General features: G+C 69.1%; 113 protein-coding genes. 60 read left to right on the forward strand and 53 right to left on the reverse strand.

Annotation, left to right across the window (positions count from 1 at the left end):
* Positions 1-190: 190 nt before the first annotated feature.
* The 4 genes from ABZV40_RS23210 to ABZV40_RS23225 are packed head-to-tail and all read right to left on the reverse strand — an operon-like array spanning position 191 to position 3772.
* Positions 191-718, reverse strand: a complete 528-nt coding sequence (locus ABZV40_RS23210) for an NUDIX hydrolase (RefSeq protein ID WP_355445045.1) — start codon at positions 716-718, stop codon at positions 191-193.
* Positions 715-2037, reverse strand: coding sequence for a coenzyme F420-0:L-glutamate ligase (locus ABZV40_RS23215; RefSeq protein ID WP_355445048.1), 1323 nt, complete (start codon positions 2035-2037; stop codon positions 715-717). Before ABZV40_RS23215 ends, ABZV40_RS23210 begins: the two co-directional genes overlap by 4 nt.
* Positions 2030-2983 (reverse strand): 2-phospho-L-lactate transferase, encoded by a 954-nt coding sequence (gene cofD, locus ABZV40_RS23220; protein WP_355445051.1) that lies wholly within the window; start codon positions 2981-2983, stop codon positions 2030-2032. The genes ABZV40_RS23215 and cofD overlap by 8 nt, the downstream gene beginning before the upstream one ends.
* A gap of 33 nt (positions 2984-3016) precedes the next feature.
* A complete protein-coding gene (locus ABZV40_RS23225) occupies positions 3017-3772 on the reverse strand; it encodes a site-2 protease family protein (RefSeq protein WP_355445054.1) in 756 nt (251 codons plus the stop codon).
* Between the two features lie 245 nt (positions 3773-4017).
* Here ABZV40_RS23225 and ABZV40_RS23230 point away from each other — a divergent pair, with 245 nt between their 5' ends.
* Together ABZV40_RS23230 and ABZV40_RS23235 are read left to right on the forward strand one after the other, a co-directional pair.
* Complete coding sequence (locus ABZV40_RS23230; RefSeq protein WP_045315329.1) at positions 4018-4314, forward strand: WhiB family transcriptional regulator; 297 nt, start codon at positions 4018-4020, stop codon at positions 4312-4314.
* Positions 4315-4353: 39 nt separating this feature from the next.
* Complete coding sequence (locus ABZV40_RS23235) at positions 4354-7509, forward strand: glycosyltransferase family 2 protein (RefSeq protein WP_355445057.1); 3156 nt, start codon at positions 4354-4356, stop codon at positions 7507-7509.
* Between the two features lie 190 nt (positions 7510-7699).
* Here the strand turns inward: ABZV40_RS23235 and ABZV40_RS23240 are convergent, their stop codons facing one another.
* Entirely contained in the window at positions 7700-8143 is a 444-nt protein-coding gene (locus ABZV40_RS23240; RefSeq protein ID WP_086660853.1) for a metallopeptidase family protein, read from the reverse strand.
* A 93-nt stretch (positions 8144-8236) separates the two neighbouring features.
* On the opposite strand from ABZV40_RS23240, the gene ABZV40_RS23245 reads away from it, so the two are divergent.
* The 8 genes from ABZV40_RS23245 (at position 8237) to ABZV40_RS23280 (ending at position 15944) form a co-directional block, all read left to right on the forward strand.
* Positions 8237-8596: a DUF3499 domain-containing protein gene (locus ABZV40_RS23245; protein ID WP_355445061.1), complete on the forward strand. Its 360-nt coding sequence runs from the start codon at positions 8237-8239 to the stop codon at positions 8594-8596.
* Positions 8597-8677: 81 nt separating this feature from the next.
* On the forward strand, positions 8678-10030 hold the full coding sequence (locus ABZV40_RS23250) for a phosphomannomutase/phosphoglucomutase (RefSeq protein WP_355445064.1): 1353 nt from the start codon (positions 8678-8680) through the stop codon (positions 10028-10030).
* Positions 10031-10042: 12 nt separating this feature from the next.
* Positions 10043-10243 carry a Trm112 family protein gene (locus ABZV40_RS23255; protein WP_355445067.1) on the forward strand — a complete coding sequence of 67 codons (201 nt, stop codon included), beginning with the start codon at positions 10043-10045 and terminating at the stop codon, positions 10241-10243.
* Positions 10244-10247: 4 nt separating this feature from the next.
* A complete protein-coding gene (locus tag ABZV40_RS23260; RefSeq protein WP_355445070.1) occupies positions 10248-11312 on the forward strand; it encodes a hypothetical protein in 1065 nt (354 codons plus the stop codon).
* A 20-nt stretch (positions 11313-11332) separates the two neighbouring features.
* Complete coding sequence (gene manA, locus ABZV40_RS23265; protein WP_355445073.1) at positions 11333-12547, forward strand: mannose-6-phosphate isomerase, class I; 1215 nt, start codon at positions 11333-11335, stop codon at positions 12545-12547.
* 62 nt (positions 12548-12609) lie between these two features.
* Positions 12610-13530 (forward strand): cation diffusion facilitator family transporter, encoded by a 921-nt coding sequence (locus ABZV40_RS23270; RefSeq protein ID WP_355445076.1) that lies wholly within the window; start codon positions 12610-12612, stop codon positions 13528-13530.
* 382 nt (positions 13531-13912) lie between these two features.
* Positions 13913-15448, forward strand: coding sequence for an amino acid permease (locus tag ABZV40_RS23275; protein ID WP_355445079.1), 1536 nt, complete (start codon positions 13913-13915; stop codon positions 15446-15448).
* Between the two features lie 40 nt (positions 15449-15488).
* Positions 15489-15944, forward strand: coding sequence for a MarR family transcriptional regulator (locus tag ABZV40_RS23280; RefSeq protein WP_355445082.1), 456 nt, complete (start codon positions 15489-15491; stop codon positions 15942-15944).
* A gap of 3 nt (positions 15945-15947) precedes the next feature.
* Here ABZV40_RS23280 and ABZV40_RS23285 read toward each other — a convergent pair whose 3' ends face one another.
* A complete protein-coding gene (locus ABZV40_RS23285) occupies positions 15948-16556 on the reverse strand; it encodes a hypothetical protein (protein WP_355445084.1) in 609 nt (202 codons plus the stop codon).
* A gap of 18 nt (positions 16557-16574) precedes the next feature.
* Between ABZV40_RS23285 and ABZV40_RS23290 the strand changes: the two genes are divergently transcribed.
* Together ABZV40_RS23290 and ABZV40_RS23295 are read left to right on the forward strand one after the other, a co-directional pair.
* The gene (locus ABZV40_RS23290; RefSeq protein WP_355445087.1) at positions 16575-17810 is read left to right on the forward strand and encodes a glutamate mutase L; all 1236 of its coding nucleotides are present in this window, start codon (positions 16575-16577) and stop codon (positions 17808-17810) included.
* Between the two features lie 40 nt (positions 17811-17850).
* Positions 17851-18078: a hypothetical protein gene (locus ABZV40_RS23295; RefSeq protein ID WP_355445090.1), complete on the forward strand. Its 228-nt coding sequence runs from the start codon at positions 17851-17853 to the stop codon at positions 18076-18078.
* Between the two features lie 16 nt (positions 18079-18094).
* Here the strand turns inward: ABZV40_RS23295 and ABZV40_RS23300 are convergent, their stop codons facing one another.
* Positions 18095-18307 (reverse strand): helix-turn-helix transcriptional regulator, encoded by a 213-nt coding sequence (locus tag ABZV40_RS23300; RefSeq protein ID WP_355445092.1) that lies wholly within the window; start codon positions 18305-18307, stop codon positions 18095-18097.
* Positions 18307-18786: a DUF2975 domain-containing protein gene (locus tag ABZV40_RS23305; protein ID WP_355445095.1), complete on the reverse strand. Its 480-nt coding sequence runs from the start codon at positions 18784-18786 to the stop codon at positions 18307-18309. Before ABZV40_RS23305 ends, ABZV40_RS23300 begins: the two co-directional genes overlap by 1 nt.
* Positions 18787-18863: 77 nt before the next feature.
* On the opposite strand from ABZV40_RS23305, the gene ABZV40_RS23310 reads away from it, so the two are divergent.
* Positions 18864-19442: a TetR family transcriptional regulator gene (locus ABZV40_RS23310; RefSeq protein WP_355445098.1), complete on the forward strand. Its 579-nt coding sequence runs from the start codon at positions 18864-18866 to the stop codon at positions 19440-19442.
* On the opposite strand, the gene ABZV40_RS23315 is transcribed toward ABZV40_RS23310, so the two are convergent.
* Together ABZV40_RS23315 and ABZV40_RS23320 are read right to left on the reverse strand one after the other, a co-directional pair.
* Entirely contained in the window at positions 19435-19959 is a 525-nt protein-coding gene (locus ABZV40_RS23315) for a GNAT family protein (protein ID WP_355445101.1), read from the reverse strand. The genes ABZV40_RS23310 and ABZV40_RS23315 overlap by 8 nt on opposite strands.
* Entirely contained in the window at positions 19953-20150 is a 198-nt protein-coding gene (locus tag ABZV40_RS23320; RefSeq protein ID WP_355445104.1) for a hypothetical protein, read from the reverse strand. Before ABZV40_RS23320 ends, ABZV40_RS23315 begins: the two co-directional genes overlap by 7 nt.
* A gap of 419 nt (positions 20151-20569) precedes the next feature.
* Here ABZV40_RS23320 and ABZV40_RS23325 point away from each other — a divergent pair, with 419 nt between their 5' ends.
* Positions 20570-20884 (forward strand): hypothetical protein, encoded by a 315-nt coding sequence (locus ABZV40_RS23325; RefSeq protein ID WP_355445107.1) that lies wholly within the window; start codon positions 20570-20572, stop codon positions 20882-20884.
* On the opposite strand, the gene ABZV40_RS23330 is transcribed toward ABZV40_RS23325, so the two are convergent.
* Positions 20875-23286: a hypothetical protein gene (locus ABZV40_RS23330; RefSeq protein WP_355445110.1), complete on the reverse strand. Its 2412-nt coding sequence runs from the start codon at positions 23284-23286 to the stop codon at positions 20875-20877. The two genes, ABZV40_RS23325 and ABZV40_RS23330, sit on opposite strands and share 10 nt — an antisense overlap.
* A 97-nt stretch (positions 23287-23383) precedes the next feature.
* Between ABZV40_RS23330 and ahcY the strand changes: the two genes are divergently transcribed.
* Together ahcY and ABZV40_RS23340 are read left to right on the forward strand one after the other, a co-directional pair.
* A complete protein-coding gene (ahcY, locus tag ABZV40_RS23335; protein WP_355445113.1) occupies positions 23384-24847 on the forward strand; it encodes an adenosylhomocysteinase in 1464 nt (487 codons plus the stop codon).
* A gap of 77 nt (positions 24848-24924) precedes the next feature.
* Positions 24925-25374, forward strand: coding sequence for a hypothetical protein (locus ABZV40_RS23340; RefSeq protein ID WP_355445116.1), 450 nt, complete (start codon positions 24925-24927; stop codon positions 25372-25374).
* A 1-nt stretch (position 25375) separates the two neighbouring features.
* On the opposite strand, the gene ABZV40_RS23345 is transcribed toward ABZV40_RS23340, so the two are convergent.
* The 4 genes from ABZV40_RS23345 to ABZV40_RS23360 all read right to left on the reverse strand — a co-directional run bounded on the left by ABZV40_RS23345 (position 25376) and on the right by ABZV40_RS23360 (position 27705).
* Positions 25376-25795 carry an Imm1 family immunity protein gene (locus tag ABZV40_RS23345; protein WP_355445417.1) on the reverse strand — a complete coding sequence of 140 codons (420 nt, stop codon included), beginning with the start codon at positions 25793-25795 and terminating at the stop codon, positions 25376-25378.
* A gap of 124 nt (positions 25796-25919) precedes the next feature.
* Complete coding sequence (locus tag ABZV40_RS23350; RefSeq protein ID WP_355445119.1) at positions 25920-26093, reverse strand: DUF397 domain-containing protein; 174 nt, start codon at positions 26091-26093, stop codon at positions 25920-25922.
* Complete coding sequence (locus ABZV40_RS23355) at positions 26068-26922, reverse strand: helix-turn-helix transcriptional regulator (RefSeq protein ID WP_355445122.1); 855 nt, start codon at positions 26920-26922, stop codon at positions 26068-26070. The genes ABZV40_RS23350 and ABZV40_RS23355 overlap by 26 nt, the downstream gene beginning before the upstream one ends.
* Positions 26923-26976: 54 nt before the next feature.
* Positions 26977-27705: an alpha/beta hydrolase gene (locus tag ABZV40_RS23360; RefSeq protein ID WP_355445124.1), complete on the reverse strand. Its 729-nt coding sequence runs from the start codon at positions 27703-27705 to the stop codon at positions 26977-26979.
* 202 nt (positions 27706-27907) lie between these two features.
* On the opposite strand from ABZV40_RS23360, the gene ABZV40_RS23365 reads away from it, so the two are divergent.
* Complete coding sequence (locus ABZV40_RS23365) at positions 27908-29905, forward strand: hypothetical protein (protein ID WP_355445127.1); 1998 nt, start codon at positions 27908-27910, stop codon at positions 29903-29905.
* Between the two features lie 89 nt (positions 29906-29994).
* Here the strand turns inward: ABZV40_RS23365 and ABZV40_RS23370 are convergent, their stop codons facing one another.
* Complete coding sequence (locus ABZV40_RS23370; RefSeq protein ID WP_355445130.1) at positions 29995-30963, reverse strand: hypothetical protein; 969 nt, start codon at positions 30961-30963, stop codon at positions 29995-29997.
* 133 nt (positions 30964-31096) lie between these two features.
* Between ABZV40_RS23370 and ABZV40_RS23375 the strand changes: the two genes are divergently transcribed.
* From ABZV40_RS23375 to ABZV40_RS23395, 5 genes are all read left to right on the forward strand, one after another.
* Positions 31097-31741: a dTMP kinase gene (locus ABZV40_RS23375; protein ID WP_355445133.1), complete on the forward strand. Its 645-nt coding sequence runs from the start codon at positions 31097-31099 to the stop codon at positions 31739-31741.
* A gap of 76 nt (positions 31742-31817) precedes the next feature.
* Positions 31818-32648 (forward strand): SAM-dependent methyltransferase, encoded by an 831-nt coding sequence (locus tag ABZV40_RS23380; protein ID WP_355445136.1) that lies wholly within the window; start codon positions 31818-31820, stop codon positions 32646-32648.
* Between the two features lie 185 nt (positions 32649-32833).
* Entirely contained in the window at positions 32834-33511 is a 678-nt protein-coding gene (gene mtrA / locus ABZV40_RS23385) for an MtrAB system response regulator MtrA (protein ID WP_030471262.1), read from the forward strand.
* A gap of 10 nt (positions 33512-33521) precedes the next feature.
* A complete protein-coding gene (mtrB, locus tag ABZV40_RS23390) occupies positions 33522-35288 on the forward strand; it encodes an MtrAB system histidine kinase MtrB (RefSeq protein WP_355445139.1) in 1767 nt (588 codons plus the stop codon).
* On the forward strand, positions 35285-37021 hold the full coding sequence (locus tag ABZV40_RS23395; RefSeq protein WP_355445142.1) for an LpqB family beta-propeller domain-containing protein: 1737 nt from the start codon (positions 35285-35287) through the stop codon (positions 37019-37021). Before mtrB ends, ABZV40_RS23395 begins: the two co-directional genes overlap by 4 nt.
* A gap of 98 nt (positions 37022-37119) precedes the next feature.
* On the opposite strand, the gene ABZV40_RS23400 is transcribed toward ABZV40_RS23395, so the two are convergent.
* Positions 37120-37734 carry a ComF family protein gene (locus ABZV40_RS23400; RefSeq protein ID WP_355445145.1) on the reverse strand — a complete coding sequence of 205 codons (615 nt, stop codon included), beginning with the start codon at positions 37732-37734 and terminating at the stop codon, positions 37120-37122.
* 997 nt (positions 37735-38731) lie between these two features.
* On the opposite strand from ABZV40_RS23400, the gene raiA reads away from it, so the two are divergent.
* Positions 38732-39400, forward strand: coding sequence for a ribosome-associated translation inhibitor RaiA (gene raiA / locus ABZV40_RS23405; RefSeq protein ID WP_355445148.1), 669 nt, complete (start codon positions 38732-38734; stop codon positions 39398-39400).
* A gap of 338 nt (positions 39401-39738) precedes the next feature.
* Positions 39739-42675, forward strand: coding sequence for a preprotein translocase subunit SecA (gene secA / locus ABZV40_RS23410; protein ID WP_355445151.1), 2937 nt, complete (start codon positions 39739-39741; stop codon positions 42673-42675).
* Between the two features lie 194 nt (positions 42676-42869).
* Here the strand turns inward: secA and ABZV40_RS23415 are convergent, their stop codons facing one another.
* Positions 42870-43274, reverse strand: coding sequence for an Rv3235 family protein (locus ABZV40_RS23415; RefSeq protein ID WP_355445154.1), 405 nt, complete (start codon positions 43272-43274; stop codon positions 42870-42872).
* A gap of 67 nt (positions 43275-43341) precedes the next feature.
* Here ABZV40_RS23415 and ABZV40_RS23420 point away from each other — a divergent pair, with 67 nt between their 5' ends.
* Together ABZV40_RS23420 and ABZV40_RS23425 are read left to right on the forward strand one after the other, a co-directional pair.
* Complete coding sequence (locus ABZV40_RS23420; RefSeq protein WP_355445157.1) at positions 43342-43746, forward strand: HAD-IA family hydrolase; 405 nt, start codon at positions 43342-43344, stop codon at positions 43744-43746.
* Between the two features lie 86 nt (positions 43747-43832).
* Positions 43833-44138, forward strand: coding sequence for a hypothetical protein (locus ABZV40_RS23425; protein ID WP_355445160.1), 306 nt, complete (start codon positions 43833-43835; stop codon positions 44136-44138).
* Here the strand turns inward: ABZV40_RS23425 and ABZV40_RS23430 are convergent.
* The gene (locus tag ABZV40_RS23430; protein WP_355445163.1) at positions 44120-44878 is read right to left on the reverse strand and encodes an RNA methyltransferase; all 759 of its coding nucleotides are present in this window, start codon (positions 44876-44878) and stop codon (positions 44120-44122) included. The genes ABZV40_RS23425 and ABZV40_RS23430 overlap by 19 nt on opposite strands.
* Positions 44879-44984: 106 nt before the next feature.
* Here ABZV40_RS23430 and ABZV40_RS23435 point away from each other — a divergent pair, with 106 nt between their 5' ends.
* From ABZV40_RS23435 to ABZV40_RS23450, 4 genes are read left to right on the forward strand one after another with little or no spacing between them, the layout of a single operon-like run.
* Positions 44985-45650 (forward strand): phosphotransferase, encoded by a 666-nt coding sequence (locus ABZV40_RS23435; protein WP_355445166.1) that lies wholly within the window; start codon positions 44985-44987, stop codon positions 45648-45650.
* Between the two features lie 9 nt (positions 45651-45659).
* Positions 45660-47054 carry a wax ester/triacylglycerol synthase family O-acyltransferase gene (locus ABZV40_RS23440; RefSeq protein ID WP_355445169.1) on the forward strand — a complete coding sequence of 465 codons (1395 nt, stop codon included), beginning with the start codon at positions 45660-45662 and terminating at the stop codon, positions 47052-47054.
* Positions 47051-47542, forward strand: coding sequence for a hypothetical protein (locus ABZV40_RS23445; protein ID WP_355445172.1), 492 nt, complete (start codon positions 47051-47053; stop codon positions 47540-47542). Before ABZV40_RS23440 ends, ABZV40_RS23445 begins: the two co-directional genes overlap by 4 nt.
* A gap of 34 nt (positions 47543-47576) precedes the next feature.
* The gene (locus ABZV40_RS23450) at positions 47577-47996 is read left to right on the forward strand and encodes a nitroreductase family deazaflavin-dependent oxidoreductase (RefSeq protein WP_355445175.1); all 420 of its coding nucleotides are present in this window, start codon (positions 47577-47579) and stop codon (positions 47994-47996) included.
* Here the strand turns inward: ABZV40_RS23450 and ABZV40_RS23455 are convergent, their stop codons facing one another.
* A complete protein-coding gene (locus ABZV40_RS23455; RefSeq protein WP_355445178.1) occupies positions 47997-48383 on the reverse strand; it encodes a VOC family protein in 387 nt (128 codons plus the stop codon).
* A 36-nt stretch (positions 48384-48419) separates the two neighbouring features.
* Between ABZV40_RS23455 and pruA the strand changes: the two genes are divergently transcribed.
* On the forward strand, positions 48420-50048 hold the full coding sequence (gene pruA, locus ABZV40_RS23460; protein WP_355445181.1) for an L-glutamate gamma-semialdehyde dehydrogenase: 1629 nt from the start codon (positions 48420-48422) through the stop codon (positions 50046-50048).
* Here the strand turns inward: pruA and ABZV40_RS23465 are convergent.
* The 6 genes from ABZV40_RS23465 to aroA are packed head-to-tail and all read right to left on the reverse strand — an operon-like array spanning position 50045 to position 54623.
* The gene (locus ABZV40_RS23465) at positions 50045-50770 is read right to left on the reverse strand and encodes an NAD(P)-dependent oxidoreductase (RefSeq protein WP_355445184.1); all 726 of its coding nucleotides are present in this window, start codon (positions 50768-50770) and stop codon (positions 50045-50047) included. The genes pruA and ABZV40_RS23465 overlap by 4 nt on opposite strands.
* Before the next feature lie 22 nt (positions 50771-50792).
* Positions 50793-51317, reverse strand: a complete 525-nt coding sequence (locus tag ABZV40_RS23470) for a hypothetical protein (protein WP_355445187.1) — start codon at positions 51315-51317, stop codon at positions 50793-50795.
* Positions 51314-51766: a hypothetical protein gene (locus ABZV40_RS23475; protein WP_355445190.1), complete on the reverse strand. Its 453-nt coding sequence runs from the start codon at positions 51764-51766 to the stop codon at positions 51314-51316. The genes ABZV40_RS23470 and ABZV40_RS23475 overlap by 4 nt, the downstream gene beginning before the upstream one ends.
* Positions 51763-52329 carry a hypothetical protein gene (locus ABZV40_RS23480; RefSeq protein ID WP_355445193.1) on the reverse strand — a complete coding sequence of 189 codons (567 nt, stop codon included), beginning with the start codon at positions 52327-52329 and terminating at the stop codon, positions 51763-51765. The genes ABZV40_RS23475 and ABZV40_RS23480 overlap by 4 nt, the downstream gene beginning before the upstream one ends.
* Positions 52330-52357: 28 nt before the next feature.
* Positions 52358-53356 carry a ribosome small subunit-dependent GTPase A gene (rsgA, locus tag ABZV40_RS23485; RefSeq protein ID WP_355445196.1) on the reverse strand — a complete coding sequence of 333 codons (999 nt, stop codon included), beginning with the start codon at positions 53354-53356 and terminating at the stop codon, positions 52358-52360.
* A 1-nt stretch (position 53357) separates the two neighbouring features.
* Positions 53358-54623 carry a 3-phosphoshikimate 1-carboxyvinyltransferase gene (aroA, locus tag ABZV40_RS23490; protein WP_355445198.1) on the reverse strand — a complete coding sequence of 422 codons (1266 nt, stop codon included), beginning with the start codon at positions 54621-54623 and terminating at the stop codon, positions 53358-53360.
* A gap of 85 nt (positions 54624-54708) precedes the next feature.
* Between aroA and ABZV40_RS23495 the strand changes: the two genes are divergently transcribed.
* Together ABZV40_RS23495 and ABZV40_RS23500 are read left to right on the forward strand one after the other, a co-directional pair.
* The gene (locus tag ABZV40_RS23495) at positions 54709-55440 is read left to right on the forward strand and encodes an SOS response-associated peptidase (protein WP_355445201.1); all 732 of its coding nucleotides are present in this window, start codon (positions 54709-54711) and stop codon (positions 55438-55440) included.
* Positions 55437-56048, forward strand: a complete 612-nt coding sequence (locus ABZV40_RS23500; RefSeq protein ID WP_355445204.1) for an alpha/beta family hydrolase — start codon at positions 55437-55439, stop codon at positions 56046-56048. The genes ABZV40_RS23495 and ABZV40_RS23500 overlap by 4 nt, the downstream gene beginning before the upstream one ends.
* Here ABZV40_RS23500 and ABZV40_RS23505 read toward each other — a convergent pair.
* Entirely contained in the window at positions 56045-56902 is an 858-nt protein-coding gene (locus ABZV40_RS23505) for a hypothetical protein (RefSeq protein ID WP_355445207.1), read from the reverse strand. The two genes, ABZV40_RS23500 and ABZV40_RS23505, sit on opposite strands and share 4 nt — an antisense overlap.
* A 65-nt stretch (positions 56903-56967) precedes the next feature.
* On the opposite strand from ABZV40_RS23505, the gene ABZV40_RS23510 reads away from it, so the two are divergent.
* Together ABZV40_RS23510 and ABZV40_RS23515 are read left to right on the forward strand one after the other, a co-directional pair.
* Positions 56968-57510: a DinB family protein gene (locus ABZV40_RS23510; protein ID WP_355445210.1), complete on the forward strand. Its 543-nt coding sequence runs from the start codon at positions 56968-56970 to the stop codon at positions 57508-57510.
* Between the two features lie 135 nt (positions 57511-57645).
* Positions 57646-58155: a hypothetical protein gene (locus ABZV40_RS23515; protein WP_355445212.1), complete on the forward strand. Its 510-nt coding sequence runs from the start codon at positions 57646-57648 to the stop codon at positions 58153-58155.
* On the opposite strand, the gene ybaK is transcribed toward ABZV40_RS23515, so the two are convergent.
* A complete protein-coding gene (gene ybaK, locus ABZV40_RS23520) occupies positions 58152-58628 on the reverse strand; it encodes a Cys-tRNA(Pro) deacylase (RefSeq protein ID WP_355445215.1) in 477 nt (158 codons plus the stop codon). The two genes, ABZV40_RS23515 and ybaK, sit on opposite strands and share 4 nt — an antisense overlap.
* A gap of 50 nt (positions 58629-58678) precedes the next feature.
* Here ybaK and ABZV40_RS23525 point away from each other — a divergent pair, with 50 nt between their 5' ends.
* From ABZV40_RS23525 to ABZV40_RS23535, 3 genes are all read left to right on the forward strand, one after another.
* Positions 58679-59344: a sigma-70 family RNA polymerase sigma factor gene (locus ABZV40_RS23525; protein WP_355445218.1), complete on the forward strand. Its 666-nt coding sequence runs from the start codon at positions 58679-58681 to the stop codon at positions 59342-59344.
* On the forward strand, positions 59341-59601 hold the full coding sequence (gene rsrA, locus ABZV40_RS23530) for a mycothiol system anti-sigma-R factor (protein WP_355445221.1): 261 nt from the start codon (positions 59341-59343) through the stop codon (positions 59599-59601). The genes ABZV40_RS23525 and rsrA overlap by 4 nt, the downstream gene beginning before the upstream one ends.
* Before the next feature lie 198 nt (positions 59602-59799).
* Positions 59800-61278, forward strand: a complete 1479-nt coding sequence (locus ABZV40_RS23535) for a histidine kinase N-terminal domain-containing protein (protein WP_355445420.1) — start codon at positions 59800-59802, stop codon at positions 61276-61278.
* A gap of 142 nt (positions 61279-61420) precedes the next feature.
* Here the strand turns inward: ABZV40_RS23535 and ABZV40_RS23540 are convergent, their stop codons facing one another.
* Together ABZV40_RS23540 and ABZV40_RS23545 are read right to left on the reverse strand one after the other, a co-directional pair.
* Positions 61421-61675 carry a WhiB family transcriptional regulator gene (locus tag ABZV40_RS23540; protein WP_015104912.1) on the reverse strand — a complete coding sequence of 85 codons (255 nt, stop codon included), beginning with the start codon at positions 61673-61675 and terminating at the stop codon, positions 61421-61423.
* 289 nt (positions 61676-61964) lie between these two features.
* Complete coding sequence (locus ABZV40_RS23545) at positions 61965-62912, reverse strand: diacylglycerol kinase family protein (protein ID WP_355445224.1); 948 nt, start codon at positions 62910-62912, stop codon at positions 61965-61967.
* 250 nt (positions 62913-63162) lie between these two features.
* Between ABZV40_RS23545 and ABZV40_RS23550 the strand changes: the two genes are divergently transcribed.
* Together ABZV40_RS23550 and ABZV40_RS23555 are read left to right on the forward strand one after the other, a co-directional pair.
* Entirely contained in the window at positions 63163-63582 is a 420-nt protein-coding gene (locus tag ABZV40_RS23550; protein WP_355445227.1) for a hypothetical protein, read from the forward strand.
* A 280-nt stretch (positions 63583-63862) separates the two neighbouring features.
* Positions 63863-64675, forward strand: coding sequence for an SAM-dependent methyltransferase (locus tag ABZV40_RS23555; RefSeq protein ID WP_355445230.1), 813 nt, complete (start codon positions 63863-63865; stop codon positions 64673-64675).
* On the opposite strand, the gene ABZV40_RS23560 is transcribed toward ABZV40_RS23555, so the two are convergent.
* From ABZV40_RS23560 to ABZV40_RS23580, 5 genes are all read right to left on the reverse strand, one after another.
* A complete protein-coding gene (locus ABZV40_RS23560; protein ID WP_355445233.1) occupies positions 64668-65249 on the reverse strand; it encodes a class I SAM-dependent methyltransferase in 582 nt (193 codons plus the stop codon). The two genes, ABZV40_RS23555 and ABZV40_RS23560, sit on opposite strands and share 8 nt — an antisense overlap.
* A gap of 9 nt (positions 65250-65258) precedes the next feature.
* On the reverse strand, positions 65259-66731 hold the full coding sequence (locus ABZV40_RS23565) for a glycosyl hydrolase family 28 protein (RefSeq protein WP_355445236.1): 1473 nt from the start codon (positions 66729-66731) through the stop codon (positions 65259-65261).
* A gap of 150 nt (positions 66732-66881) precedes the next feature.
* Positions 66882-67262 (reverse strand): DUF5684 domain-containing protein, encoded by a 381-nt coding sequence (locus ABZV40_RS23570; protein WP_355445239.1) that lies wholly within the window; start codon positions 67260-67262, stop codon positions 66882-66884.
* Positions 67263-67386: 124 nt separating this feature from the next.
* On the reverse strand, positions 67387-67860 hold the full coding sequence (locus ABZV40_RS23575) for a GNAT family N-acetyltransferase (protein ID WP_355445242.1): 474 nt from the start codon (positions 67858-67860) through the stop codon (positions 67387-67389).
* Positions 67860-68456 carry a histidine phosphatase family protein gene (locus ABZV40_RS23580; protein ID WP_355445245.1) on the reverse strand — a complete coding sequence of 199 codons (597 nt, stop codon included), beginning with the start codon at positions 68454-68456 and terminating at the stop codon, positions 67860-67862. Before ABZV40_RS23580 ends, ABZV40_RS23575 begins: the two co-directional genes overlap by 1 nt.
* Positions 68457-68524: 68 nt before the next feature.
* Between ABZV40_RS23580 and ABZV40_RS23585 the strand changes: the two genes are divergently transcribed.
* Positions 68525-68686, forward strand: a complete 162-nt coding sequence (locus ABZV40_RS23585; protein ID WP_355445248.1) for a hypothetical protein — start codon at positions 68525-68527, stop codon at positions 68684-68686.
* A 126-nt stretch (positions 68687-68812) separates the two neighbouring features.
* Positions 68813-71455, forward strand: coding sequence for a hypothetical protein (locus tag ABZV40_RS23590; protein ID WP_355445251.1), 2643 nt, complete (start codon positions 68813-68815; stop codon positions 71453-71455).
* Here ABZV40_RS23590 and fxsT read toward each other — a convergent pair.
* Positions 71448-73778 carry an FxSxx-COOH system tetratricopeptide repeat protein gene (fxsT, locus tag ABZV40_RS23595; protein ID WP_355445253.1) on the reverse strand — a complete coding sequence of 777 codons (2331 nt, stop codon included), beginning with the start codon at positions 73776-73778 and terminating at the stop codon, positions 71448-71450. The two genes, ABZV40_RS23590 and fxsT, sit on opposite strands and share 8 nt — an antisense overlap.
* 162 nt (positions 73779-73940) lie before the next feature.
* On the opposite strand from fxsT, the gene ABZV40_RS23600 reads away from it, so the two are divergent.
* On the forward strand, positions 73941-74408 hold the full coding sequence (locus ABZV40_RS23600) for a universal stress protein (RefSeq protein WP_355445256.1): 468 nt from the start codon (positions 73941-73943) through the stop codon (positions 74406-74408).
* Between the two features lie 9 nt (positions 74409-74417).
* On the opposite strand, the gene crcB (ABZV40_RS23605) is transcribed toward ABZV40_RS23600, so the two are convergent.
* From crcB (ABZV40_RS23605) to sodN, 5 genes are all read right to left on the reverse strand, one after another.
* Positions 74418-74786, reverse strand: coding sequence for a fluoride efflux transporter CrcB (crcB, locus tag ABZV40_RS23605; protein WP_355445258.1), 369 nt, complete (start codon positions 74784-74786; stop codon positions 74418-74420).
* A complete protein-coding gene (gene crcB / locus ABZV40_RS23610; RefSeq protein ID WP_355445261.1) occupies positions 74783-75268 on the reverse strand; it encodes a fluoride efflux transporter CrcB in 486 nt (161 codons plus the stop codon). The genes crcB (ABZV40_RS23605) and crcB (ABZV40_RS23610) overlap by 4 nt, the downstream gene beginning before the upstream one ends.
* Positions 75269-75640: 372 nt before the next feature.
* Positions 75641-76339 (reverse strand): methyltransferase domain-containing protein, encoded by a 699-nt coding sequence (locus ABZV40_RS23615; RefSeq protein ID WP_355445264.1) that lies wholly within the window; start codon positions 76337-76339, stop codon positions 75641-75643.
* Between the two features lie 311 nt (positions 76340-76650).
* Positions 76651-76980: a hypothetical protein gene (locus ABZV40_RS23620; RefSeq protein WP_355445266.1), complete on the reverse strand. Its 330-nt coding sequence runs from the start codon at positions 76978-76980 to the stop codon at positions 76651-76653.
* 192 nt (positions 76981-77172) lie between these two features.
* Positions 77173-77580 carry a superoxide dismutase, Ni gene (sodN, locus tag ABZV40_RS23625; protein ID WP_053736263.1) on the reverse strand — a complete coding sequence of 136 codons (408 nt, stop codon included), beginning with the start codon at positions 77578-77580 and terminating at the stop codon, positions 77173-77175.
* 101 nt (positions 77581-77681) lie between these two features.
* Here sodN and ABZV40_RS23630 point away from each other — a divergent pair, with 101 nt between their 5' ends.
* Positions 77682-77957: a S24 family peptidase gene (locus ABZV40_RS23630; protein WP_355445423.1), complete on the forward strand. Its 276-nt coding sequence runs from the start codon at positions 77682-77684 to the stop codon at positions 77955-77957.
* Here ABZV40_RS23630 and rfbC read toward each other — a convergent pair.
* Entirely contained in the window at positions 77947-78546 is a 600-nt protein-coding gene (rfbC, locus tag ABZV40_RS23635; RefSeq protein ID WP_355445269.1) for a dTDP-4-dehydrorhamnose 3,5-epimerase, read from the reverse strand. The genes ABZV40_RS23630 and rfbC overlap by 11 nt on opposite strands.
* 380 nt (positions 78547-78926) lie before the next feature.
* Here rfbC and ABZV40_RS23640 point away from each other — a divergent pair, with 380 nt between their 5' ends.
* Entirely contained in the window at positions 78927-80075 is a 1149-nt protein-coding gene (locus ABZV40_RS23640; RefSeq protein ID WP_355445426.1) for a malic enzyme-like NAD(P)-binding protein, read from the forward strand.
* Between the two features lie 225 nt (positions 80076-80300).
* Entirely contained in the window at positions 80301-83465 is a 3165-nt protein-coding gene (locus ABZV40_RS23645) for an EAL domain-containing protein (RefSeq protein WP_355445272.1), read from the forward strand.
* Here ABZV40_RS23645 and ABZV40_RS23650 read toward each other — a convergent pair.
* On the reverse strand, positions 83427-84977 hold the full coding sequence (locus ABZV40_RS23650; RefSeq protein ID WP_355445275.1) for a bis-aminopropyl spermidine synthase family protein: 1551 nt from the start codon (positions 84975-84977) through the stop codon (positions 83427-83429). The genes ABZV40_RS23645 and ABZV40_RS23650 overlap by 39 nt on opposite strands.
* 133 nt (positions 84978-85110) lie before the next feature.
* On the opposite strand from ABZV40_RS23650, the gene ABZV40_RS23655 reads away from it, so the two are divergent.
* From ABZV40_RS23655 to ABZV40_RS23670, 4 genes are read left to right on the forward strand one after another with little or no spacing between them, the layout of a single operon-like run.
* Positions 85111-86193: an ATP-binding cassette domain-containing protein gene (locus tag ABZV40_RS23655; RefSeq protein ID WP_355445278.1), complete on the forward strand. Its 1083-nt coding sequence runs from the start codon at positions 85111-85113 to the stop codon at positions 86191-86193.
* Complete coding sequence (locus tag ABZV40_RS23660) at positions 86190-86828, forward strand: ABC transporter permease (RefSeq protein ID WP_355445281.1); 639 nt, start codon at positions 86190-86192, stop codon at positions 86826-86828. Before ABZV40_RS23655 ends, ABZV40_RS23660 begins: the two co-directional genes overlap by 4 nt.
* A gap of 4 nt (positions 86829-86832) precedes the next feature.
* Positions 86833-87495 carry an ABC transporter permease gene (locus ABZV40_RS23665; protein WP_355445284.1) on the forward strand — a complete coding sequence of 221 codons (663 nt, stop codon included), beginning with the start codon at positions 86833-86835 and terminating at the stop codon, positions 87493-87495.
* The gene (locus tag ABZV40_RS23670; protein ID WP_355445287.1) at positions 87495-88394 is read left to right on the forward strand and encodes an ABC transporter substrate-binding protein; all 900 of its coding nucleotides are present in this window, start codon (positions 87495-87497) and stop codon (positions 88392-88394) included. Before ABZV40_RS23665 ends, ABZV40_RS23670 begins: the two co-directional genes overlap by 1 nt.
* 219 nt (positions 88395-88613) lie before the next feature.
* Here the strand turns inward: ABZV40_RS23670 and ABZV40_RS23675 are convergent, their stop codons facing one another.
* Genes ABZV40_RS23675 through ABZV40_RS23685 form a run of 3 tightly spaced genes read right to left on the reverse strand, consistent with a single transcriptional unit; the run spans position 88614 to position 90164 of the window.
* Positions 88614-89498: a sporulation-delaying protein SdpB family protein gene (locus ABZV40_RS23675; RefSeq protein ID WP_355445290.1), complete on the reverse strand. Its 885-nt coding sequence runs from the start codon at positions 89496-89498 to the stop codon at positions 88614-88616.
* Positions 89495-89992 carry a hypothetical protein gene (locus ABZV40_RS23680; RefSeq protein WP_355445293.1) on the reverse strand — a complete coding sequence of 166 codons (498 nt, stop codon included), beginning with the start codon at positions 89990-89992 and terminating at the stop codon, positions 89495-89497. Before ABZV40_RS23680 ends, ABZV40_RS23675 begins: the two co-directional genes overlap by 4 nt.
* Before the next feature lie 10 nt (positions 89993-90002).
* A complete protein-coding gene (locus ABZV40_RS23685) occupies positions 90003-90164 on the reverse strand; it encodes a hypothetical protein (RefSeq protein ID WP_355445296.1) in 162 nt (53 codons plus the stop codon).
* A gap of 127 nt (positions 90165-90291) precedes the next feature.
* Here ABZV40_RS23685 and ABZV40_RS23690 point away from each other — a divergent pair, with 127 nt between their 5' ends.
* Positions 90292-93348 (forward strand): BTAD domain-containing putative transcriptional regulator, encoded by a 3057-nt coding sequence (locus ABZV40_RS23690; protein WP_355445299.1) that lies wholly within the window; start codon positions 90292-90294, stop codon positions 93346-93348.
* 135 nt (positions 93349-93483) lie between these two features.
* On the opposite strand, the gene ABZV40_RS23695 is transcribed toward ABZV40_RS23690, so the two are convergent.
* The 3 genes from ABZV40_RS23695 to ABZV40_RS23705 are packed head-to-tail and all read right to left on the reverse strand — an operon-like array spanning position 93484 to position 95578.
* Positions 93484-94323, reverse strand: coding sequence for a haloalkane dehalogenase (locus ABZV40_RS23695; protein ID WP_355445301.1), 840 nt, complete (start codon positions 94321-94323; stop codon positions 93484-93486).
* Between the two features lie 13 nt (positions 94324-94336).
* Entirely contained in the window at positions 94337-94756 is a 420-nt protein-coding gene (locus ABZV40_RS23700; protein ID WP_355445304.1) for a MarR family transcriptional regulator, read from the reverse strand.
* A gap of 33 nt (positions 94757-94789) precedes the next feature.
* Positions 94790-95578: an IclR family transcriptional regulator gene (locus ABZV40_RS23705; protein ID WP_355445307.1), complete on the reverse strand. Its 789-nt coding sequence runs from the start codon at positions 95576-95578 to the stop codon at positions 94790-94792.
* A 113-nt stretch (positions 95579-95691) separates the two neighbouring features.
* On the opposite strand from ABZV40_RS23705, the gene ABZV40_RS23710 reads away from it, so the two are divergent.
* From ABZV40_RS23710 to ABZV40_RS23750, 9 genes are all read left to right on the forward strand, one after another.
* Positions 95692-96219 (forward strand): SigE family RNA polymerase sigma factor, encoded by a 528-nt coding sequence (locus tag ABZV40_RS23710; RefSeq protein WP_045312154.1) that lies wholly within the window; start codon positions 95692-95694, stop codon positions 96217-96219.
* On the forward strand, positions 96216-97127 hold the full coding sequence (locus tag ABZV40_RS23715) for a hypothetical protein (protein ID WP_355445310.1): 912 nt from the start codon (positions 96216-96218) through the stop codon (positions 97125-97127). Before ABZV40_RS23710 ends, ABZV40_RS23715 begins: the two co-directional genes overlap by 4 nt.
* Before the next feature lie 73 nt (positions 97128-97200).
* The gene (gene hutH / locus ABZV40_RS23720; RefSeq protein ID WP_355445313.1) at positions 97201-98706 is read left to right on the forward strand and encodes a histidine ammonia-lyase; all 1506 of its coding nucleotides are present in this window, start codon (positions 97201-97203) and stop codon (positions 98704-98706) included.
* Positions 98706-100346: a urocanate hydratase gene (gene hutU / locus ABZV40_RS23725; RefSeq protein WP_355445316.1), complete on the forward strand. Its 1641-nt coding sequence runs from the start codon at positions 98706-98708 to the stop codon at positions 100344-100346. The genes hutH and hutU overlap by 1 nt, the downstream gene beginning before the upstream one ends.
* Positions 100347-100430: 84 nt before the next feature.
* The gene (locus ABZV40_RS23730) at positions 100431-101600 is read left to right on the forward strand and encodes an allantoate amidohydrolase (RefSeq protein ID WP_355445318.1); all 1170 of its coding nucleotides are present in this window, start codon (positions 100431-100433) and stop codon (positions 101598-101600) included.
* Positions 101597-102874, forward strand: coding sequence for a formimidoylglutamate deiminase (locus tag ABZV40_RS23735; RefSeq protein WP_355445321.1), 1278 nt, complete (start codon positions 101597-101599; stop codon positions 102872-102874). The genes ABZV40_RS23730 and ABZV40_RS23735 overlap by 4 nt, the downstream gene beginning before the upstream one ends.
* On the forward strand, positions 102871-104004 hold the full coding sequence (hutI, locus tag ABZV40_RS23740) for an imidazolonepropionase (RefSeq protein ID WP_355445324.1): 1134 nt from the start codon (positions 102871-102873) through the stop codon (positions 104002-104004). The genes ABZV40_RS23735 and hutI overlap by 4 nt, the downstream gene beginning before the upstream one ends.
* Before the next feature lie 170 nt (positions 104005-104174).
* Positions 104175-105506 (forward strand): ABC transporter substrate-binding protein, encoded by a 1332-nt coding sequence (locus ABZV40_RS23745; RefSeq protein ID WP_355445327.1) that lies wholly within the window; start codon positions 104175-104177, stop codon positions 105504-105506.
* Positions 105507-105575: 69 nt separating this feature from the next.
* Positions 105576-106568 carry an aldo/keto reductase gene (locus ABZV40_RS23750; RefSeq protein ID WP_355445330.1) on the forward strand — a complete coding sequence of 331 codons (993 nt, stop codon included), beginning with the start codon at positions 105576-105578 and terminating at the stop codon, positions 106566-106568.
* 4 nt (positions 106569-106572) lie between these two features.
* Here ABZV40_RS23750 and ABZV40_RS23755 read toward each other — a convergent pair whose 3' ends face one another.
* The 4 genes from ABZV40_RS23755 to ABZV40_RS23770 form a co-directional block, all read right to left on the reverse strand.
* A complete protein-coding gene (locus tag ABZV40_RS23755; RefSeq protein ID WP_355445333.1) occupies positions 106573-109059 on the reverse strand; it encodes an NACHT domain-containing protein in 2487 nt (828 codons plus the stop codon).
* Positions 109060-109147: 88 nt separating this feature from the next.
* Positions 109148-109330, reverse strand: a complete 183-nt coding sequence (locus tag ABZV40_RS23760; RefSeq protein WP_355445336.1) for a DUF6104 family protein — start codon at positions 109328-109330, stop codon at positions 109148-109150.
* A 78-nt stretch (positions 109331-109408) separates the two neighbouring features.
* Positions 109409-113098, reverse strand: a complete 3690-nt coding sequence (locus tag ABZV40_RS23765; RefSeq protein WP_355445339.1) for a multifunctional oxoglutarate decarboxylase/oxoglutarate dehydrogenase thiamine pyrophosphate-binding subunit/dihydrolipoyllysine-residue succinyltransferase subunit — start codon at positions 113096-113098, stop codon at positions 109409-109411.
* A gap of 236 nt (positions 113099-113334) precedes the next feature.
* Positions 113335-113676, reverse strand: coding sequence for a hypothetical protein (locus ABZV40_RS23770; protein WP_355445342.1), 342 nt, complete (start codon positions 113674-113676; stop codon positions 113335-113337).
* Between the last annotated feature and the right edge of the window lie 78 nt (positions 113677-113754).

Raw genomic sequence — 113754 nt, forward strand, 5'->3', positions numbered from 1 at the left:
TGAGCAGCCAGACCTTGATCCGGCACACTACGAGACACGGCCACCGCCTTTGTCTTTGAGCTCTGTGAGAGGAACCCAAAGATGATCAAGCGGTGGCCGTACCCATGTCAAAGGTCAAGAGCATCCTGGTTAAAACACCAGGTCGATGAATGAGCCCTTCATCGACAACGAGGCAGGCGCCTGAACCGCGTCAACGAAGACGAGCGAGCGCCGACTCGATCAGCGGGTGCAGGTCGTCCACGTTGTCTGGCAACGAGTCCAGCGGCCACCACTGCAGGTCCACCGACTCGGCCGACTTCACCGGCTGCGCCCCGACCGGTGCCCGCACGAGGAACCGCACGTCGAAGTGCCGCGTCGGCTTGCCGAGCGAGCACGTGATGGGGTGCACGTCGAGGTGGATCGGTGTCGGCTCTATCCGCAGTCCGCGCATGCCCGACTCCTCGGTGGCCTCCCGCAGCGCCGCCGCCGCCAGCGTCTCGTCCTCGGGTTCGCAGTGGCCGCCGAGCTGGAGCCACCGGCCCACGCGGGGGTGCAGTGTGAGCAGGGCGTGCTCCGCGGTGGCGTCCAGGACGAGCGCCGAGGCCGTGAGGTGGCCGGGTTCGCAGGACCGCCGGCAGGCGTCCTCGCGGGCGGCCAGGAAGCCCAGGTAGGCCTCCTTCAACGCGTCCTGGCCGGTGAACCGGCTCAGCGTGGAGACCGCGTCGTCGTGCAGTGTCACAGCTCGATCAGCCCTTCCAGCGGCTCGCGTGGCGTCAGCGGTTCCGCCGGGTGCCCGACCGCCACCGCACCCAGCGGCTCCCAGTCCTGCGGCACCCCCAGCACCTCCCGCACCACGTCGGCGCAGAAGATCGTCGACGACACCCAGCACGAGCCGAGCCCCTGCGCGGCCAGCGCCACCAGCAGCCCCTGCACCGCGGCGCCGCCGGCGACCGTGAACATCGTCTTCTCGGCCTCTGACCTGCGCTGATCCGGGTACGCGTGCGCCCCGTCGCGGACCAGGAACGGCACCACGACCTCCGGTGCCTCGACCAGCAGGTCGCCCCGCCGCACCCGGCGCGCGATCTGCTCGTCGGTGAACCCGTCGCCGCGCAGGTCCGCCTCCCACTGCGCGCGCATCGCCTGCAGCAACGCAGCGCGCTTCTCCCGCACCAGCACGAACCGCAGCGGCTTGGTGTGGTGCGGCGCGGGCGCGGTCAGAGCCGCACCGACCGCACGCCGCACAGCAGCGACGTCGACCGGTTCGGGCGAGTAGAACCGCACGGACCGCCGCATCAGCACGGCCTCGGCCCGGCCCTGGGCCAGCGCCTCCTCCGTGCCGAGCCGGAACAGGTCCTCGTGAGTCGGGCGGGCCAGGTCGCGGGCGGACGAGCCGTCGTCCACCACGTCGTACCCGCGCAGCACCGCCACCGGCACCCCGCCGAGCTTGCCCTTGACCAGGTCGGCGGCGGCGGCGATCTCGTCGGCGACCGCCACGGACGTCACGACCAGCTCGTTGCCGTGCTCGTCGACCGAACCCGCGTAGTTGTGCAGCACGCGGATGCCGGACGCGCCGATCGCGGCGTCGGTCTGGCCCATCCGCCACGCGCGGCCCATCGTGTCGGTGACGATCACCGCGACCTCGACGCCGAGCAGGCCCTTCAACGCGCCGCGCAACGCCGCCGCCGAGCCGTCCGGGTCGACGGGGAGCAGCGCGATCTCGTCGCCCGCCACGTTGGAGGCGTCGACGCCCGACGCGGCCTGCACGATGCCGAGCTTGTTCTCGGTGATCAGCGTGCGCATCTTGCGGGCGAGCACGCGCACGGACTCGGCCTCGACGTGCTCGCGCCGGATCCTGTCGCGTTCCTCGGGGTCGGCGGGCACACCGACCAGCCGTCCCTCTACTTTGGACAGCACCTTGGACGTGACGACCAGCACGTCGCCGTCGCGCAGCCAGGGCGCGGCGGCGGCGATCGCGCCCGCGAGGTCGTCGCCGGGGCGGAACTCCGGCAGACCCGGTACCGGCAGCAGCTCCAGTGCCGCGGCGGCGTGGTCAGTCAACGTCGACTCCGGCCAGCTCCAGCGCGGCACGGGCCATCTGCGCCGTGGCGTCCACATCGGACATCAGCAGCGGAACCGCGCGAACCGCGACACCCGGCACGTCGGCGCGGTCGCCGGTGTGCACCAGCCACGCGTCGAGGATGCCGTCCTCCGAGCACTTGCGGGAGCCGTAGAGCCGCCCGACCGCCTCGGCCGAGGTCTCGACACCGATCGCGTCCAAACAAGCGTCGGCCATACCGCGCAACGGTTTCCCGCCGATGATCGGCGACAGGCCCACGACACCGGCCTCCGTCTTGCGCAGCGCGTCGCGCACGCCGGGCACGTTCAAGATCGTGCCGATGCTCACAACGGGGTTGGACGGGGCCAGGATCACCGCGTCCGCCTGGGCGATCGCGTCCAGCACGCCCGGTCCGGCGGTGGCGGTCTCGGCGCCGACGAACGCGAACGACTGCGCGGGCAGCGCCGCCCGGTGCTTGACCCACCACTCCTGGAAGTGGATCGCCTTCGGCTCGCCGTCCAGCTCGACCACGACGTGGGTCTCCACCCGGTCGTCCGACATCGGCAGCAGCCGCACGCCCGGCTGCCAGCGGTCGCACAGCGCCTCGGTGACGGCCGACAGCGGGTAGCCGGCGCGCAGCATCCTGGTGCGGACCAGGTGCGTGGCCAGGTCCCGGTCGCCGAGCCCGAACCACGTCGGTTCGGCCCCGTACGCCATCAGCTCTTCCTTGACGGTCCACGACTCGTCCGCGCGGCCCCAGCCGCGTTCGGTGTCGATCCCGCCGCCCAGGGTGTACATGCAGGTGTCGAGGTCGGGCGTGATGCGCAGCCCGTGCATCCACACGTCATCGCCGGTGTTGACCACCGCGGTGACGTCAGCCCCGACTTGTTTGAGTCCCTGCAGGAACCTCGCGCCGCCGACCCCGCCGACCAGTGCTACGACCTTCACGCCGAACCATGCTTCCACAGTGCCGCGGCACGCCTACAGGTAGCGCCAGAACGCGAACGCCACCGCGCCGGAACCGGCCGCGCCCCGGTCGCCGCCGACCGCGTCGAACACCACGGACGCCGCCTGGAAGAACAGCACGTTGACCTCGGAGAAGGTCAGCAGCACGGCGAAGAGCACCAGCGGTGCCCACATCCTGGCCTTCGCGCCGAACTGCTGCGCCTGGTAGGGCATGAACGGCTCCCAGACGCCCCACCCGTCCAGGCCGGGAATGGGAAGGATGTTCAGCAGGAACGCGATCACCTGCAACAGGGCCAGGTACGAAATCGCTGCCGCGAGCGCGGCAGGCGGCGAAAACAGCGTGACGATTCCCGCGAGGACCACGCCGATCGCGAGGTTCGCGGCGGGGCCGGCGAGTGAGACGAGCGACTCGATCTTCTTCGAGCGCAGCGCGTGGTGGTTGATCCACACCGCGCCACCCGGAAGGGGAATTCCGCCGACCGCGAGCAGCACCAGCGGCAGCACGATGCTCAGCACCGGATCGGTGTAGCGGCGGATGTCGAGGGTCAGATATCCCTTGTCCCGCACGGAGAAATCGCCGCCCTTGTACGCCACGGCGGCGTGCCCGAACTCGTGCAGGCACAGCGTCACCGCCCACCCGGCGAGTACGAAGAGGATGGTGCCCGCGATGATGGCGACATCACCTTCGAGCAGGGTGAGAGCAGCTCCGGCAGCCGTTGCCGCGAGCAGACCGAGGAACAGTGGACTGGGGCGCACCGCTGATCGCTTCACCCCTCCAGTGTGGCGTGTCGGCTGGCGTGGTGGGCCGTTCGGGGACCCCTTGCGACGCCTGAATCACTGTCTGTGCTGCCAGTCAAGGTTTTTGCGGCCATCTGCGCGAATATCCCCCGACGTGTGGACTCCGCTTGACCGCCGACTGTGACGCAGGTGTAATCACATCGGTGTCATTCGTCGTTGTGGGAACGGCGTCTGGCGTCCGCCAACCGGGGAGAGCGGAAGGCGAGGAGGCGGACGAAATGCAGGAATTCGAAGAAGATCACGTCGCGCAGCCGGTTGTGCAGGGCGAACTGTCGTACCTGTTCGACCCTGCCGACGAGCAGGACTGGCAGGAGCGTGCGCTCTGCGCGCAGACGGATCCCGAGGCGTTCTTCCCCGAAAAGGGTGGTTCGACGCGGGAGGCCAAGCGCATCTGCCTGGGCTGCGAGGTCCGGTCGGAGTGCCTTGAGTACGCGCTCCAGCACGACGAACGCTTCGGCATCTGGGGCGGTCTCAGTGAACGAGAACGCCGCAAGCTGAAGAAGCGAGCCGTCTAGCCGGTCAGAAGTGTGATCTTTGTGCCTTAACTTGAGGACGTGACAAGTCCTCACCCGAGGCTCCGGACCGCGCCGGTGCTGTGCGTCCTGGTCTGCCACGACGGCGACCAGTGGCTCAGCACGGCGCTGTCCGCGTTGCGGCGTCAGCGAATTCGCCCTCGGCACGTGATCGCGGTCGACACCGGGTCCCACGACCGCACGGCGAAAATCCTGGCGGAGGCGGAAGATCTGCTGGACGGCGTGCTGACCCTGCCGCGCGGCACGGGTTTCGGCACGGCCGTGCGCGTGGCCGTCGAGCACGCCGTCGAACGGTGGGGCGATCCCGGCAAGTGGCTGTGGTTGCTGCACGACGACAGCGCGCCCGAACCCGACTGCCTGGCCGCCCTGCTGACCGCGGCCGAGGTGTCTCCCAGTGCTGCCGTGCTGGGCCCGCTGTGCCTCGATTGGGTGGATTCTCGTCTGGTCGTCGAGGCCGGTCTGTCGACGGATTCTTCAGGACATCGACAGCTTGGCCTCTCGTCCGCCGAACACTCCGCCTCGTTCCAGCAGAGCACCGAGGTGCTGGCGGTGTCGTCGGCCGGTTCGCTGATCCGCCGCGAGGTCTGGCACGCGCTGGGTGGCTACGACGAGGCGATGCCGCTGCTGCGCGACGACATCGATTTCGGCTGGCGGGTGAACCGGGCCGGTCATTTGGTCCTGTGCGTTCCGGTGGCCCGGATGCGCCATGCCCGTGCTGCGACCAAAGGTGCACGTCGTTTGGACGCGGCCATGGCTCGCCCAGGTCCATCCTTTCGTGGCGTCGACCGCGCGCACGGCATGCGCACGTTCCTGGTCAACACCTCGGGTTTCTCGTTCCTCATCGGACTCCCGCGCCTGCTTCTTCTGTCTTTGCTGCGGGCGCTGGGTTTCCTGTTCCTCCGCCGGTTCGCCGACGCGCACGCGGAAGTGGGCGCCGCCCGCTACCTCCTGACCCGAGGCCGTCTGCTGCAGGGCCGCCGCACCCGCCGCGGGTCGGCCGTGGTGCGCGGCTTGTTCACCTCGCGACTGACCAGGTTCCGCAACGCCGTGCGCGCCGGTGCCGCCTTCCTGATCCGCCGCCGGGTCGAGGCCGACGCCGCGCTCGGCCGTCTGCCCGCGTCCGACGCTCGTTCGGCGTGGCTCGAACCGTCCGAAGTGGACGTCCCGCTGGTGGGCCCGTCGGCGTTGCCCGCCGGTGCGGCCCGCGGCCGTCCGCGCGTGGCCGGTCTGCGGCGACCACCGGTCGTCGTCCCGGTCGACGCGGCGTTGCCCGGCGCACTGCGTCCTTCGCCACGTCCCAGGCCGTCGCCCGGACCTCGCGGCGAGGAGATGGTCTTCGTCGAGGTGGACCAGTCGCGGGTGCTGCGATCGCTGCTGCTGGCCCCTCCGGTGCTGCTGGTGCTGAGCCTGTCGGTGGTCGCGGTGGTGGCCAACTGGTCGCGTCTCGGCCTGGACCTGGCCGGCGGCCGGTTGCTTCCGGTCGGGTCTCTGGGATCGGTCTGGTCGACCTACCTCGCCTCCTGGCACCCGGTTTCCGGTGGCACCGCGGCGCCCGCTCCGGCCGCTCTGGCCGTCCTGGGGCTGATCCCCGGCGGCCCCTCGTTCGCGGTCGCGTTGTTGATGCTCGGCGACATCCCTCTCGCGGCGTTGTCGGCCTACATCGCGTCACGCGGCATGCGCGTACGACGGTCCGTGCGCGCGGTGGTGGCGGCCTTCTACGGATTGCTGCCGGTGGCCACGACCGCCGTGGCAGAGGGACGGTTGGACGTCGTCGTGGTCCACATCGTGACGCCCGTGGTGTTCGCCGGCGTGTACGCGGTGTTGCGCGCGTCGTCCACCCACGCGTGGTTGCCGATGGCTTCCGGCACGGCGATCGGCGTCGCGGTGCTCGGGGCGTTCTCGCCGTTGACCCACGCCGTGACGATCGTCGGCGCCCTGGGCGGGTTCGTCGCGGTGTCCGGTGGGGCACGGCGCATCGCCGCGTTGTTCGCCATCGTGCTGTTGCCGATGGCGTTGTTGTTGCCGTGGCCGGCCGTGCTGCTGCAACACCCCGAGATGGTGCTGAACGGGCTCGGTGCGCCGTTCTCGTCACCTCCGCCGAACCTGATCGTCTGCTCGGTGTTCGTGGCCGCCGCGTTCGCCGCCGCGGTGTTGCGGCCCAACGCCGCGATGCTGCCCGGCCTGTCGGTGATCGTGCTGGCGATCGGCGCGCTGGCCGCCGTTGCCGCTGTTCACGCCTGGCCCGGGACGCCGTTGGTGATCCTGGCCTGGGGGCTCGTGTGTGTGGTGCTGGCCGGGTGTCAGCGCGGGGTGCCGCCTGGCGTGGCCGGGCAGGCTCGGGTCCGGCGGGCCGTGTACGTGGTGGGTGTCGTCACGTTGGCGAGCCTCGGGGTGGCCGGGTTGCTGGATCTCCGGTCCGGGCCGCTGAGGGCTGACGGCGGTCCGCAGCTGTCGGCGTCGTTGACCGCCGAGCTGGAGCGCACCGGGCGGTCCGTGCTGGTCCTCGGGGGACCGGTCCGCCAGGTCGCCGGGCGGATGCCCGCGTTCGGGGACGACGATCTGGTGCCGACCGTGTCGTCACCTGCCCGGCTGCGTCGGTGGAACTCGGCGCTGCTGGACGGGGCCGGGCCCGCGGTGACCGTGGCCTTGGCTCAGGCGGCGTCTTCCGGGGTCTCGTTCCTGGTGCTGCCGTCGGACGAGGCGGCCGCGCGCGTGCGGAGCGCGGCGGGGGAGCTGGTGTCGGTCGCGCCCGCCGTTTCGGACGGCCGTCCCGTGCTGCGGTTGCGGTTCGCGGCCGACACGGGCGTGTTGCTGGGCCCTGACCTGGCGCGGCGGGCCCGCACCGGCGGCGAGCCGCCCACCGAACTGGCCGCGGCCGGGGTGGCACCGGTCAACGTGTCGCTGCCGGAGGTGGCGGTCCGGGTCTCGCCAGGAGCCGAGGGACGCGTGCTCGTGCTCGCGGCCGAGGACGAACCGGGTTGGGTGGTCTCCGTCGACGGTGCCCAGGTTCCGGTGGTCCGGGCCTGGGGGCATCTGGTCGGGGTGCCGCTGCCGGGCTCCGGCGCCGAGGTCCGGGTTGAGATGTCGACCACATTGCGGGACTTCCTGCTGCTGGCGCAGGCCGCCGCCGCGCTGTTCACCTTCCTGACCGCGATCCCAACCCGCCGCCGCCCCTGACCCCTGCCGCCGCCACACGCGGGGCCCTTGCGTGCGCGAGGAGTGCACGAAAGCTCCCCGCGTACTTCTGGACCGCTTGTGCGGTGCGGCCTGGTTGTTGCCGCACGCGGGGCCCTTGCGTGCGCGAGGAGTGCACGAAAGCTCCCCGCGTGCGCTTCGGAACCGGCCGGCGGCGGGTGTGAGGAGGGACTCAGCCCTCGTCGATCACGTCCGGGTCCAGGCCCAGGTAGTTGGCGACCTGCTCGACCAGGACGTCGTGCACCAGGTCCGCCAGGTCCGCGCCGTCCTTCGCGCGGGCCTCGAGCGGACGCCGGTAGAGAACGATTCGGGCACGCTGGTCGGACCCGGCGGGCAGCAGGCGGGCGAGCGGGACGTTGCCGTCCTCCACCACTCCGTCCTCGCCTTCCACCTGGACGTCGGGCACGTCGTCCACGGCCACGTCCAGCTGGGTGAGCTCGGTGCGCCAGCGGGCCTCGATGGGCTCCAGGGCCTCGATGACCAGGGCGTCGAAGCGTTCGGCGCGCGAGCGGGCGGCTGGGAGGGTGGCAGGGTAGAGCGGGCCGCGCAGGCCTCGGCCGTGCCGGTCTCGGTTGCGCCGACGCGGCGAGTCCTGTCGACGTGAACCCCGTGCCATCACCACAACCCAGCAGCCTAGTTGCTGCGCCGGAAGAGCAAACACAGCGTGCCTCACACACAGGCTCGCGTGGACGCGCTATCGTCCCCGATCGTGCGGAGCGTGAGACGGTGCTCGCGAACCGGGTGTGCTAACCCGGCTGTCGCCACGCTCACCTACGCCTATGCGGACTCCACCGCAGTCGTCGGACCGCTCGCCACGTACTCCGAACCGCACAGCTACGACCTGTGCGAGGAGCACGCGTTGCGGCTCACGGCGCCGCGCGGGTGGGAGGTCGTCAGGCATCAGGGTGAGTTCGCGGCGCCCGAGCCGAGTGTGGACGACCTGACGGCGCTGGCCGAGGCCGTGCGCGAGGCCGGGCGGGCTGATGTGACCCCCAAGGTGCCCGATGTGCCCGCGGGCACGCAGAGGCGCGGTCACCTGCGGGTATTGCCTGATCCGCACGAGGACTGACTGACCACACGCATCACCGATCGTCTCGCCGGTAGGCTGCCGGGCAGTGGCCGTCAAGAGCGAGTTTCGGGAGTGTGCGGCGTGCGTGACCTGTCCGGCATCGTCAAGGCGTACGACATCCGTGGGGTGGTCGGCGAGCAGCTGGACGCCGGCGTAGTGCGCGACTTCGGCGCGGCTTTCGCGCGGCTGGTGGGTGGGCCCGCCATCGTCATCGGCCACGACATGCGCGACTCGTCGCCGGAGCTGTCCAGGGCGTTCGCCGAGGGTGCTCAGGCGCAGGGCGTCAACGTCATCAGCATCGGCCTGGCCAGCACGGACATGCTCTACTTCGCGTCCGGCAAGCTCGACCTGCCCGGTGCCATGTTCACCGCGAGCCACAACCCCGCGCAGTACAACGGCATCAAGCTCTGCCGCGCGGGCGCGAGCCCCGTCGGGCAGGACTCCGGGCTCGCGCAGATCCGTCAGGACGCCGAGAACCAGGTGCCGGACGCCGAGGGCGTCGAGCGCGGGACGTTCGAAGAGCGCAACATGCTCGCGGACTACGCGGCGTACCTGAACGAGCTGGTCAACCTGAAGGACATCCGCCCGCTCAAGATCGTCGTGGACGCGGGCAACGGCATGGGCGGCTACACGGTGCCGCAGGTCTTCGAGGGCCTGCCCATCGAGGTGATCCCCATGTACTTCGAGCTCGACGGCAGCTTCCCGAACCACGAGGCGAACCCGCTCGACCCCAAGAACATCGTCGACCTGCAGGCCCGCACGAAGGCCGAGGGTGCCGACGCCGGTGTCGCGTTCGACGGTGACGCGGACCGCTGCTTCGTCGTCGACGAGAACGGCGACCCGGTGAGCCCGTCGGCGATCACCGCGCTGGTCGCGGTGCGCGAGCTGGCGAAGGACCCCGGCGGCACGATCATCCACAACCTGATCACCTCGCACGCGGTGCCGGAGATCGTGCGCGAGCACGGCGGTCAGCCGGTGCGCACGCGCGTCGGGCACTCGTTCATCAAGGAGGAGATGGCCAAGACGGGCGCCATCTTCGGTGGCGAGCACTCCGCGCACTACTACTTCCGCGACTTCTGGCGTGCCGACACCGGCATGCTGGCCGCGCTGCACGTGCTGGCCGCGCTGGGCGAGCAGGACGGTCCGCTGTCGAAGCTGACCGAGGTGTACAACCGCTACGCCGCGTCCGGTGAGATCAACTCGACCGTGACCGACCAGGCCGGGCGGATCGCCGCGATCAAGGAGGCGTTCGGGTCCCGCGACGGCGTCACGCTGGACGAGCTGGACGGTCTCACCGTGCAGCTGGCGGACGGGTCGTGGTTCAACCTGCGGGCCTCGAACACCGAGCCGCTGCTGCGCCTGAACGTCGAAGCAGCCAACGACGAGGCCGTCGCCGCCCTGCGCGACGAGGTCCTCGCGATCGTGCGGGCCTGAGGGAGAACAGAAGTGGCCGTCAAGCTCGAAGAGCAGTTGCTGGAGATCCTCGCCTGCCCGTGCCCCGAGCACGCGCCGTTGCGGCTCGGGACGCCGGACGACCCGGAGGCGGACTTCCTCACGTGCACCGCGTGCGGTCGTTCGTTCCCGGTGCGCGACGGCATCCCGGTGCTGCTGCTGGACGAGGCGGTCGAGCCGCCCACGGCTGGGTGACCCGGTGCTCGACGACATGCTGCTCGACGACCCGAGCCGCCTCGCCGACGCCGACACCGGTGGCTGGCTGAGGGCTGCCGCTCGGGCGGGAGCACAGGTCCGTTCCACCGCGGAGGCCGCGGCCGACTCGGGAGTGGAGCGGATCTTCTCCGAACGACCGCGCGCGGTCGTGCTGGTCACCCGGCCCGGCCACTCGGTGGCGGTCGCAGGAGTCGTCATGGCGTTGCTCGGTCCGGGCTGCTCGGTGCCGGTCGTGGTGTCCGACGAGGTGCCGCCGTGGGTCGGCGCGCTCGACGTGGTGCTCGCGCACACAGAGGACCCCGGCGACCGGGTGCTCGCCGAGTCGATCGACCGCGCTGCCCGCCGCGGCGCGCGGACGTTGGTGACCGCGCCGGACGAGGGACCCGTCGCGGCCGCGGCGGCCGGCCAGGCCGTGCTGCTCGCGCCGCGCGTCGACGTGCCGCCGGGCTTCAGCTTCCACCGCGCGCTCGCCGCGTGGCTCACGGTGCTCAACGCGCTCAACCTGCTGAAGGTGGACGTCGGGCTGATCGCGGACGAGCTGGACCGCGAGGCCGAGCGCGACCACCCGATGCACGAGTCGTTCGTGAACCCGGCGAAGTCGCTCGCGCTGCGCGTCGCCGACCGCACGCCGCTGCTGTGGGGCCTCGACGAGGTCGCCACGTCGGTGGGCGTGCACGGCGCGAGCGTGCTGGCGGCGTTCGCCGGGATTGCCTGCGATGTCGCCGGGTATCCGCAGGCCCTGACCCGTCCGGTGCTTCACCGCCGTGCGGTGCAGGGGACTTCTGGCGCGGACCTGTTCGCCGATCCGGACGACGACACCGGTGGCGGACTCGTGCGCGTGCTGTTGCTGGCCGTTCGCCAGGGCCCGGTGGCCGATGCTGTTCGGCACGCCGCCGAGGACGCCCTGCCGGGAGCCGACGTGCTGGAGCCGGCCGTCGAGGTGGCGGGAGGCGACGCGGTCAGCGCCGCGCTGCTCGCGCTCCGCTTCGAACTTGCCGCGCTGTACCTCGGGCTCGCCGCCGGAACGCTCGGCGGCAACCCGTACTGACTTGGGAGCTGAGAAGAGAAGTGGACCTGCTGCACAACGCGGTCAGGCCGTACGCGTGGGGATCGCGCACGGCCATCGCCGAGCTGCTCGGGAGGGAGGTGCCCGCACCCCATCCCGAGGCCGAGCTGTGGATGGGCGCCCATCCCGGCGACCCGTCCCGGATCGTCGGCGCGGACGGCGCCGAGCGCTCGTTGCTCGACCTGCTGTCCGCTGACCCCGACGGCCAGCTGGGCACGCGCGTGTCGCAGCGGTGGGGCAGCAGGCTTCCGTTCCTGCTCAAGGTGCTCGCCGCCGAGGAGGCGCTGAGCCTGCAGGCCCACCCGTCCGCGGCGCAGGCGGCGGAGGGCTTCGCCGCCGAGGAGGCCGCCGGCGTGCCGCGCGACGCCGCGGTGCGCAACTACAAGGACCCGGCCGCCAAACCGGAACTGATCTGCGCCCTGACCGAGTTCCACGCCCTCGCGGGCTTCCGCGCCCCGGCGCGGACGGTGGCGCTGCTGCGCGAGCTGGACGCACCCGCGCTGGCCCCGTACACCGAGATGCTGGTCGCGCAGCCGGACTCGTCGGGCCTGCGCGCGCTGTTCACCATGCTGATCACGCTGCCGCAGACGTCGCTGTCGACGCTGCTGCCCCAGGTCCTGGACGCGTGCGTGCTGCACGTGAAGGAGCACGGCGAGTTCGACCTGGAGTGCCGCACGATCCTGGAGCTCGGCGAGTCCTACCCCGGCGACGCGGGCGTGCTGGCCGCGTTGCTGCTGAACCGCATCGTGCTGCAGCCGGGCGAGGCCATCCACCTGCCCGCCGGCAACCTGCACGCGTACCTGCGCGGCACCGGCATCGAGATCCTCGCGAACTCCGACAACGTCCTGCGCTGCGGCCTCACCCCGAAGCACGTCGACGTGCCGGAACTGCTGCGCGTGCTCGACTTCACCTGCGGTGACATGGAGGTGCTGCTCGGCGAGGAGGTCTCGCCCGGCGTCCGCGTCTACCGCACGCCCGCGCCCGAGTTCGAACTGTCGCGGTTGGACGTCACCGGCGAGACCCGCGTCAACCACGACGGCCCGCAGATCATGCTGTGCACCGCGGGCGCGGCGGTGCTGACGAACGCCCGCGGCGACGAGCTGCGCCTGACCCGCGGCCAGTCCGTGTGGCTGCCCGCCTCGGACCCGGCGGTGCTCGTCCGGCCGGATGGTGTTGAATCCGCTCAACTTTTCCGCGCCACGGCCGGGAACGACTAAGGTTCACGACCGGACAAAGCGGACTTGTTCCGGGCAGGACTCGGTTCAGCGAGGAGACAGGCGTGTCAGCAGGGGGCGGAACCAAGGCCATCATCGCGGCGTTGGTGGCGAACGCCGGTATCGCGGCAGCCAAGTTCGTCGGATTCTTGATCACCGGCTCGTCGTCGATGCTGGCCGAGGCGGTGCACTCGGTCGCCGACACGTCGAACCAGGGCCTGCTGCTGCTCGGCCAGAAGACGGCCAAGCGCCAGGCCACGAGGCTCCACCCGTTCGGCTACGGCCGCGACCGCTACTTCTGGTCGTTCGTGGTCGCGCTGATGCTCTTCAGCCTCGGCTCGGTCTTCGCCCTGTACGAGGGCATCCACAAGCTGCACGAACCCTCCGCCCTGGACAGCCCGATCGTCGCGGTGGCGATCCTCGTGGTCGCGATCGGCCTGGAGGGCTACAGCTTCGTCACCGCCATCGGCGAGTCGAAGAAGATCAAGGGCGAGTCCACCTGGTGGGGCTTCATCCGCAACTCCCGCGTGCCCGAGCTGCCGGTCGTGCTGCTGGAGGACGCGGGCGCGCTCATCGGTCTCGTCCTCGCGTTGCTCGGCGTCGGCCTCACCACGATCACCGGCGACCCGGTGTTCGACGCGCTCGGCACCATCGCCATCGGCGCGCTGCTCGGCGTGATCGCGATCATCCTGATCATCGAGATGAAGTCGCTGCTGATCGGCGAGGGTGCGTCCGATGCCGATCTCGACCTGATCTGCGACGAGCTGGCCGTGGGCAAGGTGCAGCGGGTCATCCACATCAAGACGCAGTACCTCGGGCCGGAGGAGCTGCTCGTCGCGGCCAAGATCGCGTTGGAGCCCGAGCTGCCGCTGGACGAGGTGGCTCAGGCGATCAACGATGCCGAGCAGCGGGTGCGGAACAAGGTGCCGCACGCTCGCCTCATCTACCTGGAGCCGGACCTGGACCGCTCCACGGTCAGGTCCTGACTCACCTCGATGAAGGGCTCTTTGCTCCACCTGGTGTGGATGAAGGGCGCCTTCATCCACGTCGCCACGCGCCTGGCGAGGCCTGATCGCACGGTGCGTGGCAGTGCAGCGCAGACCTGGTGCGCCCGGCGGGAGCGGCGAACCCGACTGGGATGAACGGCGCATTTGTCCACCTGAGGTGAACAAATGCGCCGTTCATCGCGAGCCTGCCCGCGAAGGTCGGCGCAACGCGTCGCCCCTTGAGTTCCTGGCATTGCACCTCAGGTGCAGTAAGGAGCCCTTCATCGTTTTCCGGACAAACCACCGGACAGCAGCTATAGACGTTCCACATGTTGGATACCTCTAGGGTGGGCCGAACAGGTCCATCAAGGAGGTATGCACCGTGCCGGGCAACGGGTTGTGGCGCACGAAGTCGATCGAGCAGTCGATCGCTGACACCGACGAGCCGGACACCAAGCTCCGCAAGGATCTCACGGCGTGGGACCTGACGGTCTTCGGTGTCGCGGTGGTCATCGGTGCCGGCATCTTCACGCTCACCGCGAGCACGGCGGGCAACATCGCCGGGCCGTCGGTGTCCCTGAGCTTCGTGCTCGCGGCGATCGCGTGTGCGCTGGCCGCGTTGTGCTACGCCGAGTTCGCCTCGACGGTGCCCGTTGCGGGCAGTGCGTACACGTTCTCCTACGCGACGTTCGGCGAGTTCGCGGCGTGGATCATCGGCTGGGACCTGGTGCTGGAGTTCGCGGTCGGGTCGGCGGCGGTGGCCAAGGGGTGGTCGGCCTACCTGCAGACGACGCTCGGGCTGCTCGGCATCAACGTGAAGACCGAGGTCGGTGATGGGGTCAAGTTCGACTGGGGTGCGGTGCTGCTGGTCGCCGTGCTCACCGTCCTCCTGATCATCGGCACGAAGCTGAGCTCGCGGGTCAGCGCGGTCATCACGGCCGTCAAGGTCGCGGTGGTGCTGCTCGTGATCGTGCTCGGCATCGGGTACATCAAGGCCGAGAACTACAGCCCGTTCATCCCACCGGCCGCAGAGAGCGGTCCGGCGGCGCACACCGGGATCGAGCAGTCGCTGTTCTCGCTGCTCACCGGCTACTCGGGCAGCACGTACGGCGTGCTCGGCATGCTGGCGGCGGCGAGCATCGTGTTCTTCGCGTTCATCGGGTTCGACGTCGTGGCGACCACGGCGGAGGAGACCAAGAACCCGCAGAAGGCCGTGCCGCGGGGCATTCTCGGGTCGCTCGCGATCGTCACGGTGCTGTACGTCGCGGTGACGCTGGTGATCACCGGCATGGTGCCCTACACGAAGCTCGCGACGCAGCCGGACGGCACGCGCGCCACGCTCGCCAGCGCGTTCCGGGACAACGGCGTCGACTGGGCGGCGACGGTGATCTCGGTCGGCGCGCTCGCCGGTCTCACGACCGTCGTCATGGTGCTGATGCTCGGCCAGAGCCGGGTGTTGTTCGCGATGTCGCGGGACGGGCTGCTGCCGCGCGGGCTCGCGAAGACCGGCAGCCACGGGACGCCGACGCGCATCACGGTCATCATCGGTGTGCTGGTCGCGGTCGCGGCGGGCTTCTTCCCGGCCGGCAAGCTCGAGGAGATGGTGAACGTCGGCACGTTGTTCGCGTTCATCCTGGTGTCCGCGGGCGTGTGGGTGCTGCGCAGGACCCGGCCGGACCTGTCGCGCGGGTTCCGGGTGCCGCTCGTGCCGTTGGTGCCGATCCTCGCGATCCTCGCCTGCCTGTGGCTGATGCTGAACTTGACCGCGCTCACGTGGGTCCGGTTCCTCGTCTGGATGGCGCTCGGCGTCGTCGTCTACTTCGCCTACAGCCGCCGCAACTCGGTGCTCGGCAGGACCGGCGAGAGCAAGGTGGTGCCGGAACCGGTGGTCAAGCACGGCGAAGAACCAGGGGTCTAGTCCCAGAGGAACACCTCTGGACCAACTAACCTGCGGACCCATGGCAAACGCGCGGTGGCTTTCCGCGGAGGAGAGGGACGCCTGGCACCACTTCGTGCAGGCGTACCACCTCCTCGAGAGGCAGATCGAACAGCAGTTGCAGCGCGACGCGGGTCTCTCGCACGCGCAGTACAACGTGCTGGCCGTGCTGTCCGAACAGCCGGGCAACCGCATGCGCATGACCGAGCTGGCCCGCCGCGTGGTGGTGTCGAAGAGCTCGCTGACCTACCAGATCGGCAAGCTGGAGAAGTCGGGACTCGTGCGGCGCGAACCGCACGAGTCCGACGAGCGCGGCATCGTCGCCGTGCTCACCGACGCCGGCAAGGAGCTGCTGAACGCCACCGCGCCCGGTCACGTCGAGACGGTTCGCGCGTACCTGATCGACCTGTTCACACCGGGGCAGCTCGCGCAGCTCGGGTCGTTCATGCAGGTCGTGCACGAGAAGGCGGACGACTAGGACCTACTGGAGGGTCAGCAGGTCGCGTTCGGACAGGAAGTCCGCCACGTCGTCCGGCCTGTGGCGCGTCACGTCGAACTCGAACACGGGCAGGATCGACTTCGCCGCCAGCGCGCGCAGCTGCCCCTGCTCCTCGACGAACGGTTCCAGCGACACGTACTGCTTCGGGTTCGCGCTGATCTTCAACCGCTCCTCGCGCGCTTCCTCGAACGTGTCCTCCGGCCGGGTGCACAGCACGATCGCGAAGTTGAGCGGCTTCAGCCGTTCCTCCAGCCACCCGAAGTCGAACTCACGGCCGTGCCGCGCCTGATACGCCATCGTGGACAGGTGGAAGCGGTCGACGATCCACGAGTAGTAGCGCTGCAGTTCGAACATCCGCACCCACGTCTCGTACGTCTCCATCGCGTGCGCTGTCTCGTCCGGCGCGAAGTCGATCAGCCCTCGGCCCCACGGTTCGTTGGTGAACCCGCTCCACTCGGCCGAGATCAACGGTGAGTGGTAGCGGTACTTGCGGTGGCCGACGAGACGGGGGTGTTCGTTGAGCGCGTAGGCCAGGTCCGTCTTGCCGGTCAGGCGGGTGCCTTCGAGGATCACCTTGGGCGTGAGCTTCATGGTGCGTTAGCTTGCCTCGTGATCCTGTGTCTCGACGTCGGTTCCACCTGGACCAAGGCCGCGCTCCTCACCGAGGACGGCGAGCTGGTCCGGACCGGGCAGCACCCGACCACGCCTCCCGAGGTGCTGCACGGCGTCGACGCGCTGCGCTCCGAGGTGGGCGACGGCGAGATCCTCGCGTGCTCGTCGGCCGGTGGTGGCCTGCGGCTCGCGGTCGTGGGTCAGGAACGCGTCGTGAGCGCCGAGGCCGGCTACCGGGTCGCGCTCAGCGCGGGCGCCAAGATCGTGCACGTCAGCGCCGGTCCGGTCGACGTGAAAGCCCTGCGGGCGACCGAGCCCGACCTGGTCCTGCTGGTCGGCGGCACGGACGGCGGCGACCGGTCGGTCCTGCTGCACAACGCCGCGAAACTCGCCCGTGTGGCCGTGCCGATCGTGCTCGCGGGCAATGTCGAGGCGCAGCCGGAAGCCTTGGAGCTGCTCGCGAAACGCACCGTCGTCGCCTGCCCGAACGTGCTGCCGGACGTCGGCCGGCTCGCCCCGGAACCGGCCCGCAAGGCGATCCGCGCGGCGTTCCTGCAGCACGTGATCGGGGGCAAGGGCCTGTCACGCGGTCCGCGGTTCCGGCATCTCGTGCGCGCCGTGACGCCTGACGCGGTGTTGGCGGGCGTGTCGCGGTTGGCGGCGCAGGACCGTGAGGGCGCCGTGTTGGTGGTGGACGTCGGCGGGGCGACCACGGACGTGTACTCGGCGGTGTCCACAGCGGACAGTGAAGGACTGGAGCGGACCGTCGCGCTGCCACCGGACCGCCGCACGGTCGAGGGCGACCTGGGCATGCGCTGGTCCGCGCCGGGCGTGGTGAAGGAAGCTCACGCCGAACGCCTCACCACCGAGGACCTCACGCACGAGGCCCAGCTGCGAGCCGAGAACGTCGGCTGGCTGCCCGACGACCCGGCCGTGGACGTGAAGCTGGCGTCGTTCGCGGCGATCCTGGCGGTGCGCAGGCATCTCCGCCAGGTCGACGGCCAGCTCGGACCGCACGGCGCGGGCCTGCTGGTGCTCTCCGGTGGCGTCTTCCGGCACACGCCCGACATCACGCCGGTGGTGGAGGCGCTGCGGGGCGACCCGGTGCTGCGACCGGTGCTGCGCTCGGCCGAGATCACCGTCGACCGCGACTACGTGCTGGCACCGGTGGGCCTGCTCGCCGAGTCGGGACGGTTCGAAGCCGCCGACCGACTGGCGAAGCGACTGACGTGAGACGTGCAACCGCGGGGCGGTGCTTTCCGTGTGCACAAGCATGAAGCGAGCAATGGCATCGGCCGCGGTGATCGCGGTGTCCGCGGGCATCCTGCTGGGCGGCGCGGGCGCCGCGTCCGCCCAGGAGCCGTGGGGCAAGTACCCGACGAGGGGCACGTGCAGGACTCAGGGCGTCCTGCTGGTCCAGGACCACCGGGCCACCCAGTACGACTGCTGGGAGAACACCCACGCACCCGCGAGCGAACGCTGGTGGTTGTTCGTCGTCTGATCTGGACGCCAGCCGGTCAGTCGTCCTCGTCCACGAACTCGAGGAGATCGCCCGGCTGGCACTCCAGCACCCGGCACATGGCTTCCAAGGTGCTGAACCGCACGGCCTTCGCCCGCCCGTTCTTCAGCACCGCGACGTTGGCAGGCGTCAGCCCGACCTTCTCCGCGAACTCGCCGACGCTCATCTTGCGCTTGGCCAGCTCGACGTCGATGCGCACGATGATCGCCATCAGATCACCGCTTCCATGTCGGACCGCAACGTCGTGGCGCGCTGCAGCAGCGCCCGCATCACGATGAGCACGAGCCCGATCACGGAAACCCCCGTCGTGAACAGGAAGAACAACACCAGCACACCGGGGTCGTCGGCGATGAAGCCGAGGTAGACGAACACCCCCACCAGCACGACCCACCCGGCCGCGATCGCCCAGACCATCACGTCGACCCACCTGATCGCGGCGTCGGTGAAGATCAGATCCTTGCGCACCAGGGTGAGCAGCTTCCACGTGGCCACGATCACCACCTGCACGCAGACCACCCAGAAGATGGCGACGATCATCGACACGAACTGCTCGGAGGCGTGCTCCGGGTGCTGTGCGGCCGAGTACCGGTACGAGCCCGGGATCGACAACGTCTCCAGCACGACGAGGACCCCGAACAGCGCCACCAGGAAGAACCGGAGGGCGACCACCGCCCAGCGCTCAGAAATCATGCATCGAGTATCGGTAGGGATCTATCGAAAGTCAATCGGTAGTGATCGTGTTGCAACAGGTCTCTACAGTGATCGCCGTGGGACTGCGTGAGCGCAAGAAGACCGAGACCCGAGCCGCACTGGCCGCCGCCGCGTTGCGCCTCGCCCTGGAGAAGGGCGCGGACAACGTGAGGGTGGACGAGATCGCGGAGGCCGCGAACGTCTCCCCGCGCACCTACAACAACTACTTCGCGAGCCGCGACCAGGCGATCGTCGCGGGCATCACGGCCTCCCGCGCCCTCGCCGTGGCCTCCGCCCTGCGCGCACGTCCGTCCGGCGAGCCCCTGGTCGACTCGATCATCGCGGCGTTCGCCGAGCAGTACCGCGAGCCGCCGACCGAGGCCCTCGCCCTGATCACCTCGACCCCGTCGTTGCGCGAGGCCTACCTCGACTCGACCGCCTCGATGGAACCGCCGATCGCCGAGGTGATCGCCGAACGGCTGGGCAAGGACCCGGTTGGCGCCGAGGTGCTGGCCGCCGCGGTGTCGGCGGCCGCGCGGATCGCCGTGCAGCGGTGGGTGGACCAACGCCCGTCCGGCCTGGTCGTGGTGTCGGCGGCGTCCGTGGAGGACCACCTGCGCGAGGCGATCGGCCACCTCGCGCCCGCACTCAGGTGAGCTCGTCCCGCAGCACGCACATCAGCAGCTCGTCGTACCACTCGCCGTCGCGGTGGAACGCCTGGCGCAGCCGTCCGTCGACCTGGAAGCCGAGCTTCTTGTAGGACTTGACGGCCCGCTCGTTCTCCTCCACGACGGTGAGCTCGATCGAGTGCAACCGCAGCGTGTCGAACCCGTACCGGCACACCCTGCGCAGCGCATCGGTGCCGTAGCCGCCACCCCAGTACTCCTGCTCGCCGATGTAGATGTCGACCTTGGCGCGCGCGTTGATCGGGTCCGCCTCCCGCAACGCCACGATCCCGATGGGCTTGCGCTCCTGCAGCGTCTCGATGCAGAAGGTGGACTTCTCGTGCGAGTTCTCCTGGCGGTCGGCAAGGCGTTTGCGCAGACCGGCCAACGACTCGTGGAAGTACGACTGCAGCCAGCGCATGACCACTTCGTCGTTGTGCCAGCGGTACAGCGCGTCGGCGTCCTCGGGTTCGAGGGGTCGCAGGCGGACAAGATCTCCAGTCAGCATTGATCACTCCAGCGAACTCGAACAACACCGTCGTCATCGGGCAGCACTGCGGCGAGCAGCGGCTTGCTCACGCCGTACACGTTGGACAGCACCATCGCGGACTTCGCCTTGGCCAGGTGCACGACGGCCATCGGGTGGTCGTCGCCGTCGGCCCGCAGTTCGATGATGCGACCGTCCCGGTCCTCCCACACCGGCCGGCCCGTAGCCGGGGATCGGAGCCTCCAGGCCGAAGTTGACGAACCCCGCGATGCCGGGCTCGCGGATCGTCAGCTCGGTCGCCCCGAGGTGCTCGGCGAACACCGCCACCGCCGCGAGGTAGGCCGCCTCGACCGGGCCGTGGTCGCTCATGACGTCTTCCGGGCCGGCGTAGTGCCCGCGCTCGTCGTAATCGTCCGGGTCGTACTTCGTCACCTGGTAGACGTACTGGAACACGCTCGCAGACTAGGAACCGCCCAACGTATCCCGCGACCGACTTTCCGCGACCGCTCCGCGATTCCGGAGACTCTCTGCGCGCTTCTTGAGGACGTCACCTCTCGGCGAAGTTCTCCTGCATCCTGGCCCGTGAACGGAGCGGCGTCGGTCGCGTCCAGGTGAGATCGAGAGGGAGTCCATGTCCGGCAACAAAAAGCGCGCTCTGGCCGTGATGGCGCTCGCCACGGCGCTGTGCGGGTTCGCCGTTCCCGCCTCCGCCTCCGCCGACGGGTGGTCGTCGTGCAGTAAGTGGAACGACCGGAGCACCTACGGCGTCAACTGCAGCGGAAACTACGACTTCCAGTACCAGGCGAGTGCCCGGTGTAGCAACGGCCAGTACTACTTCGGGCCGCTGAAGCGCAACGGCAGCGGCGAGTCGTCGTATGTCTACTGCTCGACCTACGGCGCCTACTACGTCGAAGGTTCAGGCCAAGTCGTGATCCATCACGGCTGAGCACCGCCCAACGTGTCGTGCGATCGCGGCTCGGGTTTGCGCGCGAACGGCAGCGGCGGCGACTCCGGTGCCTCCACGTCCAGCAACCCGGCCGCGATCGCCACCGCCCGATCCCACTCGGGGTCCGACGTGTAGTCCGAGTGCGCCGACACCCCGGACCGCCACCGCCGCCCCGGGAACGGCCCTCGCTGCGGATCCGGCAACCAGTGATCGCCACCCAGCACCAGCGCCCCGGTCGGTCCGCGCAACGCCGGCGCCAGCGCGCCCTCCGAGCCGTCCGGCCGGTACCCGACGCCGAGCAGCATCCCGTCGAACACCTGCCGCCGCCACGTCATCACCGCGCCGCCCAACGGATCCGTGCCGCGGCACAACGCGCGCCAACGCCCGTCGAGCCCACCGGCCAGCCGGGCCAACGACGCGTGCGGTACCACGGCGGGAAACGCCCGCGGATAAGCCCACTGCAGCTGCGACCCGGCCGTCACCAGCCCGATCCGCTCTCGGTCCTGGGGTGGCAGGTCCTCCAGCAACCGCGCTGCCGCAACGGCAACCAGCAACGACCCCTGCGAGTGTCCACACAGGACTACTCGCGTGCCTGGGTCGCGCAGGTGGTCCTCGACGCGAGCGACCAGCTCCGGCACGACCTTCAACGCGTAACAGGGTGGCACGATCGGGTGAGCTTCGCGCGGCCAGAACTGCGCGACGTCCGCGATGATGCCCAGCCGCCGCCCCGACTCCGGTTGCCGCGCCGCCAGGTACACCGCCCGCAGCAGCGACACGGCCAGCAAGCCGAGCACGAACACGCCGAAAGCGGAGAGCGGTGCCGTCCACGGAGGCGGCGAGACGCTCCGCACCCGCAGCAGGGTGGCCGGCACGGCACCGACCACCAGCACCGATGCGACGATCATGATCAGACGGTGCCCGTGGTTGCGTTCCCAGCGCGCCCACCACCACGCGCGCGTCGCGGTGCGGAGGTCACGGATCCGGCCGGAGTGCAGCAACGAGGCTTCGCGCGCCCACACCTTGCCCTTGCGGAACGCCTGCCACCGCACCGCGCCGGTGAACGACGCCACCGCGAACGTGCTGAGCAACGCCAAAGCACCCGCCACGCCCCACAAGAAGGTGATGTACGCGTACCCGTCCGGCAGGTGCAGCCCGTCGCCCAGCGCCTTGCGCACCGGCAGCGCGACCCCGGCACCGAAGCCGCCGCCCAGCAGCCCGGCGATCGCCAGCACCGGCGCGGAGAACCAGCCACCGGCCCACGGCCGCAGCTCGCGCGGCAGCGAGGCCCACGTCTTGCGCGCCAGCAGTGCCGCAGGCACCAGCAGGAGCGCGAACAACGCCAGCACGAACGCCATCAGCAACGCCAGGACCTGCACGGTCACGTCCGCGCCCGGCACCCGTATCGGCAGCTGCTCCTGCAACCCGAGCGTCGTCAGCACCAGCACCGCGGACAGCGCCATCAGCACGTGCCGAGGCCGCCGGCCCAACGCCGCCCGCAGCCACCGTCCGCCGCGATGAGGAGCACCACCGGTCGGGTCGTCGAGCAGCAGCACACCGAGCACCGACAGTCCGATGAACACCAACGCGACGACCCACGCCACGGTGATGGCCACACCCATCTGCCCAGAGGCCGTGAGCTGCTTCAACGGCCCGCCGAGAGCGATCAGCGAGGTCACCGCCAAAGCCGTCACGACGTGCAAGGACCGCAACGCGGGCGTGTCCGGGTCGGTGGCGACGTGCGCGCCGGGCAGGCCGGACGCGGGCTGTCGTTCCTCGTCCTGCGCGTCGGCGATCTCACGGCGCTCGATCCGCCACTCGACGTGCGAGATGCGCCGCATCACCGAGATCAGCACGACGACCGGCAGAAGCCCGAGGAACGTGCGGAACCACGGCAGCAGCCGCACGTCGGTCGGAACGCTGGTCAGGCAGGTCGAGCCAGGTCGCAGGCACTGGGCGGCGAGCAGGTCGAGGCTGACCACCGAGACCTGTGCGACCAGCAGCGCCGTCAGCAGCAGGGCGAACACCCGCAGCAACGACCGCAGGCCGAGTCCGAGCAGGTGGGCGGCCAGGTTCCGCTCCGGAACGGGAGGCAGCATCCAGTGCGCGACGTTCGCGATGCTGAACGGGAACAGCAGCGCCCAAGTGGCCTTGGCCACACCTCCGGACGTCATGCCACCCCAGAGGTACCCCTCGACCACGCGCGGCACGGCGCGTCCGCCGGTCTGCAGCACCGGGCCCGGCGCGGGTCTGCGGAGCCGGTCCGCGGGACGCACGATGCGCCCGAGCCCGTCTCCCGCAACGTCCACGGCCGCGACGGCGTCGACCAGCGTCTGCGGCGTCGTGCCCTGCACGCCGTGCACCCGCAGCTCGACGACACGCGTGTCCGGGCCCGCGATCAACACCCGAGACCTCCCTCACCAGAAGTAGGGGTCATAGTGGTGCATCCGCGGGCGGTATGGTCGGAGGACACCCTCTCTGAAGTGCCTTGGAGGACTTCGCATGACTGCGGACCGCTTGCAGACCCGCAACGGGATCGACTTCGCCGTCGCCGATCTCTCGCTCCACGAGTTCGGCCGCAAGGAGATCCGCCTGGCCGAGCACGAGATGCCCGGCCTGATGGCGTTCCGCCGCGAGTACTCCGGGGTCTACCCGCTCAAGGGCGCTCGGATCTCCGGCTCGCTGCACATGACCATCCAGACCGCGGTGCTCATCGAGACGCTGGTCGACCTGGGCGCGGAGGTCCGCTGGGCCTCCTGCAACATCTTCTCGACGCAGGACCACGCGGCCGCCGCGGTCGTCGTCGGCCCGCACGGCACCGAGGAGGAGCCCAGGGGCATCTCCTGCTTCGCCTGGAAGGGCGAGACGCTGCCGGAGTACTGGTGGACCGCCGAGCAGATGCTGACGTGGCCCGACGGCAAGGGCCCGAACATGATCCTGGACGACGGCGGCGACGCCACGCTCCTGGTCCACAAGGGTGTCCAGTACGAGGCGGCCGGTGTCGTCCCGAACGCGGAGGACGGCGACTCCGAGGAGTGGAAGATCATCCTCGAGACGCTCCGCAACTCGCTCGCGGCCGACGGCAAGAAGTGGACGAACATCGCGGCGGGCATCCGCGGCGTCACCGAGGAGACCACCACGGGCGTCATGCGCCTGTACCAGCTGGCCGCCGCCGGTGAGCTGCTCTTCCCGGCCATCAACGTCAACGACGCCGTCACCAAGTCGAAGTTCGACAACCGCTACGGCATCCGCCACTCGCTGATCGACGGCATCAACCGCGGCACCGACGTGCTGATCGGCGGCAAGGTCGCGGTCGTCTGCGGCTACGGCGACGTCGGCAAGGGCGCCGCCGAGTCCCTGCGCGGCCAGGGCGCCCGCGTCATCGTCACCGAGATCGACCCGATCTGCGCGCTGCAGGCCGCCATGGACGGCTACGACGTCCAGCGCCTGGAGGACGTCCTCGACCGCGCCGACATCGTCATCACCACGACCGGCAACAAGGACGTCGTGATGGTCGAGCACATGGCGCAGATGAAGCACCAGGCGATCGTCGGCAACATCGGCCACTTCGACAACGAGATCGACATGGCCGGCCTCGCCCGCTACCCCGGCATCCGCCGCAACAACATCAAGCCGCAGGTCGACGAGTGGGTCTTCCCGAACGGCCGCTCGATCATCGTGCTGTCGGAGGGCCGCCTGCTGAACCTCGGCAACGCGACCGGCCACCCGTCGTTCGTCATGTCGAACTCCTTCTCCAACCAGGTGATCGCGCAGATCGAGCTGTTCACCAAGCACGAGGAGTACGACAACGAGGTCTACCGCCTGCCCAAGGTCCTCGACGAGAAGGTCGCCCGCATCCACCTGGAGGCGCTCGGCGGCAAGCTCACCAAGCTGACCAAGGAGCAGGCCGAGTACATCGACGTCGACGTCGAGGGCCCGTTCAAGGCGGACCACTACCGCTACTGAGCTTGCGATGAAGGGCGCCTTCATCCACCTGACGTGGATGAAGGCGCCCTTCATCCACGTCGACAGAGGGGCGCGTCGTGGGATTCTTCGGGACTTACGCGTTCGAGCACGGCCAGTGGAAGACCCTGTCCGAGGGCGAGCTGCCGCCGTTGGAGGAACCGTCGCTGTGGATCGACATCCACGACAGCGACATCACCTCGGTCGTCTACGCGCCCGCTGGTCCGGGCACCGGCGTCGCCTACCTGGGCCTGACGCCGCGCACCTACTTCGAGAACCCCAACGCCTCCGACCCCACCGACGTCCTGCGCGAGGCCGCGGGCCTGGCCGCGTGGTGGGCGCTGCACAACTCCGGTGACGTCACCGCCAAGCAGGCCGAGCTGCTCGGCTACCTGGCCTCGGACGAGAACCCGGAGGACTTCTCGCTGGACGAGGAAGAGGACGTCGAGGACGTCGACGTGTTCGTCGAGCTCAAGACCAAGCAGTTCCTCGCGGCGCTGGACCTGCCGCTGCCTACCGAGCTCAGCTGACTCAGACGACGGCCACCTCATGCAGGTGCGGGAAGTCCTGGGGGATCAGCCCACCGTGATCGAGATAGGCGGCGAGCACCGCCCGGACCGTGTCCAGCGGGACTTCCTGGCTCACGGGCACCAACGTCTCATGGCCCTGGAAGTCGTACACCACGTCGCCCGACGCGTTCGGGTCGCCTTGTGTCGCCCGCAGCTCGTCCCGGCCGCTGACGCGGACATATCCGTGATTCGCACCGATGCCCGCGTTGAGAGTCGGGAAGCCGTAGGGGTCCTCCGCGATGGACACCTCGATCAGTGATGGGCACGGTTGGGCCGCCGACCGTGCACTCACTCGGTCGATGAAGGCGGACAACTCTTCCTGCGTGGCGACGATGATGGCTGGGTCACCTGGGCCGTAGTCGTTTTCCGGTCTTGCGGTAATTCGGCCCGTACACCGTCAGCGTGCACCCCTCGGGCAGGAGCCGCTATTGACCGGTCGATCGTGGCCAGCACACGCCGCAGCGCGTCGCCGAGATCGCCCAGGGAAGCCACACCAAGGTCTCCATCTACCGAGCTCCGATGAACCCCTGCCAGGCCTCGACGCTGAACTTCAGCTCGGGACCGGCGGCGTTCTTGGAGTCACGCACGCGCACGACCTGGGCAAACGCCACCTCGACGCACTCGTCACCGGCGTTGCCGCCGCTGTAGCTGCTCTTACGCCAGGTGCAGTTTCCGGCCACTGAGGTCCTCCCGCGATCGACTGGCGAGGTCCGCCACCATTGACCGCGATTGTCCCTCATCGAGAGCGAGCGCATCCAGGCGCGCGAAGATCGACTTGCAGTGCTTGACCCCGCGCAGGTCCTGCACGAACACCTGGGCGAGGTCTGATTCCGTGTAGGCGACACTGCTGCGCTTCTCGTACTCCCACAGCACATAGGGCGCCGCGAAGACCCCGGCGGGACCGCTGGACGCCGACACGATCCGGATGACGTGATTGTGGAAGAGCAACCTCATGAGCTGGTCTTCCATGACCTGGTCGCTGCCGACCTTGAGCCGCAGAGCGTTCTCGTGAATGTAAAAGGTGCACTGCGGGCGATTCGGCCGCCTGAGGACGGCCTGCCGTTCGATCCGGAAGCGAACGTGCGCCGCGATCTCGTCCGGGCTGACCGTTCCGCAGGCTTCGATGAGTGCCGTTGCGTATTCCTCGGTCTGCACCAAGCCAGGAATGGTCGTCAGGCTGTAGCTGGTGATCTTGTCGGCGCTCGACTCGGCCATCGTCACCGTGCGCAGGTTGCTCGGGACTTGCACGAAGTAGTGGTCGAACGCGGACCGGTACCGGTTGAGGAAGTCCTCGATGAACGACTGCGGGCGCCCGCACCGACCCAGGTACTGGACGATGTCGATTTCGCTGGCACGGGTCTTGCCGTGCTCGATGTTCGAGACCTTGCCCGGATCCCACCCGAGCATGCGGGCGATCCGCCGACCGCGGAAAGTCGTGTAGCGCTCCCGCACCTGGCGCAGTTCATCGCCCAGGTCACGGCTGTACGGAGTCGACGGATCGCCGTTCATTGCCCCGACGTTAGGCGATGGAGCAGAAACAACGTCGTCCCCGAACGGGTGGAATTATTTGAGGTGCCTGGCGAAGAACTGGTTCGCGTAAGGCCCCTCGAACGCCGGGACCCCGGTGTGCCCGCCCATGTTGGCGTGCAACGTCTTCTCCTTCGAACCGAAGGCGTCGAACAGGTCCAGCGCCATCTGCCGGTCGTTGCCCTCGTCGTCCCACTGCAGCAGGACCAGCAACGGCACGGTGACCTGCCGGGCCTCGTCGAACATGCTGCGCGGCACGTAGCTCCCGGCGAACAGCAGCGCGGCCGCGATGCGCGGCTCGACTGCGGCCAGCCGCAACCCGATGGCGAGCACGCCGCCCGAGATGCCGACCGGGCCGTCGTTGATCTCGGGCAACGTCAGCAGCGCGTCCAGGGCGGCCTGCGATTCGGGGACGGCCTTGTCGACCAGTGGCAGCACGAGGCGCGTGACGATCTCGTCGGACACCGGTTCACCGGCCTGCACCGCCTGGCGCAGGTCGGCGCGGGCCTGTTCGGCGTCGGCGTCGAGAGGCCGGTCGCCGCTACCGGGGAGCTCGATGGTGGCGGCCGCGTAGCCCTCCACCACGCTGCCGCGGGCCCTGGCCGCGAGCCGCGGGTACATCCTGTCCAGTCCGCCCGGGTTGCCCATGAGGATCAGCGGCGCCGGTTCGGATCCGGACGTCCACAGGATGCCGGGGATGTCGCCGAGGGTGAACCTGCGCTCGAGGACACCGTCGTCGAGGAGTTGTTCGGAAGTGAAGTGCATGGTCGTGCCTTTCCGGGAAGCTCGCGAACGGCGCTCCCGGACGACGACCTATCGCCCGACCGTGACCCCAGGGGGGAGCACCCATGTCGACATGTTCACGGGTACCACCTCCTCGGTCTCTCGCACGGTCGCCGGAAAGCTAGCACCGCGGTCGTCATCCGCCCAAGCGTTTTACGGTTGACGTGCGGGTTTTACTGACCGGGTGCGGACGACCATCATCAAGAAGACCCTGCGCGTGCCCCTGTCGGACGGCGCGCGGGGCGATGGCGGCACGACCGCCAGGCAGCTCGACGCCGCGTTGCTCAGGGTGGGCTTCAAGGCCTCGCGGGAGCTGCTCGAACACGTCTCGTCCGTGGCCGGTGCCGAGTACGCGCAGACGATCGTCCGGGCGGTGGAGGAACTGGTCGGCGCGCAGGCCCAGCACAACCCGTACTTCAGGGACTTCCCGCACAACGTGCCGGACACCCTCGACTTCTGGCTGGCGTGCATCCAGGACGTCGCCGAGTTCACCGGCAACCTGCTCGACCTGCCCAAATACGGCCGCGTCCAGCACACCTACGAGGAGATGCTCGCCGCGCACGACGAACTGATCTCCGGCCTCAAGGACCGCGTCACCGTCCTGAACCTGGGCGGCACGCTCGACGACGAGATCACCCGCCTCCACCTGGAGCTCGCGGCGAGCCCGATCCCGCTCGGCGAGGACGACCGAACTCTGCTGGGTGAACTCGCGACCCAGCGCCTCGACCTGACCCCCGAATCCGTTCCCACCAGGGAGAACCGCGCGATCCTCAACGCCGCCCGCCTCGTCGCGCAGCGCCCGTTGATTGGCATCGACACGGTCACCGACGTCCTGCGCCTGGCCGCGGAGGCGTCCGGAGGCGACGTGACGCTGCGCGAGCCGACCCGCTTCCGGTCGTTCCGCAGGCCGGAGCGCCGGGCGCTGCTCGCCGCGCTCGACGGGGTGGACGCGGGCAAGTTCGGCGACGTGGGTCAGCACCGCGAGGCGTGGAAGCGGCTGGGGGAGCGCCTGCACCCGCACGAGCACCCGTTCGAACGCGCCCAGGACGTGTTCGCCGTGGCGCGCAAGGAGAAGACCGCCCGGTCGTTCGCCGGCCAGGTCGAGCTGGCGTTCGCGGACAACGATCCCGATCTCGCGTTGCGCATCCTCTCGAAGGCGCCCGGCATGCTGCTGCGCCAGGTGGACCGGTTGGTCCGCAACGGCGCCTCGGGCGTTGCCGACGCTGTCCGCGTGGCGGTGCCCGACGTGTCCGGACGCGTGCTGGTGTCGGTGCTGGAGCACCTGTCGAACCGCGGAAAGCCCGACACCGCAAGGGTTTTCGCGAACCGCGCACGCAAGGTGTGGATCGCCGACGACACCCGTCCGCCGATCGACACCACCACGATCGTCGAGGTCATCGAGGACGAGCTGGTGCGCAGGCTGCCGGACTTCTCGTCGCTGACCGTCGATCCCGAGCTGCTCGACGTCGTCGTGCCGGTGTCCGGCACCGCCACCGAGGACGGTTTCGGCGTGCTGCCGCGCGGCTCGAAGCTGTGGCTCGAAGGCGACGTCCTGCGGTTCTTCGTGCACTGGCGGCAGGCGTCCAGGCGCACCGACTACGACCTGTCCGCCGTGCTGCTCAACGAGAACTTCGAGTACCAGGGGCAGGTGTCGTGGACGAACCTGAAAGCCGGTGGGGCCGTCCACTCAGGTGACGTCACCGACGCCACCGACGGCGCGACGGAGTTCCTCGACCTGCACCGGAACGCGTTCGGCGCGAAGTACGTCGTGCCGCAGGTGGACATCTTCTCGGGTGAGGGGTTCGACCAGGTCGCCGAGTCGATGTTCGGCTTCATGAGCCGCGACCTCGACCAGATGGGCAAGCCGTTCGAGCCGAGCACGGTGCGCGCCCGCTCTTCCATGCGCGGCAGGGGAAAGGTCGCGCTGCCGGTCATGTTCGAACGGCAGGGCGACCTCTGGTTCGGCACGTGGCTGCACCTCTACCTGCGCGGCGAGCCGTGGGGCAACCGGGTCGAGGCGAATCGCGACCTGGTCAGGCTGATCGCCGCGGCGGCGTTGCACCGCAAGTACTTCACCGTGCGCAAGCTCGTGGAACTGTTCGAGCGCAAGGGTTCCACGCCAGGCGGCCAGTCCATCCACATTGGACCTGTGGCCGAACTGGCAAACCTGCTGTCGGACTGAGGATTTCGCTGCTACCGTTGCTCACGCGAGGCCATGAGAGAGCTTCCTGCCAACTCCTGTAAAGATCAGCACTCTCGCTTTCCTCGCCCCTAGCTCCACTCGACGGCGATGCCGGCAATTCCGGGGCCGACATCGCCGAAGTACGCGCTGACGACGCCGCCGAGCCCGCACACCAGTTCGTCGACGTCGACCGGCGTCGCGTCGGCCGAGGCCCGGAACTGCTTGATGCAGCGCGCCGGCATCGCCCGCCGGTGGAACGACAGCTGCACCAGGTACGAGCCGCACGCGTCGCGGAACGTGCGGTGGTGGCCGGGCGTGGCGCCGCCGGTGTCGTCGACGATCGTGAAGCTGAAGACGTGTTCCTCACCGGCCGCGAGCCGCCGGTCGAAGAGCATCTCCACGGCCAGGTTCCGGGAAGCGCTTTCCCGGCGCAGCCTGCCCTGCCGGCATCCTTCCCCGGCTCTCACCAACGCGTTCTCGATCAGTGAGCCGTCGTCGCCGCAGTGCACCGCCAGGTACCGGTCGGGCCCCTGCCGGACCGCCCGCACGACCAGCCGCGTGGTGATCGAGCGCTGTTCGCGGTGCATGCCGATCTGCACGGTGTCGTGCACGGACAGCACCTCGAGGTCGGCGTTGCCGCGCGCTGCCTCCGGTACGGAGTCGAACGTCGCGAGCAGCGGCGCGGGTTCCGGCCAGGTCGCCACCGGGCGCGGCAGGTAGACGTTGGCGGTGCGCGGGCCGATCAGGTCCAACAAGGACGATGGCGGCAGGCGCAACACGGACTCCAGCGCGCGCACCGTGCTGATGGCGCGGGGGACCTCGGGATGACGGAGGCCGCGTTGCCAGTAGGAGAGCGTCGACTGACCTACCTGGACACCGAGTTGTTCGAGGTGGGCGCGCAGCCGGGCGAGCGAGAGGCCCCGGTGGGCGATCGCCTCGCGCAGGGCGCGGTGGAACGGCCCGTAGCGGAGCGTCTCGGCGAGAGGGGTCGGCAGACCCCCGGTCGGGTTACCGATCGGCTCGTCGACCGATCCGGCGTGCCCGGAATCCGCGGCCACCGCGGCACCTACCCTTCACACACGCGCCGTGTGACTGTTCACCGTAGTCACTCGTTCTGGTGATCGAAAGATCGGATTTCGCCCGTGTGGGGGACGTGTGGCGGCCATGTGAGTGGCCACTAGGGTTCGCCTGGTGGGAAAGCTCGTGGTGATCGAAGGCCTTGACGGCGCCGGCAAGCGGACGCTCGCGAACGGACTGACCGAGGCGTTGCACGCCAGTGGGAGGACCGTGACCAGCCACGCGTTCCCGCGCTACGGGGTCAGCGTGCACGCCGACCTGGTCCGCGACGCCCTCTACGGCAAGATCGGCGACCTCAGCGACTCGGTCTACGGCATGGCCGTGCTCTACGCGCTGGACCGGCGCGGCGCCGCCGACCAGATCCGCAAGGACCTGGAGGAGCACGACGTGGTGCTGCTCGATCGGTACGTGGCCTCCAACGCCGCGTACAACGCCGCGCGGCTGCACCAGGACGAGCACGGCGAGTTCGTCGAGTGGGTGCGCGCGCTGGAGATCGACCGCTTCGGACTGCCCGTTCCCGATCTTCACCTGCTGCTTCGCGTGCCCGTCGAGGTCGCGGCCGAACGCGCGGCCAGGCGCGAGCAGGACGACGACACCCGCGCCCGAGACCTCTACGAGTCCGACGGCGGGCTGCAGGCCAGGTGCGGTGTGGTTTACGACGGATTGGCGAACATCAACTGGCTCGCTCCGTGGCAAGTGGTCGACGGGCGGTCAAACGTGAACTTTTCTTCGCTTCTGGAACCGCTCTTCACTCCTTGAGTGGTCGCTCACGTGCGTACCGATTGACACGATCGTGGCTCCGGTACGTCACTGTGAGTGAATAGGAGATCACAATTTGAAGCGTGTTCTGCAGCGCCCCCCGGTCGGAGTCGCCCGCACGGCTGTTCTGATCGCTGCCGCCCGCGCCACCGAGCAACGTCATCTCCGCCCCCTCTTCACCGATCCGCTGGCCGCGGGACTCGTGGAGGCCGCCGGCTCCGCGAGCGACCTGAACGGCGTCCGGACCCTCGCGGGCGAGCACTTCGTCCTGCGCACCCGGTACTTCGACGACCAGCTCCTCAGCTCGGCCCGGCCCCAGGTCGTGATCATGGCGGCGGGCCTCGACACCAGGGCGTTCCGGCTGCCGTGGCCGCCGGGCACCACGCTCTTCGAGCTCGACCTGCCCGAGTTGGTCGAGTTCAAAGAGGACGCTCTGCACGACCTGCACGCCCGGCCCAGATGCGAACGGATCCCGGTGCCCTGCGACCTGCGCGACGACTGGGCCTCGGCGCTGATCCACGCGGGGTTCGACCCGAACAGGCCAACGGCCTGGTTGCTGGAGGGCCTCTTCATGTTCCTGCCGCCGGACGCGGGAGACCGGATCCTGTACTGGGTGAGCGCGCTGTCCACTCGGGGCAGCACCCTCGCGCTCGAACACGTCAACCGCGCCTTCCGCGAGCTGCCGCAGATGAGAGCCGTGCACGAGCGGTTCGACGCGCTGGACGCCCGCTGGCGGTCCGACGTGGAGGACCCGGTCGAGTGGCTGGCCTCCCACGGCTGGCACGCCTCGGTGACGCACCCGGCCGACCTCGCCGCGCGGCACGAGCGCGCGGTGCCGGCGATCACCGACCCGGCGAAGGTGGGTGACGCGCGCATCTGGCTGGCCTCGGCGATCCACGCGGTCTGACCACACCGGGTAACGAAAGGTGAACGTCGCGCGGATACTCCGGCGACGAGCAGGCCAAATCGGGCGAGGTGGGGCACGTGGAGCGACAGTTCCGGCCGGTTACCGAACGACCGCACACCGCCACCAGCGGCAACGGAACCTGGGTGGTGCGCGAACGCGCGACCGGGAGTGCGACGATGTTGAGTATGAAGGCACGCGTGCTCGTCGTCGATGACGACCCCGCCCTGGCGGAGATGCTGACGATCGTGTTGCGCGGGGAGGGCTTCGACACCGCGGTGGTCGCCGACGGTGCCCGTGCCCTGCCCGCGCTGCGCGAGCTCAAGCCCGACCTCGTGCTGCTCGACCTGATGCTGCCGGGGATGAACGGCATCGACGTCTGCAAGGCGATCAGGTCCGAGTCGGGCGTGCCGATCGTGATGCTCACCGCCAAGAGCGACACGGTCGACGTGGTGCTGGGCCTCGAGTCCGGTGCCGACGACTACGTGGTGAAGCCGTTCAAGCCCAAGGAGCTGGTGGCCCGCATCCGGGCGCGCCTGCGCCGGACCGAGGCCGAGCCGTCCGAGGTGCTGCAGATCGGCGACCTCACGATCGACGTGCCCGGCCACGAGGTGCTGCGCGAGGGTAGGCCGATCCAGCTCACGCCGCTGGAGTTCGACCTCCTCGTCGCGCTGGCCCGCAAGCCGCGTCAGGTGTTCACCCGCGAGGTGCTGCTGGAGCAGGTGTGGGGTTACCGCCACGCCGCCGACACGCGCCTGGTGAACGTGCACGTGCAGCGGTTGCGTTCCAAGGTCGAACGGGACCCGGAGCACCCCGAGGTGGTGTTGACTGTCCGCGGTGTCGGCTACAAGGCCGGCCCTCCGTGACAGGTGGCGTATGAAGTTCGTTCGGCCGGTCGTCGCGAAGGCGCAGTTCCTCGTCGAGGAGGCGCGCAAGCGGTGGGCCGCGTTTGGTGACCTGTGGCGTCGTTCGCTGCAGTTGCGCGTCGTCGTGTCCACGCTCGCGTTGTCGTCCGCCGTGGTGTTCGTGCTGGGCATGGTCCTGCAGATGCAGATCACCAACCAGCTGCTGAACACCAAGGACGAGGCCGCGGTGCGCCAGGCGATGGCCTCGCGCAGCCTGATCCAGTCCGATCTGGTCGGTCTCAACCCCGGCCCGGACAGCGTGCAGACGCGGTTCCAGAGCGCCGTCAACAAGCTCGCCGTCGGTGGCTCCGGCACGGACGCCACCACGGCGGGAGCCGGTGCGTTCGAGCCCGTCCTGGCCGACGGGCTCGGGTTGGCCGGTGCCGGGCGCGTGCCGGCCGTCGGCCCGCTGGAGGACGTGCCGCGCGGCCTGCGCGACATGGTCGAGAACGGCGACGAGGGCACCCAGATCCACACGGTGCAGCGCGACGGCACGCCGACCACGCTCTTCGTCGTGGGCCTGCCGATCAGCACGTCCGCGCGCTCGATGCAGCTGTACCTGATCTTCCCGCTGACCGCGGAGCAGCGCACCGCCGAGGTCGTGCAGTCGACGCTCGCGGTCGGCGGCATCGTGCTGCTGATCCTGCTCGCGCTCATCGCGAACCTCGTGACGCGCCAGGTCGTCCGGCCGGTGCGGCAGGCCGCCGAGGTCGCGGAACGGTTCGCGGACGGCGTTCTGCACGAACGCATGCACGTCGTCGGCGAGGACGACGTGGCGCGCCTGGCCGAGTCGTTCAACGAGATGGCCGAGTCGATCCAGGCCCAGTTCAAGCAGCTGGAGGAGTTCGGCCAGCTGCAGCGCCGGTTCACTTCGGACGTGTCGCACGAGCTGCGCACGCCGTTGACGACCGTGCGCATGGCCGCGGACGTCCTGCACGCCTCGCGCGAGCAGTTCCCCGCCGGGCTCGCCCGCTCCACCGAGCTGCTGGTCGACGAGCTCGACCGGTTCGAGTCGCTGCTGGGCGACCTGCTGGAGATCTCGCGGCTGGACGCCGGCGTCGAGGAGCTGACCGCCGAGCAGGTCGACATCCGCGTGCTCGCGCGCCGCGCGCACGACTCGGTGCGCGCGATCTCGTCGAGCGCCGGTTCGCCGGTGGTGCTGGACCTGCCGGACTCGGAGCTGGTGGCCGAGCTGGATTCCCGCCGCGTGGAACGGATTCTGCGCAACCTGCTCGCCAACGCCATCGACCACGGCGAGGGCCAGCCGGTCGAGCTCACCATGCGCGGCAACGACGACGCCGTCGCGATCACCGTGCGCGACCACGGCGTCGGGTTGCGGCCCGGCGAGGCCGAGCTGGTGTTCAGCCGGTTCTGGCGCGCCGACCCGTCGCGCAACCGCCGCACCGGCGGCACCGGCCTGGGTCTGTCGATCTCGCTGGAGGACGCGCGGCTGCACGGCGGCTGGCTGGAGGCGTGGGGCGAACCGGGCCACGGCGCCGTGTTCCGGCTGACCCTGCCGCGCCGGCACGGCGAGGAGGTGCGGGAGAGCCCGCTGCCGCTCGCGCCCGCGATCGAGCTCGAACCCGTCGCGGTGGTCGAGGAACCGCCCGCGGCCGAGGAACCCGAAGAGGTCGAGCTGACCCCGGAGGAGATCACCTGGCAGCCCGCGGAGCCGGTCGACGGGACGCCCGTCGAGAAGCCGGGTGCGCGGTCAGAGGTTTCGGAGGAAGTGCGGTGAAGCGGCTCGCGTTGCTGGTGCTCGTCCTCGTGACCGTCACCGCGTGTGCGGCGATCCCGACGAACACCCAGCCCAAGCCGATCGGGCCGAAGGACAACAAGACCACCAAGACGTTCACGGCACCGGAACCGCCCCGCGACATCGACCCGTTGATGCTCGTGCGCGACTTCATCGACGCGACCTCGGACCCGCACAGCGACTACGCGGCCGCCCGCGCGTACATGACGCCGGAGGCCAACAAGAACTGGAACACCAAGAACCCGATCATCATCGAGTCGGCCTTCAAGACGGTGCCGACGCCCCAGACGCCGCAGGACAAGACGCAGTACGTCCTGCTGCAGGGCAAGAAGATCGGCCGCCTCGGCGGTGACAACGCGTTCGCGCCGGAGGTCGGCGACCTCAACGAGTCGGTGAAGCTGGAGCGCAACAGCGACAACCAGTGGCGCATCTCGGCCGCCCCGTCGGCCGTCTACCTGCCGCTGAACGTCTTCAACGACAACTACCGGAGGGTGACGCTCTACTTCTACAACCCCGAGTTCACCGTGCTGGTGCCGGACCCGCGCTACGTGGTGGTGCCGCCCGAGACGAGCATCCCCGCACGGGTCACCGAACTGCTGATCAAGGGCCCCGGCGACACGCTGCGGGACACGCTGGTGAGCGCGCTCAGCCCGGACACCGAAGCGTTCTCGGCCACGAAGGAAGCCGACGACGGGGCACTCGAGGTCAACCTCACCAGGGTCGGCAAGGACCTGACGCCCGAGAAGCGCAAGCAGATCGTCGCGCAGGTGGTGAAGTCGTACTCCGGGGTCACGACCTCGCGGGTGCGCGTGCTCGTCGACGGCCAGCAGATCCTGCCGGACCAGCGGGACTACCGGCCGTCCGACGTGTCGGCGACCGCGGGCGAGGCGTTGCTGGCGTTGAACGCGAACCTCCAGGGCATGTTCGTGGCGGACGGGGCGGTCAAGTCGCTGACCGACGGCAACCCGGTCAAGGGCCCGGCGGGCAGCGGTGTGTACGGCGTCGTGAGCGCGGCGCAGTCCCTCGACGGGTCGAGACTCGCCGTGGTCACCCGCGCGGGCGGCGGCATGCGGTTGCGCGTCGGAGAGCTCGAACAGGAGCTGTCCGAAGTGGACCTCCAGGCGACGACGCTCACCAGACCCACGTGGCTGCTCTCCAGCGGTCCGAAGGAGCCGGGCACCGAGGTGTGGACGGTGGTCAACGGCACCTTCGTGAACCGCGTGACCCGCGCCGACAACGGCAGCTGGACGGCCAAGGGCGTCAACTTCACCGGCCTGTCGCAGTACGGCTCGATCAGTGACCTCCGCCTGTCCCGCGACGGCACCCACGCGGCGCTGGTGATCGGCGGAACCCTGTTCGTCGCCTCCGTGGTGCGCAACAACGAGGACGTCGCGCTGCGCGCACCCCGCCCCATCCAGCAGCCCGTGCTGGGCTCCTCGGTGCAGTCCATCGACTGGCTGTCCCAGGACGTGCTGGTCGTTGCCTCCTCTCTGCCGTCGTGGCCGGTCACGAAGGTCTACACCGACGGGTTCAAGCTGGACCGCTACAGCCAGTCGAACCTCACCGTGCCGGTGGCTTCGGTGGCGGCGGCACCTGCCCGTCAGGTGCAGGTGATCGACCCCTCGGGCCTGTGGTCCGCGTCGGACATCACCGACGTGTGGAAGTCGAGCTCGATCCGGGTGTCATCCGGATCGCTGGTCTTCTACCCGGGCTGACGCGGGCGGCTCGCCACGTTGTTCGTCGCCTGTGTGGGTTGACGGGGCCCCTGCCGAGTCGGATCACCAGCGCTCGGACCAGCCGCACGGTTCACCGTCTACCCGGGAGGGCCCGGCCGGGCCGACGTCAGCGCGAGCACGGCGTGCGTGCGCACCCCTGCCCGGCGCAGAGCACCGACACAAGCCGATGCCGTCGCACCCGTGGTGATCACGTCGTCGAGCAGCACGGTGGTGCCCGGCGGCGGTCTGCCGTCGACCAGGACCCGTCCCGCGAGGTTCCGTCTTCGTTCGGCGGCACTCAAGCCCACCGAGTCGCTGACGCCGGGCGCGAGCCGCAGGACCTGGGCCACGGTCGCGACGTGGACGGCCCGCGCGACTCCCAGCATGTGGTCACCGCCCCGGTCGCGGGCGGCGCTGCGGCGTGACGGTGCGGGGACGAGCGTCCAGGGGCGAGGGCCCACCGCGACCAGCGCCGCCGCCACGAGGGCGCCGAACCACGCCGCCAGCGCCCGTGCGCCGCGTTCCTTGAAGGCGAGCACGAGTTCCCTTGCGGCGCCGTGATAGGGGGCCAGCGTCCACACCGGCGGCCCGACACCGGGGACCTGGAGCCGGGCCGGCGGACCGAAGGCGTCGAGGCACGTGGCGCAGCAGTCGGTGCCGGGGCGGCCGCAGCCGGCGCAGGCGGGTGGCAGGAGCAGGTCGAGTGCGGTCATGGGACGAGGATGACGACGGGGTCTGACAAAAAACGGCGGTCGGGGTGCCAGGACCGAGCAGAGGACTTTCGGCACCGCCCACAAGGGTGAAGTTCCGGTTGCGTTGTCGATCACCGTCGGGTCCGGGGTGGACGCATCGGCCCAGCTCGCTGCGAAATCTGTGACGACGTCCCAAGATCCGGAACTCGTTTCGACCCGTTTGTCCCAGCGTCTGTTGAGCCCGTGTTTCGGAACCGAGGCGTCCGCAGGTCTGCCATCTCAACAGGCCGCGCACCTGGCCGCGATCGTGTCCACGACGTTCGCCGCCGGAGGCGCGGACCGGTGTCCGCAGGTGCCCGTCGCGGCCGGTCCTTGTTAACGACTATTCACATGTGGATCTGACCAGCGGTTATTACTGGAAATACCGCGGCGTCCGGTCGTGCCGGTGATCAACGGCCTTGTCCGGCATTGGGCGAAATCCGCCGTTCGGGCGGGCGTGACTGGGTCGTGATCGGTCATCGGTACCGATCGGTTCAGTCGCAAGAAGTGTGGTTCTGTCCCAGTTCGCGGATCGGAATCGATCTCTTCGAGGTTTCGGGAACATGACGCGCGGGTCGCCCGTTGGCTGGGTATGAGGCCGCGACTGGACCCGTTCGACGCAGCGAGACTGCCGTCGAGTGCCGGTCTCGGGCTGAGCCGTACGGGTGAGCGAGATGCCGGTGAGCAGGGTTCGTGGCACGCTCGGGACATGACTGGCAACGCGCTGTCGTCGCGCTGCGTAGTCACCGAAAAAACTCGTCGTTCCCCCGGCAAGGGGGCTTACGCGACGGTGAATCCCAAGCTAACGTGCACCGCTATCAGCGTTCCCGGCACGCGGGGAGGAGGCGAACAGCCCATGACCCTGGCGCCGTGAGAGCTGCGGAGGACGACCCTCCGCGACACAATCCGCGATCCAAGATCGCCACGGCGCGCTGAATCAGTCCAGCCAAAGCTCGCAGCAAAGCGAGGGAGGTCGTGTATGGACATCGTCGTTAAGGGCCGCAACGTCGAGGTGCCCGATCACTACAGGGTGCACGTCGCCGAAAAGCTGGCCCGGCTTGAGCGCTACGACCGCAAGGTCATCCGCTTCGACGTGGAGCTTTTCCACGAGCCGAACCGCCGGCAGTCGAAGAACTGCCAGCGGGTCGAAATCACCGGCAAGGGACGTGGACCCGTGGTCCGTTCCGAAGCCTGCGCGGGTGACTTCTACGCCGCGCTCGATTCTGCGGTCGCAAAGCTCGAGAACCGCCTGCGCCGGTCACACGACCGCAGGCGAGTCCACCACGGGGCCCGAGCCCCGATCTCGGTGGCCGAAGCGACAAGCGGACTGGGGGATCCCTCCGCCGCTGGCGAAACCATGACGTCACGCCGCGCGAAGACCGCGGTGCTCGACGCACCCGAGGCCGACTACGAGGGCATGGCGGAAGTGCCCGCGCAGCGGTGGGACGACGGCCTCGACGACAAGTTGCCCGGACGCGTCGTACGCGAAAAGGAGCACGCCGCCAAACCGATGACCGTCGACCAGGCCCTCTACGAGATGGAACTGGTCGGACACGACTTCTACCTGTTCGCCGACACCGACAGCGGGCGCCCGAGCGTCGTCTACCGCCGGAAGGGGTTCGACTACGGCGTGATCAGGCTGGCCTGACCCGGTAACCCACACCTTCGACCGCCGCCGCCCTCACACCCCTCGCGTGTGAGGGCGGCGGCGTGCGTCTACCGCCACCTGGCCGCACTCCGGGCCTCACCGTTCACCGTGAAGGTGAATCTCGCCCGACCAGGAACCTTTACGCGGGCCTCATGCGTTCTCCACACCAGTAGCCGAGGTGGCGGAACGTCCTGCGGATGGGCCTGACCTGCGTATACCAGGTCGCGGGGCCCAATCCGCCTGTGTCTGTGCGCACATCTTGGCGACTTGCCTACGATGGGCAGGGGAAAGGCGTCCGACGTGGGCGCGCCGCGATACAGGTGATGAGGTCTATCCAGATGGTGCTGTCCCGACTGCTCCGCTCCGGCGAGGGCAAGATGCTCAAGCGCCTCCGCAACATCGCAAACGCCATCAACGCGCTCGAAGATGACGTGGTCGACCTCTCCGACGCCGAGTTGCGCGCCAAAACCGAGGAGTTCAAGAAGCGCCACGCCGAGGGCGAGTCGCTCGACGAGCTGCTGCCGGAGGCGTTCGCCGTGGCCCGCGAGGCCGCGAAGCGCACCCTGGGTCAGCGCCCCTACGACGTGCAGCTGATGGGTGGCGCCGCGCTGCACCTCGGTCAGATCGCCGAGATGCGCACCGGTGAGGGCAAGACGCTGACCTCGGTCATGCCCGTGTACCTCAACGCCATCGCCGGCAAGGGCGTCCACGTCATCACCACGAACGACTACCTGGCCAAGCGCGACGCGGACTGGATGGGCCGCGTGCACCGCTTCCTCGGCCTGACCGTCGGCGCGATCCTCTCCGAGATGACGCCCGAGCAGCGTCGCGTGGCGTACAACGCGGACATCACCTACGGCACGAACAACGAGTTCGGCTTCGACTACCTGCGCGACAACATGGCGTGGAGCCTGGACGAGTGCGTGCAGCGCGGCCACTACTACGCGATCGTCGACGAGGTCGACTCGATCCTCATCGACGAGGCCCGCACCCCGCTGATCATCTCCGGTCCGGCCGAGCAGTCGGCGCGCTGGTACACGGAGTTCGCCCGCCTCGCCCCGCGGATGCGCGGCATCGACGTCACGCAGCTCTCCCAGAAGGAGCGCCTGGAGGTCGTCGAGGAGAAGTCGAAGTCGTACCACTACCAGTACGACGAGAAGAAGCGCACGATCGCCGTCACCGAGCTCGGTGTGGAGTTCATCGAGGACCAGCTCGGCATCGACAACCTGTACGAGGCGGCGAACACGCCGTTGGTGGGCTACCTGAACAACGCCCTCAAGGCGAAGGAGCTCTACCACCGCGACAAGGACTACATCGTCCGCAACGGTGAAGTCATGATCGTCGACGAGTTCACGGGTCGTGTGCTCGCCGGCCGCCGCTACAACGAGGGCATGCACCAGGCCATCGAGGCCAAGGAAGGCGTGGAGATCAAGGCGGAGAACCAGACCCTCGCCACGATCACCCTGCAGAACTACTTCCGCCTGTACGAGAAGCTCGGCGGCATGACCGGTACCGCCGAGACCGAGGCGGCCGAGTTCCACCAGACCTACAAGCTGGGCGTCGTCCCGATCCCGACGAACCGCCCGCCGCAGCGCAAGGACCAGCCCGACCTCGTCTACAAGAGCGAGGAGGCGAAGTTCGAGGCCGTCGCCGAGGACATCGCCGAGAAGCACGCGAAGGGCCAGCCGGTCCTGGTCGGCACGACGAGCGTCGAGCGCTCCGAGTACCTGTCGAAGCTGTTGGTGCGCAAGGGCATCCCGCACGAGGTCCTGAACGCGAAGCACCACGAGCGCGAGGCGTTGATCATCGCGAAGGCGGGCCGCAAGGGCGCCGTCACGGTCGCGACGAACATGGCCGGTCGCGGTACCGACATCGTGCTGGGCGGCAACCCGGACATCCTGGCGGACCACGAGCTGCGCGAGCGCGGGCTCGACCCGGTGGAGACGCCGGAGGAGTACGAGCGCGAGTGGTCGAAGGTCGTCGAGGAGCTGACGACCCAGGGCAAGGCGGAGGCCGACGAGGTCCGCGAGGTCGGAGGCCTCTACGTGCTCGGCACCGAGCGCCACGAGTCGCGCCGCATCGACAACCAGCTCCGCGGCCGCACCGGCCGTCAGGGCGACCCCGGTGAGTCGCGCTTCTACCTGTCGCTGCAGGACGAGCTGATGCGCCGCTTCAACGCGTCCATGGTCGAGATGGTCATGACGCGCCTGAACGTGCCGGACGACGTGCCGATCGAGCACAAGATGGTCACCCGCGCCATCCGCAGCGCGCAGACCCAGGTGGAGCAGCAGAACTTCGAGATCCGCAAGAACGTCCTCAAGTACGACGAGGTCATGAACCGCCAGCGCACGGTGATCTACGCCGAGCGCCACCGCGTCCTCGCGGGCGAAGACCTGAAGGAACAGGTCGAGCACATGATCGTCAGCGTCGTCGAGGAGTACGTCAACGGCGCCACCGCCGACGGCTACGCCGAGGACTGGGACTTCGAGAAGCTCTCGACCGCCCTCAAGACCCTCTACCCGGTCTCGGTGGACTTCAAGGAACTCCTGGAGTCCGATGAGGACATCACCCGCGAGTACCTGCGCGAGCTCCTCGTCGAGGACGCCCTGAAGGCCTACCGCGCCCGCGAGGCCGACATCGACGGCCGAGTCGGCGAAGGCGCCACCCGCGAACTGGAGCGCCGCGTCCTGCTGTCCGTCCTGGACCGCAAGTGGCGCGAGCACCTGTACGAAATGGACTACTTGAAGGAGGGCATCGGCCTGCGCGCCATGGCGCAGCGCGACCCCCTCATCGAGTACCAGCGCGAGGGCTTCGACATGTTCAACGCGATGCTGGACGCGTTGAAGGAAGAAACCGTCGGCTTCCTCTTCAACCTCCAGGTGGAAGCCGCCGAGCCGGAACCGGCCGAGCCCGAGGTCCCGGTGACCCTGAGCGCGGCCCCGCAGACCCTCCCGCAGGTGTCCGGCAACGGCGGCGGAGCCCGCGCCCGAGCCCGCGCCGCGGCGGCCGCCCAGCAGCAGGCGCAGCAGCAGTCCCAGGCCCCGGCAGGCCCGGCCATGGCCCAGCTGGCCAGCGGCAGCGCCATCCCGCCCGCGCTGCGCGGCAAGGGCCTCGGTGGCCCCGGCCAGCAGCACCTGAGCTACAGCGGCCCGGCCGAAGACGGCGGCGTCGAGCAGCACGGTGAGGCGAGCGGCGGCGGAGCCCAGCAGGGCGGCACCCGCAAGGAGCGCCGCGAGGCGGCCCGCCAGGCAGCCAAGGACCGCAAGCGCCGCTGACCCTTCCGCACCACCACACGTGGGCCGCGTTCCTCCGGGAGCGCGGCCCACGCGGCGTTTCGGGGCCTGGCAGGTGACGCACCCGCCACGCGTGCCCAACGGTACGACTCCGGCCGCTCGTCGCGGTGGATGAAGGGCTCCTTCATCCACCTGGGGTCGATGAAGGAGCCCTTCATCGACAACAAAAGCCCGAGTCACTCCAGCACGGAAAACACGGTCAGCCACCACCGTCCACCCCGATGCTCAGCCCGAGCCGCAACGGCCACCACCCGCCCGTCCCTCCGAACGGTCACCGACATCTCGGCGACCAACCGCGAAGGATGACAAACCCGAGGTGCCCGGACCAGCCGAGTGGTCCGCACCCGAACCAGCCGCCCCAACCGGGCAACCAGCGCAGGCACGGCGACCTCACGCAACACCCGAGCCGGCCGCCGGGAGTCCAACACCTCCAGCACCACCCAGATCAACCGGGCAGCGTCCAAAGCGGGCGGAGGAGGCTCCGGCACCGGCACCCAGGCAGGCCGCGGACGTGGCCGCGGCACGAACGCCACCCCGACAGGCGGCTCATAGGCAGGCAGACGACGAACAACTGGGGGCATGCCGGACCAGGCGACGCACCGGGCCGCATCAGGACACACACCACTCGAAAGTGGGTACCGTCCCAGGGTGCTCAAAGCTCTGGTGCTGGACTACGGCGGTGTCCTGACCGACCCCGGCGAGAACAACGCGAAGGAACCCCCGCTGCTCACCGCTCTGCGGAAGGTCAGGCAACACGGCCTCAAGACCGCCCTGCTGTCCAACGCGGACGGCTGGTGGCAGCCGCCCTGGCAGAACCTCTTCGACGCCGCGGTCATCTCCGGCGAGGTCGGGCTGGCGAAGCCGGACCCGGAGATCTACCTGCTCACGGCCACCAAGCTGGACCTCGAACCCGCCGAGTGCGTGTTCGTCGACGACCTCGCGATCAACGTGAGGGGCGCGGCCGAGGCGGGCATGGTCGGTGTCCACCATCGGTCGACCGAGTCCACCCTCGAGGAGCTGGAAATCCTGCTAGCGATCGCACTCCGCGATTAGAGGTTCACCCCGCAGCGTAATTGCCCGGTATTCAACCCCCGCACTACGTTCGCTTTGGCAAGTAGTCGAACGCATAGGGGTTGGAAATGCGAAGAATTGTCGCCTGTGTTGCAGCCTCCATTGCAGCCACGGCAATTGCGGTACCCGCGCAGGCCCAGGGGCCGCGCGATTGTTACGACGAATACCAGCGCAACGGGCGCAGTGTCGAGGTGTTCTGCGACTACGGGGCGCCGAGCAGGTTCCAGGTCGTGGCGCACTGTTCCAACGGCCTGGGGTTCTACTGGGACCAGTACGGCACGGTCGGGCGGGTCAGGGGCTCGTCCTCGTTCGCCGAGTGCACCTCACTGCTCGGCAACCCGCAGATCAACGATTATCACGTCCGCTGGCTCTGAGCGCGGCGCACCAGTTCGAAGCAGAGCACGGCCGCCGCTGAGGCGACGTTCAGGGATTCCACGCCGGCCGCCATCGGGATCGAGATCCACGACGTGATGTGCGGGCGCACGTCGTCGGTGATTCCAGAGGTTTCGCTGCCCAGCACGAAAGCGGCGCGGCCGCCAAAAGACGCGGAATACAGCGTGTCGGGAGCGTGGGAGTCCAACGCGTGAAGCGGGAACCCCGCGGAACGCAACAAAGCCGAGGCCTCCGCCGCGGTGCCGCAGCGCAGCACGGGCGCGCGGAAAGCCACCCCGGCGGAGGCCTTCACCACCAGGGGGTCGATGGACGCGACGCCTCGGCGCGGCACCACGATGCCGTCGATGCCCGCGGCGGTCGCGGTGCGCAGGATCATGCCGACGTTCGCGGGCGTGGTGATGCCGTCCAGCACCAGCACGGACCGCAGGCCGCCCTCTTCCAACGCCAGGGCGAGGGGCTTCATGCGGGGCGCCACCACGTCGGCGAGCACGCCCTGGTCCTGCTTTCCGTTGCCCGCCAGGACCTTCACGCGCTGCGCGGTCGCGCGCTGCACGGCAACGCCGCGTGAGCGGGCCGCGTCGATGATCTCGCGTGCCGCCGGGCCACGAGCCGTGTCGGCGAGCACCACCTTGTCCACCGAGAGCGCCGGGTCGTCCAGTGCCTCCAGCACTGGCTTGCGGCCGTAGACGGTGACGAAGCGGTCCTTGGGCGAGATCTCCACGAGCAAAAGGGTGACAGAAGCGGGCACCGACGGCTCAAACGGGTGAAGAGCGCGACTAGAGCCGTTCGGCCCTTGTGCTTTGGATCATATGCATGATGATCGTCACATGACGGCAGGTATGCGCAGCGTCGCGCAACGTCAACATCTCGCGAGCGGTCAGGACTCGGACGTGTTCATCCGGTCCGACGGCTTGCTGGTCAAACGCACGCGCACCGGCCGTGACCTGCGGCGCGAGGCCGAGATGATGCGGTACCTGAGCGGCCACGGCATCCCCGTCCCACGCGTGCACGAGGCCGCCCGGGACGAACTGGTCATGCAGTACGTGCCCGGCCCGCGGATGTCCGAGGAGATCGGCCGCAAGCCGTGGCTCGCCGGCAGCCTCGGCACCCAGCTGGCAGACCTGCACCACCGCCTCGACGCCGTGAAACCCCCGGACTTCCTCAGCGGCGAGGGCCGCCTCCTGCACCTCGACCTGCACCCCGGCAACGTCGTGCTCGGCCCGGAAGGTCCCGTCGTCCTGGACTGGGCGGAGGCCACCAGGGGCGACCGCCGGCTCGACGTCGCGCTCAGCTGGGTCTCCCTCGCCGTCGCACGCCTCGCACCGGTCAAGAAGCTGACGCGGTGGCGGTTCCTCCGGTCGTTCATGGCCAACGTGGACCCGAGGGCGCTCGAAGCGATCCCGGAGGCCGCGCGCATCCGGCTGGAACGCCGCGACCGCGACCCCGTCGAACGTGCCGCACTTCAAAAGCTCATGGACCGCGAACGCCACTAGGCTGGCGGCATGCCGGACCGACTGTCAGCGCTGGACGCCTCGTTCCTGTACCTGGAGGACTCCACGACGCCGATGCACGTCGGTGGCGTCGCGGTGTTCCGCAGGCCCAAAGCGGGTTTCGACTACGACAAGCTCGTCGACCTCATCGAGCAACGCCTGAGCCTCGTGCCGCGCTACCGGCAGAAGGTCGTGCAGGTCCCAGGACGCATCGCACGCCCGGTCTGGGTCGACGATCCCGACTTCGACGTCACCTACCACGTCCGCCGAAGCGCCCTGCCCAAGCCGGGCAACGACACCCAGCTGCACGACCTGGTCGCCCGCCTGATGTCCCGCCCGCTCGACCACTCCCGCCCGCTGTGGGAGATCTACCTGGTCGAGGGGCTCGCGAAGAACCAGGCCGCGGTCATCACCAAGACCCACCAGGCCATGATCGACGGCATCGCGTCGCTGGAGATCGGCCAGGTCATGCTGGACGTGTCGCCGTCGCCGCGCACCAACGTCGAGAACCTCTGGATGCCGCAACCGGAACCCAGCTCGCTGCAGCTCGTGGCCGACGCCGTCACCGACATCGTGCACAGCCCCGGCGAGCTCGTGGAGAACGTCCGCAGCGCCGCGCTGGACACGGTCGCGACCGTCGAGAAGGTGTTCAACGCGTTCGGGGCCGTGGCCGCCGCCGTCCGCACCGCCGCGACGCCCGCGCCCGGCAGCCCGTTGAACGTCCGCATCACGTCGCCGCAGCGCCGGTTCTCCGTCGCGCGCGCCAAGCTCGACGACCTGCGCGCCATCCGCAAGACGCACGGCGGCACCGTCAACGACGTGGTGCTCGCCGCGTTGAGCGGTGCCCTGCGCAACTGGCTGCTCAGCCGCGGCGAGATCGTCACGGGCAGCACCACGATCCGCGCGATGGCGCCGCTGAGCGTGCGCGAAGCAGACCCGGACTCGGGCAACAACGTCAGCGCCTACCTCGTGGACCTGCCGGTCGGCGAACCGAACCCCGTCGTGCGGCTGCACCACGTGTCGCACGCGATGCGCGCGCACAAGGAGTCCGGCCAGTCCGTCGCCGCCGACGCGCTGGTGAAGGTCTCCGGCTTCGCGCCACCGACCTTGCACGCACTCGGTGCGCGGGCGGCGAGCTCGTTCAGCCGCCGGCTGTTCAACGTGATCGTGACAAATGTTCCCGGCCCGCAGGTGCCGCTGTACGCGGCGGGCGCGAGAATGACCGAGATCTTCCCGGTCGTCCCGCTCGCCAAGAACCAGGCGCTGGCCATCGGGGTGACGTCGTACGACGGCGGTGTGTACTTCGGGCTGAACGGCGACCGCGACGCCATGTCCGATGTGGACGTTCTCGCGACCATGGTCGAGGAGTCGGTGGAGGAACTGATGGGGACGGCGAGCGCGTCATGAGGGTCTACATCCCGGCCACGGTGCCGATGCTGCGCACGTTCGTCGACAGCGGCGAACTGGCTCCGATCGGCGGCACCGCCTTCGCGCTGACGCCCGCGTTGCGCGAGTCGTACGCGGCGGGCGACACCGAGGAGCTCGAGTACGCCGCGATGCTCGACGCCGCACGGGCTTCGCTGCGCCTGCTGGCGGGCGAGGAGAAGGCGGAGCCGCGTCGTGCGGTGATCGCGGTTGACCTGGACGACGTGACGCTGCGTCCGGACCTCGACCACTCGGTGGTGAAGGTCGCCGGACCGGTGACGATGAAGGCCGTCGCGTCGGTGCACCTCGACACCTCGGAGGCCGAGGACGACGTGCGTGCGGCGGCGGAGGTCGTGGACGCCGCGGACATGGGTGACCCGGACGCCGAGTTCACGCTGGGCAGCGCCGAGGACCACGAGCTGGCCTGGTACGCGCCGCAGGAGCTCGCGTTCGTGCTGGAACTGATGTAGGCCGCATCCCGGCCGGAGAAAGACAGGACAACCCGTGAGCGACTTCAACGCCGAGGTCATCGAGGAGTTCCGGGCGAACGAGGGCCGCGTCGGCGGCCCCTTCGCCGGAGCCCCGATCGTGCTGGTCCACCACCGCGGCCGCCGCAGCGGCAAGGAAAACATCGCCCCGATGATGTACCTGCCGCACGAGACCGACGACGACGTCATCTACGTCTTCGCCTCCAAGGGCGGTGCACCGCAGCACCCCGACTGGTACCACAACCTCGTCGCCTCAGGACAGGCCACCGTCGAACGCGGCACCGACACCTACGCCGTCAACGTCCGTGAGCTCACCGGCACCGAACGCGACCAGCGCTACGACCAGCAGGCCCGCCTGTACCCGGGCTTCGCCGAATACGCGGAGAAGACCGCCGGCATCCGCACCATCCCGGTCCTGGAGCTCACCCGCGCGTAGCTACATGCCCTCCGCGGGCTCCCACAGCTCGATCCGGTTGCCCTCGGGGTCGACGCACCACCCGAACCGCCCGAACTCCGAGTCCTCGGTGTCCGGCAGCACCTCGACCCCGCGCGCCTTCAGCTTGGCCATCAACGACGGCAGGTCGTCCACGCGCAGGTTCAGCATCGCGCGCTGATGCGGTTCGCCGATGTACTCGGTGTCCTGCGCGAACAACGCCATCGTCGTCGTGCCTGGCTGCTCGGGCGTGGCCGTGTCGAGCCAGTGGAAGGTGACGGTGCCCTTTTCGCTCATCGGTACGCCCAGGTTGTCGCGGTACCAAGCGGCCAGGCGCACCGGATCTCTGGAACGCAGGAAAACTCCACCGATCCCAGTCACCCGCGCCACCCGACGGACCCTACTACTGCGTGCCACGATGGGGGAATGGACGCCGTAACGTCTGCACCCGAACCGGTCAACGAGCCGGTGCACACCTACGCTCCAGGGAGCGCCGAACGCGCGAGCCTCCAGCAACGCATCGCGGAACTCGAGGGCACCACCCACGAACTCACCATGACCATCGGCGGTCGGCGGCGGATGGCCGGCGGTGAGCGCGTGGACGTCGTTCAGCCGCACGACCACCGGCACGTGCTCGGGGTGACGGCGCAGGCGACCAACTCCGACGTCGCGGAGGCCATGAGGGCCGCCCAGCACGCCGCGCCCGGATGGCAGGAGCTGCCGTTCGACGAACGCGCCGCGGTGCTGCTGCGGGCGGCCGACCTGCTCGCCGGGCCGTGGCGCGACACCCTCAACGCCGCCACGATCCTCGGGCAGTCGAAGTCCGTGCAGCAGGCCGAGATCGACTCGGCGTGCGAGCTGATCGACTTCCTGCGCTTCAACGTCCACTTCGGCCGCCGGATTCTCGCCGAGCAGCCGATCAGCAGCCCCGGCGTGTGGAACCGGATGGACCACCGGCCGCTCGACGGGTTCGTCGTCGCGATCACGCCGTTCAACTTCACCGCCATCGCCGGCAACCTGCCGCTCGCGCCCGCGCTGATGGGCAACACCGTGCTGTGGAAGCCGTCCCCGACGCAGCAGCTCGCCGCGCACTTCACCATGCGGCTGCTGGAGGAGGCCGGGCTGCCGCCGGGCGTGATCAACCTCGTCACCGGTGACGGCCGCGCGGTGAGCGAGGTGGCGTTGCGGGACAGGTTCTTCGCGGGCCTGCACTTCACCGGCTCCACGCGGACGTTCAAGGCGCTGTGGCAGACGATGGCGGCCAACCTCGACCACTACCGCGCCTACCCGCGCGTGGTCGGCGAGACCGGCGGCAAGGACTTCGTGCTGGCACACGCTTCCGCCGATCCGCAGGCGCTCGTCACCGGCCTGGTCCGCGGTGCTTTCGAGTACCAGGGCCAGAAGTGCAGTGCGGCCTCCCGTGCCTACATCGCGCGTTCGTTGTGGGAGAGCGAGGTCCGCGAACGGTTGCTCGACGTCACGAAGTCCTTGTCCTACGGCGATGTCACGGACCTCTCGGCGTTCGGCGGCGCGGTGATCGACCACCGCGCGTTCGCCAAGCACAAGGACGCGCTGCTGATGGCGTCCGCGTCCACCTCGGTGGAGGTGCTGGCGGGCGGCACGTGCGACGACTCGGTGGGCTACTTCGTCGACCCGACCGTGCTGCTCGGCACCGACCCGCACCACGACATCTTCACGACGGAGTACTTCGGACCGATCCTCGCCGTGCACGTCTACGAGGACGCGGACTTCCCGGACATCATGCAGACCATCGACAGCTCCACGCCGTACGCGCTCACTGGTGCCGTCTTCGCACGCGACCGGGAAGCCGTCGCGCAGGCGCACAAGGCGTTGCGGTTCGCGGCGGGCAACTTCTACGTCAACGACAAGCCGACCGGCGCGGTCGTCGGGCAGCAGCCGTTCGGCGGCTCCCGCGGTTCCGGCACCAACGACAAGGCGGGCTCGATCTACAACCTGCAGCGGTGGACGAGCCCGCGTGCGGTCAAGGAAACCCTGGTGCCGCCGACGAACCACACCTACCCGCACATGGGTTAGCGCGGTTTCCAGCCGGTCGCTTCGGTCAGTTTCGTGCTCACCACGCGTTGCGACCGGCTGAACACCTCGAAGGAAGCCGCCAGCCTGCTCGTGAACTTCGGCAGCCGCGTGATCCCCAGCTCTCGTTTGAGGATCGGCGACCCGACGTTGTAGATGCCGGGCGGCGCGTCCAGCACCGCGACGGCAGCGGCCGCCGCGTCACCGGGGTGCACGACGGACATCCACCCGTCGCCCACGAGCACCGGCGGTGACTGCGCCTCGCCGCCCACCAGCAACCCGATGCGCAGGAACACTCCACCGGGGTGCTTGAGCACGTTCTCCTGCGCCACGACCGAGCTGGCGACGTGCCCGACCGGCTCGATCGGCGCGGTCTCGTCGAGCTCGCGGTCGCCGCCGTCCGCGTAGACGAACGAGATGCCCTCCTGCACGATCCGCTCGACGCCCGCGTGCCCAGCCGCCTCCACCAGCGCGGCGCTGCCCTCGGTGCGGATGCGGTCGTTCTCCGCCCAGGCGCTCGCGAAGACCGCCTTCGCACTGAGCGGGATGCGGGTGGCGAGGTTGATGACGGCGTCGTAGCCCGTCAGCGCCGCGGCCAGCCGGCCTGCGTCGAACAACGAGGTGGTGCGCCGGTCCAGCACCCCGACCTCGTGTCCTGCCGCCCGCAGCCGCGGCACCGCTTCCCGTCCGAGCACACCCGTCGCACCGATCACGAATACCTTCATGACAGGTGGACGTGGCAGCGCGTCAGGACGTGACAACCAGCTTCTCGAACGCCCTGCGCGCCTTGCCCTGCGAGATCCCGGCGACCTGGTCCAGGTTGCCGTTCCGCAGGTGGGCGATCACCTTGTACGACTCCGTCGCGTTGACTGCGACGAGAGTGGTGCACTCCACCACGCCGGAACCGGTGGTACAGGACGTCGCTGCCGAATGTCCGTCGCCGATGAGCATCTCCGAGGATTTGGCCGGCCGAGCGTAGGCGTCCGTGAACACCACCAGGACGATCAGGTCCGTGTCGGCGCCGCTGCCCTCCCGGAAGGCGCAGGACCGCGGGATGTCCGGGTAGGGCTGCGGCGGGATGTTCAGCGGTGTGTCGAAGTCCGCGGCGGCGAGCAGCCCGCACGGGTCGGCGACGAGCTTGCGCGGCGTGTCGATCCGTGGCGAGGTCGTGGTGACCGTCGTGGTCGTGGTCGTCGTGCTCGACGGCGCGGTCGCGACCGGTGCGGCGGTGCAGCCCGCGAGCAGCAGCAGGAACGGCAGCAGACGCTTCATCTCGGCAGTCTCTCCAGTGCTTTCGACGCCAGTCCCTGCGTCACCTGACCGACGGCGTTGACGTCTGGGCTGCGCTGGACCACTTTCAGCCCGATGACCTGACCGTCCCGCACCTCCACCACGGCGTCGCACGTCACGACACCGGACGCGTCCGTGCAGCGGCGTGTCATCGGGTGGTCGTCGACCACTGCGCCGTAGCCGCCGTCGGACTGCAACGGCTGAGAGGCGTCCGCGAACTTCTCCGGCCGCAGGGTCACGCGGACGGTCAGCGCGTCGAACGTGAAGTCGCACGCCCGCTCGCCCTTGGCCGGTGTGCCGGAGAGGTTGCCCGCGTCGCCGGAGTGCAGCAACGCGCAGACGTCGGCGTTCTCGAACGTCGGAGGAGCGGGTTGTTCCGCAGCACACGCGGTCAGTGCCACGAGCGCAGGAGCTGTCCAGAGAAGCTTCACGACGCCCTCGGAATCCGGTCGATCACGTCGGTGATCAGCTGCTGGGTGTTGAGCAGCAGGCGCGACTCGTTCATGTTCTTTCCTCCCAGCGACACCATGAGCGTGTGGTCAGGCGCGATCGACGCCCACGCGGCGCAGGATCCGTTGTCCGCGTTTCCGCCGCACGAGAACCAGACGTGGTGACCGCCGATCAGTCCCTGGTACCCGTTGGGGTTGTTCGCCTTCTCCGCGTCGTAGGTGCGTGGCAGCACTCCGACGAGAACGACGAGGTCGTCGGGCCCGCCGGTGCCCACCGTGGCGCCGCAGCTGCCGGGGATCTTCTCGTAGGGCGCGGGCGGGACCGAGAACGTGCCCCACTTGTTGCGGGTGAAGTCGGCCTCGGAGAACAGCTTGCACGGGTCGACGCCGGCGAGGTTGCGCGGTATGTCGATGCGTGGAGACGTCGTCGTCACCGTCGACGTCGGTGTGCTGGTCGTGCTGGTCGTGGTCGGCGGTGCGGCCGGTTGCGCGGCACACGCGGCCAGCGCCACCAGCAGCGCGGCCACCCCCAGGTGTCTCTTCACGCGAAGAGTGTGACTGACCGGCGCAACCTCAATCCGCGTGTTCGTCCAGCCCGGCACGCGACGCGAGCAGCCGGCGCAACGAGGCGAGGCGACCAGGTGCGTCCGGCACGAGCTCGTCCAGCATGCAGCCGGGATCCTCGGGCGCGCCGAGATGACCGCAGCCGGGCGGGCACTCCTCGGCGGCCTCCGCGAAGTCCGGGAACGCCTTCACGATGTCGTCCGGCGTGATGTGCGCGAGGCCGAACGAGCGGATGCCCGGCGTGTCCACGACCCAGCCGCCGCCGGGCAACCGCAGCGCCACGGCCTGGGTGGACGTGTGCCTGCCCTTGCCGACACCGGACACCACGCCGACCGCGCGGTTCGCGTCCGGCACCAGCCGGTTGACCAGCGTGGACTTGCCGACGCCTGAATGGCCGATCAGGCACGACACGGTGTCCGCCAAACGTGCGCGCAGCTCGGTCGGCTCCTCGTCGAACCGCGTCACGATCACCGGCACGTCGAGCTCGGTGTAGAGCGCCAGCAGCGAGTCCGGGGACGCGAGGTCCGACTTCGTCAGGCACAGCACCGGTTCCAGACCGCCCGCGTACGCGGCGACCAGGCACCGGTCGATGAAACCCGTGCGCGGCGGGGGATCCGCCAGCGCGACCACCATGATGAGCTGGGAGGCGTTCGCGACGACGACGCGTTCGAACGGGTCGGTGTCGTCCGCGGTCCGGCGCAGCACCGAGGTCCGCTCCTCGACGCGCACGATGCGGGCGAGCGTGTCCGGCTGGCCCGACGTGTCACCGACGATGCCGACCTGGTCGCCCACCACCACGGGTGTGCGGCCGAGCTCGCGCGCACGCATCGCGGTGACGACGACACCGGAGTCCAACGCGCACGTCCAGCGGCCGCGGTCCACGCCGATCACCATCGCGCTCTCGGCGTCGGCGTGGTCCGGTCGCCTCTTGCTGCGCGGCCGCGTCCCCTTGCCGGGCCGCACGCGCACGTCGGACTCGTCGAGCTTGCGCCAGTCCCGCTTGCTCACGTCAACGCGCCCCCGCGAGCATGGCGTTCCACATGCCTGGGAAGTCGGGGATCGTCTTCGTCGTCGACCCGATGTCGTCCACCTCGACGCCAGGCACCACCAGCCCGATGATCGCGCCCGCGGTCGCCATCCGGTGGTCCGCGTAGGCCTTCCACACCCCGCCGTGCAGCGGCGCGGGGTTGATGATCAGGCCGTCCTCGGTCTCGGAGGCGTTGCCCCCCAACGCGTTGATCTCGTTCACGAGCGCCGCGATCCGGTCCGTCTCGTGGCCGCGGATGTGCGCGACACCGCGGATGACCGTCTGGCCCTCGGCCAGCGACGCCAGCGCGGCGATGGTCGGGGTCAGCTCGCTCTCGTCGTGCAGGTCGATGTCCAAACCGGACAGCTTCGCCGGTCCGCGCACGGTCAGCCCCCGGTCCGACAGTTCGACGGTGCAGCCCATGCGGGTCAGGATGTCGCCGATCGCGTCACCGGGCTGGGTGGTGCTGCTCGGCCACAACGGGATCGTCACCTCGCCACCGGTCACCGCGGCCGCCGCCAGGAACACCGTCGCGTTCGACAGGTCCGGCTCCACGGTCCACGTGCGCGCGGCGATCGGGCCCGGCGCGACGTGCCACAGGTTCGCGTCCGTCTCCACCCGGACGCCGACCGACCGCAGCGTCTCGACCGTCATCTCGATGTGCGGCAACGAAGGCACGGGCTTGCCGTCGTGCCGCACCGTCACGCCCTTGTCGTACCGTGCGGCGGACAGCAGCAGCCCGGACACGAACTGCGACGAGCCCGACGCGTCGATGGTCACCTCACCACCGGGCAGCGATCCGGTGCCGCGCAACGTGAACGGCAGCGCGTCGCCCTCGACGTCCGCGCCGAGCGAGCGCAACGCGTCCAGCACCGTGCCCATCGGCCGCATGCGGGCGTGCGGGTCGCCGTCGAACCGGATCTCGCCCTCGGCCAGCGCGGCGGCGGGCGGCAGGAACCGCATGACCGTGCCCGCGAGGCCGCAGTCGACGTCCGCCGGACCGCGCAGCGCACCGGGCGTCACGTCCCAGCCGCCGTCCTCCCGGTCGGCGAACCCGACGCCGAGGGAGGAGAGCGCGGCGGCCATCAACACGGTGTCCCGGCTGCGCAACGGCGCGTGCACCGTGGACGGTCCGTCGGCCAGTGCCGCGAGGACCAGAACGCGGTTCGTGATCGACTTCGAGCCGGGCACCGGCACGGTCGAGTGGACTGGACCAGGTGCGCTGGGGGCTGACCAGTGCTGAGTCATGCCGCAATGATCCCGCACGCGGACTGGGGCGGCTCGCACAGGTGTTCCCGACGTGCGACGATGACGACTTCGGAGGTGATCGGTTTTGTGCGGTAGGTACGCCTCCACCAAGGACCCGGCGCTGCTGGCGGCCGAGTTCGACGCGGTGGACGGAACCGGCGACGAGGCGCCAGGGGCGGACTACAACATCGCTCCCACCAAGCACGTCATGGCGGTGGTCGAGCGCAAACCCCCGGAAGACGACGAGGTGGAACGCAGCATCCGCGTCATGCGCTGGGGTCTCGTGCCGCACTGGGCCAAGGACCTCTCCGGCGCGGCCAAGATGATCAACGCGCGGGCCGAGAGCGTGCTGGAGAAGCCCGCCTACAAGCAGTCCGCCATGAAACGCCGCTGCATCCTGCCCGCCGACGGTTGGTACGAATGGCAGCCGGGCGAGGGGCGCAAACAGCCGTACTTCATCACTCTCGGCGGTGGCGCGTCACTGGCGATGGCCGGCATCTGGTCGGTGTGGTGGAAGGACGACGTTCCGACCGTCACGTGCGCGGTGCTCACCACGGACGCCATCGGCGCGATGACCGAGGTGCACCACCGCATGCCGTTGCTGCTGCCTCGGGACCGTTGGTCGGCGTGGCTCGACCCGGCGTCGCTCGACCCGTCCGAGCTGCTGGCCCCGGACCCCGCGATCGTCGAGGCGTTGGAGCTGCGTCCGGTGTCGACGGCGGTGAACAGCGTGAAGAACAACAACCCGTCCCTGATGGACCGCGTTTCTCTCAACGGAGAAGAGAAGCCTTCACCCATGTTGTTCGAGCAGTCGTGACGACGTTGTTGGTGGACACGCCGCACGGCCCGGCGAGGGCCTCGCTGCACTGTGCCCACGAACCGCGCGCCGCTCTGCTGCTGGGCCACGGCGCCGGTGGTGGCGTCGAGGCCCCGGACCTGGTGGCCGCCTGTCACGCCGCGAACGCGGTCGGCGTGCACGTGGCCCTGGTCGAACAGCCCTACCGCGTCGCGGGGCGTCGTGCGCCCGCACCGGCCAAGCAGCTCGACACGGCCTGGTTGTCCGTCGTCGAGGACCTCGGCGAACGCTGGTTCGACGGCCTGCCCCTGGTGTTCGGGGGCCGGTCGTCGGGCGCGCGGGTCGCCTGCCGCACGTCGGTCGAGGGCCAGGCCGTCGCGGTGCTCTGCCTCGCGTTCCCGGTGCACCCGCCGGGCAAGCCGGAGAAGTCCCGCCTGGCCGAGCTGGACGCCGTCGAGGTGGCGACCCTGGTCGTGCAGGGCGAGAACGACCCGTTCGGCCAGCCGCCCTCCGGCCACCACCGGGAAGTGGTGCTGCTGAAGGGCGACCACTCGCTGAAGGCGTCCGTCGCGGACGTGGGCCGGTTCGTCGGCGAGTGGCTGGACCGCGTGCTGAGGCCGTTGGACTAGCGCGCCATCCGCGTCCACGTGTGCCGGCGACCGCGCACGGCCACCGAGTACGCGTAGAGCAGCTCGGGGTCGCCCATGCCCGGCAGGAAGCAGTCGCCGATGTGGTGCGCGTCGACCCCGATCTCCTTGGCGATCAGAGCCAGGTGCGGCACCACGTTGGTGTGCGCGCCCTCCTGTGACGTGCCGATCGCACCCATGACGACCGCGTTCCTCTCATGGACCGCTGCTACGGCTTCGCCCGCGGCTTCTCGGGTGACGCCGGGCAACGTGCCGGGAATCGGCAGGATCACGCCGTCCGCTCCCGCGTCGACGAGGTTCACGAGCTTCTGCGCGGTGATCTGCTCGGGATGACCGGCGTGGTGCATCTTGCCGACCCACAGCGCGGCATCGTTCTTGATCAGCTCGGTGGCGCGGGCCATGCCGTCCAACGAGCCGTCCGTGCTCGGGTTGGCGGTCAGCACGATCAGCGCGGCACCCGCGCCGGCGAGCCTCCCGGCGTTGTCCTTCGTCGCCTTGCGCAGGTCCGGGACGGTGCCGGGTTCGAGGTTGACGCCGATCGGCCGCCCGATCTTCTCGGCCAGGGCGGTCAGGTTCGGCAGCTCGCCGAGACCGGGGAAGCGGAACGTCGTGCCGTCCCAGACCCGGTCGATCATGTTCAGCACGACGACGTCGGCGCCGAACGCGGCCATCAGCTCGGCGTTGTGCACACCGGTCCGGCCGTCGAACGACAGCGCGGCCCGGTCGGCGAACACCTCGGCGACCATCGTGCGGCCCTCGGACGCCGCCACGGCACGGGAGAGCTCCGGTCCGCGTAGTGCGGCGAGCTGGGGACCGTCGAGATCGAGGATGCGCACGGCAGGCCTCCTGATTGGTCTAAACCATGTGGTGGCACTCTACGCAATGGGTTGTGATCGCGCTCATGACCGACTTCGACGAGCACGGCCGTCCCGAACCGCCGATGGACGGCGACGAACTCGCCACCCTGACCGGTTTCCTGGAGTGGCAACGAGCCACGCTCGGGTGGAAGACCGCGGGCCTCACCGCCGAGCAGCTCAACCAGACCACCGCGAAGTCACCGATGACGCTCGGCGGCATCCTCAAGCACCTGGCGTACGTCGAGCAGCAGTGGTTCCACGTCGTCCTGCTCGACCGCGAGCCGCAGGAGCCGTGGGCGAGCGTCGACTGGGAGGCCGACGACGACTGGGACTGGCACTCGGCCGCCGACGACACCCCGGAACAGTTGAACGCCCTCTGGCAGGCCGAGGTCGAGCGGGCACGCGGGGCCGTCGCGGAAGCGCTCGAAACCGGCGACCTCGGCCAACTGTCGAAACGCGCGCCGTGGCCCGACGGTCGCCGGATGAGCCTGCGCTGGATCCTGACCCACATGGTCGAGGAGTACGCGCGGCACAACGGTCACGCGGATCTCATCAGAGAAGCGATCGACGGCCAGGTCGGAGAATAGAGCGCTTTCCTCCGAACGGTCGAGGGCTCGGCCGAAAGTACGAAAATGATTCTTCGTGCAACCCAGTGGATCTCCGGGGCGTCCACCGATTTGTAAGGCGAATACGCCAACTGAGACGAATTCGGGGACTGAAACGTGAGCAACTTCCGCACGATCGCGACCGCTGCCGCACTGACCGGTGCCGCCGCTCTGGCCGTGGTGGCGACCTCTGTCGCTCAGGCTTCCGGCACGACGGAGGCGACCCCGTGGTGCACCGGCAGCGATCTGGCGATCGGTGTCTACGACATGCACTCTCCGACGGTCAAGAGCAAGGCGCACCAGATCAGGCTCGTCTCGGCCGAGGACGCCTCCTGCAGGATCGGGGGCTCGCTGAGCAACGTGCGCTTCCTCGACAGCCAGGGCAGGGACGTGCACGCCTCCCAGAACGGGGGCCAGCCGCCGTACACCGAGACGCTGGTCAACGAGGACCGCTCTGCCGTCGTCTACGTGGCTTCGGACGGCGAGGGTCCTCAGCTCAGCCCCGCGTTCGTCCGCTTCAACCTGCCCGGCCAGGGCAAGCTGGGCGACTTGGTCACCATCCCGTGGCCGACGTCCGGCATCGGCGCGAACGTCCGGATGGGCGGCGTCACGGCGCCTGTCTCCTAAGCGCTGATTCGGGCGACCAGCGCATCGGTGAGCCGCACCAGGTCGGCAGGCGTGATCTCGACTTCGAGACCACGCCTGCCGGCGCTGCAGAAAATCGTCTCGAATTGCAGCGCCGACTCGTCCAGTGCGACCGGGAGACGCTTTTTCTGGCCGAGCGGAGAAATGCCACCCGCGACATAGCCCGTCGCACGTTCGGCATCGGCCACCACGGCCATCTTGGCCTTCTTGCCTTTGAGAGCAGCCGCCAGACCCTTGAGGTCGAGCTGCGACGTCACCGGCACCACGCCGACCGCGAGCTTGCCGTCCACCTCGGCCACGAGCGTCTTGAACACGCGTTCCGGCACCAGCCCGAGCGCCTCCGCCGCCTCCAGCCCGTAGGACTCGTGGCGGGGGTCGTGCTCGTACGAGTGCAAGGTGTGCGCCACCCGCTGCTTGTCCAGCAGCGCTGTGGCGGGCGTCCCACGTCCGGCCATGCGGAATTACTACCAGCCCCTCCGTTGTTGCGAAGGACGTGGTGACGAACATGCTCGAGCGGCCCCGCGTAGAGTCGGACCCGACCCAGAACCTGTGGGAAGGGAGCGCGGTGCCCGCCACCGGCACGACGGAGACGACGGCGGAGCGAGCCGCGCGGTTCGAGCGCGACGCCATGCCGATGCTCGACCAGCTCTACTCGGCGGCCCTGCGCATGACGCGCAACCCGGCCGATGCCGAGGACCTGGTGCAGGAGACGTTCCTCAAGGCCTACTCGGCGTTCGAGTCCTTCTCGGAGGGCACGAACCTCAAGGCGTGGCTGTACCGGATCCTCACCAACACCTACATCAACGGCTACCGCAAGAAGCAGCGCCAGCCGATCCAGCAGCCGACCGACGAGATCACTGACTGGCAGCTGGCGCAGGCGGAGAGCCACACCTCGACCGGGCTGCGCAGCGCAGAGGTCGAGGCACTCGACAACCTGCCCGACAGCGACGTCAAGGAAGCATTGCAGCGGTTGCCGGAGGAGTTCCGGATCGCGGTCTACCTCGCCGATGTCGAAGGCTTCGCGTACAAGGAGATCGCAGACATCATGGGCACCCCGATCGGCACGGTGATGTCCCGGTTGCACCGGGGCCGTCGCCAGCTCCGCGACATGCTGGCGGACGTCGCGCGTGAGCGTGGATTCCTCCGAGGCGGCAACGGAGACGCGTCATGAACTGCGGCGAACCTCACGACACGGACTGCTCAGAGGTGCTGTCCGAGGTCTGGCTGTTCCTCGACCGGGAGTGCGACCAGGAGCGCCGCGCGGCGCTGCAGACGCACCTCGACGAGTGCCACCCCTGCCTGGAGCAGTTCGGGCTGGAGGAGCACCTCAAGGCGCTGCTCGCGCGCAAGTGCGGCGGGGATCTCGCCCCGTCCGAGCTGAAGGCGCGCATCCGCGCCACGATCGTGGAGATCCGCACCGAGGGCTGACCTTCAAACGATGAAGGGCTCCTTCATCCACCTCACGTGGATGAAGGAGCCCTTCATCGTTCAAACAGCACTCAGGCGTTGGGGCGCTTCCCGTGGTTCGCGCCACCCTTCTTGCGGTCGCGGCGCTTGCGGGCACGCTTCGACATCGGTGTCTCCTAGGATCGAACTGCTGTCCCCCCAGTTTCGCATGGAGGAGTTCTGAGCACGCTCACGGACCTGCTGGCCGAGCACACGAAGCTCTCCGGTGCCGCCGTCGACCACCTCCAGCTGGTCGTCGCCGAGTGGCAGCTCCTCTCCGACCTGTCGTTCGCGGACTTCCTCATGTACGTCCCGCTGGACGACGACAAGTTCCTCTGCGTCGCCCAGGCCCGCCCCACCACGGCGCCCACGGCCCACCCGGAGGACGTGGTCGGCAGCGAGGTGGACTCCGACGAGCACCCGCAGCTGCGCAGGGCGATGGACGAGTCGCGGATCTGCCGCGAGGAGGACCCGCGCTGGCACCTGGGCGTGCCCGTGCGCCGCGAGACCATCCCGGTGCGGCTGGGGACCCAGGTCATCGCGGTGCTGAGCCGCAGCACGAACCTGGCCGTCCCGCGCGTGCCGTCGCCGTTGGAGATCTCCTACCTCGGGTCGGCGGCCGACCTGTGCCAGATGATCGCGGACGGCACGTTCCCCGCGCCCGAACCGTCCCCGGACGTGCACACCAGCCCGCGCGTCGGTGACGGCCTGATCAGGCTCGACCCGTCCGGAGCCGTGGTGTTCGCCTCGCCGAACGCGCTGTCGGCCTATCACCGCATGGGGCACGCGTCGGACCTGGTGGGCGTGCACCTGGCGCCGTTGACGCGCAGCCTCATCGGTGACCCGTTCGACGCCACCGAGGTTGCACAACGCATAAGGCAGGCGCTCGACGGGCAGCCGTCCATGCGCATGGAGGCGGAGTCGCGGCGGGGTGCCGCGGTGCTGTTCCGGGCGTTGCCCCTTCGGCCACGCGGACAGGCCGCGGGCGCGATCGTGCTGTGCCGCGACGTCACCGAGGTGCGCCGGCGTGACCGCGCGTTGATGTCGAAGGACGCCACGATCCGCGAGATCCACCATCGGGTGAAGAACAACCTGCAGACCGTGGCCGCGTTGCTCAGGTTGCAGAGCCGCAGGCTGAGCAACCCGGAGGCGAAGGAGGCGCTGGCCGAGTCGGTCCGCCGTGTGACTTCCATCGCACTGGTTCACGAGACGTTGTCGATGTCCGTGGACGAGCGAGTCGATCTTGACGACGTGGTCGACAAGGTGATCCCGATGATGAGCGACGTGGCGGTCACCGAGACCCAGGTGAAGGTCCGCCGCGAGGGCGGGTTCGGGGTCGTTCCGGCCGAGATCGCGACCCCGCTGGTGATGGTGCTGACCGAGCTCGTGCAGAACGCGTTCGAGCACGCGTACGCCCCTGGCCAGCGCGGAGAGGTCGTCGTGCACTCCGAGCGGTCCGCCAAGTGGCTCGACGTGACGATCTCCGACGACGGCAAGGGGCTTCCGCCCGGTTTCTCCCTGGAGCGAACCGATCGTCTCGGTTTGCAGATCGTTCGGACCCTCGTCGATTCCGAATTGAGGGGGTCGTTGAGCTTGCGGCGAAGGCCCCGAGGCGGTACAGAGGCGGTCCTGCGCGTACCGCTGCGGGGGCGGCGCTAAACTAACGCCGTGCACACGTGACGACCAGCCTCAGCGGTCTCACGTGGTCATGCGGGAGGGTGTGCAAACAAAGAAGAAGCCCGACACCTGGCACGGTGTCGGGCTTCTTCTTATGTGTCGTTCTTCGCGGCTAACTGCCTGCTCAGGCGTTGCTGCGGGCCCGCGTGCGGGCGTTGCGGCGCTTGAGAGCGCGGCGCTCGTCTTCGCTCATCCCGCCCCAGACGCCGGCGTCCTGGCCGCTCTCCAGTGCCCACGCGAGGCAGTCGGAGACGACGGGGCAACGGCGGCAGACGGTCTTCGCCTCGGCGATCTGAAGCAGCGCGGGACCACTGTTCCCAACGGGGAAGAACAGCTCGGGGTCCTCGTCGCGGCAGATCGCGCGGTGGCGCCAGTCCATTGGAACTACTCCTCAGCTAGGCGCGCACAAGGGCACGCCGGTTGTCAGCGGTCGTTTTGGGGTGCTTGTGAATGCTTTCACGAACGGCTGGGATGTCAAGGGGTTAGCACTGACCCGGTGAGTGAACTCACCCAAAAGATCGACAGCGTTCACCTGGGGTTTCACGCTGTGCTGTCACTCGACTGCAGTACATCCCGGGTGGGTACCGAGACGGTCACGAACCGATCACGGACTGTCAAGTTGTAGCACGTCTGGGCGCTCAGCGCCCTGACATCTCCGCGGGCAGACCTCACCCGTGGGTGGCAACAGTCAACGCGTCGGGGACTGCTCGGAACTCCACTGCAGTCGTCCTGCCGAGGAAGTCGCCGTCGACCTGGAGGTTGGCGGGCTCCTCGCACTTCACTCTGACATAACCCACGTCGTCTCGCCGAACGAGATTCCCGCCCTTCGGGTTACCGGTGGCGAGCACCTGGGCCACGTAGCGCCCGACGGTGGGCACGCGCAGGGTCTTCAGCGCGGTCAGCCCCAGGCCGCCGTCGAACGACGTGCTGGGGTTGAGCTGGATCGCGCGGTCGCCGAAGTACGTCCACGGGTCGGTGTTCGACACGAACACCATGCCGACGTCGTTGAACTGCCCCTCGCCCGGAACCTCCACCGTGAAGTGCTGGGGCTTGCGCACGTTCTGCGCATACGCCCTGAACGCGACGGAGAGGTACAGCGCAGGACTGGCGTTGCGGCCCTTGGCGCGCTTCTTCTCCACGCCGGCGACGACGTCGGCGTCGAGACCCATGCCGGCGTTGAAGGTGAACCAGCGGCCTCTGCCGCCCTCGACGACGTCCGCGAAGACCTGACCGAGCCCGATCCGGCGCTTGGTGCCGTGCTCGATCGACTGGAGCAGGACGTGGGTGGCCTCGACGGGATCGCGCGGGATGCCGAGCGCGCCCGCGAAGACGTTGGCCGAACCGCCGGGCACGACGCCGAGCATCGGCTTGTTCGGGCGGGGACCTTCACGCAGGATGCCGTTGACGACCTCGTTGACCGTGCCGTCGCCGCCGTGGGCGATGACGAGGTCGAACCCGTCCTCCGCCGCCTTGCTCGCGGCGTCCGCGGCGTGGCCCCGGTAGGAGGTCTGGACGATCTCCAGCTGCACGTCGCTGGCCAGCGCGTGCGCCAACACGTCACGGCCCGCCGCCGTCGTTGTAGTCGCCTGCGGGTTCACCACGAGAAGAGCGCGCACTACTGCAGAGTAAGACAGCGCGTGACCGTGAGCGGCGCGCACGTCCTCCCTCAGGGTGGCTCCAGCCTCACGAAAGTGGCGTAGATCTCCCTTCCGCTCGCACCGCGTAGGCCCGCAGGCGAGTGCACCCCGGACGACCGCCGGCTCGCTGAAGGCCCCTTGATCTTCCCCCGTCAGGTGTGCCATGTGAGACCTCCAACCGGGTGGCCTACGATCCGTGACCAGTACAGAACGTGAGGAAAGGTCTCCTGTGACCACTGGGACCCCGGCGCCGCCGCGGGCGGTGCGGACTGCCGCCGCTCTCACCTTTCTGCAGGGCCTGGGCGGCATCGCCCTGGCCGTCGCACTCGTTGTGCGCGTGCTTCAGGGTGCCCCGTCCGGTGGTCCGGTACTCGGCGCCGCCGGCGTGCTCGTGCTCTGGTTCGGCGGGGTGATCTTCGCGTCGGTCATGTTGTTCCACGGCCACCAAGGCGCGCGCACGCCCGTGATCGTCACGCAGCTGCTGCTGCTCGGTTGCGCCTGGTACGCGTACGGGCCGTCGGACCAACAGCTGCTGGGCTCGTTGGGCGGCATCTACTGCGCCGTTGTGCTCGTGCTGCTGTTCACCAGCGACGGACGCAAGTGGGCGATGGGCCACGTCGAGGTGCCTGAAGGCGACAAAGCCGACTAGCGGCGGCCGCCAGGTCGGCGTCGCGTCCACCTGGGACCACGAGAGCGTCTCGAACCACGCCATCAACCACGGCCCGTACCGCGACTGGATCGGGCGGACCGCAGGCGTCTGGCCTGAAGTAACGCGGGGGCCTTTCGTTTCCTTCTGGGGAACGCGGGGCCCCCGCGTTCCTGCGGAAATACGGGTGACGTCACCCTGTGTGTTCACGAATGGTGGATGGACACGAACGGAGTAGCCGGTTACCGTGCTGCCAGCGTTCGCGCCGCTCGGGAGCAGCAGGGTGAGGTGCGCAGTGCAGGACGGCCCGAAGCGGGTGACGACAAACGGCGGTTCCGAGCGCCCAAATGTGGCCCGGCTCTTCGACTACTACCTCGGCGGCGCGCACAACTTCGCCGTCGACCGCGCCGTCGCCGAGGAGACCATCCAGAAGTTCCCGGTAGCCGAGATGGCTCGCACGATCCGCTCGTTCTCCCGCCGCGTGGTGCGCCTGTGCGTGGAGGAGCTGGGCATCCGCCAGTTCCTCGACCTGGGCAGCGGCATCCCGACCGCGGGCAACGTGCACGAGGTCGCCCAGTCCGTCGACCCGTCCTGCAACGTCGTCTACGTCGACCACGACCCGGTGGCCGTGGCCCACGCCCGCACCATGCTGCGCGACAACCTCAACGCCGCCATCGTGCAGGCCGACGTGTGCGACGTCGGCGCCGTGCTGCGCCACCCGGAAACGCGCCGCCTGATCGACTTCACCAAGCCGACCGCCGTCCTGATGGTCGGCATCCTCCCGTACATCGTCGACGAGCCCGCCGGAGTCGTGGCGCGCTACCGGGCCGCCCTGTGCGAGGGCAGCGTGCTGGCGTTGACGCACCTGACCAAGGACGTCGAGCCGGACCTGGTCGACCAGCTCGTCGAGATGGTGGACGGCATGGAGTCCGAGCTCGTGCCGCGGTCCAAGCAGGACGTCGAGGAGTTCGTGTGCGGGCTGAAGCTGCTGGAACCCGGCCTGGTGCTCGCCGCCGACTGGAGGGCGGACGGCGAGCTGCCCGGCACGTCCGCGGCCGCTGACGCCTCCACCTATGGCGCGGTCGGCGTCATCTGACGCTCACCAGCAGGTAGCGCTCGTCGTCGATCTCGCGTCCCCACAGCGCCGGGTCGGTCAACCGCGTCACCGCCGCCTCCTCGCGGACCGAGCGGACGAGGGCCTCGGCTTCGGCGGCGGTCAGGCCGGAGCCCGTCGACCAGTGGCCTTCCACGAGCACCAGCCGTCCGTCGGGCCGGAGCAGCCGCACCCACGCTTCGAGTGCGGCCACGGGGTCCGGCAACGTCCAGAGCACGTGGCGCACCAGCACGACGTCCGCTGATCCCGGCGGGTACGGAGGCTCGGCGGCGTCGCCCTGGACGAACTCCGCCGCCACGTCCGCGGCACGTGCCTTGGCCGCGGCGGCCGCGACCATGCGTGCGGAGAGGTCAACCCCTCTCACGTGGTGGCCTGCCGCGGCCAGGAGCACCGCCAGACTGCCCGTGCCACAGCCGAGGTCGACGACCTCCGCCGAACTCGATGGCATCAGCGGCAGCAGCAACTCCGCCCATGCCGCTCGCACGTCCGCATCCCGCAGACCGTGGTCCGGCTCGTCGTCGAAGGTCGTCGCCTGCTCGTCCCAGAAGGTCGTCACGCCTCCTGTCTAGCTGATCTTCGCGCGCAACGCCTGACCGTTCGTCGTCGTGCTGTTCGTGACCGACGTGCCGCTGCTCTTCCGCCACTGCAGATCGGCAGCACCCGTGCTGCGCTCCACCTTCACGCCGCTCAACGAGATCCCGGAAACGCCGTCGGTCGTGAACGCCGGCCGCCCGTCGTTCTTGTCGTACTCGATCGTGCTGTCGATGAACTTCACGTCGGTGGCGTTGCGGAGCCAGAAGCCGAACGCCGGTCGCGGGCCGAAGATGCGCGGCGGGTACTCGCCGGAGACCTCCGGCGGGTTCTTCGACGCGTCGCCCTCGCCGTGGCCGCCGGGGACGGTCAGCTCGACGTTCTGGAAGGTCAGTCCGGTGATCTTCGAGTCGGCGCGGCCGGAGACGGTGGACGTGTACTCCGGGTCGCCGGGGATGTCGCGGGGTGCGGTGAGGTTCGTGCCGGTGATGTTGCGGTAGGTGATGTCGCGGATCTTGCCGGTGGGCGGGTTGCCGGGGCAGCGGCCGCGCTTGCCGATGTGGATGAAGATCGGTGAGGCGGTCTTGGAGAGCTGGATGTTGTCGTACACGACGTCCTCGATCGTCGCGCCGTCCATCGACACCATGCCGAGGCCCGCCTTCGAGGCGCCGGTGACCTTGAGGTTGCGGAACTGGAAGTTCTTGAAGCTGCCGCACGTCTCCGAGCCGAACTGGACGGCGTTGTTCTCGGTCGACTGGATCGTGGAGTCGCGGACGACGTTGTTCTCGCTCAGGAACGTCTTGCCGGTCGCGAAGTCGGACTTGAACGCCACCGCGTCGTCGCTGGAGATCACCGTGGAGTTCGACAGCTCGATGTTGGAGCTGTTGATGAAGTTGATGCCGTCGCGGTCGTCCGGGGTGTCGACGGTGATGTGGTCGAGCTTCATCCCGTTGCAGCCGTTGGTGATGATGGCGAAGTGGCCGGCCTCGTGGAACGTCACGTCGGTGATGTTGACGTTCTTGCAGAACTTGAGCGACAGCATCTTGTCGCCCTTGCCCGCCGGGATGTCGTCGCCGGTCTCCAGCTTGTTGGCGCCGTCGATCACGCCCTTGCCGGTGAAGCTGACGTTCTCGACGTTCTCGCCCCACAGCAGCGCGTTGCGGAAGTGGCTGTGGCCGAAGTCCTGGTACTTCGAGTTCGGGTTGGACTCCGGTGCGTCGATGCCGCTGCCGGACGCCACGATGCGCGCCCCCTGCTGGAGGTTGACGGTGACGTTGCTGCGGAGGTGGATCGAGCGCGACAGGTAGGTGCCCGGCGGGATCTCGACGACGCCGTTGCCCGCCGCCGACGCCGCGGCGATGGCCTTGTCGATGGCGACCGAGTCGATCGCCTTGCCGTCGCCCTTCGCGCCGTAGTCCTTGACGTTGAAGCTGGCCGCGTTCGCCACGCCCGCCGGTGCCACGACCACCGCTAGCGCGACGAACGCGCCGGTCAGTCGACGCCTCATCGTTGAGAGGTCCTTCCTCGTCGTGCGTCGAGGCGGCGGCAGCTCGGCGTCTGAAACGTTCTGAAAACGATTTCATCGCCAACCGTAGTGAAGGCCGGGCCCGAAGTACAGGGGTGACTTCCGACCCGGCCTGGTCCAGCTCAGGCTCGATCAGCCGTGGTACGCCTGGCCGCCGGTGGCCGGGCCGCGGTACTGCGCGCTGCCGAAACCGAGGATCGGGTACCCGATGAAGCCGAGCAGCCACAGCATGAAGAAGCCGAACGCGCCGCTCTTGCCGAACGCCTTCGCGACATCGATCGCAACGATGATCGAGATGACGAAGTTGACGATCGGGATGATCCACAGGATCAGCCACCAGCCCGGACGGCCCGCGACCTTGAGCAGGACGTAGATGTTGTAGATCGGGATGATCGCCGCCCAGCCGGGCTTGCCGGCCTTGCTGAACGTCGCCCACATGCCGGCGATGACGAGCACGGCGAAAACAAGGCCGAAGATCAGGGATCCAGGGCTCGCGCCGGAGTCTTCGTACACGGTCTTCCTCTTTCCACGCTTACTTTGTGCCGAGGGATCGGCGAGCGGGGACGCTGCCAGGACCGCGGACCCGTCCTGTGTGGAATTCCCGTTTCGTGAGCCTTTCGAGACCTTCTGTCGACCTTCAGAGTGAAGAACCGAGCTTCTGCAGCGCCTCATCGGCCACTCGCATCACGGTCCACTCGTCCATTGGGACGGCACCGAGCGACTCGTAGAACCTGATGCTCGGCTCGTTCCAGTTGAGGACCGACCACTGCAGCCGCGTGTAGCCCTTGGCGACGCATTCCCGGGCAAGAGTTTCCAGGAGCTTCTTGCCCAGGCCGTTGCCGCGTTGTCCCGGCGTGACGTAGAGGTCCTCGAGGTAGATGCCGTGCACGCCGTCCCACGTCGAGAAGTTGAGGAACCACAACGCGATCCCGACTACCTGACCGTCCACTTCGGCCACATGTCCGAACAGCGCGGGCGCTGGACCGAACAGCGCGGTGTGCAACTGTTCCGAGGTCAGGTGGCACTGCTCCGGCGCCCGTTCGTACAGCGCGAGCTCGTGCACCAGCTCCACGACCGCGTCGACGTCACGCGGTTCCACCCGCCGGATCATCACACCTCCCAGGCAGGCACGTTGAGCCTGCGCACCTGCGGGTCGCCCCGCTCGTCGCCCAGCTGGCAGATGCCGGCCGGGTCCAGTCCGAAGTGGACGCCCTGGTCGGACGCCAGTCCCAGCCACGCCGCGATCAGCACGCGGCTGAAGTGCCCGTGCCCCACCAGCACCACGTCGCCGCCGGGCAGGATCTTGCGCACCTCGCCGAGCACCTTGCGGGCCCGCTCCTGCACCTCCGCGTGCGTCTCGCCGCCCGGCATCGGGTGCGTCCACACCGTCCACCCCGGCACGCGCTCGCGGATCTGCGGCGTGGTGATGCCCTCGTAGTCGCCGTAGTCCCACTCGGCGAGGTCCTCGGTCATGCCGTTGATCTCCAGACCGGCCAGCGCCGCCGTCCTGGTCGCGCGCTGCCGCGGGCTCGTCAGCACGAGCGCGGGAGCCTGGTCCGTGCCTCTCAGCCAGGCGAGCGTGGCGCCCGCGCGGCGTGCCTGCTGTTCGCCCTCGGGCGTCAGCTCGATGTCGGTGCGTCCCGTGTGCCTGCCGCTCTCGGACCACTCGGTCTGGCCGTGACGCAGCAGGTAGAGGTGGGTGCTCACCTGTTCGATCCTAGGCAGTGACCGGGACCACGTTTGGGGGAGTCCTCTTCGGAGGTACCCCGCTCGCCATGACCGCCGAGCACCCCGACCACGGCGCCCCCGACGAGGTAGATGCCCAGGAGATCCGCGAGGCCTTCGGGGTGCGCATCGCGCGCATCCGGGCCGAGCTGACCTCGACGTGGAACAAGCTGCGCCAGAACCAACGCGATCCCGGAGCCGCGGACCAGTGATCTTCTGAAGCGTTCGGTCTTGGTCTGAACGGCGTAATACTCAGGTCTGGTTCTCGTTTTGTTTGGCAGATCAGAGGCGGAACGTCGCTAGAACATGAGTGGTAATCCTTTTGAGGGGGCCCGCTCATGCGTCGATCAGCCGCACTGTTGATGTCCGCCGTGCTGGCCGCGGTGGTGCCCGCGCTGCCTGCCGCGGCCGCCCCGGAGCCACCGACGGCACCGGGCTGGGCGGTCGCCGGTGACGTGATCCGGTGGACCGCTCCCGCTGCGATGCCGTTGTCGGACGCGGGCGTCGAGTTCTGGGAGGGAGACCGGCTGCTCGGCATCGCCGCGGAGTCGGCGAACCTGCGGACGTTCACGCTCACGGCCCGGCTGAAGGACCCCTTCGCGCTGCAGGTGCGGTCGGCGGGCAAGCGGCTGGACGTGACGGCACCGTCGCCGGCTCAGCTGGCGTTGCCGGAGCTGCCCGCGTTGTCGCCGGAGTCGGCGGTGGACCCCGGCAAGCCGGGGCGGTACGCCACGACCAGGGGTGAGTACTCGCTGGACCCGATCCGGCTGCCGGGCTACGCGGCGCCGGTCGAGATGGACGCCGTCGTGGTCGCGCCCGAGGGTGCGCAGGGCAAGCGGCCGTTGGTGCTGTTCCTGCACGGACGGCATTACACCTGCTACAGCAAGACGGATCCGAAGCAGATGGTCGCCGCCTGGCCGTGCCCGGCCGGGTTGACCGCCGTGCCGAGCCATCGCGGCTATCTGAAGGCGCAGGAGTTGCTGGCGTCACAGGGATACGTGACGGTGTCGATCTCGGCCAACGGCATCAACGCACAGGACGCGCAGACCGTCGACGCCGGCGCGCAGGGGCGTTCGTCGTTGGTGCGCAACCACTTGGCGAAGTGGGCGGACTGGTCTGCCGGTCGTGGCGACGCGCCAGAGGCGGTCAGGTCCGCGCCGGCCGACCTGTCGAAGGTGTTGCTGGTCGGGCACTCGCGTGGCGGTGAAGGGGTCAACCGGGCCGCGACCGACAGCCTGAACCCGCCGCCCGGCGACACCGGGTTCAGCGGGCCGGTGCGGTGGCACGTCCGCGGCACCGCGCTGATCGGGCCGACGATCTTCGGGCACAACCCGCAGCCCGACGTGCCGTCCGTGACGGTCCTGCCGGGCTGCGACGGTGACGTGTCCGACCTGCAGGGGCAGATGTTCGTGGACCAGACCCGCGGCGTGAGCCGAGGTGCCGCGCTGCACAGCGCGCTGTACGTGGTGGGCGCCAACCACAACTACTTCAACAGCGAGTGGACGCCCGGTCAGGCCGAGGCGCCGGCGTTCGACGACTTCTGGCCCGGCCAGCAGCCGGATCCGATCTGCGCGCCGGGCGCTGCCACGCGGCTGACCGCGGACCAGCAGCAGGCCGCGGGCGCCACGTACCTCGCGGCGTCGGCCCGGCTCTTCCTCGCCCGCGACGAGTCCGTGCTGCCGTTGCTCGACGGCTCCGGCGTCCGCGCGCCGTCCGCCGATCCGGCCCGCGTGCTCTCGCACGCCGTCGGCGGCGACCGCAAGCCGTTCGTCGTGCCGGACACCTCGACGGTTGCTTCCGGCAGCGCGAGGGTGTGCGCTGAGGTGACGACCGATCCCGCTGCCGCGTGCGGTACCCGCTCGCCGCACCTCGTCCGCTTCCGCTTCGCGTCGGCCCAGCCGGAACGGCAGGCGGTCGCGCTCAAGTGGACGGCCGCCGGTCAGGCAGGTGTCGTGACCCCGGCCGAACCCGTTTCGCTGCACGGGTCGAAGGAACTCGCGCTGCGCCTCGCGGTTCCACCGAACGCGCCGGCCACTCGGTTCGGCGTCTCCGTGACTGACCGAAGTGGACAGAAGTACGCGCTGGGCGCGGTGTCGGTGACCGGCCTGCCCGGCAGCGACCGCCTGTCCGCCCTGTGGGCACAGGAAGTTCGCGTTCCGCTGCCCGCGTGGCTCGGCCGGGTGGTGTCGCTGGAACTGGTTCCCGAGTCCGCGTCCGGCGAGGCGCTGCTCGTCGACGCCCACGGCTACACCAAGGGCCTCGTCCCGGTCTTGCCGGTCAGGCTCGGCCGCGTCGACGCCACCGTGACGTCGGTGCTCGAAGGCGACGAGGGCACGGTGACCCAGAACGTGGCCGTCACCGCCACCGGCAACGGGACCCGTACCGTCCGGCTCTTCTACAGCGACTCGGCCAACGTCCCCGTCACCAAGCTCGTGACGCTGAAGCCCGGCGAGCACCGCGTGGACGTGCCGATCACCTACACCGCCAACACCCGCTGGAGCGCCGACACACGGTACCCCGTGGGCGTGGTGGCGATCCACAATGCCGTGGTCGGCGCCGCGTTCGGCGGGCTGCTGGTGCGCAACGACGACCCGATCCCGAAGCTGACGGTGACCCCGGTCGCCGACAGCGTCGCGGAAGGCGGCACGTTGCGCTGGAAGCTGACCCTGTCGGAGGCGGCGGACGCCGCCTTCACCCTCGTCGGCCGGCCGGTGGCGCCCGGTGGCGCCGAACTGTCCACAACGGACGTCAACGCCGAGTGGTTCCTCCAGAACTCGGGCGAGGACCCGGCGCCGTCACGGGTGTTGTCCTCGACCGGGCTCCAGCTCTGGACGGTCATCCCGCGGGGACAGACGTCAGTGGACGTCGAGGTGCCGACCGTGACCGACAACGAGGCCGAGGGGGAGGAGCTGGTCCGGCTGAAGTTCGAAGGGTTGTCGCCGACAGGCACCGGCTTCGAGGTGACCGGCAAGGTCACGTGATGCCGTTCTTGTTCCGCTTCTCGAACTCCAGAGCCCGATCGATGAGCCGCTGCCCCCGGTCGGTGTCACCCAGCGCGACGAGGACGGCGCCGAGAATGCCCTGGGTGAAGGCGACGTCCCTGTGGTCAGGCCCGTAAAAGCTCTCGAAGAGGGTGAGCGCTCGTTCGGCTGCGGGCCGGGCGTCGTTGTCGAGGTGCAGCTTGTGCAGTGCGCCTGCGACGTTGCTCAGGGCCGCCGCAACCCGCGGGTGATGTGCCCCGTACGCGTCCTCCATGACGGCAAGGGCGTTCTCGTGCAGTGCCAACGCTTCCTCGTCGCGCCCCAGGTTCGTCAGCGCGTGTCCGAGGCCGTGCATGGTGATGGCAGCGTTGATGCGGTCGTCGTTGGCCTCGAAGATGGCGAGCGCCCGTTCGATCAGGTGTCGTGCTTCGTCGTGGCGGTGCTGGTGGGTGAGGGAGCGGCCGAGGTTGTTCAGCGTGGCGGCGAGCCGGATGTCGCCGTCACCGAAGATCACTTCGGCGATGGCGAGGGATCGGCGCAACAGCACTTCGGCGTCGGAGTGGAAGCCGAGGGTGCTCAGGACGAGCGCGAGGTTGTTCAGTGCGGCGGCGACCTCCGGGCTGTCCACACCGTGTTCCACTTCGTCGATGGCCAGGGCTCGTTCGAGCAGCGGACGGGCGTCGGAGGCTCGGCCGGTGGTTTGCAGGAAGACGGCGGCTCGGTCGAGCAGGAGGCTCGTGTGTTCCGGTCTGGCCGTGTCGACGTCCGTGGTGGCGAACAGGACGTGCGGGAGCAGCGCCCGCCAGCGTGGCCAGGTCGCCGGCGCGTCCTGGACGTCGAAGGGCAGATCGAGGAACAGAAGTCGCTGCACCAGTGCGTTCGCGAATGCTCCCCTGCCCTGCTGGGCTTGCAGCGACTGCTGGAGGAGCCGATGGGCGATGGTCAGCTCCGAGCCGTCCCGCCGGACGAAGAACCGGTCGGCCAGTGCTCCGACCGTTTCCGCCCAGTCGAGCGGATCCCGCGCCGCGTCGGCCAGGGACGCGGGAAGCATGTCGGGATGCAGCGTGAACAGGTCGAGCGGCACCGGTTCCGGTGCCATGTGGGCAAGCAGGCCCAGCAGATGGATCGCGGCGGGGCTCTGCTTCGCCAGCTCGGCGAGCGACATGTCCCACAACGTCGTCAGGGTCTCCTGCCGGTCGATCACCCGTCCGCGACCGATGAGGTCTGCCGCTCGTTCGCGGAACAGCGCGATGTACTCGTCCGCCGGCAGCCCGGTGGTCTCCAGGTAGGCCGCGGCCTGTTCGATCGCCAGAGGTAGGTCTCCCAGCAGCTCGGCGAGTTTCTCGGCGTGCTCGGCCGAAGTGGTGGGCAGGCGTCGTAGCAGGAGCGCGATGCTCTCCTCGCGGTCGAGCACGTCCAGGTCCAGGACCGTGCCCAGCGCGCCGAACCCGCCGCGCCGCGTGGTGATCACGACCTGGCCCGCGCCGCCGGGCAGGAACGGCCTCAGCGCCGCGGGGTCCTCCGCGTTGTCGAACACCAGCAGCCAGCGCTCCCGGCCGCGCAGCCACGCGAGCACCGGGGCGATCGTGGACGGTTCGACGTCGAGCCCGAGCGCGATGCCGAGCTCGGTCAGGTGGTCCGGGATCAACGCGGGTTGCTCGGCCGGGATCCACCACACGACGTCGAAGTCGCCGGCGTGACGGTGGGCGTACTCGATCGCGAGTTGCGTCTTGCCCACGCCGCCCATGCCGTGCAACGAGTGCACCGCCACCGTCTGCCCGGAGCGCATCCGGTCGAGCGGCTCGGCCCGTCCGGTGAAGTTGGGGTTGCGCGGCGGCACGTTCCACACGGCCGGCAGCGCACCGGGGAAACCGGGCTTTCCGCGACCGGGGAACCCGGGACGCTCGGAAGGCTTCAGCCGCCCCTCGACCGCACCCTGAACGGCGCGGAGCAACCGCGCGCGTGCGGTGTCCTCGTCCACGCCGAACAGGTCGTCGCTGACGACGGACCCCAGCAAGCCCGGCCGTTCGCAGTCCTCGACCCGCAGCACCAGCAACGTGCGGCCCGTGCGGCGGGCGGCCTGCCACTCCATCGCGCCGAACACCGAGTCGAGGTACGCGGTCGACAGCACGGCGACGGTGCGCCGCGCGCCCTGCACGCCCGCGTGCATGCGCTCGAACCAGTCGGTGCCGGGCACCATGTCCCAGGCCTGGATCAGGACCAGATGTCCCTGCGCTTCGAGCTCCCAGGCGATCCACTCGGCCCAGGTCCGGTCGGCCCCGGTGTAGGAGACGAAGAAGTCCCATGCGTCGTCACCAGCCACACCAGGTCACATCGCGGACGGTGAAGCGGTGGTTACGCCCAAACGACAGATGGTCAGAACGACCGACGTCGTGAACCGTGTCAACCTGGTACTCCGACAACCCGTGCGCCGATGGAAGGCGGTGTGGTGAACGTGTCGAAGCCCGAAGAACGAAGATTGACGGTGCCCGCTGTTCAGCACGGCGTCCCGGCGGGGACCTCTGTGCTGGTGGTCGGGTTCGACGACCAGGCCGCCAGCCTCGCCGCACTCCGCACGGCGGCTGATCTCGCCTGCCGTCTTCGCGCCGATCTGCACGTGGTGCACGGCGTCGACCTCCGCGACTACCCGATCGATCCCGACTCCGACGTCGAGGTCTGGGAAGCCCACGCGCGCAAGGCGCTCGAGCACCTGCACCTGAAGGCCGCGGAGGCGCTGGCCGCGCATCCGGGCGCCTGGACCTACCACGCGTGGAGCGGCAACCCGGTGCGGTTGCTGGTGTCCGTGGCCGACGAGCAGCAGGCGCTGATGATCGTGGTGGGAACGCACCGGCACCGCTCGCTGGCCCGGATGATGCGGGGCTCGGTCAGCCACCGGGTGGCGAGGTCCGCGCACCGTCCGGTGCTGCTGGTCGCCGATCCCGGCGGCCGGTAGCGGTGCCGATCAGTTGACGATCGCGGCGATGCCTGCGCAGGCGAGCAGCACGGCGCCGAGCCCTGCGGCGATGCTGACCACGGCGTTCATCATCGCGGAGAGGTACGCCTTCCGCTCCACCAACCGCATGGTCTCGTAGCTGAAGGTGCTGTAGGTCGTGAGGGCCCCGCAGAACCCGGTCCCGGCCAGCGCCAGCACGTGACCGGGGAGAGCCGTGCCCGCTCCCGCGAGGCCACCGAGGATCAGACAACCGAGGACGTTGACGCTGAGGGTTCCCCACGGGAACAGGCTCTCGTGACGTGACTGCACGAAGCGGTCGGTGAGATACCGCAGCGGCGCACCGACCATGGCACCGAGAAACACCAGCAGCGCGGTCATGCCCCTGTTCCTCCCATGCGGGTCCTGGCCAGTGCTCGGGTGGCCCACGCCCCGGTGACCACGGCGATCATGGCGCCGAGGAACGTCGCGGTGAGGTAGACCGCCGCCAGTCCGAATCCGGAGTGCTGGAGCAGGTTGCGGATCTCCAGCGCGTAGGTCGAGAAGGTGGTGAACCCGCCCAGAACTCCGACACCGAAGAACGGGCGGACCAGGCGGTGAGCGGTCCACACATCGGTGATCAGGACCATCAGCACGCCGATCAGCAGGCAGCCCGCCGTGTTGACGAGAAAGGTCCCCCACGGGAACTCGCCCGGCCGGGTGGGCAGCAGCAACCCCAGCCCGTAGCGGGCGAGCGCCCCGAGCCCGCCGCCGATCGCGATGACGGTGAGCACCGGCGCGTGGTGGCGCACGAGTTCGCGACGCTGGGCGCCGACGTGCAGATCGACGGGATCAGCCAACTCGGCCTCGTCGTTCAGGGACACGCACAGCCTCCTACTCCGTCACCGGACATGGCACGGCCCGGTCTGAGTAGGGACTGTTGGCAGCAGACGCTGCGGTTCTCCGGAACGGAGCGGCGAGCCCCACCACCGCTACCGTGCACGGTACTAAGTCCATCACGCGGCCCACTTCGCGATGTGGGCAGGCTCACGGACGTGAACCGCCCCGGCGGCCTGATGTCCACTGTGGACAACTTGGGTCAACCGGTCGAGCGATCGCTGTCCGGTGAGGTGGATGAAGGGTTCCTTCCTCCACCTGGTGTGGATGAATGAGCCCTTCATCCACGTAACCGCTCGGCAGGCGGGTTGCGGACAAGACCTCTGGCAAGGCGCTTGGTGAGGAGTCAAGGGCTTCCCTCAGGACACCTCAGGCGATGCCGGGGGAGGTGTGCGCCGCAGCAGGAGAACGACGAACCCGAGAACTCCGCGGTAGCCGCCCAGCCAGCTGGTGCGGTGGGCCGCTGACGTCTGAAGGGCGAGGTCGCTGCCGGGGTGTTCGGGATTGTCGAGGGCCCACCGGGCGAGGGTGCCGGTCCAGCACCATTCGTACTCGTCCCACTCCGCGATGGTGCTGATGTGTCCGTAGACCGGTGTCCATCCGTCGGCGACGACCTGGGCCACGGTGGTCGGGAGATCCGCGTACTTCTGCGGACCGTCCTCCAGTTCCGCTCGGACCGCAGCGTCGGGCTCGCGCTCCCAGAAGCAGTCGCCGAGCAGGAGTATCCCGTCTTCGGCGAGATGCTCTCGAGCGGCGTTCAACGTGGGGAGCAGCCCGCCGAACGCGTAGGCGGCTCCCACGCTGAGCACCAAGTCCGCTTTCCTGGTCGACCGGTACTCGGCGACGTCCTGGCGGCGCAGTTCGAGCCGATCTTCCAGACCTAGCCGGGCGGCCTCGCCGAGGACGCGGTCGAAGCCTTCGCCCGAGATGTCGACTCCGACAGCCGTTACGCCGCTGTGCGCCTGTAGCGCGCGTAGCAACCACTCGCCCTCGCCGCAGCCCAGATCGAGCAGGTGATCGTCCTGCCCGCGGATGGACCGGTGGAGAAGGTGCTCCACTGTGCTGTCGCTCAATGGAGCCGAAATCGGATGGTCTGTGTGCGCGATAGCGCTGAGTTCGCGTCGATTCACCAGCGCTGTCTAGCAGTACCCAGATCTTGTGTCGCAGGTATTTGGCGGTGGTGATGTCGGCACTCTCTGCTGCCGACACCGGCCCTGGACGGTTGGTGATCTGAGCCGGGCGGTCCCGCTGTACGGGGCCACTCTCACCGGCTGCGAGCGGGCGCTGGGACCTGACCACCCCGTCACAACGTTGGCTCGTTCCAATCTTGAGGCGGTAACCCGCGCGGATATTTGCGAAGCACGAAAGCTCACTGACTCGTGGGCGGTTGCAACGGGTCCTGGTCGAGCTTCAGGCGCTTGAGGAGTTCGACCGCGTTCGACTGCGCCTTGGTTCCCCGGGCGGCTTCGAGCAGTCCGACGATGGACAGCAGCGCGTAGTAGTTGAGGTGGAACAGGTGCCGCATCAGGTCCGGGGCCGCAGGGCCGTCGACTCGGACGCATTCACCGTTCGGCAGGCGGTCGTCGACGAGGACGGGTTGGCCGTCCATCTCGCGGACGTTGAACCGCGCCGAGGTGTTGGCCAGCTTGCGCAGCAGGTCCACCTGAGCGTCGTACTGCGCTGCTTGCTGCCACGTCATCCGCACCCGGTCACCATCGCACAGGCGTTCGAATGCCGGTCAAGCTTCATTCAGGCACGAATCGTCGCGACCGGCAGGAGTGCTGTCCGATGTGGACTTGCTCGGGCCGTCCGCGGACCCGTCAAAACGAGAAACGACGCTGACCGGCGAAAGAGGCTTCCGCTGGTCAGCGTCGTCGGCAAGGCTTTGGGCTCAGCCCTGCTTGGTCTCCCAGAAGATCTTGTCGATCTGCGCGATCAGGTCCAGCAGCTGCTGGCCCGTCGCCGGGTCCATCGACCCCTTGGTGCCCGACGCACCCGCGGCCTTGGTGGCGCGGTTGAAGAGGTCGTGCAGCTCGGGGTACTTCTCGAAGTGCGGCGGCTTGAAGTAGTCCGTCCACAGCACCCACAGGTGGTGCTTGACGAGCTCGCTGCGCTGCTCCTTGATCAGGACGGCACGCTCCCGGAACTCCGGGTCCTCGTTCGCCTGGTACTTCTCCTGGACCGCCTTGATCGACTCGGCCTCGATGCGGGCCTGCGCCGGGTCGTAGACGCCGCAGGGCAGGTCGCAGTGCGCGGTTGCCTCGACGCGCGGGCGGAGAATGCGCGACACGAGTCGCATCGTTCCTCCCAGAGTGAAAACAGTGGATGCTCCGACAAGTAAGGACCCTACTCCGGCTGACCGAAGGGTGATCGTTGAGACCGCGCCTCTCCACCGTGCTCGTGAAAGGTCCGTCGATGGCGCCGGCCCTGCGCAACGACGACATCGTGCTGGTCAGATGGGGTGCGCAGGCCAAACCGAACGACGTGGTGCTGGTGCGGTGGGCCGGCAGACCCGGGCAGTTGTCGGTGAAGCGCGCCTCCCATCAAGTGGACGGCGGGTGGCACGTGGTGGGAGACAACCCGTTCGCCAGCACCGACTCCGAGCAGCTCGGGCCGGCCGAGGTGCTCGGAGTCGTCAGGGCGCGGCTGTGGCCGAGGCCACGGATCAGGCTTTGAGCGCCGCGTACAGCGCCAGGCAGTCCTCGTAGCGCGGCAGGGCGCCGGCTTCGTGGGCTTCGGCCAGGGTCGGCGCCGACCTGTCCTTCTCCGAGAGCAGGAACTCGAGCTCGCGCGGCCACGGCAGGTCCAGGGCCGGGTCGAGCGGGGTCAGGCCGTGCTCGCCGGTCGGGTTGTAGACCGTGGAGCACAGGTAGTTCATGGTCGTGCCGTCCTCCAGCGCGATCATCGCGTGGCCCAGTCCCTCCGCCACGTAGACGGCGTTGCACTTCTCCGACGACACCAGCACCGCCTCCCACTGGCCGAACGTGGGGGAGCCGACCCGGATGTCGACGATCACGTCGATGAACGAGCCGCGCGGGCAGAAGACGTACTTCGCCTGGGACGGCGGCACGTCCGCGTAGTGGATGCCGCGGATGGTGCCCGCGCGCGACACGCTGTGGTTCGTCTGAGCGACCCTCAGGGGGTGGCCGACCGCCTCGGTGAAGGCGGCCTCCTGGTACGGCGAGACGAACACGCCGCGGTCGTCGGGAAATGTCCGAGGGATGAACTCGAACGCGCCGTCAATTTTCAGCGAACTCGCCTGCATGTCGTCACTCTAAGGCGTCAATCTTTCTTGACCGATCGGGTGCTTCCTGCCTGCATAAACCGACCGGTCGGTGCAGAAAACCGGACAGACGTCTTGCTACATGCCCTCTGACCTGCGAAAAAAGTGTGATCCCCGCCGCAGACAGGCGAGCGCGACCCTGCCACACTTCCGTCACCCGCAGCACTCGGACTGTTCTCCGACGCAACTCGTCGGAGCGCCTCGACCGAGTTTCCAGGCCCCGTGTACCCGGCGTGACAACGCTGGGCCGGTGCGCCGTTTGGTGATGAGCCCAAGTTGGGCTACTACGCCGCCCGCACCGCAGGAGGGACGCCGTGACAGCAGTGAACGAAGCCCGTACCGAGAACTCCGATCCGACGAAACTGACGGACGAGGAGATCTTCAGCGCGCACGTGGGCGGGAAGCTGGAGGTCGGCGCGACCGCCTCGCTCGCTGACCCCAAAGCGCTGTCCATCGCGTACACCCCCGGTGTCGCACGAGTGAGCAAGGCCATCGCCCAGGACGCCTCCCTGGCCGCGAGGTACACCTGGGCGCACCGCCTGGTCGTCGTCGTGAGCGACGGAACCGCGGTGCTCGGCCTCGGCGACATCGGTCCCAGCGCGTCGCTGCCCGTCATGGAGGGCAAGTCGGCGCTGTTCAAGACGTTCGGCGGCCTCGACTCCATCCCGCTCGTGCTGAACACGACGGACGTGGACGAGATCGTCGAGACCCTGGTCCGGCTGCGCCCGTCGTTCGGCGCGGTCAACCTCGAGGACGTGTCGGCACCGCGCTGCTTCGAGCTGGAGCAGAAGCTGATCGAGGCGCTCGACTGCCCGGTCATGCACGACGACCAGCACGGCACGGCCGTCGTGTCGCTCGCCGCCCTCAACGGCGCGAACGAGGTGCTCGGCAAGAACATCGGCGACCAGCGGGTGGTCATCTCCGGTGCGGGCGCCGCGGGCATCGCGATCGCCAAGATCCTCCTCGCGGCGGGCGTCGGCGAGGTCACGCTGCTCGACTCGCGCGGCATCGTCCGCACCGGTCGCGCCGGGCTCAACCCGATCAAGGAAGAGATCGCGGCGGTCACCAACGGCAGCAACCTCGACGGCGGCATCGAGGTGGCGCTGCGCGGCGCGGACGTCTTCATCGGCGTGTCGTCGTCGAAGGTGTCCGAGGACGTGATCGCGAGCATGGCGAACGACTCGATCGTGTTCGCGTTGTCCAACCCGGACCCCGAGGTGCACCCGGACGTCGCGGCCCGGCACGCCGCGATCGTGGCGACCGGTCGCAGCGACTTCCCGAACCAGATCAACAACGTGCTCGCGTTCCCCGGAATTTTCCGGGGTGCGCTCGACGCGGGTGCGCGACGGATCACCGAGGGCATGAAGCTCGCGGCCGCGGATGCCATTCTGGCCGTCGCGAAAGATGATTTGGGTCCAGATCGAATTGTCCCGTCCGCGCTGGACCCGCGGGTCGGACCCGAGGTCGCGGCGGCTGTCGCCCTGGCCGCGAAGGCCGACGGCGTGGCCTGAGCCGATCCGGAAATTCGCCACCTTTTCGCATCTTCACGGAGACCGGAACCACGAACGTGGCTTTTCGTTAACCCGTGCAGGGGTGGGCGATGACGCTCTGAAGCGCTACCGTCCCTCTCCTCGGGTGTTCACCCGAGGAGAGGGTTCGTGTTTGCCGCCGTTCGGGTGCCGTTGTCGTGTCCACCCGAATTGCCGCGGGCGGCGGATGCGGGAGAGGGTGGGCCGGTGCCCAAGTGGGTAGGACGCGCGACGGTGGTGAACGGCCGTGCACGGACGGCTGCGAAACCTCCGATGACGCTCGACGGGCTGACACTGCCCGACGCGCCGTCGTTGCTCGTCGACGCCAAGGGTGTCGTCATGCAGGCGAACCCCGCCGCCGTGGAGCTCGCGGCCGTGCAGGGTGCCGACGACCTCGTCGGGCACCCGCTCGGTGAGCTGCTGCTCGGTGACCAGTCCGACCTGCGGTTGCTGCGCGGCGACGGCACGGAGCTCCCGGTGCGCGTGGCCAGGCACGCCGTTCCCGGCACGGGCCTGCAGGCCGTGCTGCTGATCGACGTCTCCGACCTGTCCGCCGCGGCGGACGCGCTGCGCGACGAGCAGCGCCGGTTGCGCAAGGTCCAGCGGGTCGCGGAGCTGGGCTCGTGGGAGTACGACCCGGAGACCGGTCTGACCGTCTGGTCGGACACCCACTACGAGCTGCTCGGCGTCGAACGCGGCACGGTCGTCCCCGGCGCGCAGGCCGTGCTGGACGTCGTGCACCCGGACGACTACGCCATGGTCGAGTCGTACTGGCAGGGCCGCGAGATCACCGGCGACCCCATCGACATCGAGTACCGGATCGTGCGCCCGGACGGCCAGCTGCGGTGGATCCGCGGTGTCGCCGAGGCGCGGCTGACCGACGCCGGCCAGCTCGACAAGATCACCGGGTACATCCGCGACATCACCGAGTCCAAGCGCGCGGCCATCGAGCTCGCGCAGGAGCGTCAGCGGTTGCTGGAGGCGCAGCGCATCGCCCGCATCGGCAGCTGGGCGTACGAGACGGGCACGCGGGCCGTGCACCGCAGCGAAGTGCTGATGGAGATGTACGCCGAGCTGGGCATGACGCCCGACGACGACCTGCTCAGCGGCGTGCACCCGGCCGACAAGGAGCTCGTCAAGAACCTGCGGCACCAGCTGCTGCACGCCCAGGACGACGAGCCCGTCGAGGTCGAGGTCCGCAGCGAGATGGGCGAGCGCGTCTACATGTGCCGGGCCCGCGCGGAGATCGACTCGTCCGGCCGCATCGAGCGCTACCACGGCACGATCCAGGACGTCACCGAGGCACGTGCGCTGGAACGCCAGATGCGCGAGGACCGCCGAAGACTGGCGGACGCGCAGCAGGCCGCACGCCTGGGCATGTGGGAGTGGAACCCCGCGACCGGCGACGTCGTCTGGTCGGACATGCTGCGCGAGCTCTACGGCATTCCCGCGGACGTCGTCGGCAACTACCAGTACTACCTCGACCTCGTGCACCCCGAGGACCGCGGCTGGGTCGACGACCTGTGGCGGCAGCTCGCCGTCGACGAGGTCGCCGTGCAGTGCGAGCACCGGGTGGTCCGCCGCGACGGTTCGACCCGGATCTTCCGCTGCCACGGCATGATCGTCCGCGATCCCCAGGGCGCGCAGCTGGCCGTCGGCACCGCGCAGGACGTGACCGAGCAGCGCGCCGCCGAGGCCCGCATGAAGCGTTCCTCGCAGCGCTTCACCGACCTGGTCTCCGTGACGCCGGTCGGCATCGGCCTGTTCGACGAGGCCGAGCGCCTGGTCGACGCCAACGACGCGTTGTGCGACCTGCTGGGCATGGAGCTGGAGCAGCTGCGCGGCATGACCGCCGAGCAGCTCACCCACCCCGAGGACACCTCGCCCGGCCTGCAGTGGGCCGCCGAACGCACGCAGAAGATCCCGCAGCGCATCCTCGTGCGTCCCGACGGCGAGAAGGTCTACTGCGAGCTGCACATCGCGTTGTCCGTGCAGGACGACGGCCGCCGCTTCTGGCTGATCGTGTTCCTCGACATCACCGAACGCCGCCGGACCGCCGAGGCGTTGCGGCACCAGGCGACGCACGACGAGCTGACCGGCCTGCCGAACCGCGCGCTGGTCAAGGAGATGCTCGGCAAGCTGCTGGACGGTCCCGGCCGGTCCAAGGTCGCCGTGTTCTTCTGCGACATCGACAACTTCAAGCGCGTCAACGACTCCCTGGGCCACGACGCGGGCGACGAGCTGCTGGTGGCGCTGGCCCGCCGGCTCGAAGGCGGTCTTCCCGACGGCTGCACGGCCGCGCGGTTGTCCGGCGACGAGTACGTGATCATCTGCGAGGACATCGACGCGGTCGGCGGTGTCGACGCGCTGGCCACGCGGGTCGCCTCGTTGCTGCGCACCGCCGTTCCGGTGCACGGACAGCTGGTCCGGGTCTCGGCCTCGATCGGTGCGGCCGTTCCCAACGGTTCCCGGGCCAACGGGGCGGACCTCCTGCGGTTCGCCGACGCCGCGATGTTCGAGGCGAAGCGCAACGGTGCCGGACGGGTGTCGCTGGCCTCGGCCGCGTTGATCGCCTCCGCGGACCGCCAGGTGCACCTCGAAGGCCAGCTGCGGGACGCGCTGCAGCACGACGGACTGGCGTTGCACTTCCAGCCGGTCGTGGGCGTCGACGGTGCCGTGCTGACCGCCGAGGCCCTGGTGCGCTGGCCGCACCCGGACCGCGGGCTGTTGCCGCCGGACGTGTTCCTGCCCGTCGCCGAACAGGGCGACCTGATGCGCGAGCTCGACCGCTGGGTGTTGCGGACCGCGTTGCGCGAGGCCGCCACCTGGCCCGCGCCCGACGGCCGCCCGGTGTCGGTGGCGGTCAACCTGGCGGGCCTGGTACCGGGCGATCCCGAGTTCGTCGACATCGTGTCGACCGCGATCCTGGAGTCCGGCGTGCCGTGGGACCGCGTGGTCCTGGAGCTGGTCGAGACCGCGTTGGTCGACCTGCCGTCACGGGTGCGGCAGTCGATGGACGAGCTGGTGCAGCGCGGCGTGCAGTTCGCCGTGGACGACTTCGGCACCGGCTACTCGTCGCTGGCGCGCCTGAAGGACCTGCCGGCGCAGATCATCAAGGTGGACCGGCGGTTCGTCTCCGGTGTGGGCAACGACTCCTCGGACTTCGCCGTCGCGCGTGCGGTCGTGGACATGGCGCGGGCGATGGGGCGCAAGTGCGTGGCCGAGGGTGTCGAGACGGCCACGCAGTTCCACGTGCTGCGCGGGGTCGGCGTGGACGCGTACCAGGGCTGGTTGTTCTCACGTCCGGTGCCGCCCAAGGAGTTCCGCGCCGTGCTAGCCCTCGGGCCGCTCCACATACCGCGCGCTGGCTGAGATCTCCGGCAGCAGCGCCGCGATCCGGTGCTTCGGCAGGTCGATCAACCGCAGTTCGAGGTCCTCGGACGCCACCGAGGCGTTGTCGACGATCTCCGCCGCCTGCTTCTTGGTCAGCACGCCCTGCGACGCCGTGATCAGCGCCTCGCGCCACACGTTGCGCAGCTTGCCGTGCGCCTTCATGAGAACCTCGCGGACCGTGCGGTCGCCCAGCGACAGCGTTCCGGTCAGCACCTGGTCGGCGACGACGATCGTGGTCCTGCCGTCCGGGTTGTTGCGCAGGAACTTCAGCTTGAACCGGGTCTGCACCAGCTCCTGCAGCTCCTTCTGCCCCGCCTCCGACGACACGGCCGGATGGTTGTTCGGCACCAGGCACGCCAGCCGGGCCGGGCTCGACGCCAGCAGGGTGCGCAGCAACCACGGTCCCGGATCCGCCGACAGGTCGACCGCCAGCGACGCGGCGCCCTTGCCGACGGGCTCGGCCCAGCCGGCTGACCGCGGTTTCGGCGGTGGCGAGGACTCCGGGCGCGGCGCCAGTTCCGACAGCGCGGCAAGTGCTTCCCGCGACGGCCCGGACGACTCCACGGACTGCGCGCCGTGCGTGTAGATCCGCGTGCCACCGGACACCGCGCGCCGGCCGGTGGGGCGGCAGACGTACAGATCGGCGGCCGACCCGATGGCCTGGGCGCCGTCGAACCGGTGGAACGCGGGCAGGATCGCCTCGAACACCAGCCCGAGCTTCTGCAGCTCCTGCTGCACCTTCAGGCCCAGCGCGGGCGTGCGGTCGGAGAAGCCGTAGGCCAGCAGCACCCGCCCGTCGGTGATGTCGCGGAGGGCCTCGACCGCCCGTCCGGCGAAGAGCCCCATGCCCTCCGGCGTGTAGGGCGGGTCGCTGAAGACGAGGTCGAAGGACTCGAGAACCGAGGTGGGCAGCCCGAAACGCATGTCGCAGTGCAACGTCCGGACGTCCAGTTCCCTTGCGGCGGCCCGCGAGTCGATGAACTCCAGCAGCCGTTCGTCCAGATCCACGACCGTGATCGACACGTGCGGGTTGACGGCGGCGACGGCGAGTGACGTCAGGTCGTGGTCGCCGAGGCACAACAAACGCTTGCCCGCGAGGTCGTACGTCGAGTCCAGCCACACCGCGCGGTTCAGCGCCGTCTCCGCGGTGGCCTGCACGTGGTCCAACGAGGACAACGGCGGTGGGACGTCGGCGATGTCGACGAGGATCTGGCGCAGCACGTCGGTGTGGTCGCGAACGCCCGAGATGCCGAAGGCGTCCCGGTAGCCGGCCACTTTGCCGGGTGCGATGCGGTAACGATCGTCTGAAGATTCCATGTCGTCGCCGAGCGCCCTGAGCAGGTCCTGGACCGTGCGGCGAGGGACGGCGGGCAGGCGCACGAGCTCGGCCAGCGGGTGCCAGTCCTCGCTGAGCAGGGACAACACCTCGCGGAGCTTGCGGGCGTGTACGCCGCGCTCCGCCACCAACTGCCGAACCTGGTCGATCGTCACAAGCGGTAAACCATACGGCCTGCCAGATCGTGGAACGCTGTGCCGGGGTACGCCGAACGAGTTAAGGTCTTTCAGATCTACATCCAGGGCGGTCCGAATCGGGGAGACCGTCACGACCGGAGGGATCCGAAGGGTGATCGAGTTCCGGGCCGTCACCAAGCGGTTCGAGGACGGGACCATCGCTGTCGACGAGCTCGACCTCGCGGTCGAGGCGGGCACCATCACGGTGTTCGTCGGTCCTTCCGGCTGCGGCAAGACGACGTCGCTGCGCATGGTCAACCGCATGATCGATCCCACGTCCGGCACGATCCTGGTGGACGGCAAGGACGTGCTCAGCGTGGATCCGCCGACGTTGCGGCGCGGCATCGGCTACGTGATCCAGCAGGCGGGGCTCTTCCCGCACCGAACGGTGCTGGACAACGTCGCGACCGTGCCGCTGCTGTCCGGTTGGGACAGACGCAAGGCCCGCACCCGTGCCGCGGAGCTGCTGGAGATCGTCGGGCTCGACCCCGCGTTCGGCAGGCGCTACCCGGCGCAGCTCAGCGGTGGTCAGCAGCAACGCGTGGGCGTCGCGCGGGCGTTGGCGGCCGACCCGCCGGTGCTGCTGATGGACGAACCGTTCAGCGCCGTGGACCCGGTCGTGCGCGAGGACCTGCAGAACGAACTCCTTCGCCTGCAGGCGGAACTCGACAAGACGATCGTCTTCGTCACGCACGACATCGACGAGGCGCTCAAGCTCGGCGAGCGCGTCGCGGTGTTCCAGACGGGCGGCCACCTCGCGCAGTACGCGCGGCCGACCGAGCTGCTGGCCGCGCCCGCCAACGACTTCGTGGCCTCGTTCGTCGGCAGGGACCGCGGCTACCGCACGCTCACTTTCCTGCACGCCGACGTGCCCGTGCGGCCCGTCGCCACGGCCAAGCTCGGCGAGCGCGTCGTCGTCGACGACTGGACGCTCGTCGTCGACTCCGAGAACCGGCCCAGGGGCTGGCTGTCCGGTGTGGACGGTGAGGTCGAGGTGCGCGAGCAGGACCTCATCTCCGGCGGATCGCTCTACGACGGCAGCACGTTGCGCGGCGCGCTCGACGCGGCGCTCAGCTCGCCGTCCGCGCTCGGCGTGGCGGTCGACGAGAGCGGCGCGGTGATCGGCGTCGTGCAGGCCGACGACGTGATCTCCGCGCTCGCGAAGGCCCGCGCGGCGGGTGAGGTCCCGAAGTGACCTGGATTTTCGAGAACTGGGACAGGTTCTGGGAAGTCACCGAGGTGCACCTGCGGCTCTCCGCGGTGCCGGTGCTGATCGGGTTCGTGCTGTCGATCCCGCTCGGGTGGCTCGCGAGCCGGTCCGCCACGGCCCGTGCGATCCTCTTCCCGCTCGCCAACGTCCTGTTCACGATCCCGTCCATCGCGCTGATCGTGATCACCCCGGTGCTGATCGGCGCGAAGATCCTCGACGAGATCAACGTCATCGTGCCGCTGGTGATCTACACGATCGCGCTGATGGTCCGCTCGGTCGCGGACGCGTTGTCGTCGGTGCCCGGTCACGTGACCGCCGCCGCGAACGCGATGGGCTACCGGCCGTTGCGCCGCTTCCTGACGGTCGACTTCCCGCTCGCCCTGCCCGTCACGATCGCGGGCCTGCGCGTCGCGACCGTGTCGAACATCAGCATGGTGAGCGTCGGCGCGCTCGTCGGCCTCGGCGGCTACGGCCAGCTCTTCACCGAGGGCTACCAGACCGACAACTCCGCCAAGGTCTTCGCGGGTCTCATCGGGACGGTCGCGCTGGCGGTGCTCGCGGACGGTCTGCTGTTGCTGCTCGGACGAGTGCTCACGCCGTGGGCGAGGGCGGGGAGGTGAGCTGATGGGCGGCTGGCTCTTCGACCCCGCGCACTGGTCCGGCCCGACCGGAATTCCGGTGCGGCTGCTGGAACATCTCGGCTACACGCTGGTGACGCTGCTGATCGCCGCGGTGATCGCGATCCCGCTCGGCGCGTTCGTCGGCCACACCGGCAAGGGCGGCTTCGTCGTCGTCGGGCTGTCCAACGCGTTGCGGGCGTTGCCGACGACGGCCGTGCTGATCCTCGTCGTGCTGTGGGCGGGCCTCGGCGACTTCCCGGTGTACGTCGCCCTGGTGCTGCTGGCGATCCCGCCGATCATGGCGGGCACCTACGCGGGCATCCGCGCGGTCGACCCGGTGACGGTCGACGCGGCACGCGGCGTCGGCATGCGCGAGTCGGGCGTGCTGTTGAACGTGGAGATCCCGAACGCGCTTCCGTTGATCTACGGCGGTTTCCGCGGCGCCGCACTGCAAGTGGTCGCGACCGCCACCATCGCCGCCTACACCGGCGCCGGGGGTCTCGGCAGGCTCGTCTTCGACGGCCTCGCCCTGCAGGAGTTCGGACAGATGCTCGCCGGCGCGGTGCTCGTGGCACTGCTCGCCGTTCTCGTCGACCTGGGGTTCGCCGGCCTGCAACGGCTGACGGTCTCGCCAGGGCTGCGTCCAGTGGGAACCGGAGGAAAATGATGAAGCGCATCGCCACGGCTGTCGCTGCCGTGATGCTTCTGTCGGCGTGCGGCGGTGACCCGCTGTCCGGAGGCGGCAACAACAACCCGGCGCCGACGGACACCATCGTCGTGGGTTCCGCCAACTTCCCGGAGTCGACCGTGCTCGCCGAGATCTACGCGCAAGCGTTGGCGGCCAAGGGCATCAAGGTCTCCAAGAAGCTGAACATCGGCAACCGCGAGCTGTACTTCAAGGGCGTGCAGGACGGCTCCATCGACCTGATCCCCGAGTACACGGGCGTGCTTCTCAAGTACGTCAACAAGGAGGCGACCGAGGTCGGCCCCGACGAGGTGTACACGGCGCTGAAGAAGTCGCTGCCGCAGGGCCTCACCGTGCTCGACAAGTCCGCGGCGGAGGACAAGGACGCGGTCGTCGTCACCAAGCAGATCGCCGCGCAGTACAGCCTCAAGACCATCGAGGACATCTCGCCGTACTGCAAGGACCTCGTCTTCGGTGGCCCGCCGGAGTTCCAGAACCGCCCCGACGGCCTGCCCGGCCTGAAGGCCAAGTACAACTGCGAGTTCAAGCAGTTCAAGGCGCTCGACGTCGGCGGCCCGCTGACCGTCGCGGGCCTGAAGGACAACACGGTGCAGGCGGCAGACCTCTTCACGACGGACGCCTCCATCAAGGCCAACGAGTTCGTGGTGCTGGAAGACCCGAAGAACGTCTTCGCCGCGCAGAACGTGGTGCCGCTCGTCAACGAGAAGAAGGCGTCGCAGCAGGTCCGCGACACCCTCAACGCCATCTCGAAGAAGCTCGACACGAAGGTCCTGCTGGACCTCAACCAGAAGCTCGCGTCTCCGGACAAGCCGGAGCCCGAGAAGGTCGCCAAGGAATGGCTCGCTTCCGCGGGCATCTGACGTCGGTCCAGCTCAACGCCGTGCACTCACCCCGGGTAGGCCACACGGCCGACCCGGGGTGAGTGTTCGTTGGCGTCGAGCAGCCGACGCACGGGATCCGGGCAGATCAGCGCCACGAGTAGTCGATGAATGCTGTTCAGGTAGCGCGTACCGGCAACGTGGTTCCCGGGCCCACGCTGGGGGTGTGGGCCCCATGAAGCCCAGTCCGCTCGCGTCCGGTCAGGTGCCCGGCGGGCGCGATCGGATCGGAACCAAGCCGATGACCAGCAGACCGATCATGATCAGCCCGAAGCTCAGCAGGTTCATCAGCACGCCGATCGCCAGGTGCAGGCACACGCCCAGCACCAGCGCGATCCGTGCGCGTCCTCTGCCTGGAGCGACGATTCCCGCCACGACGAGCATCTGCACGCCGATCACGGACCACGTGGCTGCCGCGAGGAGCGGCGGGGCGTCGAACAGGGGCTGGAGCAGCTGCCGGACCGCGTGGGGGAATCCGAACAGAGGATCCGCGGCCACGTTGCGCAACGCGGTTCCGTTGCGCCAGAACGGGTCCATGAGTTTGGACACGACCGCGGTCAGGTAGATGACGACCAGCTGGCCGCGTGTGGCCAGCAGCGCTGCTGCCGCACTGCCCCGCCACGCGGGCGGCAGTGGTGAGGTGGGCGAAGTCCACTGCCACAGGCGGCTGTCGCCGAGACAGATCGGGATGAGCAGCACGGTGGCGATCTGGGCCACCGATTCACCGCCGTTCGCCGTGGTGGAGCTCACGCCGAGGCTGAACGCGACGTACCAGTGCGGGATGCACGTCCACCGCGGACTGAACCCGGACAGCACGAGCAGCAGGACCGCAATGCTGATCACGCGGCTGAGCAGCAACCCGTGATCGGAGGATCCGGCCAGGCACCAGAGTGCCGCCGCGCGCACACCGCTGCAGCGCATACCGTCAGGCGGCCACACGAGGTCGTCGAAGAGCGCCGTGTCCGGACTGAACAGGAGCACGACCAGCCCGCCCGCGGCGATCAAGCTCCGGCCGACCGCCAGCGCCCGCCCACGCGGGTCGGTGTGTTCGGCGACGAGCGCCACTCTGCTCGCCAGGGTGTTCACTTCGGACAGACCAGGTCGACGAACGCGATCAGGTCGGCGCGTTCCGGATGGCTGGGCCGCTCCACCGCGATAGCGACGCGTCCGCAGAGCTGTGTGCGTCGTGCGTGGTTCGTCACCTGGAAGGCCCGGCTGTTGTCGAGTGGTTCGGTGCATCGCGTCCCGACAACGCCGGCGCACACCTGCCAGTACTCGTCGGGGACCTGACGTGCCAGCAAACGCATTTCCTGCGCCCGAGCATGGCTCGTCCTGCTGAAACCCGCATACCAGCTGTCATCGAACGCGGTCAGGTCGCCGGTGCCGTCCGCTACCCGGTACCCGGTCACCACATCCCGGTCGAGCTCGGTGAAGAACACCCACTTCTGCGGCCAGAAGGCCAGGTGGGCGTCGAGCCGCGCCCGCAACCCGCCTGGCCCGTAGTGAGCGATGAACGCGAGGAGGAACGTCACGCCCAGAGCTGTCGCGGTCGTGACGAACGTCCTCGCGCCCGGTGCCATGCCTTCGCGTTCAGGACCCGATCGGAGGCGCGATCGCGGCTTCCGGGGCGCCTGTGCTCACCACGCTGTTTTGTGTGGTCGTCGGCTGGGGCTCTGCCGCGCCGGCCGTCGCCATCGCGACGAACAACGCGATCCCCGAAATGATCATGCCGACGCCGATCGACTTCTTCATGGTTCCCCCCAGGTGATCCATGTGCCTTGAGCTCGAGTGGCGACACAGTCTGCACCACATGACTACTCTTACGCTACAGGTGTACTACTGATTGTGACATCAGTCGCTTTCTGGGGGGTTGTGACCGATGGAGTTCCGCATCTTGGGTGCGCTGGAGGCCTGGGTCGCGGGTGAACCGGTCCACATCGGCGGTCCCAGGCAGCAGAAGCTGCTCGCGCTGTTGGTGCTCAACGCCAACCAGGACGTTCCCCTCGAGCGGCTGATCGACGAGGTGTGGGGCGAGTCTCCACCGTCGTCCGTGCGGCAACAGGTGCACAACGCGGTGACGAGCCTGCGGCGTGTCGTGGCCGCGCCGGGCGTGGATCAGCCGATCGTCCGCACCGCGGCGGGGTACCGGCTCGACGTGCACCCCGAATCGATCGATCTTCGGCACTTCCTTCGCGCGGTCGAGAACGCCGAGCAAGCCGAGTCCCAGGGGCAGCTCCGCGAGGCGGTCGACTTCCTTCGCGTCGCGCAGGGCATCTGGCGCGGACCGGCGTTGTCGGGGCTGGGTGGGCAGGCGATCGAGGCTGCGGCCGCGAACCTCGAGGAGAAGCGGCTCAGCGCGTACGAGAGCGAAGTGCGGCTGCGTCTGCAGTTGGGGGAGACCGGTTCGCTGGTCGGGGAGCTCCGGCAGCTCGTCGCCGAGCACCCGCTGCGGGAGTCGCTGCGCATTGGCCTGATGCAGGCTCTGCACCGCAGCGGCAGACAGGCTGACGCGCTGAGCGTGTACGACGAGGGCAGGAGAATCCTCGCCGACGAACTGGGGTTGGATCCCGGTCCCCGGTTGCGGGAGGCGCACGCGGCCGTCCTGGCCGGCGAGGACCAGGGGCAGCCGCCCGATCGGCCGGCCGAGGGAAGAACTCCAGTCCTGCCAGCGAACAGGTCGTACCTGCCGCACGACACGCGGGACTTCTCCGGCCGGTCCGCCGAGCTCGGCGAGCTGCTCGCGGAGACGCGCAACGCACCGGCCACCACACTGGTGATCTCGGCCATCGACGGGATGGGCGGTGTCGGCAAGACCACCCTCGCCGTGCGGCTCGCGCACCTGGTCGCGGGTGACTACCCGGATGGCCAGTACTTCGTCAACCTGCACGGGTTCACCGCCGGCGTGGACCCGGTGACACCGGACCAGGCGCTGGACACGCTGCTGGGGGACAGCGGTGTGCCGCCGGAGCTCATTCCGTCCGGTGTGGATCGTCGCAGTGCGCTGTGGCGCTCGCAGCTGGCCGGCCAGCGAGCGGTGCTGGTGCTCGACAACGCGGTCGACGCCGCCCACATCAGACCGCTGCTGCCCGGCGCGCCCGGCGTTCTCGTCGTGGTCACGAGCCGCCGCAAGCTGACGGCGCTCGACGGCGCGGTACCGATGTCGCTGGACGTGTTGCCCCAGGAAGACGCCGAGGCGCTCTTCGTGAAGATCGCAGGAGCGCACCGCACGGAGGCGGAACCTGCCGCGGTGGCCACCGCGGTCGCGCTCTGCGGGCACCTGCCGCTCGCCATCCGCATCGCCGCCGCCCGGTTGCGCGACCGGAGCAGCTGGTCCGTCTCCGACCTGGTCGACCGGATCCGCAACCACGCGCAGCGAGTGCAGTTCCTGCAGATCGACGACCGCAACGTGATGGCTGTCCTGCGGTTGTCCTACCGGTACATGACCCCGCAGCAGCAGCGTCTGTTCCGGTTGCTGAGCCTGCACCCCGGCCAGGACATCGACGCGTACGCCGCCGCCGCGCTCTGCGAGATCTCCGTGGAGGAGGCGGAGGCCTGCCTCGAGGCGTTGTTCGACGACAACCTGCTCAAGCAGCACTCGGCGGGCCGCTTCCACTTCCACGACCTGATCAGGGACTGCGCGCGGCAGCTCCTGCAGGAGAACGAGACGGACGACGAGCAGAAGGCCGCGACGACGCGACTGCTCGACTACTACCTGTACGCGTCGTACACGTGGAGCCGGGAGCTCGGCACCGGTGTGTACGAGGTCGTGCCGGACGCGCAGCTCCGCCCGGATCAGGTCAGGAAGGCCGGCTCGCGACAGCAGGCCGTCGAGATTCTCAACGAGCAGAAGGACAACCTGGTGGCCGCGGCACTCGTGGCCGCAGCACAGGGACTTGACCGGCACACCTGGCAGTTCGCGGGAGTCCTGCAGCCGTTGATGAGGCTGCACAACTACCGGGGGCGTGCGCTTCAGCTGTTCGAGAACGGCGTGCGCGCGGCAGAGTCCTGTCAGGACCCCGGCGCGGAGTCCGCGTGTCTGCACTGGCTCGGGATGGTGCTCGCCGAGCGTGGTTCCAGTGCCGCAGCGATGGATCACTTCGAGAGGGCGTTGAAGCTCAGCCGGCAGGTGGGCGACAGGCAGGCCGAGATCGCCCAGCTGATCAGCATCGGCGGGATTCACGTGGTCGAGGAGCGACTGGAGGACGCGCGGTCGGTCTACCTCGCTGCCGATGCGCTGACAACGTCGTCGTCACCCGTTGCCGTGCGCGCTTCGATCGCGAGCAACCTCGGAGTGATCCTCCGCGATCTCGGCAGGCTGGACGACGCGCTCGAGCAGTTCGGGCGGGCGCGGGAGCTGGCAACGCAGCACACCTCGGCCGCGCCTCGGCTGTTGGCCTCTTACGGCATCGGGATCACCCTGCACCGGCAGGGCCGTCACCGCGAGGCGATGAGCGAGTTCGACCACATCCTCCAGGGGAGTGTCGCGGAGCAGTTCCCGCCAGGAGAGGCGCTCGCACTGCACGGTCTGAGCTCGGCCCGCCGCGGGCTCGGTGACCTCGCCGGGGCGCTGGCCTGCGGCAGGGATGCCCTGGCGCGCGCGAGGAAGCTCGAACTGCGGGAACTCGAATGCACGGCCCTGAACAACATCAGCGAGACCTTGATCGCGCAGAATGATCTCGTCAACGCCGAGAAGGCCTGCGAGCAAGCGCTCGTCCGTGCCGAGGAGTACGGCTTCTTCCGGTGCAAAGCACGCGCGTTCGAGGGGTTCGCCCACATCGCGTTCGCACGCGGCGACCTCGTCAACGCCGAGCGCCGGTGGCGACAGGCTCTGACCACCTACCCGTCGGACCTGGCCGAGGCCCGGTTCGCGGAAGCGCATCTGCTGTCGCTCGACGACAGGTCGACGACCTGCTTCCGCTGTGTGAAGCCGGACTGAGACTGCGTCATGCGGTCGAGGTTCGCTCGGCGCACAGCGGGCGGCTTCGCCCGCATGCTCCGTGGAAGATCGTCGGCGTACCTCTCGCGCACGACCTCGTGGTAGGCGGATGCGTGTGCCGGAATCGAACTACCCCTATGCACGCTGTGCAACTAGGCCGTGGTGCTCCGTCCAAGCGGCGATCTCGGCGGCGATCTCCTTGGGCCGGTCCTCCTGCGCGTGGTGCCCGGCCTCCCCGACGGCGACCACGTCCAGCGCGGCGATGTTCTGCTCGCACCAGACCTGCAGCGCAGGTCCGATCAGCAACGTCGGCGAGCCCTCGAAGGTCAGCAGCAACTTCGGCACCTGAGATTCGCGCAGCCACGCGTCGTAGGCCTCGATCCGCGGAATCAGCTCGGCCGGCGAGCCGTCGAACGGCATCTGCTTCGCCCACGCCAGCACCGGGCGTCGGCTCACCGCGTCGGGGAACGGCGCCAGGTAGGTCGCCAGGTCGTCGTCCGAGACGGGCGACAAAACGCCGCCGGTGTACGCCTGGCGGATGAACGCGTCGTCGTCCAGCGCCGAAGCGGCGCGGAACCTGCGCAGTCGTTCCTGCGCGGGCAGCGGCAGTTCGGAGCCCGTCATCGGCTTCACGACCGTCTCGAAGAACACCACACCGAGAACGCGGTCGGGGTGGCGGGCGGCCCAGTCGAACGCCAGCGCGCCGCCCCAGTCGTGGCCCACGAGCACCACGCGGTCGAGGCCCACCGCGTCGAACCAGGCGTCGAGGTAGCGGGCGTGGTCGGCGAACGAGTAGGCGATGTCCGGCTTGCCCGAGCGGCCCATGCCGATCAGGTCCGGCGCCAGACCGCCCAGCTCGGGCAGCACGTGCCGCCACGCGTGCGACGAGCTGGGGTTGCCGTGCAGGAACACGATCGGCGTGGTGCCGGACTGCTCGTAGTGCATGGTCGAGTCGAGGACGGGAACAACGGGCATGACAAGGACTCCGTCAGTCGAGGGGAACGGCGAGCAGCGTGATCAGCTCGCGGGAGAAATCAGCGGGGTCGCCCAAGGGCTCCAGCAACCGGTCCAGCAACGCGCTGACGAGCGTCACGGCGGGCTCAACCACGGAACGGCCTTGAGGTGTCAGTGCCAGCCGCACGGTCCGTGTGTCGACCTTGTCGCGTGTGCGCTCGATCAGTCCCGAGGATTCGAGCGCGCGCGCCAGCTTCGAGACGTACAGCGGTTCGAGTCCCGTGTGGTCGGCCAGTTCGCGTTGTGACGGACGGTCGAGGCCGAGCAATGACGACAGCACGACGTACTGCGCGTGCGTCAGTCCGAGGGGGTCCAACGCGCGGTCAACGGCCGTGCGCCACTTCATCGCCAGACGCCACACGAGGTGCCCAGGCGTCGCTTCTGCACTGCTCATGACAGATACAGTACATGGCTACTATGTACATGGCTACTGATTTGGTGCCGCGTGACCGCCGATCCGGGCCGTCAGCTCCTCGGCCGCCTTGCGCACCTCCTTGGCCAGATCGGGCCACGTCTGGCCGCACGGCGTGTCGCAGACGTGCCGGAACGTCAGCGTGATGGCCGCGATCGGGCGCTCGCCGTGGTCGAACACCGGTGCCGCGACGGACGCGAAGCCCGCGGTCACGAAACCGTCCTCGACCGCCCAGCCCTGACGTCGCTCCGCGGTCAGCAACCGGCGCAGCGCCGGCAGGTTGTGCGGTCCGCGCCCGGTCCGGTCGACGAACGACGCCACGGACGGGAACAACGCCCTGACCTGCGCCGGAGGCACGTGGGCGAGCATCGCGCGGCCCGAAGCCGTGAGGTGGGCGGGCAGGCGCACGCCGACGTCGGACACGATCGTCTGCGGCTGCCGTGGCTGCTCACGCACCAGATAGAGAGCCTCGGCGCCGTGCAGGACGCCCAGATGTGCGACCTTCTCCATCCGGTCGGCGAGCTTGCGCAGCAACGGGCGGGCCAGCCGTTCCAGCGGATCGTGCCGCAGGTAGGCGGAGCCGAGCTCGAAGGACGCGACGCCCAGGCCGTACCGCTTCTCCTCGGGGAAGTGCGTCGCGAAGCCTGCCTCGGTCAGTTCCGACAGCAGGTGATAGGTCGTTGACCTGGGCAGGTTCAGCTCGCGCGCCACCGACGCCGCGGAGACCGGGCCGGGTCTGCCCGCCAGCAACCGCAGCACCGCGAGTCCGCGTCGCAGTGCGGGAACGTCACTGCTGCTGCCCACGACCGTGATTTTCCCATGTGATGCAGCCCACGCCGTTCGTCCATCAGTGCACACTCAACAGAACAGGCCACAGGTGCGTTGGAGTGGCGTGACGGTTTTGAAGGGGGTCGGGATTGACACCGAGTTTCGATGACTTCGTGGCGGAACAGGTGACCCCGTTGCTGCGCTACGCCACCGTGCTCACGTGTGACCCGCACCTGGCCCAGGACGTGGTCCAGGAAGTTCTGCTGCGCGCGCAGCAGAAGTGGGATCGCATCGGTTCAGTCGACCTCCCTCACGCCTACGTCAAGCGCATGGTGACCAACGAGTACCTCTCGTGGCGCCGCCGCAGGGCCGCCAAGGACGTGGCCCTCTGCATGACGACCCTGGAGTCCGTCACACCGCCCGTCGGTGACACCACGCACCACTACGACGAGCGGGAAGCCATGTTGCAGCGGATCGCCAAGCTGCCCCGCAAACAGCGGGCCGCGATCGTGCTCCGCTACTACGAGAACTACGAGGACTCGGAGATCGCACAGATGCTCGGTTGTGCCGAGGGAACCGTGCGCAGCCACATCTCACGTGCGCTGGCCACACTCCGCCTGGACCACACGCCGGAGCCCGCTGGTGTCGGGTTGCGGCTCGGGGAGGGCCTGTCGTGAACGACACCGAACAGCTCGTCAAGGACGCGCTCGGCAAGCTGGCCGAACGCACCCCACATCCGGGGCCGACGCTCAACGCCCTGCGGCGCAAGCGCAAAAGGCCCCGCAACGTCTTCATGATCGCTGCCGCCGGGGCCGCCGCCGTCGCCGTGCTGATCTTCGCGGGGGTCATCGCGAGCGACCGGTACGCACCGCCGAGCGGCAACGACGCGGCCGCCGCGCTCGTGCCCGGCAACGGCAACGCGCTCAAGTACGCGCCGCACTGGTTGCCGGACGGTTTCGTCGAGGGTCACCGCAGCGTGGAGAACGGTCAGGTCGTGCGCACGTGGGTGCCCACGGGCGCTGCGGAGAACGTCGTTCGCGGCAGCGGTCCGTCGATCTCGGTCGCCAGCGGTTCCCGCCAGCTCGACACCACCGGGTGGGAGGACGTGACGGTCCGCGGCCTGAAGGGTCGTCTGCAGCTGGTGGGCCAGGTGGCCACGGTCGAGTGGAAGGCCCAGGAGACGCTGGTCGTCACCGTGGATTCCGTGGCCGACCTGCGGGAAACGGCGTTGCGCGTCGCCGACTCCGTGCGGGCCGACGCGAAGGCCGTGTACCAGCCGGTGTTCCGGGTGAACGGCAAGCAGGCGTCCGAGATGGGCGGCAACGGGCCCGCGGACTGGTTCGCGCAGATCAACCTGCAGCCCGTTCGGGTGAGGGTGTCGCCGCAGGCTCCGCAGGTCGACGGCACGCGGACACCGATCACCCTCCGCGGCGGGCAGGCCTTCGTCGTGGGTGACACGGTCGCGGTGCAGGACGGGAACGTCTGGATCGTCGCGACCGGCAGCGTCCCGGTGCCCGACCTCGTCTCGATCATCGACAAGGTCGAGCTCCTGCCGTCTCCCGACACGAGCTGGCTCGGCAGGTAGCCCGTCTGGCATCCCAGACACCCATCCGCGCTCCGGGGTCGCTGAGTCGGCCCCGGAGCGCTGTGATGTCTGCATGCGACAACCGGTGGAGCTGGGTCCGAAGCCGCTGACCCTCGAGGACGTTCATGCCGTCGCCCGTGACGGCGCCCCGGTGACGATCACCGAGGCGGCTCGTGAGGCGGTCACCACCGCCCGCGGCCACATCGAACAGCTCGCCACGGCCGAACGCCCCACCTACGGCGTCTCGACCGGGTTCGGCGCGCTCGCCGTCCGGCACATCCCGCCGGACCGCCGTGCCCAGCTGCAGCGGTCGCTGATCCGCTCGCACGCCGCCGGTTCCGGTCCCGAAGTCGAGCGGGAGGTCGTGCGGGCGCTGATGCTGCTGCGGTTGCGCACCCTCGCGACCGGCCACACCGGCGTCCGTCTGTCCACTGTGGACGCGATGGCGGGCATGCTGAACGCGGGCATCACCCCGGTGGTGCACGAGTTCGGCTCGCTGGGCTGCTCCGGCGACCTCGCGCCGCTCTCGGCGAACGCGCTGGCGTTGATGGGCGAGGGCATGGTCCGCAACGCCCGGGGCGAGCTCGTCCCCGCGGCCGAGGCGCTCGCGGAAGCCGGCATCGAACCGGTGCGGCTGGCCGAGAAGGAAGGCCTCGCGCTGATCAACGGCACGGACGGCATGCTCGGCATGCTGTCGCTCGCGATCACCGACCTCACCAGGCTGCTCGACGTCGCCGACCTCACCGCCGCGATGAGCGTGGAGGCGCTGCTCGGCACCGACCGGGTCTTCGAGCCGGAGCTGCACGCGTTGCGCCCGCACCCCGGCCAGGGCGTGTCGGCTGCGCGGATGCTCGCGTTCCTGCGCGGCTCCGAGATCGTCGCCTCGCACCGCGGCCCCGACTGCACCCGCGTGCAGGACGCGTACTCGCTGCGCTGCTCCCCGCAGGTGCACGGCGCGGCCCGCGACACCGTGGCGTACGCGGCGACGGTGGCCGACCGCGAGCTGTCGTCGGTGATCGACAACCCCGTGGTGCTGGCCGACGGCAGGGTCGAGTCGAACGGCAACTTCCACGGCGCGCCCGTCGCCTACGCGCTCGACTTCCTGGCCATCCCGCTCGCGGACGTGGCCTCCATCGCCGAGCGCCGCACCGACCGCATGCTCGACGTGTCGCGCTCGCACGGCCTGCCGCCGTTCCTCGCCGACGACCCCGGCGTCGACTCCGGCCACATGATCGCCCAGTACACCCAGGCGGCGATCGTGTCCGAGCTCAAGCGCCTGGCCGTGCCGGCGTCCGTCGACTCGATCCCGTCCTCGGCGATGCAGGAGGACCACGTGTCGATGGGCTGGTCCGCCGCCCGCAAGCTGCGCAAGGCCGTGGACGGCCTGACCACGGTCCTCGCCATCGAACTGCTGACCGCCGCGCGCGCCTTGGACCTGCGCGCGCCCCTCAAGCCCGCCCCCGCGACGGCCGCCGCCGTGGCGAAGTTGCGCGAGACGGTGCCCGGACCCGGTCCCGACCGCCATCTCGCACCCGAGATCGCCGCCGCCGAGGCCCTGATTCGAAGTGGAGCTCTGTGATGGTTGTTCGTGCTGATCGAGGTACGTCGCTGACCGCCAAGCAGTGGTCGACCGAGGCCGCGCTGCGGATGTTCCACAACAACCTCGACCCCGACGTCGCCGAGCGCCCCGAGGACCTGGTCGTCTACGGCGGCACGGGCAAGGCCGCGCGCGACTGGCCTTCGTTCCACGCGATCTCCCGCGAGCTGGCGTCGTTGGAGGCCGACGAGACGCTGCTGGTGCAGTCCGGACGTCCGGTGGGCGTCATGCGCACGCACGAGTGGGCGCCGCGCGTGCTCATCGCGAACTCCAACCTGGTGCCGGACTGGGCGAACTGGCCCGAGTTCCGCCGCCTGGAGGCCGAGGGCCTCACGATGTACGGGCAGATGACCGCCGGCTCGTGGATCTACATCGGCACGCAGGGCATCCTGCAGGGCACCTACGAGACGTTCGCCGCGGTCGCCAACAAGCGCTTCAACGGCACGCTCCGCGGAACCCTCACGGTCACCGCGGGCCTCGGCGGCATGGGTGGCGCGCAGCCGCTGGCCGTGACGATGAACGAGGGTGTCGCGCTGTGCATCGAGGTCGACCCGCACCGCGCCCAGCGCCGCCTGGAGACCCGCTACCTGGACGAGATCGCTCCGGACCTGGACTCCGCCGTCGAGCGGGTGCTGGCCGCGAAGGCCGCCGGTGAGGCCGTGTCCGTCGGTGTCGTGGGCAACGCGGCCGAGATCCTGCCCGAGCTGCTGCGTCGCGAGGTCGCGGTCGACATCGTGACGGACCAGACGTCCGCGCACGACCCGTTGGCGTACCTGCCGATCGGTGTGGCGCTGGAGGACTGGGCGTCGTATGCCGCCGCGAAGCCGGAGGAGTTCACCGAACGGGCGCGTGCTTCGATGGCCGCGCACGTCGAGGCCATGGTCGGGTTCCTGGACCGCGGCGCCGAGGTGTTCGACTACGGCAACTCGATCCGCGGTGAGGCCCAGCTCGGCGGCTACGACCGGGCGTTCGCGTTCCCCGGCTTCGTGCCCGCGTACATCCGGCCGCTGTTCTGCGAGGGCAAGGGCCCGTTCCGCTGGGCCGCGCTGTCCGGTGACCCGGCCGACATCGCTGCTACGGACCGCGCGATCCTGGAGCTCTTCCCGGAGAACGAGCAGCTCGCCCGGTGGATCAAGATGGCGGGTGAGCGCGTCGAGTTCCAGGGCCTGCCCGCCCGCATCTGCTGGCTCGGCTACGGCGAGCGGCACCTCGCCGGCCTGAAGTTCAACGAGATGGTGGCGTCCGGCGAGCTGTCCGCGCCGATCGTGATCGGCCGCGACCACCTCGACTGCGGCTCGGTGGCCTCGCCGTACCGCGAGACCGAGGCCATGGCCGACGGCTCGGACGCCATCGCCGACTGGCCGCTGCTCAACGCCCTGGTCAACACGGCCTCGGGGGCGACCTGGGTGTCGATCCACCACGGCGGCGGCGTCGGCATCGGGCGGTCGATCCACGCCGGCCAGGTGACCGTCGCGGACGGCACCGAGCTGGCCGCGCAGAAGATCGAGCGCGTGCTGACCAACGACCCCGGCATGGGCGTGATCCGGCACGTGGACGCCGGGTACGACGAGGCCAGGTCGGTGGCTTCCGCCAAGGGCGTGCGCATCCCGATGGAGGGCTGAAAATTGTCAGACCTCGCTGGGAGAATTGAAATTGGGGGACCCCCTGGGAGGGGACCCCTGCGCGAGCGTGCCGGGGGTGGCGTGATGCTGCAGCAGATCGCGGACGTCGGCCGGGACGCCAAGCGCGGTGGCTACTCCCGCCACGCCTACGCCAAGCCGGAGCTCGAACTGCGCCACTGGTTCGTCGAGCAGGCCGTCAGGCGCGGCCTGAACGTCGAAACCGACCAGAACGGCAACCTCTGGGCCTGGTGGGGCGAGCGCGGCGACAACGCGCTCGTCACCGGCAGCCACCTCGACTCCGTGCCCGGCGGCGGCGCGTTCGACGGCCCCCTCGGCGTCACGAGCGCCCTGGAGGCCGTGGACCTCCTGCAGGCCAAGGGGTTCACGCCGCGCAGGCCGTTCGCCATCGCGGTGTTCGCCGAGGAGGAAGGCGGCCGGTTCGGCGTCGCGTGCCTGGGCAGCAGGCTCCTCACCGGTGCCATCGACGCCGACAAGGCGCTGGCGCTCAAGGACCCGGACGGCATCACGCTGGCCGAGGCCATGAAGGCCGCGGGCTACGACCCGGAGCTGGTCGGCAAGGACACCAGGACCCTCGACCGCATCGGCCAGTTCGTCGAGCTCCACGTCGAACAGGGCCGCGGCCTGACGGTCCCGGTCGGCGTCGCGAGCAGCATCCTGGCGCACGGCCGGTGGCGCTTCACGTTCAGCGGCGAGGGCAACCACGCCGGTGCCACGCTGATCGAGGACCGCCGCGACCCGATGCTCCCGGCGTCGCAGCTCGTGCTGGCGGCGCGCAAGGCCGCGCGAGACGGCGGGCGTGCCACCGTGGGACGGCTCGTCCCCAACCCCGGCGGCACGAACGTCATCGCGTCCACTGTGGACGTCTGGCTGGACGCGCGCGACACCGACGACGAGCGCACCCGCGCGATGGTCGCGGAGATCTCCGAGGCAGCGCGAAACGCCGCCAGGGAGGAGGGGTGTGAGGTGACCATCACCGAGGAGTCGTACGGCGACACGGTGTACTTCGACACCCGGCTCCGCGACGACATCGCCACCGCGCTCGGTGGTGTGCCGGCGCTGCCCACCGGCGCCGGTCACGACGCGGGCATCCTCGCCGCGCACGTGCCGACCGCGATGTTGTTCGTGCGCAACCCCACCGGCGTGAGCCACGCGCCGGAGGAGTTCGCCGAGCAGGCCGACGTCGACGAGGGTGTCAAAGCCCTTGCCGCGACTCTCGAACACCTCGCGTCATGAACTTCTGGTGCGAGCGGGCCTGGTTGCCCGGAGGACCCGCCGAACGCGTGCTGGTCCGCGTCGAGCACGGCCTGATCACGAGCGTGTCCACAGTGGACACCATTCCGCTCGGGGTGCGCAGGCTGTACGGCATCGTCGTGCCCGGCTTCGCCAACGCCCACTCGCACGCGTTCCACCGGGCGTTGCGCGGCCGCACCCACGACGGTGGCGGCACGTTCTGGACGTGGCGCGAGGGCATGTACGCGCTGGCGGGCAAGCTCACCCCGCAGTCCTACTACCGTCTCGCTCGCGCGGTTTACGGCGAGATGGCGCTCGCCGGGGTGTCGACGGTGGGCGAGTTCCACTACGTCCACGACCGGTCGAACGAGTTCGGTCACGCTCTCCGCGAGGCCGCGAAGGACGCGGGCATCCGGTTGACGCTGCTGGACACCTGCTACCTCGCGGGCGGCATCGACCAGCCGTTGAACGAGGTGCAGCAACGCTTCTCCGACGGCACCGCCGAGGCGTGGGCGGGCCGCGTCGCCGAGCTCAAGTCAGACGACGTGATGCGCGTGGGTGCCGCGATCCACTCGGTCCGGGCGGTCCCGCGCGACGAGCTTCCCGTGGTGGCACAAGCGTTTCCAGACGCTCCTCTGCACGTTCACCTGTCCGAGCAACCGGCGGAGAACGAAGCCTGCCTGGCGGCCTACGGTCTCACCCCGACCGGAATCCTCGCTGAGGCAGGCGCGCTGTCCCCGCGCACCACAGCTGTGCACGCCACGCACCTGACGCCCGAGGACATCGCGCTGCTGGGCGAGTCCGGGACCGGTGCGTGCTTCTGCCCGACCACCGAGGCCGACCTCGCGGACGGCATCGGCCCTGCTCGTGAGCTCGCCGACGCGGGCAGCCCGCTGTCGTTGGGCAGCGACCAGCACGCGGTGATCGATCCGCTGCTGGAGACCCGCGCGCTGGAGCACAACGAGCGCCTCCGCACCGGGCAGCGCGGCCGTTTCTCGCCTGCCGAACTGCTGCGGGCCGCCACTCGCCACGACGCGCTGGGGTGGCCGGAAGCCGGTCGCATCGAACCCGGCGCGCCCTGCGACCTCGTGGCCATCAGCTGCTCGACGCCCCGCACCGCGGGTTCGTCGCCGCAGCAGGTTTTCCTGTCCGCCACGGCGTCCGATGTGGACACCGTGGTGGTCGGCGGCAAGGTCGTCGCTTCCGGTGGGGTGCACGAGACCCTGGGGGACGTCGGCAGGCTGCTGGCGGACGCGATCGAGGAGCTGTGGGCATGAGTGTGCTGATCACCGGCATCGGCGAGCTGACCACGAACACCGAGCTCGGCGGCGATGCGCTGGTCATCGACGGCGCGGAGATCGCCTGGGTGGGCCAGGCGTCGAGTGCCCCGGCCGCGGACGAACGGGTCGACGTCGAAGGCCGGGCCGTCCTGCCCGGCTGGGTCGACAGCCACACCCACCTGGTGTTCGCGGGCGACCGCACCGCCGAGTTCGGTGCGCGCATGGCCGGAAAGCCCTACACCGCAGGCGGTATCGCCGTCACCGTCAACGCGACCAGGCAGGCCACCGACGCCGAGCTGGCGGAGGTCGTCCGCAGGCACGTCGCCGAGGCGCTCAGGCAGGGCACGACGTTCGTGGAGACCAAGACCGGCTACGGACTGAACGTTCCGGACGAGGTGAGGTCAGCGCGCATCGCCGCCGAGCACGCCGACGAGATCACGTTCCTCGGTGCCCACCTCGTCCCGCCGGGCGAGGACGCCGACACCTACGTCGACCTGGTCCGCGGCGAGATGCTCGACGCCGTCGCACCTCTCGTGCGCTGGGCGGACGTCTTCTGCGAGAAGGGCGCCTTCGACTACGACCAGTCGAAGGCCGTGCTCGTGGCCGCGCGCGAGAAGGGCCTCGGCCTGCGCGTGCACGGCAACCAGCTCGGCGAGGGTCCTGGCGTGCGGCTGGCCGTCGAGCTCGGTGCCGCGTCCGTCGACCACTGCACCTACCTGTCGCAACACGACATCGACGCGCTGGCGTCGTCCGAGACGGTCGCCACGCTGCTCCCGGCCTGCGACCTCTCGACCCGCCAGTCGCTGCCTCCGGCCCGCGCGCTGCTCGACGCGGGCGCCACGGTGGCGTTGGCCAGCAACTGCAACCCCGGCTCGTCGTACACCTCGTCGATGGCGTTCTGCGTGACGACAGCGGTGCTGCAGATGCGCATGACCGTCGAGGAAGCCGTGTGGTCGGCCACCGCAGGCGGCGCGCAGGCGTTGCGACGAGACGACGTCGGCGTCATCAGGCCTGGTGCGCGCGCTGACCTCCACGTGCTGGACGCGCCGTCGATCACACATCTGGCGTACCGGCCGGGCGTTCCGCTGACCCGCTCGGTGTGGCGGCGAGGTGAGCGGGCCGTCTGAGACAGTTCGGACAGGCCTCGGGCGATGAACCGCCGGCCACCACGAAACCAGCGCTACGCACGGGGCGGCCAAAAGGTTCAAAGTCTCAGTTATCAATACCGTGGCGAAATCCGTGGTGACTGGTCGGCGAAAACGTTTACAGTCCACCTTGATTACCATTTGTTTCGGCTGTGGCAGAAAAGTGGTCCCGGGACTGTCGATCGGATGATGGCGGAGGTAAGCTCCTTCGGACTGTCGGGCGATTGGACGTGAAATTGTCTGGGTTCACCTCTCGAGTCCTCCCCTTGTTCGTGGCCGCATCCCTGCTGGCCGCCTGCGGTAGGGGTGGCATTGATGCCGCCAACCTCTCCGAAGGTTTCCGCGGAGGGCCCGGGGTGACGCAGGACAAGATCTACCTGGGCGTTCTCAGTGATCTCTCCGGCCCCTTCGCCTCGGGTGGCAAGAATGTCACCGAGGGTAATCGATTATTCGTCGACAAAGTCAATTCCGCGGGCGGCATCTGCGGCAGAAAAGTCGAACTGGTCGTTCGTGACCACGGTTTTGACGCCGACAAGGGGAGGGCCGAGTACCTCTCCCTCGAACCCCAGGTTCTCGGATTCGTGCAGCTAGTCGGGGCGAAGGTCGCCCGGTCGATCGAAGACGACATGCTCCACCAGCAGATCCTGGTGGCACCGACCTCGTGGAAAAGCGCATTGCTCGACAACCCGTACATGATGGTCGTGGGGGCGACGTACAAGGTCGACGTCATGAACGGAATCGAGTACCTGATGCGGCAGGGTCTGCTCACTCGCGGAGACACGGTCGGCCACCTGCGCATCAGCGACGAGGACGAGTACGGCGACGACGCCATCTCCGGCAGCACCTTCGCCGTCCGCCAACTCGGTCTCAACCTGGCGAAAGCAGCGCTCAAGGACGCAGATCCGGACATGTCGCCGGGGATCGCGAGCCTCAGGGAGGCCGGCGTGAAGGCGATCGTCCTGAGCACCAACCCGCGGCAGACGGCGAGTGCCGTCGCCGCCGCCGCGCAGCTCGGGCTCACCGTCCCGATCATCATCAACAATCCCGGCTTCGCCCCCGAGCTGTTGCAGGGACCGCTCGCGACCGTCATGGAACGTCAGGTCTTCGTGCTGTCGTCCGTCGCCCCCTTCGACGCCGCGATCGCCGGCCCGCGCCAGATCGCGGCGGCGTACCGGTCGACCTTCCCGCAGGGGACCCCGTCCATGGCGGTCAACTACGGTTATCTGGTCGGGCTGAGCTTCGGCGCGGTCCTGAAGCGCGCCTGCGAGCGCAAGGACTTCTCCCGCGAAGGCGTCCTCAAGGCGTTCCGCGAGGTCGAAAGCGTCGAATCGGGCGGCATGTCCGTGCCACTGCGGTTCTCCATCACCGGCAGGCCGTCCGCGACGCGCACGTTCGTGCTCCGGCCGGATGTCAAGGCGGCGGGCGGTCTCACGGTCGTCGCGGACCAGTTCGAGTCGGAGGTGAGCCGGAAAGCCGGTCGGTGACCTGCCGGGCCGTGCCCCTGGAGCAACTCCACGTGGCACGGCGTCTCCGCGCGAGGCAGGGTGGAGAGCATGGAATACACCCACCTCGGCCGCAGCGGCCTGTCCGTCTCCCGCCTGTGCCTCGGCACGATGAACTTCGGTCCCGAGACGTCCGAGGCCGACAGCCACGCGATCATGGATCGCGCTCACGAACACGGCCTGAACTTCTTCGACACGGCCAACGTCTACGGCTGGAAGCAGGGCGAGGGCGTCACCGAGAACATCATCGGCCGGTGGTTCGCCCAGGGCGGCAACCGTCGCGAAAGGACGGTCATCGCCACCAAGCTCTACGGCAGCATGGGTGACTGGCCCAACGAGACCAAGCTCTCCGCGCTGAACATCCGGCGCGCCTGCGACGCGTCGTTGAAGCGCATGCAGACCGACTACATCGACCTCTACCAGATGCACCACGTCGACCGCGAAACCCCGTGGGACGAGATCTGGGAGGCCTTCTCCGTGCTGCGCCAGCAGGGCAAGGTCATCTACTTCGGCTCGTCGAACTTCGCCGGCTGGCACATCGCCCAGGCCCAGGAAGCCGCCCGCACCCGAGGCTTTCTGGGGTTGGTGTCGGAGCAGTCCATCTACAACCTGATGACCCGCTGGGTGGAGCTGGAAGTGCTGCCCGCTGCCCGCCACTACGGCCTCGGCGTGATCCCGTGGTCACCGCTGCACGGCGGCCTGCTGGGTGGCGTCCTGCGCAAGCAGCGCGAGGGCGGCGCCTCCCGCAGCGCGTCCGGGCGCTCCGCCGACGCGCTGGAGAAGTACCGCGACACGATCGACGCCTACGAGAAGCTGTGCGCCGAGCTGGGCGAGGACCCGGCCAACGTCGGCCTCGCCTGGCTGCTGCACCAGGACGGCGTGACGGCGCCGATCATCGGTCCGCGCACCGCCGAGCAGCTGGACAACTCGCTGCGCGCGGCGGAGCTCAAGCTGGACGCGGACGTGCTGGCGAAGCTGGACGAGCTGTTCCCGGCGCCCGCGCCGAACGGCTCCAAGCCCGCGCCGGAGGCCTACGCCTGGTGACCCGCTAGTCGGTGGCCAGCACGATGGTCTCGTTCGGGAGGATCCTGCCGTCGTTGCGCTGCTGCAGCAGCAAGATGCCGGCGGCGATCCTCCTGAACGTGTCTGCGTGTTCTTCATCAGTCTCCAGAGCCAGAATCACGGCGAGGAGCCGCAACTTCACGGCGAACTGAGCAGCCAGTGGTCCGGTTCTGGTGACGGCTGATTTCGCAGATCGCATGAAATGGGTGAGCTGTGCAGATCCCCAGTCGCTCATCGGCGCGTATCTGACCGATTCGACCAGCTCGGCGAGCGAATCGATCGGCACGATGTAGTTATCCTTCCTGTCGCGCACGGGCGAGAGGAAGGAGTCGTGGAACTGTTCGTCAAGCGCGGCGCCGTGACTTGTCGGACTGAATGTTGATGGATTGGTCTGGCTGATGTAGTCGAATGTGCCGAAGAGATCGGTTATGAGTTCACGGTAGAGATCTGTTGAGCTGACCATCACGAGTTTGACGGCACGCAGTAAAGGCCAAGGGTTTCCTTTTTCTGAAGGCCAGCTGGTGAGTGACTTGAACTTCTTGAGCAACGGTGCCGAGCGCAGCTCTTCGGTGGTCGGCAACCGGTAGATCCGATCGGTGACGTGCAGCTCGTTCACCCAGTTCGTGAACGCCTGGGCGCTCACCCGCCGAACCCCTCGAACGGGTTCGGCCGGAGAGGTGGCCGGCCCATCGGGCTTGTTGTTCGGGTTGGTCTCCATGAACAACCTGTAGATGCGAGTCGGTACTGGTTCCGCGCAGAGGTGGGTGCCCTGGTCGGTGCGCACGAGGTTGCGGAGATAGCGGGCGATCACGACTCGGATCATCAGGTTTCGCTCTGGCGTGTCGCCCGTCGACTCGAACACCGTGTCCAACCGCTGGTCGAGCTGTGCGCGCATTTCCGGAGCCAGCTCGCTGCTCTCGTCGGCGCAGTCGAACGCCAGTGACAACGCGTTGACGGTGCCCACACCGAGGCAAGCTTCGACAATCGGATCTGCGTTCGATCGGGCAACGTGCAGAAGCGTCGTCTCGCGCCACCAGACGTCATCCACGTTGTCGGCGAGAAGGTGCGCAAGGTTCTTTTCCCGGACGTGGTGAGCGGCGAGGTATTCCTGGAAGGTCAGGTGGGCGAACGCGAAGAGGTCGCGTTCCCGTTCGATCAGCAGGCCGCTCGACGTCATGTCGGCGAGGAAGGCATCCTCGTCCAACCCGCGGCCCATGCGCCGCAGAAGTGCGCGGAACTCGGTCCTCAGGTCGTTTCTGCTGATGTCGCGCAGCTTCCGGCTCATCATCGAGTAGGCGAGGCCGCTGAGGAGCGCCATCTTCTGTTCGCCGGTCAGTTCCGACACCAGTTTCTTGGCTTCCTGGCGCCGCCACAGCAGGACCTGGCAGATCTCGCTGTAGAGGTCGACGCGACTGCCAGGCAGTGCGCCGCGGAACTTGTGGACGTTGGCGATCATCGTGAGCAGCAACGGGTTGACCGTCAGCTCGTACAGGGCGGTGCTCTGTTGGAGGCGTTCGAGGAGGTCGGCGGCCTCTTCCTCCGCGCGACGGGCGATGTTCGCGGACTTCTCGCCGGTGCTGCGTTGCTCGAAGGCGAAGTACCAGCTGCGGATGAACCTGGTGACCTGTTCGTCGGTGAAGCCTCGCACCTGCACGATGTCGGCACCTGCGATCGGCGCGGTCTGGTAGCCGTGAGGGCGTGAGGTGATGACGAAGTCGTTGTCGGGGTAGCTCGCGACCTGGCGTTCCACCCAGTCCGAGACCTGGCGGCGGTTCTGCTGGTCGGCCACCTCGTCCAGGCCGTCCAGCAGGACGACGCACGAGCCGGCGCGCAGCTTGCGGTCGAACCAGCCTGCCGGGGCGGCGCGGTCGATCAGGTCGGGGAGAGGGGTGTCGTCGCCGATCGCCTTGATGTGGTCGCGCAGGTAGAGCAGGACCGGTGTGCGGCGACGGCGGCGGGTTCGGCAGACGAGCAGTGCGGTGTGGCGCAGCAGCGTGGTCTTGCCGCAGCCCGGCGCGCCGATGACGGCCAGCACCACGGGTTTCGGCCGGTCGATCAGGTCGCCGATGAAACGGCGGTCGGACTCGGTCTGCCTGCGTCCCAGGACGCCGGAGGGCACCTTCGACGGGTCGCTGTGGACGAGGCTCACGTCCACGAAGACCTCGTCCAGTTTGGGCGTGTAGAAGCCCATCGTGGCCAGGCCCTTGAGGTCGATGAACCGCAGGTTGCTCTCAACCGACCGGCGGTAGCGTCTGCCGAAGCCGGACAGGCTGCGCCGGGCGCCCTCGTCGATCGACTTGGCGAGAGGGTCCTTCCAGCGCTTGTTCAGCTCGTCGGCGGTGCCGCTGACCAGCTTGCCCACGAAGCCGAAGCCCAGAACCACCAGTTCGTAGCCGGCCAGCGCCAGCAGGGCCAGGGCGGGATGATCCTTCGACCAGGCTTGCAGGAACGAGAGGTAGGTCGCCGCCGGCACAGCGATGGCGGCGGCGACCAGGCCGAGGATCTTGCTCATGCCCCTCTATTCGTTCCGGGGGCGTGAGCCGTCACGCTATTCGAGGTGGCTAGTCCTCGAAGTCGTCCTCGTCGTCGCGCGCCAGATAGGTGGCGAAACGCTCGATGGCCGTCTCGAAGTCCGGGTTCGCGTCGACGAACGCGCGGAGCTTGTCGGCGAGCCAGGCGAGGGTGACCTCTTCCTCGCCGCGCCGCGACTCCAGCTCCTCGATGCCGCGATCGGTGAAGTACATGGCAGAAACTCCTGAGTAGTCCCAGAAAACGAGCCGCCGGGCCCAGTGGGTCCGGCGGCTCGCGTCGTCAAGCGGTGATCACTCGAACGCGCGGGTGATGATCTCGCGCTGCTCGACCTCGTGCACCTTGCTCGAACCGGCCGACGGGGCGGCCATCGGGCGGCGCGACACGCGGCGGACGGTGCCCAGGTGCTCGGGCAGCAGTTCCGGCAGGGCCAGGCCGTAGAACGGCCAGGCACCCTGGTTCGCCGGCTCCTCCTGCACCCAGCGGACGTCCTTCGCGTTCGGGTAGCGCTCCAGGGTCTCGGTCAGCTTGCGGGCCGGGACCGGGTAGAGCTGCTCGACGCGCACGATCGCCACGTCGCCGCCGCCGCGCTTCTCGCGCTCGGCGTGCAGCTCGTAGGAGATCTTGCCGCTGCACAGCAGGACCTTCGTGACCGCGTTCGGGTCCTTGATCGTCGGGTCGTCGATCACGGACTGGAAGCGGTCGTTGATGAACTCGTCCGTGCCGCTGACAGCCGCCTTGAGACGCAGCATCGACTTCGGCGTGAACACCACGAGCGGGCGGTCGACGCCGTCGAGGGCGTGGCGGCGCAGCAGGTGGAAGTAGTTCGCCGGGGTCGACGGCACCGCGACGGTCATGGAGCCCTCGGCGCACAGCTGCAGCCAGCGCTCGATGCGGCCCGACGTGTGGTCGGGGCCCTGGCCCTCGTGGCCGTGCGGCAGCAGGATCACGACGTCGGAACGCTGACCCCACTTGGCCTCACCGGACGAGATGAACTCGTCGATGATCGGCTGCGCGCCGTTGACGAAGTCACCGAACTGCGCCTCCCACAGCACCAGCGCCTGCGGGTTCGCGACCGAGTAGCCGTACTCGAAGCCGAGCGCGGCGAACTCCGACAGCACCGAGTCGTAGACCATGAACTTGCCCTGGTCCGGCGACAGGTTCTGCAGCGGCGTGTACTCCTCGCCGGTCTTGCGGTCGATCAGGGTCGCGTGGCGCTGCACGAACGTGCCGCGGCGCGAGTCCTGGCCGGCCAGGCGGACCTTGCGGCCCTCCAGCGCGAGCGAGCCGAACGCGAGCAGCTCGGCGAACGCCCAGTCGATGCCGCCCTCGCGCGCCATCTTCGCGCGGCGCTCCAGCACCGGCTTGACGCGGGCGTGCGGCGTGAAGCCCTCGGGCAGGTTCACGTGCGCGTCGGCGATCTGCTCCAGCACCTCGCGGGTGATGCCGGTGGGCAGCTTCGCGGGGACCTGCTGCTCGGCCTCGACCGACGGGCTGACCGTCACCGGGTGCTTCTCGAGCTCGCGGACCTCGTTGAAGACGTGCTCCAGCTGGCTGGAGAAGTCCTGCAGCGCCTTCTCGGCCTCTTCGACCGTGATGTCGCCGCGGCCGATCAGGGCCTCGGTGTAGGTCTTGCGGACCGAGCGCTTCTGGTCGATCACGTCGTACATCGCCGGCTGCGTCATCGAGGGGTCGTCGCCCTCGTTGTGGCCGCGGCGGCGGTAGCAGACCATGTCGATCACGACGTCCTTGTGGAACGCCTGGCGGTAGTCGACGGCCAGCTTCGCGACCCAGTAGCAGGCCTCGGGGTCGTCACCGTTCACGTGGAAGACCGGCGAGCCGATCATCTTCGCGACGTCGGTCGAGTACTTCGAGGACCGCGAGTGCTCCGGCGCGGTGGTGAAGCCGACCTGGTTGTTGACGACGATGTGGACCGTGCCACCGGTGCGGTAACCGCGCACCAGCGCCAGGTTCAGCGTCTCGGCCACGACACCCTGACCCGCGAACGCCGCGTCACCGTGCAGGGCGACCGGCAGGACGGGGAAGAAGTCGCCGCCGCGGTCGATCAGGTCCTGCTTGGCGCGCACGATGCCCTCGAGCACCGGGTCGACGGCCTCCAGGTGCGACGGGTTCGCGGTCAGCGACACCTTGGTCTCGCCGTCGCCGAACATGCGGAAGTACTTGCCCTCGGCACCGAGGTGGTACTTCACGTCGCCGGAGCCGTGCGCCTGACCGGGGTCGAGGTTGCCCTCGAACTCGCGGAAGATCTGCGAGATCGGCTTGCCGACGATGTTCGCGAGCACGTTCAGGCGGCCGCGGTGCGGCATGCCGATGACGACCTCGTCGAGCTCGTGCTCGGCGGCCTTGTCGAGCACCGCGTCGAGCAGCGGGATGACGGTCTCGCCGCCCTCCAGCGAGAAGCGCTTCTGGCCGACGTACTTCGTCTGCAGGAACGTCTCGAACGCCTCAGCCGCGTTCAGCTTGCTGAGGATGTACTTCTGCACGGTGGCCGGCGGCTTCTCGTGCGGAACCTCGACGCGCTCCTGGATCCAGCGGCGCTCCTCCGGCTCCAGGATGTGCATGTACTCGACGCCGACGGTGCGGCAGTACGAGTTGCGCAGCACGCCCAGGATGTCGCGGAGCTTCATCCGCTCCTTGCCGGCGAACCCGCCGACCGGGAACTCGCGGTCCAGGTCCCACAGCGTCAGGCCGTGGCTCAGCACGTCCAGGTCGGCGTGGCTGCGCTGGCGGTAGTTCAGCGGGTCCGTGTCGGCCATCAGGTGGCCGCGCGTGCGGAACGCGTCGATCAGCTCGATGACGCGCGCGGTCTTGTCGACCGCACCCTCGGGGATGTCGGCGACCCAGCGGATCGGCTCGTAGGGCAGCCGCAGCGACGCGAAGATGTCGTCGTAGAAGCTGTCCTCGCCGAGCAGCAGCTGGTGCACGCGCTTGAGGAACTCGCCCGACTCCGCGCCCTGGATGATGCGGTGGTCGTACGTGCTGGTCAGCGTGATGATCTTGCTGACGCCCATGTCGGTGAGCGCCTGCTCGCTGGTGCCCTGGAAGTGCGCGGGGTACTCCATGGCGCCGACACCGATGATCGCGCCCTGACCGGCCTGCAGCCGCGGCACCGAGTGGTTCGTGCCGATCGTGCCGGGGTTGGTCAGCGAGATCGTGGTGCCGGAGAAGTCCTCCGTCGTCAGCGATCCGGTGCGAGCCTTGCGGATCAGGTCCTCGTAGGCCTGCCAGAACTGCGTGAACGTCATGTTCTCGCAGCCCTTGATCGAGGCCACGACGAGGCTGCGGGAGCCGTCCTTGCCGGGCAGGTCGATCGCCAGGCCGAAGTTCACGTGCTCCGGCGTGACGACGAACGGCTTGCCGTCGACCTCGGCGTAGTGCCGGTTCATGTTCGGGAACGCCTGCAGCGCCCGCACCACCGCGTAACCGATGACGTGCGTGAAGGAGACCTTCCCGCCACGCGTCCGCTTCAGGTGGTTGTTGATGACGATGCGGTTGTCGGCCAGCAGCTTGGCGGGCACGGCGCGCACGCTGGTCGCGGTCGGAACGGTGAGCGACAGCTCCATGTTCTTCGCGATCGCGGCGGCGGCACCGCGCAGCTGCTTCTGCTCGGGTTGCGCGCTCTGCGTGACCGGCTTGGCCTTCGCGGCCTGCTGCGGCGCGGGCTTGCCGGTCTGCGGCAGCGTGGCCGCGGGCTTGGGCTGCGTGACCGGCTTGGGGGCGGCGGCGGGCGCGGCCTTGCCGTTGTCGGCGGCAGGCGGGGTCACGGTCGTGGTGGTGGTGGTCGTCGTAGCGCCACCCGCACTCGCCGTGGCGGTGCCGTTACCGCCCGCACGCTTGTAGTCGGCAAAGAAGTCATGCCATGCCGGGTCTACGGATGACGGGTCCGCGAGGAACTGCTCGTACATCTCCTCGACGAGCCACTCGTTCGGCCCGAATTGTGACGCAGGACTGCTGCTGGACACGGCTGGCGCTCGCCTCTATCCATCTCGCTCTTGGTGTTGACTCATGCGGTAGTCAGGCTAGTCCCCCTGGCCCGGGCCTTCACACGCTGGAGGCGCCTGGCAAGGAGTGCTCTGTCACAGGATCGATCAGGACGGCCCGGTCGTCACCCGCAGTTGAGGAATTCTTGATGTGCGTCTCACTACGTCTCCTCCCTTTCAGTGCACTGTTGGAGTGGCATACGCACCGAGCGCGGTGATCAGTTCACGATAGGTACAACGAGTCCACTCCGTGGATTGATCTTGTTCACCTGAGTGATCGCCGGATCGACCCGCTCATCGCCTTCAAGAACTCCGTTTTGGTCCGCTCGTCGGCGCGGTCCAGCGGCAGGTGCGGGTTGAGGTCCCCCCAGCTCGACCAGCAGAAGATCTCCCTCTCGGGTGCGACAGGCATCCACCCGCTGGATGCCGTGGTCGAGGTCGTTCCACTCGATGAACTTCCGCGCGAATTCCAGATCGGCCGCTGCCGGTGCGTACTCGGCGAGTTCCCCGCGCTGGGCCGGGTCCGGCGCGTGCAACGCGTACTGGAAGTCGTGGTCCACCAAGTGGAACGACCCCGAGGTGTTTCGGGTCGTCGATCGTGGGGACGACCGGATGACCCAGCTCGGTGAGGTTGATCA

This window comes from Lentzea sp. NPDC004782 (genome assembly GCF_040609115.1).
In the GTDB taxonomy this organism is placed as follows: domain Bacteria; phylum Actinomycetota; class Actinomycetes; order Mycobacteriales; family Pseudonocardiaceae; genus Lentzea.

Excerpts from the sequence above, each read along its gene's own strand:
- ABZV40_RS23230 (WP_045315329.1), top strand. The coding sequence starts at position 4,018 with ATGCAGGAATTCGAAGAAGATCACGTCGCGCAGCCGGTTGTGCAGGGC.
- ABZV40_RS23240 (WP_086660853.1), bottom strand. The coding sequence starts at position 8,143 with ATGGCACGGGGTTCACGTCGACAGGACTCGCCGCGTCGGCGCAACCGA.
- ABZV40_RS23280 (WP_355445082.1), top strand. The coding sequence starts at position 15,489 with ATGGCAAACGCGCGGTGGCTTTCCGCGGAGGAGAGGGACGCCTGGCAC.
- ABZV40_RS23285 (WP_355445084.1), bottom strand. The coding sequence starts at position 16,556 with ATGAAGCTCACGCCCAAGGTGATCCTCGAAGGCACCCGCCTGACCGGC.
- ABZV40_RS23295 (WP_355445090.1), top strand. The coding sequence starts at position 17,851 with ATGAAGCGAGCAATGGCATCGGCCGCGGTGATCGCGGTGTCCGCGGGC.
- ABZV40_RS23300 (WP_355445092.1), bottom strand. The coding sequence starts at position 18,307 with ATGGCGATCATCGTGCGCATCGACGTCGAGCTGGCCAAGCGCAAGATG.
- ABZV40_RS23305 (WP_355445095.1), bottom strand. The coding sequence starts at position 18,786 with ATGATTTCTGAGCGCTGGGCGGTGGTCGCCCTCCGGTTCTTCCTGGTG.
- ABZV40_RS23315 (WP_355445101.1), bottom strand. The coding sequence starts at position 19,959 with ATGCTGACTGGAGATCTTGTCCGCCTGCGACCCCTCGAACCCGAGGAC.
- ABZV40_RS23325 (WP_355445107.1), top strand. The coding sequence starts at position 20,570 with ATGTCCGGCAACAAAAAGCGCGCTCTGGCCGTGATGGCGCTCGCCACG.
- ahcY (WP_355445113.1), top strand. The coding sequence starts at position 23,384 with ATGACTGCGGACCGCTTGCAGACCCGCAACGGGATCGACTTCGCCGTC.
- ABZV40_RS23355 (WP_355445122.1), bottom strand. The coding sequence starts at position 26,922 with ATGAACGGCGATCCGTCGACTCCGTACAGCCGTGACCTGGGCGATGAA.
- ABZV40_RS23360 (WP_355445124.1), bottom strand. The coding sequence starts at position 27,705 with ATGCACTTCACTTCCGAACAACTCCTCGACGACGGTGTCCTCGAGCGC.
- mtrA (WP_030471262.1), top strand. The coding sequence starts at position 32,834 with ATGAAGGCACGCGTGCTCGTCGTCGATGACGACCCCGCCCTGGCGGAG.
- mtrB (WP_355445139.1), top strand. The coding sequence starts at position 33,522 with ATGAAGTTCGTTCGGCCGGTCGTCGCGAAGGCGCAGTTCCTCGTCGAG.
- ABZV40_RS23400 (WP_355445145.1), bottom strand. The coding sequence starts at position 37,734 with ATGACCGCACTCGACCTGCTCCTGCCACCCGCCTGCGCCGGCTGCGGC.
- raiA (WP_355445148.1), top strand. The coding sequence starts at position 38,732 with ATGGACATCGTCGTTAAGGGCCGCAACGTCGAGGTGCCCGATCACTAC.
- secA (WP_355445151.1), top strand. The coding sequence starts at position 39,739 with ATGGTGCTGTCCCGACTGCTCCGCTCCGGCGAGGGCAAGATGCTCAAG.
- ABZV40_RS23415 (WP_355445154.1), bottom strand. The coding sequence starts at position 43,274 with ATGCCCCCAGTTGTTCGTCGTCTGCCTGCCTATGAGCCGCCTGTCGGG.
- ABZV40_RS23425 (WP_355445160.1), top strand. The coding sequence starts at position 43,833 with ATGCGAAGAATTGTCGCCTGTGTTGCAGCCTCCATTGCAGCCACGGCA.
- ABZV40_RS23435 (WP_355445166.1), top strand. The coding sequence starts at position 44,985 with ATGACGGCAGGTATGCGCAGCGTCGCGCAACGTCAACATCTCGCGAGC.
- ABZV40_RS23440 (WP_355445169.1), top strand. The coding sequence starts at position 45,660 with ATGCCGGACCGACTGTCAGCGCTGGACGCCTCGTTCCTGTACCTGGAG.
- ABZV40_RS23445 (WP_355445172.1), top strand. The coding sequence starts at position 47,051 with ATGAGGGTCTACATCCCGGCCACGGTGCCGATGCTGCGCACGTTCGTC.
- pruA (WP_355445181.1), top strand. The coding sequence starts at position 48,420 with ATGGACGCCGTAACGTCTGCACCCGAACCGGTCAACGAGCCGGTGCAC.
- ABZV40_RS23465 (WP_355445184.1), bottom strand. The coding sequence starts at position 50,770 with ATGAAGGTATTCGTGATCGGTGCGACGGGTGTGCTCGGACGGGAAGCG.
- ABZV40_RS23470 (WP_355445187.1), bottom strand. The coding sequence starts at position 51,317 with ATGAAGCGTCTGCTGCCGTTCCTGCTGCTGCTCGCGGGCTGCACCGCC.
- aroA (WP_355445198.1), bottom strand. The coding sequence starts at position 54,623 with ATGACTCAGCACTGGTCAGCCCCCAGCGCACCTGGTCCAGTCCACTCG.
- ABZV40_RS23510 (WP_355445210.1), top strand. The coding sequence starts at position 56,968 with ATGACCGACTTCGACGAGCACGGCCGTCCCGAACCGCCGATGGACGGC.
- ybaK (WP_355445215.1), bottom strand. The coding sequence starts at position 58,628 with ATGGCCGGACGTGGGACGCCCGCCACAGCGCTGCTGGACAAGCAGCGG.
- ABZV40_RS23525 (WP_355445218.1), top strand. The coding sequence starts at position 58,679 with ATGCTCGAGCGGCCCCGCGTAGAGTCGGACCCGACCCAGAACCTGTGG.
- rsrA (WP_355445221.1), top strand. The coding sequence starts at position 59,341 with ATGAACTGCGGCGAACCTCACGACACGGACTGCTCAGAGGTGCTGTCC.
- ABZV40_RS23540 (WP_015104912.1), bottom strand. The coding sequence starts at position 61,675 with ATGGACTGGCGCCACCGCGCGATCTGCCGCGACGAGGACCCCGAGCTG.
- ABZV40_RS23565 (WP_355445236.1), bottom strand. The coding sequence starts at position 66,731 with ATGAGGCGTCGACTGACCGGCGCGTTCGTCGCGCTAGCGGTGGTCGTG.
- ABZV40_RS23575 (WP_355445242.1), bottom strand. The coding sequence starts at position 67,860 with ATGATCCGGCGGGTGGAACCGCGTGACGTCGACGCGGTCGTGGAGCTG.
- ABZV40_RS23585 (WP_355445248.1), top strand. The coding sequence starts at position 68,525 with ATGACCGCCGAGCACCCCGACCACGGCGCCCCCGACGAGGTAGATGCC.
- ABZV40_RS23590 (WP_355445251.1), top strand. The coding sequence starts at position 68,813 with ATGCGTCGATCAGCCGCACTGTTGATGTCCGCCGTGCTGGCCGCGGTG.
- crcB (WP_355445258.1), bottom strand. The coding sequence starts at position 74,786 with ATGACCGCGCTGCTGGTGTTTCTCGGTGCCATGGTCGGTGCGCCGCTG.
- ABZV40_RS23620 (WP_355445266.1), bottom strand. The coding sequence starts at position 76,980 with ATGACGTGGCAGCAAGCAGCGCAGTACGACGCTCAGGTGGACCTGCTG.
- sodN (WP_053736263.1), bottom strand. The coding sequence starts at position 77,580 with ATGCGACTCGTGTCGCGCATTCTCCGCCCGCGCGTCGAGGCAACCGCG.
- rfbC (WP_355445269.1), bottom strand. The coding sequence starts at position 78,546 with ATGCAGGCGAGTTCGCTGAAAATTGACGGCGCGTTCGAGTTCATCCCT.
- ABZV40_RS23665 (WP_355445284.1), top strand. The coding sequence starts at position 86,833 with ATGGGCGGCTGGCTCTTCGACCCCGCGCACTGGTCCGGCCCGACCGGA.
- ABZV40_RS23670 (WP_355445287.1), top strand. The coding sequence starts at position 87,495 with ATGAAGCGCATCGCCACGGCTGTCGCTGCCGTGATGCTTCTGTCGGCG.
- ABZV40_RS23680 (WP_355445293.1), bottom strand. The coding sequence starts at position 89,992 with ATGGCACCGGGCGCGAGGACGTTCGTCACGACCGCGACAGCTCTGGGC.
- ABZV40_RS23685 (WP_355445296.1), bottom strand. The coding sequence starts at position 90,164 with ATGAAGAAGTCGATCGGCGTCGGCATGATCATTTCGGGGATCGCGTTG.
- ABZV40_RS23690 (WP_355445299.1), top strand. The coding sequence starts at position 90,292 with ATGGAGTTCCGCATCTTGGGTGCGCTGGAGGCCTGGGTCGCGGGTGAA.
- ABZV40_RS23695 (WP_355445301.1), bottom strand. The coding sequence starts at position 94,323 with ATGCCCGTTGTTCCCGTCCTCGACTCGACCATGCACTACGAGCAGTCC.
- ABZV40_RS23700 (WP_355445304.1), bottom strand. The coding sequence starts at position 94,756 with ATGAGCAGTGCAGAAGCGACGCCTGGGCACCTCGTGTGGCGTCTGGCG.
- hutH (WP_355445313.1), top strand. The coding sequence starts at position 97,201 with ATGCGACAACCGGTGGAGCTGGGTCCGAAGCCGCTGACCCTCGAGGAC.
- hutU (WP_355445316.1), top strand. The coding sequence starts at position 98,706 with ATGGTTGTTCGTGCTGATCGAGGTACGTCGCTGACCGCCAAGCAGTGG.
- ABZV40_RS23730 (WP_355445318.1), top strand. The coding sequence starts at position 100,431 with ATGCTGCAGCAGATCGCGGACGTCGGCCGGGACGCCAAGCGCGGTGGC.
- ABZV40_RS23735 (WP_355445321.1), top strand. The coding sequence starts at position 101,597 with ATGAACTTCTGGTGCGAGCGGGCCTGGTTGCCCGGAGGACCCGCCGAA.
- hutI (WP_355445324.1), top strand. The coding sequence starts at position 102,871 with ATGAGTGTGCTGATCACCGGCATCGGCGAGCTGACCACGAACACCGAG.
- ABZV40_RS23750 (WP_355445330.1), top strand. The coding sequence starts at position 105,576 with ATGGAATACACCCACCTCGGCCGCAGCGGCCTGTCCGTCTCCCGCCTG.
- ABZV40_RS23760 (WP_355445336.1), bottom strand. The coding sequence starts at position 109,330 with ATGTACTTCACCGATCGCGGCATCGAGGAGCTGGAGTCGCGGCGCGGC.